The following is a 115,343-nucleotide window of genomic DNA, read 5'->3' as shown; positions in this document are numbered from 1 at the left end:
GCAGTAATCTACCTTGATTTTCAGCCCGCCCTGATTCACCTCTGCAATCGCTTCAGGGCTGGCGGATTTTGTCCAGCTACGTAACGAAAAAAGGCCAATCAGCACAACAGCGGCAATAATGCCAAGAATAATCAGTATACGTTTCATGAGTAGTTTTAGGTTTTAGCTTCCAGATTGCTAAGGTAAAAAGATTTTGTAACTTTCGGGGGGCTATTCGTTGCTATCGCTTCATGTCTGACACCCGTAACTACCGACTTGTTTATCCTGATCCACGTACGAATGAAATTGAGCCTTCGGGCGGGTATGTGGAAGTACACGTTACGCATGCTTCACACGAAGCAGAAAATAATGTTGAAACCGCAATTTTGTTGGCAAAGTTAGGTTATCAGGTACGTTTGTTAGCTGTCGACGACAGACAAGGCAACAAAAATCCAGATGCCTATCTGCTTAAAGAACAAATTTTGGTTGAATTTAAGCATAATCAGCGTCCTACTGCATCAGCTATCGACAATGAAATTAGAGATGCCCGTCGCCAAGCTGATTATGTGTTAATTCATGTAAAAAGCTCTATTGAAAAAAATAAATTGATAGGGGCTATCAAAGGCCGACTTAAACGATCCAGTTCGCAATTAATAAAAGAGCTGTGGATTATCTGGAAAAGTGAGCTGATTCGGCTAAAACGAAAAGAGATTTTCGATGGCACCATTAGCCGTAAAATACAATGAGGTAATGCTATCCGGCCGGTCGCATTACCTCAAGGAAGGGTCGAGGCTCTCACCCCAACCGTTGCAAAGATAATTAAATACTTTCCATTTTACAATTAGCTGCTGCAAAATGGAAAGTAGTCGGTTTGCAAATTAAGCCGTCTGCTGCTTCAATTTATCGCGCAATTGAAACAATTCGTCGCGCAGGCGGGCAGCTTCGAGGAAGTCGAGGTCTTTGGCGGCCCGCTCCATTTTTGACTGCGTTTCGACAATGACCTTTTCCAGATCGCTCTTTCCCATATACTGCACGATGGGGTCGGCCGCAATTCGAATCTCTTCCGGCTCTACGTAGAAATGCTTTACCTTCGAGTCGGCCACTTTGGTTTGACCCATGATCGCTTCTCGGGACTTCAATACTGTAGTCGGCACAATGTTGTTATCAGCATTATACTCCATCTGAATAGCCCGCCGACGGTTGGTTTCATCAATGGCTTTTTGCATGGAGCCGGTAATGGTATCGGCATACATAATCACCTTGCCATTCGCATTTCGGGCGGCTCGACCAATGGTTTGAATCAGCGACCGGATGTCGCGCAGGAAGCCTTCTTTATCGGCGTCCATGATCGCCACCAGCGAAACTTCAGGCAAGTCGAGCCCTTCACGCAGGAGGTTCACCCCAACCAATACATCGAAGTTGCCCAGCCGTAGATCGCGCAGAATTTCGACCCGATCCAGCGTTTTTACTTCGGAGTGGATGTAGCGGGTTTTGATACCGACTCGGTCCAGATATTTCGTCAGTTCTTCGGCCATTCGCTTCGTTAAGGTCGTTACCAGAACACGCTCATTCCGCTTAACCCGGCTATCGATGGATTCGAGCAGGTCGTCGATCTGGTTCAAACTTGGCCGGACTTCGATTTCGGGATCGAGCAGACCCGTTGGCCGAATAAGCTGTTCGACCACAACACCCTCGCTCCGGCGAAGTTCGTAGTCGGATGGAGTGGCTGAAACAAAAATGGTTTGGCCCGATAAGTCTTCGAATTCCTGGAACGTGAGCGGACGGTTATCCAGCGCCGATGGTAGTCGGAAGCCGTAATCGACCAGGGCGGTTTTTCGGGAACGGTCGCCCCCCCACATGGCCCGAATCTGCGGAATGGTCACGTGACTTTCGTCGATCACCAGCAAATAATCGTCCGGGAAATAGTCGAGCAGGCAGAAGGGGCGCTGGCCGGGTTTACGTCGGTCGAAGTAGCGGGAGTAGTTTTCGATACCGGAGCAGTAACCAAGTTCACGCATCATTTCGAGATCGAATTCGGTACGTTCGCGAATACGGGTGGCTTCCTGCTCCCGGAAGTCCGATTCAAAATAGCGGATTTGCGCCACCAGGTCGTCCTGTATTTCGTGAATAGCCCCTTTCAGGGTATCGCCACTCGTTACGAACAGGTTGGCCGGAAAGATGGTCACCATACTCTCCGAAGAAAGTTTTTTACCCGTCGATGGGTCAATCCGTTGAATGGTTTCGATCTCGTCACCGAAGAAAATTACCCGATAGGCAAAATCGGCGTAGGCTACATAGAGATCGACGGTGTCGCCTTTGACCCGAAAATTCCCCCGCTGAAATTCGGCTTCGGTTCGGCTATACAGAATACTGACCAACTGATGCAGAAACTGATTGCGGCTCATTCGTTCGCCAACACCAATCCGAACCACGTTGTTTTTAAATTCCTCGGGGTTTCCCATGCCATAAATGCAGGATACCGAAGCCACCACAATCACATCGCGCCGACCGCTCATCAGGGCCGATGTAGCAGCCAGTCGAAGTTTATCAATTTCCTCATTGATGGCCAGGTCTTTCTCAATGTAGGTATTGGTGGTAGCTATATACGCTTCGGGCTGGTAGTAGTCGTAGTAGGAAATGAAATACTCGACCGCATTTTCAGGGAAAAACTGCTTGAACTCACCGTACAACTGGGCCGCCAGGGTTTTGTTGTGACTCAGGACGAGGGTCGGGCGATTGGTCTGGGCAATCACATTGGCTACAGAAAACGTCTTACCTGAGCCCGTTACCCCAAGCAACACTTGAGAAGGTTCGCCCTCGTTGATACCTTTGACAAGTTGACTTATGGCCTTTGGCTGATCGCCAGTAGGCTGGAATTCTGAAGTTAATTTAAAGCTCATCAGCGTCGTTTAGAATCTGGCTAATTTACGACTATTTTGCTCTTTTTCCAAGGAGGAGCCGGCAACAAAACTATGCTCCAGGGTTAGGGCCTGCCCGTATGAATGCAACCCCTGTTTTCGCAATTCGTTATTATTTTTTTAGTGTCCATTTAGTCATGGATGAGCTATATTGCTCCCCAACTTAATACAACCATCCGCATGACCGGAAATGACAACGATGTAGAGATTGTGCCTTATGTGAAAAGTCAGCCAGTCTGGGCTTTCTGTCTGTTGTCCTTTTTTTCGTTTGGCATATACACCATTTACTGGTTTTATAAAAACTGGGCTTTTTTCAGGAATGTGTACGAATGGGACATCTATCCATTCTGGCGGGCCATTTTTAATATATTTTTCGTGCATACGTTATTGGACCACATCAATGATCTCGCTGTCGAAAAAGGGCATCCAGGTATTAGTGGTAATGGGTACGCTACGGGCTTTGTTATACTGGCTGTAGCCCAGCGAGTTCTGGACAGGCTTTCGCCGGATAGTCTGGCGCTGATGGCTTTATTTATACCACCCTTCCTCTTTTTGATTCCAAGTGTAAAACAACTCAACTACATCTACAGACAGGTATATCCGAACAGGTATAACCCGCCGTTGGGTCCGGGGGAATTTATTATACTGATAGTAGGCGGAGTCGTTATGGTACTGGCGATTGCTGGCTTTTTGATGGGTGACAATATATCGTGACTATAAAGCTTATTATAATCTGCCATTTGTAGCTATGGAAGCGCTTGCCCCCGAAACCATTCACCTGTCGCCCGACGAGCCAATTGTTATTCGGCTTTTGGATTCAACGGATGCACCTAAACTGACGGGTTATTTTAAGGGCTTATCGGCCGAGACCCGAAGCTATTTTGCCCCTCATTCGTTTGTTGAGGAAACGGTACGGCATATCTGCAAGACGTTGAATCCGGCCGAAATCGTGCGTCTGGTTGCTACTTCTGCCGATAATCAGACCATTGTTGCCTATGTTTTGTTACTGTCGGGAGCTACGCCTTCAGATGCTGCCCGCTTTCAGACGTTGGGCATACCCATCCATGCAGAAACCGATTTTTCGATAGCGCCTTCCATCGCCGATGTGTATCAGAGCCGAGGTCTGGGGAGTCATTTAATGAAAAAAGCCCTGACAATCGCCAGGGCCATGAACAAGCAGCGGATAATTTTATGGGGTGGGGTGCAGACCCGAAACGTCCGCGCCCATCGGTATTACCAGAAATATGGGTTTGTCGAAGTAGGCCAGTTCGAGAATGAAGTGCTCAACTACGACATGTACCTAACACTCTGATTAGTTATTCAATCGGGTAAAACCACCGTCCAGAGGATAGTCGCAGCCAGTGATGAAGCCCGCTTCGTCGGAGCACAGGTAGAGCGCCAACGCGCCTACTTCTTCGGGTTCGGCCATACGGCCAATCGGCTGGGTTTTTGAGAGCTTTTCAAACATTTCAGCTTCACGTCCGGGGTAGGTCCGGGCGATGAAACCGTCCACAAATGGTGTATGCACGCGTGCGGGCGAAATGCAGTTGCAGCGGATATTGTCTTTCAGGTAATCCTTTGCTACCGACAAGGTCATGGTTAGCACCGCTCCTTTGCTCATCGAGTAAGCAAAGCGATCAGGAATCCCAAGCGTAGCCGCTATCGAGGCCATATTGAGCACTACGCCCCCTCCGTTTTTTTTCATGTGTGGAATCGTCGCAAACAGGCAGTTATAAACCCCTTTGGTATTGATCCGAAAAATCCGGTCGAAATCGGCTTCGGTTGTGGTTTCGACGGTCCCAATGTGCGATACGCCCGCATTGTTCACCAGAATATGGATTGGGCCCTGCTCGGCAATCTGATTGATGACCTCTACCGTCTGGCTTTGATTCGATACGTCGACAGCATGGCTGGTTACCAATCCGCCCGTTTGCCGAATTTCGCTGGCGGCCTGTTCGGCCTGATCGGCATTGAGGTCGAGGATATGTACCGATGCGCCTGCCTGGGCAAACGTTTTTGAAATGGCCAGTCCAATGCCACTGGCTCCCCCCGTGATGAGGGCGGTTTTATTTTGGAGAGAGAACATAGGTTAAAGAGTGAATGAGTGAAAGAGCGAAAGAGAGGCTGAAGCGAATACTATCTGGTAGGTTCGCTCTTTCACTCATTCACTCTTTCGCTTTTTAATTAAAGTGAAACGCCCCGTTTCCAGGGAATGAAATCGTCTTGGCCCAGGCGCTCGGCCTGTGTTGTTTCGTTGCCCGATGCCAGCCGGACAATGTATTCCAGCATGGCGTCGGCATTCTGCGAAATGGTTTGTTCGCCATCGATGATCGGACCACTGTCGAAGTCGATCACGTCGGGCATCCGGTTTTTAAGAGTTGTATTGGTCGATACTTTTACCACCGGGCAGATTGGATTACCCGTTGGTGTTCCGAGGCCCGTCGTGAAAACAATCACGTTGGTGCCCGAACCAGCCATTCCAGTTGTCGCTTCCACATCGTTGCCAGGAGTACAGAGCAGGTTCAGCCCCGGCGTAGTGGCCGGTTCGGCATAGTCGAGTACGTCGGCAACGGGCGAAGTGCCTCCTTTCTTGGCCGCTCCTGCCGATTTAATGGCATCGGTAATGAGTCCGTCTTTGATATTTCCGGGCGACGGATTCATGTCGAAACCAGAACCGACGGCTTCGGCCTGAGCCGAGTACGTACTCATGAGGTCGATGAACTTCTGGGCTTTCGTGGTGTCGTCGGTACGGTTAATAAGCTCCTGTTCAACACCGTTCAGTTCGGGAAATTCGGCCAGTACAGTTTTACCGCCCAGCGTTACGACAATATCGGACAGTTGGCCCAGGGCCGGGTTGGCCGATATGCCTGAAAAGCCATCGGAGCCCCCACATTTGAGGCCAATGGTCAATTTGCTCAATGGTGCGGGTTGCCGTTCAATCTTGTTGACTTCGATCAGTCCCAGGAAGGTTTCTTTAATGGCTTGTGACATCAGCGTGTATTCGGTGCCAGCCTGTTGTTCGAACAAGAGCAGAGGTTTGTCGAACTTCGGATTCTGTCGTTTGATTTCTGCCGAAATCATGTCGACCTGTAAGTGCTGGCAACCCAGGCTCAAAACGGTTGCACCAGCCACGTTCGGATTGTTGATAAAGCCTGCCAGTAAGGAACCCAGGTAAGCGGAGTCCTGACGCGTACCACCACAGCCCATTTCATGCGTCAGAAATTTGATGCCGTCAATGTTTTTGAACGGGCGTTTGGCAACTTGCTGATGGGCAAAGGCCGGTTCAACAAATGGCTGCATTTTTTTGACAACGTCCAGTTCGCCTGCTTTGTACAGGCTGATCAGTTCATGGACCTGTTCCCGGTAGATGTCGGGTTGAGCATAGCCTAATTCGCGCTCAAAAGCATCTTTTAGAATGAGCACGTTGCGGTTTTCACAAAATACAAGCGGTACTACGAGCCAGTAATTTCGTGTACCCACGCTCCCGTCGGCCCGGTGATATCCCATGAACGTGCGGCCCTGCCACTGCGACACATCGGGTGGTTGCCACAGGTAGGGTTGTTTTTTGTCGAGGCCATATCGATCCGCGTCATGCTTCAAATTGAAAGTTGTAATCGGTTCTCCGCGTCGGATGGGTTGGGTTGCTTTGCCAACCAGTACGCCATACATCGTAATCGGGTCGCCGGGTTGCCGGTCCTCAGTCACAAATTTGTGTTTAGCGCCAACGGCGTAGGGTAGCTCATACCTATCGTTTTCAAATTCGATGTGTTCGCCAGCGGATAGGTTGCGGAGCGCAACAATGACATTATCGGCAGGGTGAACTTTTAATACTCGGGCAGCCATTTAGCAATGTGGTTTTAAATTAACTGTCAGGTAGAAGTAGACAAGTGTGGTCAAGTATAGTCAGGGATTGTCAAGAATTGTTCCTGACTATACTTGACCACACTTGTCTATACTTGGCAATCCCTGACTATACTTGACTACGCCTGATCGTTTAATAAAGAGACGTATTGGCCCGAAATATACCACCTCTCAAAAAACTTTATTCTATGCTGTTGCGAATATGAATGTCAATGCGGAGTTTGGCCGAAGAATTCCTTTCCCTTTACTATGCCCCAACTTACGCCCGACAAACAGGCTGGCTTTCTGGCTGGCCGATTGATGTCTATGGACGCCTATCGAGGTTTTGTGATGACACTCATGGCGGCCGAGATTTTAAGGTTCCATCATCTTCATGAGGCTTTCCCTGATAGTTCATTCTGGTCCTTTCTGACCTTCCATCAGAGCCATGTAGCCTGGGCTGGCTGTTCATTGCACGACATGATCCAGCCGTCGTTTTCGTTTCTGGTAGGGGTTGCGCTGCCGTACTCGATTGCCAGTCGGGTCAAGCAGGGCGAATCATTTGGGGTTCAGTTTGGTCATGCGGTCCGGCGGTCGCTGATTTTGATTTTGCTGGGTATTTTTCTGCGGTCTACGCATGCCGACCAGACGTACTTTACTTTTGAAGATACGCTTACGCAAATCGGCCTTGGTTATTCTTTTCTGTTCTTGCTGGGCAATACGTCACCCCGAATCGGCTGGCTGGCTTTTGGCGCTATTTTGATCGGCTACTGGCTGGCGTTTGTCCTGTATCCGTCGCCCGTAGGTATAGACTATACGGCCGTTGGCGTTCCGGCCGACTGGCCGAATCATTACACAGGATTGATGGCCCATTTTAACAAGAATAGTAATCTGGCCTGGGCGTTTGACACCTGGTTTCTGAATTTATTTCCCCGGGAAAAGCCATTTTTGTTCAACGGTGGAGGGTATGCCACCCTGAGTTTTATTCCAACGCTGGGGACTATGCTATTGGGCTTACAGGCCGGGCGCTGGCTACGGTCCGATCTGACAAGCCAGGAAATTCTGAAACGGTTGGCAGTAGCTGGGGCTATCGGTCTTGTGAGTGGATTAGTGCTGCAATGGGCCGGTATCTGTCCTATTGTGAAACGGATCTGGACACCCGCATGGGTGCTGTTCAGCGGAGGCTTGTGCTATTGGTTCCTGGCTGCTTTCTATGGAATTATAGACGTGAAAGGCTGGCGCAAATGGGCTTTTCCTCTGGTCGTTGTCGGGATGAATTCCATTGCAATCTACTGCCTGGTTGAGTTGATCAGTCATTTTATTGTCAAGTCGTTATATACCCACCTGGGACATCGGCTATTTCAGGTTTTTGGAGAGCCGTATGAACAATTGCTTGTCGGACTGGCTACCCTGGGCATTTTTTACCTGCTGCTCCGATGGATGTATCGTCGAAAATTATTCATTCGTATTTGACGGGTAGTGTGAGCATTCTAGGCTGACGTTCGTTAAGCACAATGCCGTAGTCGCTCAATTTATTTTGTCCGAACGTTAACATACAGGCTTTAAACTGTTGAAAGTTCCTTTATGCTTACTGCCAATATCCTGAATCTGTTCGATCAAACGATTTTCTACGGGACCATCACGTTTGAGAATAATCGTATTAGTGAAATTCATAAACTGGGCCCCGAACGTTTGGGCGAACCCTATGCGCTGCCTGGGTTTGTCGATGCGCATGTTCATGTGGAGAGTTCACTGCTGACTCCGCCACAGTTTGCCCGGCTGGCGGTGGTGCATGGTACGGTGGCTACGGTTTCGGACCCCCACGAGATTGGTAATGTGCTTGGCGTGGCAGGGGTTCATTATATGATTGAGGAAGCCCGTCGAGTACCGTTCAAGTTTATGTTTGGGGCTCCATCCTGCGTACCGGCCACTACTTTCGAAACCGCAGGGGCCACGATTGGTGTGAAGGATGTTCGCAAGTTGCTGGCGATGAAGGAAATCGGTTACCTGGCCGAGATGATGAATTTTCCGGGTGTGCTCTATCAGGACCCGGACGTAATGGCAAAAATCGCGCTGGCTCAGGCGTTCAACAAGCCCGTAGATGGGCATGCACCGGGTCTGATGGGCGATAAGGCTCAGCAGTATATAGATGCGGGCATTACCACCGACCATGAATGCTTCACTTATGAAGAGGGCCTTGACAAAGCCAGGCGGGGTATGCATATCCTGATTCGTGAAGGGAGTGCAGCCCGAAACTTCGATGCCCTGATCCCCCTGCTAGCTCAATATCCAGAACAGATTATGTTCTGCTCCGATGATAAGCATCCTGATACGCTGGCCGAAGGGCACATCAATCAGCTTGTAGTGAGGGCATTGGCGCAAGGCCATTCGATCTGGGACGTACTACGTGCAGCTTGTCTGAACCCTGTCCTGCATTATCGGTTGCCCGTTGGCTTATTACGCGAAGGCGATCCCGCTGATTATATTATAGTTGATAACCTGCAGACATTTAAGATAAAACAGACGGTCATCCATGGCGAAGTCGTGGCAGAAAATGGTCAGTCGAAGATTCAGGACGTACGAAGTGAACACGTTAATCAATTTAACTGCCAGCCCAAAAAAGCAGCCGATTTTGTGGTGAAACTAGCGGAGGCAAACGGATCGCCGAGGTCAGTGCGCGTTATTGAAGCACTCGATGGTCAATTGATTACGAACGAACTGCACCTGTCCCTGAGGCCAGATGGAGACCAGATGGTACCCGATGTAGAGCGCGATGTTCTGAAGTTAGTCGTCGTAAATCGCTATCAGGATGCGCCACCCGCTGTTGCCTTCATCAAAAATTTCGGCTTGAAACACGGCGCCATTGCTTCATCTGTTGGGCATGATTCGCACAACATTACAGCGGTCGGCTGCGACGATGCGAGTATTTGTAAGGCGGTTAATCTGGTAATTGAGGCAAAAGGCGGCCTGTCGGCAGTCAGTAATTGGCAGGCTACTAATCAAAAAAATGACAAGGCTTTATTGCTGGCGTTACCTGTGGCCGGGTTGATGACCGACGCTGATGGGTACGCAATCGCCGAACAATACGCATCCCTGGACCAATATGCCAAGCAAGAATTGGGAAGTACGCTCGCGGCACCGTTTATGACTTTGTCGTTTATGGCACTTTTAGTTATTCCTAATTTGAAACTGAGTAATAAAGGGTTATTCGATGGGAAAAATTTCTCCTTTGTGTCACTAGAAACTGAAAATCAGAGATTATAAAAATTTTTTCGAAGTATTTTTTTAATTCTATTTTTTATGGGTAAGTTTACACACCTCAAGGCTATTCCTAACCTTTACACCCCTTATCATGGCCCGCTCTCGTACCCAAAATGGCCCCGACGACGAAACCTTATGGAATCTGTTTCGCGGTGGTGATGAAAACGCGTTTGCCCGATTGTATCAGAATTATGTTCAAACCCTTTACCATTACTGCGTCCATTTTGCCACCGACCGGGCGTTAATTAAAGATTGCATCCACGATTTGTTTGTTGAACTTTGGAAACACCGTAGCACCATCGGGCCAACAACCTCCGTTCGATTTTATCTGATGGCCTCGATCAAGCGTAAACTGGTTCGTCACCTCACTGCCGAACAAAAATTAGTAAGTCAGGACGATATGATTAACGGTCGGCGTGTGGGCGATACGTTACCCGGCTCCGACCCCTCCTACGAGAACATGCTGATTAACCACGAAGAAGATATGTTTATCAATGATTGTCTGCATCAGGCACTTGAGAAACTTCCTCGTCGTCAGCGCGAAGCCGTTCATCTTCGGTATTTCCAGAATATGAGCAATGAAGAAATTTCGGCGCTCATGCAAATCAATATACAGTCTGTTTATAATTTGATTTTTGGTGCCATGAGCAATCTCAAGCGGTACGTTACGCTTGAAAATGTGTCGCTCTGACGCTGACTATTCCCAAACTCTTTTCTGGCCCCGATAACCGAAACCTGGTTGTCGGGGTTTATTTTTTTAAAGTCAGGGGTTGTCAAGTGTGGTCAAGTATCGTCGTTGCTACCAGTTCCCGACTACCCTTGACCCAACGTAACAATCCCTGGCCCTATCTAACCATACTTGACCTGCATAAGCTATTGGTGGTACCTTCGTCAAATGAATACAGACTCAACTCCATTGCCCGAACGAGTGCGCCCGCGTACACTCGACGATGTAATTGGTCAGCGAAAATTGATTGGGCCTACAGGCGCTTTGCGTCGGGCTATTCAGGCCGGGCGCTTGCCTTCCATGATCTTGTGGGGGCCGCCGGGGGTAGGGAAAACAACCCTGGCTCTGTTGCTGGCCGAAGCGGTTAAACGACCATTTGTCGCTTTAAGTGCTATTAATTCGGGAGTTAAAGAAATTCGCGATGTGTTGAGCCGGCCTAGTGGAATGTTTCCACCCGTTGTGTTTATCGACGAAATTCATCGGTTCAACAAAAGCCAGCAGGATGCGTTGTTGGGAGCCGTTGAGAAAGGCCAGATCACGCTCATTGGAGCTACGACCGAAAATCCTTCCTTTGAAGTCAACAGTGCTTTACTGTCGCGTTGTCAGGTGTATATTCTGGAAGCGCTCAGCCGCGATGAGTTGATTCAGGTTGTAGATCGGGCCATTGCGCAGGACGCTTTTCTGCAGTCGAAGAAGATTCGGGTTGAGTCGTACGATGCTCTGTTGCGCTTATCGGGTGGCGATGGACGTAAGCTCCTGAACTTGCTCGAATTAGTGGCCTCGGCACATGTATCGTCGGAGTCGCTGGTGATTACCGATGAAGGGGTAACGACCGTAGCCCAGCAGAATATTGCCCGGTACGACAAATCGGGCGAGCAGCATTACGACATTATTTCGGCCTTTATCAAGTCATTGCGCGGCTCCGATCCGAATGCCGCCTTATATTGGATGGCCCGTATGATTGTGGCTGGCGAAGACCCTGTTTTTATTGCCCGCCGGATGCTGATTCTGGCATCTGAAGATATTGGAAATGCCAACCCAACGGCTATGATTATGGCGTCGGAAGCGGTACAGGCCATTCGGGCTATTGGGATGCCTGAGGGACGAATCATCCTGTCGCAGGTGGCCGTGTACTTGGCTACATCACCGAAGAGTAATGCCAGTTATGTGGCCATTGACGACGCCATTGCGTTGGCCGAACAAACGGCTCACCTGCCTGTGCCTTTACACCTGCGCAATGCGCCTACGAAGATCATGAAGCAGATTGGCTACGGTAAAGAGTACGAATATGCGCATGCCTACGAAGGTAATTTTGTGCCGTTGAATTTTCTGCCCGACGAACTGAAAGGCCACAAGTTGTACGAACCTGGTCAGAATGCCCGCGAGGCTGAGATCCGTCGGAGTTTGCAGAAATGGTGGGGAGACTGGTACGGGTACTAGACCTTAAGCAAGCAAACCGCCCATGAAATTTACATTCATGGGCGGTTTGCTATTCGGATCGAGACGATTTAAGGCCTACTTCTTTTTAGGAGGTGCTGCGGCTTTAGGCGTTGCTGGGGCCGGAGCATTGGCCGGTTTATCAGCGTTCTGACCCGGAGTGATTCCCATTTTCTTAAGGACCAGATCCGTAATATTCAGTTCTTCTGCCGCATAGAGCACATCTGAGTTCGACGTTACATTGATGATGTAATGATAGCCGTTCTGTGAAGCTACCGTGTCGATGGCTTGCTGAATTTTGGTCAGAATAGGCTTCATCATTTGCCCATATTTGCCTTGCAGAGATTCCTGGGCTGTTTGACTAAACTGCTGAATCCGGGTCTGGAGGGTTTGCAGTTCGGTCTCCCGATCTTTGCGAATAACGTCGGTCATCTGCGCAACACCCGACTGGTATGCCGAATACTTGGTCTGAAATTCGGTTTGCATCCGCTTTAACTCATTCTCGGCCTGCGCTTGCTGAATGTTGAGTTGATTGGTGACTTCCTTTGCTTCAGGCGATTGCGATACAATGTAATCGATACGGGTAAAGCCGACTTTTAACGCCTGAGCCTGCACCCGTAAACTCGTTAGTATCAGCAAGCCAGCAAGGATTTGGAATAGAGTTGATTTTGATTTAATCATAGGAGGAATTTGGTACAAGTATAAGGTTTATTGCGGTCATGAGCAGCCATTGGCTTACCAACGGACCTGGCCATCGCCCACAACTATCCATTTTTCGGTGACTAATTTTTCCAGCGCAAAGGGGCCACGAGCGTGAAGCTTTTGGGTTGAAATGCCTATTTCGGCTCCTAAACCAAATACGCCACCATCCGTAAACCGGGTAGAAGCATTGGCATATACGGCTGCTGCATCGACTTCACTCAGGAACTGGTCAATCAGCGCCTGATTTTGCGACAGAATTGCCTCCGAGTGCCGCGACGAGTAAGCTTGTATATGCGAGAGAGCTTCATCCAGGCCGTTTACGACCTTGACCGCACACTTATAATCCAGAAATTCACGGCCAAAATCTGCTGGCTGGGCGTGCTGGAGATTCGTATAACCAGCTTTCTCGAAAATAGTGTAGGCGGTCTCATCTGCAAATACCTCAACGTTCCATTTGTTGAAATCGTCTGTCAGCATGGGCAGAAAATGCCCGGCAATTTGTTCATCAACCAGTACACAGTCGAGGGAGTTACAGACCGACGGGCGCGAAACACGGGCATTGACAACAATCGCCACCGCTTTATCAAGATCGGCGGTCGATTCGACATAGGCATGACAGACCCCAGCACCCGTTTCGATGGTGGGAACCAGTGAGTTTTTCCGGACAAACTGAATCAGTGAATCTGATCCACGCGGAATGATGATGTCGACATATCGGGTAGCGGTAAGTAGTTCGTTGACGACTGCCCGGTCGGGTGGGAGTAGGGTCACAGCCGCTTTGGGTACATCAAATTCCGCCAGTACGCCCTGAATCAGACTAATCAGATATCGGTTCGAGAAGTCGGCTTCTTTGCCTCCTTTCAGTACGCAGGCATTGCCCGAACGCAGGCATAACGACGCCACATCGACCGTTACATTCGGACGAGCTTCGTAAATAACCCCTACTACCCCAAGTGGTACAGCAATCTTTTTCAGTTGGAGGCCCTGCTCAATGGTCCGCTCAAAAATGACTTCGCCAGCCGGGTCGGGTAGAATGGCCACTTCGCGCAGACTTTTAGAGAGATCAGCAATCCGCGCTTCGGTTAGTTTCAGGCGGTCGTACTTCGGGTCTGTAGCTGCCATCCGGTCGAGATCTTTCTGGTTCTCAGTCACGATCTGAGCCGTATGGGCGGCCAGTACATCGGCCAGCCGATCAAGTAAAGCTGTTTTCTGCCCGGGGCTCAACCGCCGAACAGCGGCTGCAGCTTGCTGGGCCGATTGCAGTAAAGGTGTAATTGGTGTCATTTTTGAAAAAGGAATAAAAGGAGGAACGGGCAAAAGGGAGAATGGCTTTTTATGAGAAAATAATATTCCCCTTTCTTACCTTTCTGCTTTTCCACTCTTTTTACAAAAGTACAATATCATTGGCATTCGCTACCTCAACATTTTGCTGATTAAGCTGTTGCGCTAACGTTTCTGACGAAATCCGGGTTCGGGCTACGGCTATTGTCTCCTGGTTTTCGTCTAAAATTTCAACCATTTCGCCTGTCGCAAATTCGCTCGGAACAGCCCGGACACCGACAGCCAGCAAACTCCGACGCTGTTTGAGCGCCCGTACCGCTCCAGCATCGACCAGAATCTGCCCGACGGCCAGACTGCCACTACCCAGCCAGCGATTTCGTGCCGAAAGCGTATTGGCTTGTGGGACAAACTCCGTTCCGGTTTCGCCCCGTAGAGCCCGGCCCAGGCTATCCGGCTCGTTCATACCGAAAATAACGACCCGTATACCCATGCGTGTGGCTAGTTTGGCGAAGGTCAATTTAGAAGCCATACCTCCTAATCCCAGCGATGACTTATCAGTTCGAACGACGCTGAATACCTGCTCATCGAAGGCCGTAACTTGCCGGATAATTTGGCCATTATGGTCGAGCAAACCGCCTACTGAGGTGCAAAGCATAAGAACTTTTGCCCCAAACCCTACCGCAATCAGCGTGGCCAGTTCGTCGTTGTCCGAAAACTTTAGTTCCCGATTGCTCACTACATCGTTTTCGTTGGCAATCGGAATTAGGTCGTTTGCCCACAGTTCTTCGTAAGTCTGCTTTAATTGAAGAAACTGATCCCGATTGCCAAAATGGTGACGTTCGCAAAGGCTTTGGGCGATAGAAATACCATAGATGGCGAAAAATCGGGAGTACTGATTAAGTAGCAGTAAATTACCGACAGCGGCAGCCGCTTTTCGCTGGGTTATATCGCCTTTATAATCACGAATCAGTGCCTTTCCGGCACCTACGGCACCAGAGGATACCAGCACAATCCGATATTGCTGATGCAAAGCAGCTACCTGCCGGGCAATGTCGACCATGACCGGCTCATTCGGTTCGCCGGTTGGTTTGGTAATGGATGCAGTACCGAATTTAAGGACAAGAACGGGTTTCGACATGCGGCAAAGATAGGTGGTTTTCGGAATACCGAAGTCTTACACCTGCTGAGACACCTGGTCGATAAACCTGACTTTGTTACGAAGGGCTAGTTTCAATTGCCGGAGGTAATCGGCTTTGGGTATTTCAATGGCTCCATACCGCCGTACATTGTCGTTTATAAATTGAGTATCCAGAAGCGTAAATTTCTGCTGCTGTAGAATCTGAATTAAGTAGTGAAAGGCCACTTTGGAGGCATTGCTAACGACCGTAAACATCGATTCGCCAAAGAAAGCAGAGCCTAAGGCTACGCCATACAAGCCACCCACTAACCGATTGTCGATATACGTTTCGACGCTGTGAGCCAGCCCCATATGGTGCAATTCGGTATAAGCATCAATGATTTCGTCGGAGATCCAGACGCTGTCATCTTCCGAACGGGGCTTTGAGCACCCACGCATTACGTCGCTAAAAGCTGTATTCAGGCGAATATCAAATTGATGCCGGTTCAGGACCGGACGGAGTGATTTAGCTGGTTTATAGGTATAAATGGGAATAATGGCACGCGGGTCGGGGGCGTACCAGTAAAGCGTACCGTCGGAGTCGGCCATTGGGAAAATGCCATTAATGTACCCATAAATGAGGTCATCGGCGGTGAGCTTATCCATGAAATTGGTGGATGTGTATTCTGACAAAGATAAAAAAAGCAGCCAAAAATTGATAGATCTTTTAGGGCTTTCCTACGCGAGTGAGGCCTAAATCGCATCGGCTAAGTAAGGTACTGATCAGTAACGCTTTGTTCATAAAGTAGTACCTGTCTCTTTTTCTGAACCTGGATAAAACGAACACAATCGAGCCTGATGAAAATCCTAAAAATCACCTTTTTAACCTGCGTTGCCAGCTTGCTGCTGACGCTCTACGGCCCATCCATGGCGCAAGATGCCAGACTGGGTTTATTTGAAGGACAGACCGATGTTGGTGCCGTAATGAAACCCGGTTCGGGTAGTTACAATGCTAAATCGCATCAATACCAACTATCGGGTTCGGGGTCTAATGTGTGGGGCGACCACGACGAGTTTCATTATGCATGGAAACGGATGAAAGGTGATTTCCTGCTTTACACCAGAGCGTATTTATTGGGTAAGGAAGGGGACCCACACCGGAAGGTAGGCTGGATGGTTCGTAGCCGTCTGGATGGTAAATCGGCTCATGTAAATGTCTGTACGCATGGGGATGGCAGTACATCCTTGCAGTTCAGGCGAACCACTGGGGCAACTACGGAGGAAGTCCGTACGAAGCTGGCCGGAGCGGATGTGATTCAACTCGAACGGAAAGGCAATACCTACACCATGCGGGCAGCCAAATTCGGAGAGCCTTTTGTGACAGAGCAGGTTACCGATCTGGAATTAGGTGAAGAGGTATATGTTGGCCTGTTTGTTTGCGCACATACTAAAGATGCGCTGGAGCGGGGGGTATTCCGGGATGTACGCATTAGTGTACCTGCGGCTGATAAACTCGTTCCGTATCGGGAGTATCTGGCCAGCAATCTGGAAATTCTGGAGGTTTCAACTGGGGATCGGCAGGTTCTTTTCAATGTGCCCGGCTCCATTCAGGCACCCAACTGGATGCCCAATGGCAAAACACTTCTGTACAATGGCGATGGGTTAATTTACACCTTTGATTTGGCAAAAGGTCAGCCCACAGTGCTGAACACAGGTCAGGTTAAAAACAATAACAACGACCATGTACTCTCTATGGATGGGAAAATGCTGGGGTTGAGCAGTGGAGTAAAAGAACTGGGTGGGTCAATTGTCTATACCGTTCCGTTAACGGGCGGAGAACCGAAGCAGATCACCCCCAAAGGCCCATCGTACCTGCATGGCTGGTCGCCCGATAAGAAAACGCTGGTATTTACCGGCTCGCGCAACAATGAGTTTGATATTTACAGCGTACCGTCGGAGGGAGGGGCAGAAACCCGCCTGACCGATGCAAAAGGATTGGACGATGGCCCGGAGTTTACTCCCGATGGCAAATGGATTTATTTCAACTCCGACCGTACTGGCACCATGCAAATCTGGCGAATGAAGCCGGATGGCAGCGGCCAGGAAGCGGTTACGCACGGGGATTACCACGACTGGTTTCCGCATATTTCGCCCGATGGCAAGTGGATTATTTTTCTATCATTCCTGAAAGAAGAGGTGAAGTCCAATGAACATCCGTTTTACAAGCATGTTTACCTGCGCCTGTTGCCCATTTCGGGTGTTGGAGAACCTAAAGTAATTGCGTACATCTATGGCGGCCAGGGAACCATCAATACCCCTTCGTGGTCGCCCGATAGTAAGAAAGTCGCCTTTATCAGTAATACGGCTGCCAGTAGTGTGAGTCCCATTGAAAAATAGAAGAATACGACCCTTTTTCTGTGGTTCTGCGGGATTTGTGTCGATAAGACATGAAATATTTCGCAGAATTCGCAACTTTGGTTCTTCAACTTGATCCCCTCTGATTCATGAATGTTTCTGTACGCTGGGAAGGTGTTTATCCCGCTCTCCTGACTCCTTTTACGGCTGATGATCAGCTTGACCTGCCGCTTTTTGAGAAAAATCTGCGGGCGCAGCTCGATGCGGGTGTACATGGGTTTATTATCGGCGGTTCGCTGGGCGAAGCCAGTACGCTGCTCAACGACGAAAAAATTGAGTTGCTGACATCGGCTCTGGCCGTAAGCGATGGAAATGTGCCGGTACTGGTCAACATTGCCGAGCAGGCCACCAAACAGGCCATTGCCCGCGCTCAGGAAGCCGAAAAGGCCGGAGCTGATGGGCTGATGCTGTTGCCCCCAATGCGTTATCCCGCCGATTCCCGCGAGACCGTCACATTCTTCAAATCGATTGCGCAGTCAACATCGCTGCCCATCATGATTTACAATAATCCGTACGATTATAAGATCATGACTACGGTGGCTATGTTTGAGGAACTGGCTGTATTACCCAATATTCAGGCGGTTAAAGAATCGACCCGCGATCTGACCAACGTGACCCGGATGCGTAATGCATTTGGCGAGCGATACAAATTGCTGGGTGGAGTCGATACCCTGGCGCTGGAAGCTCTTTTGCTTGGTTGCGACGGCTGGGTAGGTGGCCTGGTCGATGCATTCCCTGTCGAAACGGTGGCCATTTATGAACTGGCCAAAGCGGGGCAAATTGCCGAAGCGCTCGACATTTACCGCTGGTTCATGCCTCTACTCGAATTGGATATTCACCCAAAACTGGTTCAGTATATCAAGTTGGCAGCTACTGCCACAGGCATAGGGTCGGAATATGTACGTGCCCCCCGATTACCGCTCATAGGTGCCGAACGCGAACAGGTTCAGGAGGTTATTCAAAAAGCATTAGCAAACCGACCAGTACTAATGAGCGAAAGAGTGAAAGAGTGAAAGAGCGATTTCACCCTTTCGCTTTTTCACTCTTTCACTCTTTAAACCATGTCCGAATTTCATTTTTTCTGCATCGACGCACACACCTGTGGCAATCCGGTACGGGTCGTTACGGGGGGAAGTATTCCCTTTCTGCAAGGGGAAAATATGAGCGAGAAACGGCAGCACTTTCTGCGTGAATACGACTGGATTCGACAGGGGCTTATGTTCGAGCCACGCGGCCACGATATGATGTCGGGCAGTATTCTTTATCCGCCAACCGATCCGGCCAATGATGCCGGAGTGCTGTTTATAGAAACGTCGGGCTGTTTGCCGATGTGTGGTCACGGAACGATTGGTACGGTCACCGTAGCCATCGAGCAAAACCTCATACGTCCCAAAACTCCCGGGGTTCTGAATCTGGAAGTACCGGCTGGCCTGGTTCGGGCCGAATACCGACAGGAGGGTAAGAAAGTAACGTCGGTAAAAATTACCAACATTAAATCGTATCTGGCTGCCGAACAGCTTACCGTCGAATGCCCGGACCTGGGTACGCTCACCGTCGATGTGGCCTATGGTGGTAATTTTTACGCCATTGTTGATCCGCAGCCGAATTTTCCTGGTCTGGAACACTACAAAGCTGAACAACTCATTGGCTGGGCGCGGGTAATGCGTCAGCGAATGAATGAGCAGTACACGTTCGTTCACCCCGAAAACTCAACCATAAAAGGATTGAGCCATATTCTCTGGACTGGCAAGACCTTAGCCGAAACATCGACGGCCCGCAACGCGGTTTTTTACGGCGATAAGGCCATTGACCGCTCACCTTGTGGAACGGGGACTTCGGCCCGTATGGCGCAATGGTATGCAAAAGGAAAGCTCAAGCCTGGCGATACGTTCATTCATGAGAGTATTATTGGGTCCATTTTCAACGGACGTATCGAGGCCGAAACCGAACTGGCAGGCAAGCCCGCTATTGTTCCCAGTATTGAGGGCTGGGCCAGAATTTACGGATATAACCACCTGATCCTGGACGAAGACGACCCGTATGTACACGGATTTCAGGTCATTTAAATAAAGAGCGAAAGAATGAAAGAGTGAATGAGCGAAATTGATACGCCAGCCGGAATGCCGGACCACACTCTTTCACTCTTTCACTCTTTCACTCTTTAAAAAATGTCGCACGTTGGTATAATCGGTGGAGGAATTATTGGCCTTTGTTCAGCTTACTATCTGCATAAAGCGGGGCATAAGGTAACGTTGTTTGAACAGGCGTCTATTGCTAATGGCTGCTCTTTTGGCAATGCCGGCATGATTGTACCGAGTCATATAGTGCCTCTGGCTCAGCCCGGTATGATAGCCAAAGGGTTGCAATGGATGCTGAAATCGACCAGCCCGTTTTATGTCAAACCCCGGCTCGATGCTGATCTGATGCGCTGGGGATGGCTGTTCTATAAACATTCGACGCCCGCGCATGTGGAGCGGTCGATTCCGGTGCTGCGAGATCTTAGTTTCCTGAGCAAACGGCTTTATCAGGACCTGGCTACCCACGATGGCCTCTCCTTCGGATGGCAGGAACGGGGCTTGTTTATGCTGTACAAAACGGCGGCTGCTGAGAAAGAGATGGCCGAGGAGGCCGAAATCGCCAATCATGCTGGGGTTGAAGCCCAAATCCTGAATGGCAAGCAGGTGCAGGAGATGGAGCCGCATGTACGGGTCACGGTGCAGGGAGCGGTGTATTATCCCGGCGATGCGCATCTGAACCCCAACGAACTGATGGGAGCTCTGGTTACTTATCTACGTCAGGAAGGGGTGGCGATTTTGGAAAACCATCCGGTTACGGGATTTGGTACGTCGGGTTCCCGGGTGACGACTATTCATGCGCGGGGTTCATTCGATGTGGATGAAGTTGTTATTGCCGGAGGGGCCTGGTCGCCAGGTATTGCGCAGCAACTCGGCCTACAGTTGCCGTTACAAGGCGGGAAAGGATATAGTTTTATGCTGCCTGGTACGACAAATGCCATCCAGATACCTGCTATCATGCTGGAAGCACGCGCTACTGCAACTCCCATAGGAACTGACCTGCGCTTTGCTGGTACGCTTGAGGTAGCGGGTACGGATTTGCGGGTGAATATGAACCGGGTTCGGGGAATTGCTGATGCCATTAATCAGTATTATCCTGATATCCCGGTGGCTATGCCCGTTGCTGATTCGGTTTGGCGTGGCTTGCGCCCCTGCTCACCCGATGGGTTGCCCTATCTGGGCCGGGCCGCTCGGTACGACAATGTGGTGCTGGCGACCGGACACGGCATGATGGGCGTTAGTCTGGGGCCTGTCACCGGGAAGCTGGTCAGTGAGTTGATTGACAATTCGCGCCAAAGTATGGATACAACCGCTTTCCAACCAGATCGTTTTGCTTAATGAGTTGACGGTTTTTACAATCCTCATACACATCATGCCATCCCTGAAACCTCTACGTCTGATCGTTGTTGCCGTTTGTATGACCATTGCTTTGCCGGAAGCGAATGGCCAACCTGCTTATCTCAAAGCAATCAATCCGCAAACCAGCGATGTGCATCATCTGCTGACCCAGTACGATGCGGATTATGGCAGTCTGAGTCGATTCTATACCATAACTGGTTCGCCCGAACGACGGGAGCGATTTCAAAAGCTACACAACGAGTATCTGGAGAAACTTCAGAAGCTGGATTTCGACCGAATGACCACCGATAGCCGGGTCGATTACCTGTTGTTCCGGCGAAACCTACAGCAGGAAATGTATAAGCTGCATCAGGAAGCTGAAGAGCGAGCTTCCATAAAATCATGGTTTCCTTTTGCCGACTCGATCTATGCCGTTGAAAAGCTGCGCAGGAGGGGGCATGTTCTCAATGCACAGGCGTTGGCTGCGAACCTGAATGCATTGGGGCCGCAGATCGTGGCGGCTCAGAAAGAAGTCGAGAAAAGTGGTAAGCTGGACCCGGCTTTGGTACGACGCGCAGAATCAACGGCTCAGGGCGTACAACAGGCTTTAAAGAGTGTTTATACGTTTTATAATGCCTATGACCCGACCTTTAGCTGGTGGATGGAGAAGCCCTATCCCAGAGCCGATAGCCTGCTGAACGCGTATGTTCGGTTTTTTCAGAAAAAGGCGAAAGAAGCCGCACCTACTAAAGACGATGGCAGTGGCATAGCTGGGGTGGCCGTTGGCCGCACCGAGTTGATCCGCCAGTTGCAGGTCGAAATGATCCCGTATTCGCCGGAAGAACTGATCGAAATTGCCAACAAAGAATTCGCCTGGTGCGACCGCGAACTGCTGAAAGCATCGCGCGAAATGGGGTTTGGCGATAACTGGAAAGCGGCACAGGAGAAGATCAAAAACACCTACGTTCCCATTGGCGAACAGCCCGAAATGATTCTGGGGTTGTACAACGAATCCATTGCCTTTCTGAAAGCGAAAGACCTGATTACGATTCCCCCACTGGCCGAAGAAACCTGGCGCATGAACATGATGTCGCCCGAGCGCCAGCGGGTAGCTCCATTTTTTCTGGGTGGCGAACAGTTGCTTATTTCCTACCCAACCAGCGATATGTCGCACGCAGATAAACTGATGAGTATGCGTGGAAATAACCCCCATTTTTCCCGCGCTACGGTTCATCATGAACTTATTGCCGGGCATCATTTACAGGGTTTTATGAACAATCGGTATAAAGTATACCGCCAGTTCGATACCCCATTCTGGATTGAAGGCTGGGCTTTGTATTGGGAAATGGTCCTGTGGGACCAGGGCTTTCCCCGATCGCCGGAAGACCGGATCGGTATGCTATTCTGGCGGATGCATCGGTGCGCCCGCATTATCTTCTCGCTCAATTATCATCTCGGTCAATGGTCGCCCCAGCAATGCATCGACTTTCTGGTTGATCGGGTCGGACACGAGCGGGCCAATGCCGAAGGCGAGGTGCGTCGGTCGTTTGTTGGCGGTTACCCACCGTTGTATCAACTGGCGTATATGACAGGTGCATTTCAATTCTGGGCATTGAAAAAAGAACTGGTCGACAGTGGAAAAATGTCTTACAAGCAGTACCACGACGCGGTGATGCAGCTCAATTCGATGCCAGTAGAAATGGTTCGGGCCATTCTTACTAATCAGAAATTAGAGAAAGATTTTAAAACTAATTGGCGATTCTACGCTGTTGAATCAGCAGCACGTTGATAGGCTTACAGGAATCGTAAGCCCCAAAGTACCCACGTATTTTATTTTATTTTTTATGCTTGACTTGACAACGGTTATGCCTTCCACCCCCGATTTGTTTCAGGGTATCAATCCCGCCACTGGACAACCTTTGCCGGGAGATTTTCAGGAAGCAACAGCTACTGAAGTAGCCCAGGCCTGTGAACGGGCGGCCGAAGCATTTACCGAATATCGCAGAAAATCAGGTGCCGAGAAAGCGAAGTTTCTGGAGCAGATTGCTACCGAAATTGAAGCATTAGGTGATGAGTTGCTCAATCGGGCACAGGCTGAATCGGGCTTGCCACTTGCCCGACTGACGGGCGAGCGTGGCCGCACCACGGGTCAGTTACGGCTGTTTGCCGAATACCTGCGCGAAGGCTCCTGGGTAAATGCCCGTATCGATACAGCCTTGCCAGACCGCCAGCCATTGCCTCGCCCTGACCTCCGGAATATGTTGCGCCCACTGGGTCCGGTTGGCGTTTTTGGTGCCAGCAACTTTCCGCTGGCGTTTTCAGTGGCTGGTGGCGATACCGCTTCGGCTCTGGCGGCTGGTTGTCCGGTTGTGGTAAAAGGCCATCCGGCGCATCCGGGTACCTCTCAACTCGTTGGTGATGCTATTAGTCGGGCCGTTGAGGTGTGCGGATTACCTGCCGGTACGTTCTCGCTGGTTCAGGGTCGTACAGTGGCTGTCGGGATGGCTATCGTAGAGCATCCGGCCATTAAAGCCATTGGTTTTACGGGTTCCTGGCGAGGTGGCAAAGCACTCTTCGATGCCGCTGCCCGACGACACGAACCGATTCCGGTCTATGCCGAAATGGGGAGTACAAACCCGGTTTTCTTTTTGCCCAAACTGTTGAAAGAGAAAGGAAGTGCTATTGCGCAGGGATATGTGTCTTCCGTTACGTTAGGGGTAGGGCAATTCTGCACCAATCCTGGCCTAGCCATCGTTCAGCAATCGCCCGAATCACAGGCGTTTTTAAAGGAAGCCAGTCAGGTTGTAGCGGGTAGCCAACCCGCTACGATGTTAACCCAGGGTATTCAGCAGGCGTTTGTGAACGGACTCGGCAAACTGGGTAGTACAGAAGGGGTTCAGGTTGTGGCGCAGGCAACGAGTGCAGAAAGCTTCGCTAACGGTACGCCAACCTTACTGACGACCACGGCCGAAGCTTTATTGGCCAATCCAGCCATTGCCGAAGAAGTATTTGGCCCAAGCAGTGTTGTGGTCGAAGCCGGAAGCCGTGATGAGTTGCTGGCTGTAGCAAAAGGACTGGAGGGTCACCTGACGGCTACCGTTTACGGCACCGACGACGAATTACTGGAGTATGCCGACTTACTGGAAATTCTGGAGCAGAAAGTTGGGCGGTTGCTGATCAACGGGTTTCCAACGGGTGTAGAGGTGAGCCATGCGATGCAGCACGGTGGTCCTTATCCGGCCACAACCGATTCGCGTTCTACATCGGTGGGTACAAATGCTATACTTCGCTTTGCTCGGCCTGTTTGTTACCAGAACTTCCCGGACGCCCTGCTTCCCGATGAGCTAAAAGCCGCCAATCCATTGCACATCTGGCGGTTGGTGAATGGAAAGTTTACGAATGAGTAAGTCATTGGGACCCTTCTTTCTGAAGGGGTTCAGCCGATTTTTTTGTCATCCCGGCGAAGGAGGGATCTCAGCATGGCGCATGTTAGAGGGGCTTCTTTGCCGGGATGTATCATTTTAGATCAACTATCTAGTGAGATGCATTAGAACCTGTAGTAAGCGTATTTTTTGTCATTGCGACGCAGGAGCAATCTTCGGAGCAATCCTTTTTAGGAGTACCCGAAGATTGCTCCTGCGTCGCAATGACAAAAATGTCTTAATTTAAACAGGCTCTTAACGTTGAAAATTGCCTCTATGAACCGTCTGCTAGGCCTATCCATCGCTATTCTGATCAGTCTGGCTGGTTTTAGCCAATCTATACGTTCACCTGACAAGCCTGCTACAGACTGGAAATTAGTATGGAGTGATGAGTTTGAAACGAATGGCCCTCCAAATCCTAAAAACTGGTCGTTTGAAAAAGGCTTTGTTCGGAATCATGAAATCCAGTGGTATCAGCCCGAAAACGCCCGCTGCGAAAATGGACTACTGATTATTGAAGGACGACGGGAGCAAAAGCCGAATCCGATGTATCGGCCAACTAGCACCGATTGGCAGACCAACCGCCCGAGTATCGACTACACTGCGGCAAGTTTACATACGCGGGGTCTGCATAGCTGGCAATATGGACGATTTGAGATGCGGGGGCGTATTGATGTCCGTTCGGGTTTATGGCCTGCTTTCTGGACGCTGGGTGTAGCCGGAGAATGGCCATCTAACGGCGAAATCGATATTATGGAATATTACCGGAGTATGTTACTGGCCAATGTAGCCTGGGGTACTGCCAAACGATATACAGCGGAGTGGCGATCCGTAAAAAAGCCGATTGATACCTTCAACGATCCCGATTGGGCCAGGAAATTTCATGTCTGGCGGATGGACTGGGGCGAAACGGCCATTCGATTGTATGTTGATGACGAATTACTGAATGAGGTTTTATTAGCCGAAACGATCAATGGAGATGGCACGAAGAGTAATCCTTTTCGCCAGCCGCATTACATTTTGCTAAATCTGGCGATCGGTGGCGATAATGGGGGCGATCCAGCGAATACGGCCTTCCCGACCCGATTTGAGGTCGACTACGTTCGGGTGTATCAGAAGTGAAAAACGGGAACGTATACACACGTAAGGGTAAACTTCGGCTGTCGATTTCCTTTAGGCTACAAAATCTTCCCTTCGCACAATGAACGTACAGAAAGGCATTGCCTGCTTAACCGCTATCTGCCTGTATAGCTGGGTGGTTACTACAACCTGTTCTGCCCAGGGGGCTCAGCCCCAGCCAATCAGAATCAACGTCGATTTGCAAGCCGATAAGGGACCTCTGAAGCCTATCTGGGCCTGGTTTGGTTATGATGAGCCCAATTACACCTACATGAAAGATGGGAAAAAACTGCTGACCGAAATTTCGCAGTTGAGCAAAGTACCCGTCAATGTACGCGCGCATAGTCTGCTGGTTACGGGCGACGGGACAGCCGCGCTGAAATGGGGTTCGACCAATGCCTATACCGAAGACAAAAAAGGCAACCCGATTTATGACTGGACTATTGTCGATAAGATTTTCGATACGTATATCGAGCGGGGTATGAAACCCATTGCCCAAATTGGATTCATGCCTGAAGCACTTTCGAGCAAACCACAGCCCTACCGCCATTACTGGAAACCCGGCGATAATTACAACGACATCTACACGGGTTGGGCTTATCCACCAACGGATTACAAAAAATGGAGTGAGCTGGTTTTTCAATGGGTGAAGCATTCCATAGCCCGTTACGGCCAGAAAGAGGTCGAAAGCTGGTATTGGGAATTATGGAATGAGCCGAACATCAGCTACTGGAAAGGTACAACGGAAGAGTACATTAAGCTCTATGACTACACAGCCGATGCGGTCAAAAGGGCGTTGCCGACAGCAAAAATAGGCGGCCCCGAAGTGACAGGCCCTGGCAGCGAAGGCTCGCAGAAGTTCTTCAAAGCATTTATGGACCATGTAGTGAACGGAACCAATTATGTAACGGGCAAAACAGGTTCACCCATTGATTTCATTACATTCCATGCTAAAGGAGCGCCCAAACTGGTCAACGGGGTGGTGCAGATGAATATGGGAACTCAACTTCGCGACATTAGCAAGGGGTGTGAAATTGTAGCGTCGTATCCAACCCTGAAACATCTGCCGATTATAATTGGCGAGTCGGACCCGGAAGGTTGCGCAGCCTGTTCGGAAGACCTACACCCGCAAAACGCCTATCGGAATGGTACCATGTACTCCAGTTATACAGCCGCTTCATTTGCCCGGAAATACGATCTGGCGCAATCGCATGGCGTGAATCTGGAAGGGGCCGTTACCTGGGCGTTTGAGTTTGAAGACCAGCCCTGGTTTCGCGGTTTTCGCGATCTGGTCACAAACGGTGTCGATAAACCTGTGCTGAATGTGTTTCGAATGTTTGGTATGATGGCAGGTAATCGGGTGGCTGTGTCGGGCGGTTCTGGCTACGATTATGCCCGAATCCGGGAGCAGAGCGTACGGGCCGAGCCCGACATTAATGCCTTCGCTACAAAAGATGCAAAAACAGCTTCGGTGATGGTTTGGCATTATCACGACGACAACGTATCGACTCCCGATGCCCCCGTGTCGGTGCAGCTAAAAGGCTTGCCCGCTCAGCGCGTTCTCATTCAGCATTACCGCATCGACAAGGAATATAGTAATTCATACGAAGCCTGGAAAAAGATGGGGTCGCCCAAAACACCTACCACCGAACAGATTGCAGAACTGGAAAAAGCTGGTCAGTTACAGCTACTTACTTCACCAGCGTGGGTTACTGTAAAAAATGGCGAAGTTAGCCTGCCCTTTTCATTGCCACGTCAGGGCGTATCGCTGCTGAAGCTGTCGTGGGAATAAGCCCAAAAACAGGGTTTGTTATTTCGCATGCGGTCATTGTCGGATTGTGGCTAAACGCTTATATTAGCCGCAAATAGTTACTTATCGTATCCACCATTTATGTTCCCTTCTTCGTTTGCCTATCGCTTGCTGGCAACAGTAGTTCTATCGGTATGTTGTAGTCTTCCCGTTTCCTTTGCTCAGAAATCAAAAAACAAAGCCCCCGATCCGGCACCAGTTATCAAATTTGGCGTTATCTCACGCGAAGAGTTTGCGAAAGCCTCGGCCGACTCTACGGCCGAAGCTCTTGTGCTTTACGATTTTGGCGAGGTAACGTTTGAGGAAAATCAGGGCGAAGTCTGGTTGGTATTTACCTGCCATAGCCGAACCAGAATCAATAAAAAGTCGGCCTATAATCGGGCTACCGTTCAGATTTCTACACGACGGGGGCGGTCTGGGCAGCACGAGTATGTTTCGGAATTTGACGGCTACAGTTACAACCTAGCCAACGGTGACGTAACGATTGATCATTTCCCCAAAACGGCACACTTTTCCGAGAAAGTTTCCGATGATTATTTTCGGGAAAAATACACCCTGCCCAATGTACACGAAGGAACGATCATCGAATATAAATACACGGTTCGAACACCGTTCAGCATCCGTTACACGCCCCGAACCTGGATGTTTCAGCAGAATGTTCCTGTGAACTGGAGTGAATACCGAATTACGATACCTGATTATTTCTATTACAAAATTTTACAGACCGGGTATATCCCGATGGCAGTGAATGAACGTACCGTCAAATCGGTCGATTTGTATCCTGGCCAAAACGGAGCATCGGCATCGGCCTATCGATTTGCCATGAAAGATATTCCGGCCTTCCGCGACGAAGCCTATATTACCACCGAAGATGACTATATGGCTAAGATCGAGTTTGAACTGGCCAGTTATCAATGGGTCGATTTACGGAAACACGACCTGTCGGTAAGTTGGGCCGACCTCGACCGAACGTTGCTCAACGATGCCGACTTCGGCGGTCAGATCAAGCGCGCGCCTTTCCTTCGCGAAACGGCTAAAACTCTACTAAGTCAGCATGCCGATACACTCGGGCGGGTAACGGCGGCTTACGAATTTATTCGGAAGACCATTAAATGGAATGAAGTCGGTGGGTTTGTATCGCAGGAGGATATTAAAAAGGTATTCGAAAATAAAAAAGGGAACTCGGCCGGTATCAACCTGATGTTGGTGGCGCTGTTGCGTGAAATGGATCTCGAAGCCAATCCGGTTATTCTCAGCACCCGGTCCAATGGCCGGATCAATGAATCGTATGCACTGATCCGGAAATTTAACTACGTCGTGGCCCAGGTTACGGTTGGTGGTAAAGATATGCTGCTGGACGCTACGGACCCACTCCTGAAGCCGGGTATGCTGCCTGTTCATTGTCTGAATGGTACCGGACGGCTGGTACATTCCTCTGCCTCGCGCTTTGTTTCACTACTACCGACCGAGCGGGAGGGCAATACCTATACAGGGTCGTTTACTATTAGCGATGATGGCGAAATAACAGGTACATTCCAGCAATCGCAGGTAGGGTATAGTGCGTTGAAAGCGCGTAAGTCATTTGCCTCGGAGGGAAAAACAAAATACCTGGAAGGGCTACAGAAACGAAGGCCAATCTGGCAAATTGAGAAAGTTGATTTTTCGGGAGCAGACTGGAACAGTAGTTCATTCAATACCGATTATACGTTTTCGATTCCCGATGCCTGTGGCCGGGCGGGTGACCGACTGTATCTTCGCCCGATGCTAACCGAAGGGCATGGTATCAATCCCTTTAAAGAGCCAGAACGGCTTTATCCGGTTGATTTTGGCTATGCCAAAGAGGAAACGTTTGTGGCTACGTATACATTACCACAAGGCTATCAGGTCGAAGAAATGCCTAAACCTGTATCGATGGCCTTACCTGAGAATGCCGGTCGATTTACCTATCAGATAGGTATCAATACCGAAAATAAACTTCAGGTTGTGAGCCGAATCATGCTGCGAAAGCCAATGTATTTTGCCGAAGAGTATCCCAACCTTCGGGAACTGTTTAGCCGAATTGTGGCCAAACATGCCGAGCCGGTGATTCTGAAACGTGGTCCTGTAGCTGAAAAGAAATAAGTATGAAGCTTTTTTTACTGATGGCTCTGTTCAGCTACTCGATCGGGTGGGCTCAGAGTGAATATAAAGCCGACGCTATTCCGGCATCCCTGAAAGAGAATGCCCATAGCGTTGTTCGGCGGCACGAAACCACCTTTACCGTAAAAGCACCTGGCGAAGCGGTAAAGCGCGTACGTACTGTAGTCACTGTGCTCGACAAGGAAGCCGATGATGAGGCTACAATGGTGGTTGGCTACGATAAGCTGTCTAAAGTAACCGAACTGGAAGGTGCTCTTTATGATGCAGACGGCAAACTGATAAAACGGCTGAAAAAATCTGATATTGAGGATTACAGCACGTTCGCTGATTATAACTTCTTTGACGACCAACGAATTAAAGCGGCTAAGTTTCCCCGGCAACCAACCTATCCTTATACCGTCGAGTTTGTGGTGGAGACCACGGAACGCAATCTGATGTTTTACCCGACCTGGGCTCCGTTGAAAGAAGAACACGTGGCTCTGGAACAGGCTACCTATACCGTTTCCATGCCTGCTGGCCTGGCATTGCGTTATAAAGAAATGAATATCCCCACAGCCGGGACGTCTGCGCCAGCGGCCGATGGAGGCAAAACGTACGTCTGGAATCTGAGCAATCGACCTGCCCTGGAACTGGAACCGTTGTCGCCACCAAGTTGGGAGCAATTGCCGATCGTATATACTGCTCCAACTGATTTTGAGGTGCAGGGTTACAAAGGGAGGGTAACGTCCTGGAGCGATGTAGGAAGATTCTACTACACGCTGAACACGGGTCGTGATGCGATTCCTGCCGATCTTCGTCAGCGTATGCAGGACTTAACCCAAATGGAAACCACCTCGTTGGGTAAAGTTCGGAAGGTATACAAATTCCTACAGGACCAGACTCGATACGTAAGCATTCAGTTAGGAATTGGCGGTTGGCAAACGATAGAAGCCGATAAAGTAGCCGCCAGTAAATATGGAGATTGTAAAGCCCTGACCAATTTTACCCAGGCACTACTGAAAAGCGTTGGGGTTACGGCCTATCCGGCTTTGGTAAGGGCGGGTGATAATGAGCCAGATACTCAGGTCGATTTCCCAAGTTTTCAATTCAATCATATCATTTTGTGCGTACCTAATGGCCGTGATACGCTGTTTCTGGAATGTACCAGCCAGCATGGGCAACCCGGATACGTGGGTGATTTTACGGGTAATCGTCATGTCCTGCTTATCACACCTGATGGTGGGCGACTTGTAAAAACCCCGAGCTATCGGCCGGCCGACAACCTTCAGCAACGACGCATTTCAATCGTACTGACCGAGCAGGGAGATGCAACGGCAACTGTTAAAACACGTTATACGGGACTCCAGCAAGATGATTACGAACAGGTTATTCATGGTATGAACCGGGATGAGCAGCGAAGCTGGCTGCTCAAACGAATTCATGTGCCTGCTTTTGACCTGGCCGCTTTTACCTTTTCAGAGCAGGAAAGTTCGGTTCCTACCGTTACGGAAACCCTTTCGCTCGCCGTCAGAAAATGGGCTACGCCGAGTGGGAATCGGCTGTTTTTGCCGCTTAACCTCATGTCGGCACTGTCGCTGGCTTCGCCTATGTTACAAACCCGGCAGGCGGTTGTTGATTTAGGTATCAATCATGACTTTGAAGACAGTGATACCATTACCTACCAGATGCCCAAAGGCTACACACCCGAATTTGCCATTAAACCTGTAGCTGTGGAGTCTAAATTTGGTCAGTATACGGCGCAGGTAGAGATTGAAGGTGACCGGATCACGTATGTGCGTCATATAACTATGCATGGGGGGCGTTTTCCGGCTTCTGCTTATACGGAATGGGTCGACTTTCGGAAAAAAGTAGCCAAAGCCGATCGAATGCAGATGGTGTTTGTTAAGAATAATTAAACCAAACACTTTCCCCCCTGTCGAACGTTTACATCAAAAGGACGACAACCATCAAATCATGAAAAAAGTACTTATTCTGGCCTTACTGGCTTTACCCATCTTATTCAATCGCTGTAGTGTCAATCAGCAGATTGCCCAGGCAAAGGCGCTGGGTGATTGTCGATATACCATAGCATCGGCCGATAGTGTTTATCTGGCCGGGACCGATGTTCGCGAGTTTCGTAATATCGAAAATATGGATGTAACTCGCTTCCCACGATTGGCTGCGGGGCTGTTGACCCGAAACATCCCTCTCGACGCTCGTATCAATCTTGATATTACGAACCCAACAGGCAAACTGGCAGGTATCAACCAGTTAGAATACAAAGTGCTGTTGACCGGGCAGGAGTTGTTTAATGGGTTTCTGAACCAGCGAATTGAAGTGCAGCCTGGTGGCAGAACCCGCGTTCCCGTTCGATTAAGTGCCAATGCGTACCAGCTTATTTCGGATGCGAAAACGCGGGATGCCTTTACCCAATTGGTCAGAAACCTGTCGGGCGCTGCCAATACGCAACCGTCGAAACTGACGATCAAAATTAAGCCAACTTTAGCGCTCGGTAACAAAGCCATCAATTACCCAGGCTATATCACCATAGACCAGGAAGTGACGAATAAAATCTTGTCGGGTAATTAAGCGTTTCATTTCCGATTTAGATGCCCAGTTTCCACTTTGAATAGTACATCTGAACCTGTGTGTAGTACTATGTAAGCGGCCAACTTAGTGCCCCGACTTTTTAGCCGGGGCATTTGTTTATTGCCCGTTTTGAGGTAAACTTTGTGAACCTGATTAATACATTTTCTGATGCGCTATCCTATAATAACCCTTCTGATTTTTACCTCGATGTTGTCGAGTTTTGCTCAGTCTATCCAGCTTACGCATAACGAAGCGCAGAAACGCGTCGATGTTACGGTGGATGGAAAACCCTTTACGGCGTACATCTATCCCGGTCCAACGGTCCTGAAAAAACCTGTACTCTATCCAATTCGGTCAGCAGGCGGCAATTTCATTACACGCGGCTGGCCCCTCGACCCTCGTCCGGGCGAACGGACCGACCACCCACACCATGTGGGTATGTGGTTCAATTATGGTGACGTAAATGGCCATGATTTCTGGAATAATTCGATACAGGTTAGCCCCGATAGTAAAGAGACTTTTGGTACAATTGTTCATACGGGTATTAAGTCGATGAAAAGTGGCAAAGGCCGCGCTGAACTGGTTGTTACGGCCGACTGGCTCGATAAAGACGGTAAATTGATGCTTCAGGAAACGACCACGTATGCGTTTATGGCGACAGCCACTAGCCGTGTTATTGAGCGAATAGCTACGCTGAAAGCCGCTGGTAAGGATGTATTATTCAAGGATAATAAAGAAGGGATGATTGGTTTGCGAGTAGCTCGCCAACTTGAGCAACCCGCCACTAAACCTGAAGTATTCACGGATGCACAGGGCGTAGCCACTAAGGTTCCGATTATGAACAATGAAGGTGTAACGGGGCTTTACCATAGTGCAGAGGGGCTGGAAGGTGATGCTGTATGGGGTACCCGAGCCCCCTGGGTAAAATTAACGGGTAAAATAAATGAGGAAGACCTCTCGGTGGTATTAATAGATAATCCCAAAAATGTAGGTTACCCAACCTATTGGCACGCAAGGGGTTATGGCTTATTTGCCGCCAATCCATTAGGGGCTTCGGTGATGAGTAGCGGTAAAGCTCCGTCCATGAATTATACACTTCCAGCCGGTCAGTCGGTTACGTTTAGGTATAAGTTGTTAATTCAATCGGGCGCTCTTTCCGATAGTGCGTTAAGTCAATTGGTGAAGTAGTTAATGAAAATGGGAAATTGTTAACTATATAGTGCCTACTGTTGGCATGTTATTTGTGGGTCATCGAAACTGGTACACTTAATCGTACTGGTTTTATGACCCACATCTCTTTTTTTTCCATTCAACGTTTTTGTTGCCTGATTGGGGCAGCCCTATTGCTGGTTCCGGGCGTTCTTTTCGCACAGCTTCGAACCAGTACCACAACGAGCAACCCGGCTAGTGGTACATCGCCTTCGCTTCGGTCAGGAACCGACGGTTTGCTGACCATTGAAAACTCGCAAATTCGAGTGGGTATTAACACCAATGCGGGAGGAGCGATTACACATCTGACTTTTCTGGACGATCACGGGGGTAAGGTTAATACCCGCAATATGGTCAGTAACCCTGATCTAGGCCGTCAAATTCAGATCGGCATGTATGGTGGGCCACTGAATTATTCTGAAAACGGTAACGTAGCCTGGACCGGATTGGGCTGGAACCCAATTCAGGCTGGCGATGTGTATGGCAACCCTTCTCAGGTAGTGGCCGTTGCCAGACAAGAGAATTTGTTATACGCCAAAACGATTCCTAAGCAGTTCGCCTTCAATAACCAGCCCGGTGAGGCTGCTATTGAGCACTGGGTTCGGTTGGATGGTAACGTGGTAAAGGTGCACGTAAAAGTGACTATGGCCCGGTCTGACAAAACGCAGTATGAGTCGCGGCAGCAGGAATTTCCCTGCGTATACCTCACGGGCGATTACCACAACATGTGGTATTATTCGGGCAAAACCCCCTTTGCAAATGGAGATCTGACCCTGTCGCGTATCCAGCCTCCGGCAACCTCTATGTTTGGCGACGTATTCCCGACGGAGCCTTGGATGGCCTCTACTAACGACAATGGATACGGGGTAGGCTTATATGTGGTAGGCAATAATTACGAGTGGAAGAGAGGGTATTTTGGGGCAGATCTTGGTGGAGACGAATTTAGTACCGTCGCATCGTACATTGCTGCCACGCCCCGGGTCGTCCTGGATTACAATCTGGTTCACGAATGGGACTATGAGCTGATTTTAGGCCACCTGAGCGAAATACGGTCTCGCGTATATAGCCGACCGAAATCGGCACCTGGCCCTAACTATGTATTTGATAATTCGCGCAAGGGCTGGACATTAGGGCAAGCGCAGGATACTGGCTGGCCTATTTCTGGGAAACTACACGTATTTTGGGATGATGCCGTACATGCCAAAATCGTATCTCCCTTTGTTTTTTGGAAAGGAAGTGACAGTCCTAAAATATACCTGCGAGCGGCTTTCCAAACTCCCAGTACGAAGCTTCGACTGAAATGGCGTCGCAGTGACGATCAGGTCATCTATGGTACAGGTGATCGGTACATGGAGTTTCCGATCAAAAATGATGGGCAATTTCATACCTATGAGCTTGATTTAAGCCAAAACCATAACTGGCTGGATTACACAATTGGTCAGATTGAATTTGAATTGGTGGCCGATGGGCCCACGCCCGGTGCCTGGTCTGAGTTTGCCTGGATTGCAACCAGCCCCAATGGACCAACTCCGGAGATACCGGGCGAGCAGTTTCTGGTCGATGCGCCCGGTGCTGCCCCCTGCGAACCTGGTTGTATAACCGTTGATGTACAGAAATTACAATTCGTTCGTTCGAACCGTAAACGGTAAGTTGGTTTTTAGATAACAACGCCACAGCCTATAAGCTAGGCTGTGGCGTTGTTATGTTATAGCGCATATAAATCTAGTTTAGATGTACCAGGGCTGATCGGTAAACCCGCCCATCCAGCGCTTTTAAACAGGAACGCAGGTTATGGTTCTCATTGGAAGCACGACCCAGTTCGCTGTCTATCTGGCGAAGTAGGAAGAATAGTTGATGAACATGCTCCCATTGAGCGGCCAGGCGGCTGTGCGATTGCAAACCTGTTTGGCGGGCCGCTTGCGTAAGCTGGCGTAAGCTCATTTTAAGATGATACCGAAGAATAATCAGTCGGCTGGCCATAGGAAGCTCCTTGGGATCGCGCTCCATGTGCGAGATGCTTTTTGCTAATACATTATTTCGTTGTTGAAGCTGATCGCAGACGAGCATCCAGGCATGTTCGGCCTGTAGGGATTCATAAGAGAGAGTTTGCATAAAAGCCAGCACAGTACGGTTTACAAACAAATATACTAATACGCAATCTATTCTGATAGTAAAATCATATGTTGGGCAAATTTTAATTTACAGAATGATGAACCTGCCGATTATTATCATTTCATAGGGTAGGTAAAGCGCTTCGCATTTAGTGGGTGACCGAATTTTATGAAAGCCAGAGGGTTGCAGAAGTTCCTGGAAACCATTTAACTTCGCTCTGAAGAGGTGGCTCTCCTTCCTGAACGGACTACTACTTTTACTTATGGACCCTACCTACCGCACACTACTGGTTTGTACGAATCATACAGACCTTCCCCATAAACCTTATAAGACCGGATTATGGCTAAGTGAGGCTACGCACTTTTATGATGAACTGGCAGATCGAAACTTGCCTTACGACTTTGCCAGTCCGAAGGGAGGGGCTATACCGCTCGATGAGAAAAGTATAGATCGACGTGATACCATCAACGAAAAGTGGTATCACAACCCGATTTTTCGATCAAAGCTGGAAAATTCCTTACGGCTGGATGAGATCGATCCAGCGAAGTATCAGATTGTCTATTTCGCAGGTGGGCATGGCACCCTGTGGGATTTTCCGACCGATGAGTCGATCCAGCGTATAACCCGGCATATTTACGAACATGGAGGTATGGTAGCTGCTGTTTGTCATGGGGTAAGTGCCCTCCTTCATGTTAAACTATCGGATGGGAGTTTTCTGCTCGACAATCGGCAGGTAACCGGCTTTTCCAATATGGAAGAAAAGTTGGTTCGGCTGGATGAAGATGTTCCTTTTTTGCTGGAAGATGCCTTACGGCAGAAAAACGCGCTATACAGTAAAAGCTTACTTCCATTCGTACCTTACATTGAGGTCGATGAGCGGCTGGTTACTGGGCAAAATCCACTGTCGGCCCGCAAAGTTGGGCGAAAAGTGATGGAAGAGATGTATGAAAAGTAGCCTGAAAATCACCAACTGTTCAGGTGCTGGGAGCGGACCATTTCGAAGGCCAGAAGTCGCTTATTCCGTTGACTTGGGGCTGTAACCGTCTATCTTTTTGCCGATATAGAGCTTTTGAATGCCATAGGGAAGCCAGGTATTCACAGGTAATTCCTGAAAAAGTGTAAAGCCTGGCAATACACTCGCTCCAAGTACATAGGTGTCATTGTGCACCCACCAGAAGCTTTTATTGGAACTGGGTTTGTAAGATGAATTATATAGATGCCAGCCGTTAAATTCGAAGCCACCATCAATATCCGTCAGCTTCACCCCTTGCTTTAGCAACTTATTGAGCGATTGCCACCGGACACGATTCCAGGCAAGATAGTCATGAGTAATGCAAATATTGTAGACAAAGCTGATCACGAAGAGGCTCATCGACAAATAGAGCGGTATTGACAACGTGGAGACGGGTTTGGTTTGGCTATATTCTTCCCGAACCATATAAATCAAAATAAGCAATAACGCGGGAATAGGCAGCAAGTACCGATCAAAAAGCCCCTGTAAGCTCATCGGCAGGTAATAGATACAGGTTACAGAAAGAAATAGAATACCAACAGACCGTTGTTGCTTTGAGGTAGCACGCTTCGTTAAATAACGAAGAATCTTAATGAAGTAGTAAATAATCCCAACGCTGCCAAGAATGCTGCCTATCGTTACGAAGCCCATAAGGATGCGCAGAAAATTAGGTGTCGGTAGGGTATACAGTCGATAAAACGTATCTCGCATAAGCATAGGTCCCAGGCCGAACGCATTGAGCACATTCCACCAGATTGGCATGAGCGTACCCTGGAAAAAATAGAACCAGAGGCCAATAACTGTGCTTGTAATGCAGATGAGCAATACTAAATTTTTATGTAGAAAAGCCCAGCTCCCTTTCGTAAGTAGCAGTAAAAAATAAGGAATCATAAAGACCCCAGTATACATCAAAACGACAAACGTATTGTTGAAAAAATCATGAATCAGCGGTCGCTCATAAAAACTTTTACTAAAGAAATTGTTAGCCTGTACGTTGTAGGCGATCAATTCAGGCATCATATAGTCAAGCCAGCGCTGGTAAAGCAACTGAATGGATAAGCCTGCAGCTATACTAATAGTACCAATGGATATTGTTTTCCAGTTCATCCCCTTTCGAACCACATAGGCAAGGCTGAAACCTACAAATAAGCTGATACCTAATTGGCGAATCAGCAACGCGAGGGCCGCAAGAAATAAGCCTATTAGCAGGGGTGAAAATCTATCTTCCCGCAATCCAACAGCCATATAAGCCAGCGACCATACCATTAGTGTATAAAACGGAATGTCGGTCATGAAGGAGGCTGATAAGCCCAGGTACATAGGGTTGGCCAGCATCAATAAAGTGCCTACAAAAGCAAAACGGCTATCATCCGTTACTTTGTAGATAAGTCGATGCGTACCCCACAGACCGAGTAATCCGGCTGCTAATGTAGAAATACGGAGAGCCGTAAACGAAAAACCAAATGGAAGGCAAAATAAGGTTCCCCAACCGACTTGAACCAGTAGGTTTGTACTGGTCCAGGACGACATATAAAACGTATGCCTTTCAACTAATGCCTGAACTGATTGCGCATAGGCCCAATCATCATTGAAGGGAAATTCTCCGTAGGGATTGATGGCTATGGCTGAAATAATCCAGACCAGTGAAACAAAAAGAAGTTGATTTTTTATGGTGGAAATGTAAGCGTAAATGTGTTCCATAAGCAACTAGAACCGACGATCGCAAAGGGGATTTTTATGGTAAAAGTGTATACATGTAATTCTACTTGCAAATATATAATTCCTACAAAAGCTTGAATGCCATTTGGGTAGGTGAACATAAGAAATAGTTACGAAAAAATGTAACTGACAGTAATTAAACGCACTAACCCCCGATGAACTGTGCTCATCGGGGGTTAGTGTTGATAAAGGCTAACAATAGTAGCGTATTTGACCACGGCATAGCCTTCGTACTTCGTACATAGGCTAACCCATAGTATCAGAATAAGCGATTAGGTATTACACTACGGCCTGGGGGAATATGTCACGCAGTAACTTTAATTCTTGATCTTTTTCGGATACTATTGGATTCTTAATGCCCCAGTCAATATTCAGGTCGGGGTCGTTCCAGATAATTCCTGATTCAGAAGCTTTATTGTACACATTTGTACATTTATAGCTAAATATACTATCTTCCAACGCCACAAATCCATGCGCAAATCCTTCGGGGATGTAGGCCATATTGGACAGTTTAGCATCCAGCAGAAAGGATTCGTATTGGCCGAAGGTGGGAGAGTCGGGTCGAAGGTCAACCGCAATGTCCAGTACCTGTCCGGTTATAACCCGTACGAGCTTTCCCTGGGCGAACGGTTCATTTTGCATATGTAATCCTCGCAAAACACCCTTAACGGAATACGATTGGTTGTCCTGTACGAACTCCATTGGTAGCCCCAGTGATGCAAATAGAGGTTTATTATAGGATTCGAAAAAATGACCCCGTTCGTCTTCAAAGATGCGTGGGATCAGTTCGATAAGACCCTCAATGGCCGTTTGGCGGACTTGCATGGTAGCAACTTGTTTCGTAGGCAATAAGTTATCTTACTGGCAAATTTATGAAACCGGCTTGGTAAGTTGTACTTTTGGACAGAATCATTTTTAAATGGTGGTTCTTCGATTCAGCATGACGTACTCCGAATTAAGTAGCCAGATCGTTCAGAAACAGTCTTATCTCTGCGTTGGTTTAGATACCGACCCCCGAAAAATTCCTACACACGTACTCACGGAAAAAGACCCGGTTTTTGCATTTAATAAAGCGATCATTGATGCAACTGCCGACTTCGCTGTGGCTTATAAGCCGAATATAGCCTTTTATGAAGCACAGGGACCACGTGGATGGGAAAGTCTTCAGAAAACACTGGAGTATATACCTTCCGAGTGTTTTACAATTGCAGATGCCAAGCGGGGCGATATCGGTAATACGTCAGATTTATACGCTCGTACGTTTTTCGATCCTTCTGCGGCTGGGCTGTCTTTCGATTCAGTAACGGTTGCGCCGTATATGGGGCATGATTCGGTAACGCCTTTTCTGGCTTATGAAGGGAAGTGGGTGATCTTACTGGCATTGACCTCAAATCCTGGTAGTGCAGATTTTCAGCGGCAGACTGTGGATAATCAGGAGCTATTTGAGACGGTTATTGAAACAGCGCAGACATGGGCAGGACCCGATAAACTTATGTTTGTAGTTGGCGCAACGCAGGCCCGAGAACTGGGAAGAATTAGAACACTAGCGCCAAAAAACTTTTTATTAGTGCCTGGAGTAGGAGCCCAGGGGGGCTCTTTAGCCGATGTTTCCAGATATGGCCTTACGGCTGATGGCGGCTTGCTGGTGAATGCATCACGGAGTATACTGTATGCTTCTACAGGAACTGACTTTGCTGGGCAGGCTCGTGCAGAGGCTAAACGGTTGCAGCAGGAGATGAAAAGCTATCTGGCAGAAAGTGTCAAATAAATACCTGTTAATGTAGCGTTATCGAAGGGTTTGCATTTGTTTTTCTGCTTATACCTGTAGATAATTGTACATTATATGTCATTTATTATACATTGTTGCTGTGCCGGAATCATTTCTCTATTTTATCTGGCAATACCAGTACTTTTCGCGGATAAACCTGACCACAACCGATGGTGAGCGTATCCAGGTCATTCATCCTGGTTTTCGTAACCATAATGCTGGCCCCGATTTTACGAATGCTCGTTTGCTCATCAGCGATGTTGAGTGGGTAGGAACGGTAGAGATGCATACCCGGACGTCAGATTGGCTGGTCCACAGGCACCAATATGACCAGGCATACGATAATGTGATTCTTCATATCGTTTGGCAGGATGATACGCCGATAACAGGGCGTCGGGTTGAGCGAATGAATGGCACACCTTTGCCAACGCTCGAATTAAGCGGTCGTACGGAACCTGTCTTGCTGGAACGGTATCAACTTCTGGCTACTTCTGCCGATAGTATCCCCTGTGCCGGGCATTTTCGCTCTGTATCACCGCTTCGTATAACGTCAATGCTGGACAAAGCGATGCTGCAACGCCTTGAACGAAAGGCGGTTATTGTACGTGATTTGTTCGATAGTACGGGCGGAGACTGGGAAGAAACAGCGTATCGGTTACTAGCTGTTACGATGGGCTTCAAGATCAATGCTGATCCTATGGGTCAGCTCAGTCGATCGGTACCACTAAAGGTACTGCTAAAACATCGGGATAACCTTGTTCAGGTTGAATCACTATTGTTTGGCGCAGCCGGGTTAATGGATGAAGTAGAAAAACAGTCGGATAAATACACCGGGATTCTGGAGCGAGAGTATCGGTTCCTGGCTGCTAAATATTCGCTTACTGATAAACAGATGCCAGCGCATATCTGGAAATGGGGTAGGCTTCGCCCCGCCAATTTCCCAACTCTTCGTATGGCCCAGTTGGCCTGTTTGATTACGCGTAATGCCAGCTTATTTTCACTATTTGCCGGTACAACCGATGCCGAAATGCTTTTGGAGGCTTTGCAGGTGACGCCATCCGCCTATTGGCAGTCGCATTATCGGTTTGGAAAGAAATCGGAGAAAACGGTACCGACGTTAGGCAAGTCATCGGCTGTCAGTATAATTGTCAACACCGTGGTGCCCTTGCTAGCGGCTTATGCACACCACCGGGGGCAACCCGCCTATATTGACCGGGCTGTCAGTTTACTGGAACAACTGCCCCCCGAAAAAAATAATCTGACCGAAAACTGGAACACGCTTGGATTGGGTATCCGTACCGCTTTCGATTCGCAGGCGGCTATCGAACTGTATAATGAGTTTTGTACAGTAAAAAAATGCCTGAACTGTCAGATAGGAGCAGGGTTGTTGAAAGGGTAGAAAAGGGAGAAGGGGGAAGAAAGGGATAAAAGGGAGGCTGTACGCTCCTCTTCGTCCCTTTCTTCCCCCTCCTCCCTTTTCTCCTTTAACTCACTACCACATCGTGCTTGGTTGCGTCCCAGGTCACACGCTTGCCTGTATGCAGCGCCATTGTAGCCATGATGTTTGCCACCGAGTGATTAAAACCAACACGGGCGGGAGCATTAGGCTCTTTGCGGCTTCGTACGCATTCCATCCAGTTCAGCATGTGTAGAGACGTCATTGGGTCGCCCCCTGTATTGGCCGATGTTTCAACTTTGGCGGCCTCGCCAAGCGACATGCTGGGGAGAAGGTTTGCCTTCATGCCCATGTCTTTCGCATACTTCTCTTCTAATCCCCCATCAGGAGAAATCTTGTTGGTGTCGAGATTGATCATTCCCCCGTTGGAGTAGTAATATTCTTTCACCCCACCCGCTTCGTTGTTCATTCGGGACGAGTACAACACCTGGAAGCCTTTGCTTTTGTCATTATCCGGGCCGTAATCGAATACAGCCGTAAAGGTATCAGCATTGGTGCGACCATCTTTCCAGCTATAAATCCCCCCGTTGGCCACTACCGAACGAGGATGATCCAGACCGCTGAACCAGTGTACGGTATCAATCTGGTGCGACATCCATTGCCCTGGAATACCCGACGAGTACGGATAGAACAGCCGGAACTCAAGGTATTTACGTGGGTCCCAGGCGGTTTTTGGACGATTGAGCTGGTAGCGATCCCAGTCGGTATCCTCTTTCCGAATTTCGGAAACGAGTTTAGCTCGACGCCAGCGGCCGGGCTGGTTTACGTTCCAGGTCATTTCAACCATGGTAATATCACCGAATTTACCGGACCGTATAAATTCGTTGGCAGAGTGGTAATTGGGGGCCGAACGACGCTGTGAGCCTATCTGAACAATCTTTTTGGAACTTTCAACCGCTTTCAGGGCTTTACGAGCATCGTCGAGCGATTCGGCAAACGGTTTCTCGCAATACACATCATGGCCAGATTCAACGGCAGCCGCACAGTGCAGCGCATGCTGGAAGTCGGCAGTACTGATGATAACCGCGTCTACATCTTTCCGCTCGAACAGTTCGTCGTTGTTACGCGCTTTGAAAAAGTTGCTATCGTTTAGCCCTTTGCCTTTCAGGTAAGCGTCGGCTTCTTCACGACGACGGTTCCAGATGTCGGATACAGCTACGAATGCAAAGTTCTGAGCTTTGGCATGTTCTGCAAAAGCAGGGGCCAGCGACTGCCGGAAGCGATCCGAAAAGCCGACTATACCCACCCGAACCCGGTCGTTCGACCCTAAAATACGAGCGTAGCTACCTGCCGAGAAACTCATACCGAGCCCGGCCAACGCTGATTTTTTTATAAACTCACGACGATTTTCCATACAATTTGAAAGGGAAACGTTTGACTGTAAAAAGAAAGGTAGAGAGCTAAAATGCCTACTACCAATTTAGCGTGTTTTTATCTTCATATTCCGGTAATAGACCCGGTTTCCGTGATCCTGAAGCAGAATATGCCCTTTTGGGGCTTCACCAAACCGACCGTTGGCATTGTAATCAGGCGCTTTATATTTGCTCATAGCCACCAGTTCGCGGAACTGTTCACTGCCCCGTTCGTATTCGACTACTTTGGTGCCATTGAGCCAGTGTTCGACATGCTTTCCTTTCGATACGATTCGGCCTGTATTCCACTCGCCGATAGGGTTTGCTTTTTTGCTCGATGCCGGGATCAGATCATATAACGAACCAACAGTACGATTCCCGTTTCGGCCCAGTTTGGCGTCAGGGTGTTTGTCGTCGTCCAGCACCTGAAACTCCAGCCCAAACGCTGACCCTTTGGGTTTCGGTGAGTGCTCAACCACGAAATACTTGACGCCACTGTTAGCTCCTTCGGTCAACTTAAAGTCGAATACAAGATCGAAATCACTATACTCCCCGTCGGTAACAATGTCGCCAAAACTTTGTGATTCGGACCCGTCCGACTGTTGAATGGTTAGCATGCCGTCTGTAACAGTCCAGCCTTTTTCGGGGAATTTATCTTTGTAAGCTCCCCGCCATCCGTTGGTTGTTTTGCCATCGAAGAGCAATTTCCAGCCTTCTTTTTTCTCTTTGTCAGTCAGTGTATTAGGCGCTTGTGGCTTCTCGAATGCCAGCAGGCCAAGTAAGGCCGTACCGATGATGAGTTGTTTCATATTTAAAGAGCGAAAAAGTGAAAGAGCGAAAGAGTGGCTGGCGTGTTTTCGCTCTTTCACTTTTTCATAATGGATGATGTAAGGTTTTTGTGATATAGTCTTTGTTAATCTGGGCACACTGGAGAGCTGTTTTGTCTTTTTCGGGTACGCCATCCAACTCTATTATGCCCCAGCCTTTGAATTTTATATCTTCCAGTGCTTTAAATACGGCTGGCACATCGACGTTTCCACGGCCTAGCTCAACGAATTTATACGCTTTGGGATCATTGGGCTTATCGGATAGGGGCGACATGGTATCTTTCAGGTGCAGCGCATAAATAATGTCTTTGTATTGCTTTACTGCTTTTTCGGGCTGCCCTCCGCCCTGTTTGTAGTGAGCAATATCCAGCTCGAGCTTTACATATTTTGGGTTCATAGCCTGCACAATCACATCTACCTCTTCGGGTGTTTCGCCAAGTTGGTGCATATGGTTATGGTACGACGCCTGTACACCCAGATCGGCGGTTTGTTTGCCAATTTCGTTCATTACCGCAGCCAGACGTTTCAGTTCCTCAGTTGTTGGAAGTCGGTCTTTGGGCCGGGCCGAATTGGTCAGTTGAATGGCAGAACCGCCAAGGGCTTTTACAAAACTGGCATGAGCGACGTGCATGTCAATCGTGCTTTGTTCTTTGGCGGGGTCAATTTCTACATTACCACTCGAAAACATAGCCAGCGCCAGATGGTGTTGGTCGAGTAGGGCCTTTAATTCGGATGGTTTGGCTTTATAAGGGCCGAACGTATTGGCCCGGAGTTGAATGCCTTTGAAGCCAAGTGCCGATAGATCGTTGATGGCCTGAGCATCGTTGCCCCCCCAGGTAATGGCCGAATAAGCTATTTTGAGTCCGGATGGATTTGTAGCGAAAGCAGCTAATCGGGAAGCCCCTACGGTAAGGGCTAGCGTGGAAAGACCAGCCGTTGTAAGAAACTGCCGTCGGTTTACAGGCTCCTGCATGATTGGAAACGGGGATAGTCAGATAGCTAAAAACGTGGCTACTGATGGTGAAACAATTCAGGTTCGGTTAAAAGAAGAGGAAGGAAATTTGATTCTACTGGTTTTAAAGAGTGAAAGAGCGAATGAGTGAAAGAGCGAAAAATGACCTACGTCAGTAATTCACTCTTTCACTCATTCGCTCTTTCACTCTTTAGAAGCCCGGATTTTGTGGGAAGTTGGCGCTACCCCCTTCCGTACGGTCAATCTGTGTTTGTGGAATTGGCCGGTAGTTATGCGTCTCTTTTACGTTGGCGGCCCCATCAGGGTTATATAATTTAACCCGTTCTACCAGGTTACCCCAACGCTTCAGATCGAACCAGCGTGTTTGTTCACCAGCCAACTCACGGGCGCGTTCCTGCATGATCATCTCCATGTCCAGCTGCGCTGCGGTTATTTCCATGGCGGTTTCTTTTCCTGGCCAGGCAGCCCGACGACGTACAGTGTTGATAGCAGCTAATGCCTCCGTTGTCTTACCTTGCTTAAATTGGGCCTCGGCCAGAATCAGATAGGTTTCAGCCAGACGGAAGGCCAGATAATCGCGGCTACCCTGCTCATAGGTCAGGTCGGGACGGTTGGGGTCCAGGAATTTTTGCAGGGTTGGGAACAAAGCCTGAGAGTAAGCACTTGGCACCAGTACCTGATACGGTTTAGCAGCCCGTTGGGCTAATGTCCATTCAACACCCGGAATAAAGATGGCAGTATCACCCGCTTTATACGTAACCTTAGCCTTACTGTTGTCGAACGAGGTATTTAGATTCGTGCCAGGGTTATTCGATAGCCAGGTATCCTTAAACGTCTTCTTGTAGCGGGAATCATTAACCCGATCTTTAAAGACCGTTTCCAACAGATACGTCGTTGGTTTCAGCCGTTTGAATGGGCGGTCGTTGGCAATATCCCGTTTCATCCCAGGCTGAACATCGTACTGCATCCCAAAGTAGAGGTGAAGTTTGTTTCCATCACCATTGTTGGTATTGGCCGTGTTGATGTTGGTGAGCGGATCAGAGGTATACTGTACTGAAAAAATCACCTCATCGTTGATCTCACCGCTTCCCTGTGCAAATACACTGGCAAAATCGGGCAAAAGCTTATAGCCATAATTCGAAATCACGCTCTGCGCTAACGTAGCAGCTTTGGCATAGTCGTCCGTAGCTTTCGCTGATGAAGTAGCTTTCGTTAGATAAACACGAGCCAGCAGGTGTTCGGCAGCCGATTTCGTAGCTCGACCGTAATCACTGGCGGCCTGCGCCGAGGCTTTTGTCGTTGGCAAATCAGCGATGGCCGCTTCAAGATCAGCCGTGATCTGCTTGTACATTTCAGCTTCCGTTGCCCGTTTCGTTACTTTCGTGGGCCCTAGTGTTTCGGTTAACCGCAGATCTACTCCCCCGAATTGCTGGGTCAGAATAAAGTAGTAGTGAGCCCGCAGAAACTTCATTTCGGCTACCCGCAGCTTTTTGGTAGCGTCCGAAACCGTAGCTGCTGGAGCCCGTTCGATTACGGCGTTACAGGTGTTGATACCCTTATAGAGTTCTTCCCAAACTTGTTGGATGATATCGACAAAGCTATTCATCTGGGTATCGTAGAAGTGAAACCCTTTGTAGCTGCCATCGGCTCCAGCCTGATAAATATCGGTGCCGTATTCGGTCATGGTTAGTCCGCGTTCTGAACCGTAGAAGTTCCGCATGGACGAGTAAGCGGCTCTGCTGGCATCTTCAAAACCTTTTGGCGTATTGATGTAATCGTTGCCGATAGCGGAGACTACAGTTTCTTTCAGTACATCCTTACATGCCTGCCCACTAAGCATGAGCGTAGCAAGGGCAAGAATGCGAATTGATTTATGTGAAAATTTTGATTTCATGTTTTTGAATCGTAAGGTGTTTATGAACACGTCAATTAGTGGCTGTGGCTTAGAATTTAACATTCAAACCGAAGGTCGTAACCCGGGTAGCGGGTACAACACCATTGCTGACCGTACCGTCGCTTGTTTCAGGGTCAACGCCGTTATACTTCGACCGATAGCTCGAGAAGATGAATGGCTGCTGAATACTGGTGAAAAGCCGCAGTGATTGCAGATGCAGTTTCGACGTAATGCTGGAAGGGAACGTATACCCAAAATTGATATTCCTTACCTTCACAAAGGTGCCATCGAAGTAGATAATGGCCGTGTTGTAAACTGGGAATTCCTGGCTTGAGTTTGGCCGTGGGAATTCGTTGGTTGGGTTATTAGGTGTCCAGTAATCGACCTTGATCTGCTCGTAGCGGCCTGCCAACTGGTTGTTATCCCGGTGGAATCCACTCAGAATGGTCTGGCCAACCCGCGCATAGATAAAGAAGTTCAGGTCAAAGCCTTTGTAACTGAATCGGTTTGTGATACCACCACTCCAGGTTGGAATGTCAGAGCCCAGATACACACGGTCATCAGCCGTAATTTTACCATCGCCGTTCGTATCCTGCACTTTAATCTGGCCTACTGCACTTTGGTACGATTTAGCAGCATCAGCTTCATTGGTTTGCCAGATACCCGCTTTTTTGTAATCATACATGGCCGTCAGCGGCTTACCGATGAAGCGTTTGTTACCTATATCATCAACAGCCCCATTGAATAGGGAGATAATGGCTTCGGTATTCTTAGTGAATACAATGTCAGAAGTCCATTTGAATCCGCCCTTCGTATTTACGTTCACCGTCGAAATGCTGGCTTCTATCCCTTTGTTCTGCGTTTCGCCGATATTTTTGGTTACCGCGTTAAAGCCAATTGAGGTAGGTAGCAGGTCAGACAGCAGCAGGTCAGTCGTGCGTGTGTTATACAATTCGATAGCACCCGCTACCCGACCCCGCCAGAGGCTGAAATCAACCCCAACGTTTGTGGTGGTCGATGTTTCCCAGCGCAAATCAGCGTTACCAATCGTTTCGGGACGGTAGCCATAGGCAGGTGTATTCCCGAAGGCATATACCGTACGGCCTAACAGCCCCTGCGTTTGATATGGCGCCACCCCCTGGTTACCTACCGATCCCCGGCTAACCCGCAATTTTAACAGATCAATCCAGGAAGAACCTTTCAGGAAATCTTCGTTGCTGATATTCCAGCCCAACGCGATACCAGGGAAGTTACCATACTTGGTATTTTCACCAAACCGGCTCGAACCATCCCGACGGATGGTAGCCGTCACCAAATACTTGTCTTTGTAATCATAGTTGATCCGGCCCATGTATGAGTTGATGGTCCACTGAACCAGACCACTGCTAACACCCAGTACCGAGCTGGCATTACCTACATTATAAAACTGTTGTGACTCGGCCGGAACACCCTGAACGTTAATGTTACTTCCTTCCGAATTATCACGCTGGATGGATTGCAGAGCCGTTATGCCGAAGTTATGATCACCAAACTTCTTGTTATACGTTACTACGTTTTCAAGCGTATAGTCGAAATTGAATGTGCTGGCGAAAGAAGCCTGAGGGTCTCCTCCTTTACGAGCATTCGTTTGGGCTCCGATAAAACGACCGTATCGGTTGATCGTAAAATCAGGACCGAAATTAACGCGGTATTTTAGTCCTTCCAGGATGTTTACCTCGGCATAAACGCTATTGAAAATCCGGTATTTTTTACGCTCATCGATTTGAGCGCCCGGTACAACCTCAGCGAGCGGATTGGTAAGTAAAGCGTCATTTGTAGGTGAGAAAATCAGGTTACCGTTGTCGTCGTAAGGCCGTCCAAGCGGATTTTGTTGCAGGGTAAAGTTATATGGGTTCAGCGACTCACCATTGCGCAGGCTGTACATCATATACGATGCAATACCTACTTTAAGAACCTTGTTAATCTGGTGATCAATATTGGCACGCAGTGAATAACGGGTAAAATCAAGGCCCGGCATGATTCCTTTATCCTGGAAATAGCCTGCCGAAATGTAGAACTGGGTTTTTTCGTTACCGCCCTGAACGCCTATCGTGTGGTTCTGCTGGAATCCCTGTTTCAGAATCAGCGACTGCCAGTCAGTATTACGACCGGCTGCAATACCAGCCGCTACGGCAGGGTCGCCACCCAACACAGCTACTTTCGAGTCAGCATACGCATCGGCTACACCCGTCGGAACCGGATTGCCGTTTGCATCTTTGTAGTTGTTGGTGGTCCGATAGGCTTCCCGTACAAATTCGGCGAATTCGGAACCGCTAAACAGGTGCACTTTGTCCAGTACGTTGGTGACTCCCACATAGTTGTCATAAGAGATCGTCGTTTTGCCGGTTGGATTCCCCCGTTTGGTAGTAACCAGTACAACGCCATTAGCACCTCTGGCACCATAGATGGCAGTTGCTGTAGCATCCTTCAGAATTTCCATCGAGGCAACATCGTTCGGGTTGATGTCTTCGTATTCCCGGGCGAGTGGAATTCCATCGACTACGTATAAGGGGTCGTTGCCCGCATTGAACGAACGACGTCCACGGATCCGGATCGTTGGTACGGCGCCGGGGCGGCTACCCGATTGGGCTACGTCGACACCGGCTACCCGGCCCTGCATGGCCTGGCCAATGTTTGTGATGGGTTGTTCGGTGATTTGCTTAGGCGTAATCGATGAAATAGCCCCTGTCGTTTGGCTCTTCTTTTGGGTACCATACCCCACAACGACAACTTCGTTGAGCGCACGCGTATCGGTGCTTAAGGTTAAGTTGACGGTCGACTTATTGCCTACATTGACTTCCTGGCTAACAAAGCCGACTGCCGAGAATACCAGCACGGCCGGGCCATTGGGTACGTTTATGCGGTAAGTGCCGGATGCATCGGTGGTTGTGCCGCGTGTGGTTCCTTTAACCGCTACGCTAACACCGGGCAGGCCGGAGTTGTCATCACCCGACAGAACTTTCCCCGTTACGACTCGTTCCTGAGTTGGGTTATCTATCGTTAATCGGGTAGTGGGTGGGGCACTATAGGCCGGCTGACCCAGTAGTGCGAGTGCCGTAAGGCCAAGCAGAGGTAGCCACGATCTCCGTGGAGGTTGGGTAATTGTGTTTTGCATTGTAGGTTCGAGTAAGAGTTAATTATAAAAGGTAGCTAGGGTAATGATTTGTCCAAACTGGTTGGAACCTCAATCCACTCGCCCGAACGGAGCCGGATGGGATTATGGTGTTTGACGAGCAGGTTGACTGCTCCCGAGGTCAAGGCGACCGATGTGCAGGCGGCTTGCTGGCTAACCTGAAATGCTGTGCCAAGAGCTTCGATCGTGAGGTCGCTGGTATGTACCCGAAACAGTCGGGCCGATGTGGTATCGTTCCGATGCATCACCGAAAAATCCGCTTCGCCCTTCAGCCATACCGCCCGGGGAGTCTCATCCGTCCATCGACGAACATACCGTACTGAACTGTTTGGATACAGAGTAACGGTTGAATTGTCGGGCAGACGAATCTGTTGAGTTTGATGCGCGGAGGTGCTGACGGTCGAAATGCGCTGGTTTGGACCATACTGCATCCATAAGGCCCAGCCAATCAGGAGCAAGACTCCCATAGCAGCAGCAATGGTTCGGAAAAAGTACCACCAGCCAACTACAGTCCGGACATCCGGCTGAAGCGGGCGGAGGTCTTCCATGGTCTGGAGCGACTCCCGAATGCGTCCCCATACCGATGACATTTCATCGCTCGATAGTGCTGGCAAAGTAGGTTGGCTGCTTGTCGTAATAAGCTGACGGGCCGTTTCTACTGTTTCTGCACAATCTGGATTTTGTGAAAGCCAACTTTGCCAATAAGCCGCTACCTCATCGTCGTCGGGATGTTGTACCCAACGTACGAAAAGATCATCGAGGGCAAGCTCCTCAACGGTGTAAGCAGAGTATGGCTTATGGGACACGGTATTTAGCTGTTGCGTGTAGGCCAAAGCGTCAGATATAAGGGTTTCTACTTATGAAGTACATCGCTTACGTTCAGAAAATTTGTCTGGTCAATTAATAAGGTTAATGGATTATTCTTTGATAGAGCTTTATTATGTACTATTTTACACTGTGATAGTGCCATTATAATATTCTGAAAAAAAATGGATAAAGAGAATAAAATTTCTCACTTTTTTTATGCAAGCGTTTCCGGGAACGTTGCCAAACCAGAAAACTATGAAAATATGCGGATTAAATATTGGAAATTACAAGATTAAAATAAGTTAATCTAAATAGAGTTATAAAAAATTAATGACTGGTCTAATTGTACTAATCTAATAATTTGTCTTTCTATGTAGGGCCTTTACTGACTACTCTAACGTGATTCAGTATTTGACGGCTTACATGGATCGGAAGTCCTTTATTTTATACAAATCAGTAGCTGTAGATGATTAATGGATAATTGATGATGGTTACATGACAATCAGAAGGGGACGCATGAGGGCAGATGATGACTAAACTATTGCCTGCTGTTGCCGTTATTAAATGCATTAACGTTATGAAAACTATGCGTTTACTATGGAGTAGTAGATATATAGGCTGCTTATTGGGGTTATTGGTTAGTAGTCTTACGTTTGGACAGACAAAAGTGTCGATCAATGAAGAGACGCGACTAAAGGAAAGTGCGATTCATCAAAAGACCGATACCCTACAGAGTGAGATGCCCAAATCCCTGACATTTACAGCATCGACAGACCAACGGTTTACTTTTTTTAACGATACGCGTACCGAAGATAACCGCCGAACTCCCGTTAGTGTATATGGTGTCCGGGCAGGGTTTTTGTTTCCGCCCAGCCATCGACGGGCTAATCTGAAAGGTGGAAGAATGGCCAGTTTTAAAGCAGGTGCTGGTTTTTATTTCGTAAATCAGTCTCTCAACCAGCCTGGTTTGCTACCCAACTCATCCGAATCGGTCACCCGTCGTTTGCGAATGGCTACCCTCTACTACGAGCGCTATTTATTCCGACAAAAAGCGTTTGAAATCAGTATGCCGCTTGAGCTGGGCTATGGGCATTCACGCTATGAACGGAATGACGATGTTTCGGAGAAGCACGAGTTGGCCCGCGGTGTTTTTATTCCTTTAGGGGTTGGAGTGTCAGGGGCTTACCATTTTCCCAGAGTACGTTGGTTGCCTCCGCTGCATTGGTTTGGCATCAACATGCTGGTAGGCTATCGCTTTGTTCTGAAAAAGGATATTCCCGAAAGTCAGATTAATTATACAGGCTTATATCTGTCGGTCGGCCCTTCATTTTTCTTAGAAAATCTTACTGCCGATATTAAGCGATGGGGTCAGAAGCGAAAGCGAAATAAATAATGCCATACAGGTAAGGCTGGCTGGGACTTCAAAATCCCAGCCAGCCTTACGTATCAGCTGTGGGTGGAGACGGCTTCTTCCCATTGAATACGAACTGCCTGCTCAACATCGGCATGTAAACAGAGCGCAACCGGACAGGTGTGCGCGATCCGCTCCAGTCGGGTGCGAGTTTCGTCGTCGGGGAGGAAAGAAGCGCCTTCCCGATTAGCCCGTAGGGTAAGATTGATTTCTATACGGGCTATTTTGCGAGGAAGCTGGGTTGTCATTATTTTGGTAACATCCAGTTCGCTGCCTGTCAGATCGATCCCATCGCGCCGGGCATGGATCGCCATAGTGGTAATGATGCAGGTGCCCAGCGCATTAGCGACCAGATCGGTAGGAGAGAAGGCTTCACCTTTCCCTTGGTTGTCGGTAGGGGCATCTGTATTAATGTGCGTCCCTGATTGTAGGTGTTCGCAATCGGTGCGCAGGTCACCCATGTAATTAATATGAATCGTTGCCATGCTACTAAACGTATATCAAGTGGTTCGCTCAATGAGCCGTTAAAGAAAATGCGTTAGACCGAATCGTTTTTGTGGATCAGATGATTCTCGAATGCTGGTACTGCCACTTGTATGAGCCGTGTAGAGTCCAGAAAATCAATCGAATCCATGGTGTTAGCTTTAGGATACCATTCCCTAAAAATCCTTTAAGAAAAGCGTCTGGCTGCTATTTTAGCTTTAAACATATAAATAATGCTGTAGTTACGCTAATTGTGCTGACCGATTTTGCGAATACGTATAAAAATGTTTAGTTTTAATTTTAGGATATTACGGAAATGCGAACTCTATACAGATTATTTGGTCTTGCGTTGGGAGGGTTACTCGTTGCTGGGCAAGCTGTAAACGCTCAGAGTACAGATAGCGACGACGAAAGCTACCATACCATTACTACGTTTGGCATCACTACCAATACCAACTCGGGAATCATTGGCGGATTCTCCTATCGACGCTCAAAACTGTTGGCGGGTAAATTGATGGGTATGCCGCAGTATCGGTACCTTAGTATAGAGATCGTCAATGTAAAGCATCCTAAAGAAATTCAGTCGTCGCTCAATTCGGTTGGTTCACGATACATCGACGGTAAAGAAAACTACCTGTTTGTATTACGCCCACAGTATGGTCGGGAGGTAAAACTATTCCAGCGTAGTAGCGATGAAGGTATAGCCGTAAGCGGTATAATAGCCGCAGGCCCTTCGTTAGGAATTATCAAGCCGTATTATCTTGAAGTGTCCTATGGCAATTCATCCCGAACGGTTCCTGCTTCTCAGGTAAACGGATTTGCTACAGCTACCGGCGAAACGGTTACGGGGGCCGGTGGTTTCTTTCAGGGACTCGATCAATCAAAACTGACGGTAGGCTTAAACGTAAAAGCAGCCTTAAATTTTGAGTTGAGCGCTTTCCGGGCCAATACAACAGGTGTAGAAATCGGGTTCCTGGCCGAGATGTTTCCGAACAAAATTGTGATCATTCCCAACCGTAGCCCTAATGGCAATCGGGAAGATGGGAATCGCAGCTTCTTTACATCCGCCTATCTGACGTTATTCTTTGGGAGTAAGAAATAAGGTAGAGAAAACGGAAAAGGGCGAAAGGAAAAAGGGAGTTGGCCTGCTTTTTTCCTTTCGCCCTTTTCCGTTTTCCCTTTCTTCTGCTTGAACTTTCTGGCAGAAAAACGAATTTTGCTGGAAAGGAATGAGGAGCTATGATTGAACTACCTGTAATACCCTCCGAACAACAAAGGAAAAAACGTCCCGATTGGTTACGGGTCAAACTACCCATCGGCCCTGAATACGCCAAAGTTCGAAAACTGGTCGATGAGCACAAGCTCCATACCATCTGCGAAAGTGGCAATTGCCCGAATATGGGTGAGTGCTGGGGCGCAGGAACGGCTACATTCATGATTTTAGGGAATGTCTGCACACGGAGCTGTACGTTTTGTGCCGTAGCCACCGGACGACCCAATGAATATGATACCGACGAACCCCGGCGGGTGGCCGAAGCCATTGTGCTGATGAAGGTAAAACATGCCGTGATCACATCAGTAAACCGCGATGAACTCAAAGACCGGGGTGCTGAAATATGGTACCAAACGGTTCGGCTGATTAAGGAAGCGTCGCCGACGACAACCATCGAAACGCTGATTCCCGATACGAAAGGCAACTGGGAAGCCCTGGAACGGATGATTTCGGCGGGGCAGGAAGTTGTGTCGCACAATATGGAAACTGTAGAACGACTCTATCGGCGCGTGCGCCCGCAGGCTCGTTATGAACGTAGCCTGGAGCAGATTCGGCGGACCAAAGCCTATGGGCAACGTACCAAATCGGGTATTATGCTGGGGCTTGGCGAAACGCATGATGAAGTGTTCAAAGCGATGGACGACCTGGCTCAAAATGGACTGGATGTGCTTACGCTTGGCCAATACTTACAGCCAACCAAGATGCACCATGAAGTGATTGAGTGGATTCATCCCGAAACGTTTGCGATGTACCGTGAAGAAGGCTTAAAGCGGGGCTTGAAATACGTGGAGTCGGGCCCATTGGTTCGGTCGAGCTACCACGCCGAGAAACATGTGAATGTATAAGCCTAAAACAATTTAGGCAGGTTCATTCGTTTAAAAGACGAGAGTCCGGACCCACACGGCCCGGACTTTTTCGTTACTGCATGAAAAAATACGATTTCATTATCGCGGGAGGAGGAATGGCGGGCCTGAGCCTGGCTTATTATTTACTTCAGTCGCCCTTACGAGACCGGAGTATTCTGATCCTGGACCGCGAGCAGAAAACCCGTAACGATCGTACGTGGTGTTTCTGGGAACGCGAGCCCAGAGAGTCACCGGCTGCACGCATAACCCAACGGGGCGCTCCTTCTCGCCCATTTGAATCGATACTATTCCGTACCTGGAAGTCGATCTCGTTTCATGGCACTACGTATTCCGGGCTGCTCGACATGGGCAGGTATCGGTATAAAATGCTGCGGGGTATTGATTTTTACAGCTTTATGGAATCGGAGCTAGCCAGATGGCCCAATGTGGAACAGAAGCAGGCAACCATTCAGCGAATAAAAGATACGCCACAGGGGGGATTTATTATTGCCGATGACGAACCCTACATCGCTGACTATATTTTCGACAGCACGTTCGCGTTAAAACTTGACCAGCCCGAAAACCATAACCTGCTTCAGCATTTCAAAGGATGGGTAATTAAAACGCAAAACCCCTGCTTCAACCCCGAACAACCCGAGATCATGGACTTTCGCGTTGAACAGCATGGCGATTGCCGGTTCCTATATGTACTGCCTTTTGATGAACACACCGCACTCGTTGAGTTTACCTTGTTTAATGATAAACTGCTCACGGATGCAGAATATGAGGCCGATTTACGCCAGTATATAGATCGGTATCTGCCAACGGGCGGTTATGTCATCTGTGAGACAGAAGATGGGGTTATTCCAATGTCGGACGAACCTACGCAGGAAAATCCTTCCGAGCATATAATTCGCATTGGTACGGCTGGCGGATTCACAAAACCGTCGACAGGCTATACGTTTCAGCGGACGCAGCGATACCTGCAAACGATTGTCAAAAACCTGACCGATACCGGAAAACCCAACCGAAAAGAGCCTTGGTTTAAACGTCGTTTCAAACTGTACGATAGTATTTTCCTGAACGTTCTGGAAAAACATCGGTATCCGGCCGACGATATTTTTACCCGGATCTACACCGAAAATCCTCGTCGGGTATTCAAATTTCTGGATGAAGATACCCACTTCCTGGAAGAAGTACGGCTATTTGCCACGATGCCGTTCTGGCCCTTCGTATCTGCTTTTTTTGATGTGCTGCGGAGAAGGATTATCGGTTAAATGTTGACGAGCAATGCTCAAAATTTGCCCCGTGCCCAGAAACTCATAAATTTGTCGTTTTAAACCAAGTCATACGGATAGCGCAATGCCTTATCTCTTCACTTCCGAGTCTGTTTCTGAGGGACATCCTGATAAAGTCGCCGACCAGATCTCCGACGCACTGATTGACAACTTTCTCGCTTTTGATCCATCCAGCAAAGTAGCGTGTGAAACCCTCGTAACTACGGGCCAGGTTGTACTGGCAGGTGAGATTAAGACGGATACCTACCTGGATGTTCAGAAAATTACGCGTGAGGTGATCCGTAAAATAGGCTACACCAAGAGCGAATACATGTTCGAAGCGAACTCCTGCGGTATTTTCTCGGCCTTGCACGACCAGTCGGCCGATATTAATCAGGGCGTTGATCGGGAAGTAGCCAATGACGACTTCGAAACGAGAGCAAACGCACAAGGGGCTGGCGATCAGGGGATGATGTTCGGGTATGCTACCAACGAAACGGATAATTATATGCCCTTACCGCTCGATCTGGCTCATGCCATCCTGCGGGAGATGTCTACGATCCGAAACAACGAACTTTCGTTAATGCCCTATCTGCGACCCGATGCCAAGTCGCAGGTGACGATTGAATATTCCGACGATCACCAGCCAATTCGAATCGATACGATTGTGGTGTCGACTCAGCACGATGATTTTGCTGACGACGAAACAATGCTGGCAAAAATCAAGGAAGATATTATCAACATTGTGATTCCACGGGTAAAAGCGGCTCAGAAGTCAGAACTTCATAGCCTGTTTACCGACGACATCACCTATTACATCAATCCTACCGGCAAATTCGTTATCGGAGGACCTCATGGCGATACCGGACTGACTGGCCGCAAAATTATTGTGGATACCTACGGCGGCAAAGGTGCTCACGGTGGGGGCGCTTTCTCCGGTAAAGATCCTTCGAAAGTAGACCGTTCGGCTGCCTATGCCACTCGTCATATTGCGAAGAATCTGGTAGCGGCTGGCCTTTGCGATCAGGTGTTGGTCCAGGTTTCGTATGCCATTGGGGTAGCCAAGCCATGTGGTCTGTATGTCAACACATACGGAACCGCTAAAGTCGATTTGCACGATGGTGAAATTGCGGAGAAAGTGGGCAAAATTTTCGATATGCGCCCCTACGCCATCGAACAGCGCCTGAAATTGCGCAATCCCATCTATTCAGAAACAGCCGCTTACGGACACATGGGTCGTAAGAATGAGGTAGTAAAGAAAACGTTTGGCTCAAACGGCCACTCAAAAGAAATAGAGGTAGAACTATTCACCTGGGAGAAGCTCGACTTTGTCGATCAGATCAAAGTTGAGTTTGGATTATAATTTTTTTGTCTTTCCGACATACATGCGAAAGCCACTCCCTCTGGAGTGGCTTTCGCATATTGGGATCAATAAAACGGTTTATAACTCATCGGGTTCAAAGACTTCATCTTCCGTTTCCACCATGGATTTGGCTTGCGCAATAGCTGGACTGGAAATGTCGTTGCGTTTTTGTTTGCAGCGAACGAGTTTGTCTTTGAGAACGTCCATTACCCGATCGGTAGCGCTTTCGAAACTTTTATCGTGTTCTTTCACGAAAATCTCCTTTCCCGGAAGCATAAGTCGAACTTCGACGATTTTCTCTTTAATCTTGTTGGAATCGGCTCCTTCTAATCGAAGGAACACTTCACCACTAATAATTCGATCATGAAATGTATCGAGCTTATCAAGCTTAGCCTGGATAAAATCTAACAGGCTCTGGTCTGCCGTAAATTTAACGGCGTGCATTTGTAGTCTCATTGTGTCGCTTTTAAGGTGAATTGAATTAAGAACATCAATGGACTATCTAAGTTTGAGTATACAAACTACAAAGTCAAGGCTTCCTACGAAAGATGCAACTAGGTTTCACGCAGGTGAAGCGGTCAATCTGTTAACAATTTGATAATAGACGCATTTGAGTTTCAACGTGGAACGGTTGCCGATGAAAGTTCTTTAAAAAATATAAATTTAAAATTGCTCAAAACGGATCTGAATCGGCTTATTCGGGCGTAGCGTGATGAGTGGCTTAGGCAGAATCTGTTGATTTGGAATAGGGTTGAACGCAAAATCTCGTGCCAGCATACCCAGCAAAATCTGCATTTCCATCAGGGCAAACTGGTTGCCAATGCACAGGCGTGGACCTCCACCAAAGGGCAAATAGGCGTATGAATGAAGCTGATCTTTGGGCCCGCCTGCTCTAAAACGATCGGGATCAAACCGATCTGGATCAGGCCAATTGTCGGGGTCGCGGTGGAGTAAGTAGGGAGAAACCAGTGCGGTGTCGCCAGATGGTATGGTATATGGCCCGATGTGATCGTCCTGGAACGCCAGCCGACTCATGATCCAGGCGGGTGGGTAAAGTCGTAACGATTCCTGAATCACCTGCATGGTGTAGGTCAGCGAACGAAATGCTTCAGGAGCGGGCGAAGCTCCATCGCCCAACACCTGGCGGCATTCGGTTTGTACGCGTTCCTGTATATCGGGATGTTGGCTAAGTAAGTAGAGCGTCCAGGCCATCGAAATAGCGGTGGTTTCATGACCTGCTGAGAAGAGCGTTACGCACTCATCACGAAGTTGCTGATCCGACATACGCTCGCCTGTTTCCTCGTCTTCGGCCGTTAAAAACATCGACAACAGATCATCCTGCTCAAGCTGTTGTTTTCGACGTTGTTCAATCACCCCATAAATGAACGTATCGACCAATATCGCAGCCTTCCGAAAGCGTTTGTTATTCGGAGTGGGCCAATGCATTGGGAATCGGATGGGCGATAACATACGGTTATTGGCCAGATAATTAAGCGTATCCAGTGCCGACGACAGACCCGACAGTTTACCGACCGCATCCGAACCGAACAACGTTTTGCAGACAATTCGCATCGTAACATCCATAAACGCCTGTGAGACGTTGACTGGCTGTTTCCGATCCTGTTGTTTTAATTCTGCTAACCAATCAGCCGTTTCGGTAATCATGGTGTGGGTTAGGGCCGCCAGTTTCTGGCGATGAAAAGCCGGTTGCGCCAGTCGCCGTTGACGTCGCCAGAAATCGCCATCACTGGTGAGTAACCCATTGCCGAGAAAGATTTTCAGGACCTGGAAAGCGGGTGAACGGCCATAATTTCGATGATTTTCCTGCAAGACATGTTTGGCATCGTCGGGTCGGAAAACCAGATACTGATTTCGGCCACCAATGCGGAGATGCACTAGTCTGTCCTGGCGCTGCTGTAATGTATGCAGCGTACCTAGCGGATTGTATAGAAAAGCGAGGGTATTTCCCAGAAGCGGTACGCCCGGATGCAATGGAGCAGCAAGTTGAGCGGCAGTTGTTTCCATAAAAAAGCCGTTCTGACTAGAGTCGGAACGGCTATAAAGATAAGTCAGGGGAGGCAGAATCGCTATGAGTTGATAACCTCCCCACCGTTTACATGAATAACCTGACCTGCATAATACGAAGCATCTTCAGAAGCCAGGAACACATAAGCGGGCGCCAGTTCTGCGGGTTGACCTGGTCGTTGCATGGGTGTTTCTTTACCGAATTCACCTACTTCTTTCAACGTTTTAGTCGCCACGATCAACGGTGTCCAGATCGGGCCAGGGGCAACGGCGTTGACGCGGATCCCCCGTTCCAGCAGATTTTGCGACAGCGACCGGGTAAATGCCGTAACCGCTCCTTTGGTCGACGCGTAATCGATCAGGGCTTCGCTGCCCCGGTACGAGACCACCGATGTGGTATTGATAATACTGTCGCCAGAAGTCATATAGGGCAGCAGAATTTTAGTCAGTCGGAACATGGCCAGGATATTCAGTTCAAAGGTCTCGCGCATCTGCTGATCCGAAATGCCTGTAAACTCCGTCTGTTCAACATGATTGGCCGCATTGTTGACCAGAATATTCACATGATCGTAGGTGTCGATGACCAGGTCGACCGCATCCTGAATAAACTGTAGGTCTTTCAGATCACCTGAGATTAGTAAACAGCGACGATCTTCGGCCTCAATCAGGTTTTTAGTTTTCTGAGCATCTTCTTCTTCGCGAGGATGATAAATAATGGCCAGATCAGCCCCTTCACGGGCAAAATGGATGGCCACGGCCCGGCCAATTCCCGAATCGCCACCCGTTATGAGGGCAATTTTGCCTTTCAGCTTATCGGCACCTTCGTAGTTATCCCGAATATAGATTGGTTCGGGGTCCATTTTATATTCCAGGCCTGGCTGCTCGTTCTGATGCTGGGGCTTGGTTTTGATTTCCATTTGATCCATGTTTCATTAGGAGTTAGTGGTTAGGAGCGAGAAGTGAGAATGCTGGCGCAGGCTTATGGCTCCCGGATGGATTCTCTCTCCTCGCTCCTAACTCCTCGGTTCTTTTTTATGCATTAACAATAGTGCCACCATTGGGATGTAAAACCTGCCCGGTGATGTAGGAGGCATTTTCGGAGGCCAGAAACACGTAGGTTGGTCCTACTTCGCTGGGTTGTCCGGGTCGTTTCATCGGAACGTCTTTCCCAAACTCCGCCACTTCTTCGGCACTGACGGATGCCGGATTGAGTGGTGTCCAGATAGGACCGGGGGCTACCGCATTGACCCGGATACCTTTGGTAATCAGGTTGCTCGATAAGGCCCGCGTAAATGTCATAATAGCTCCTTTGGTGGACGAGTATTCCAGCAGGTCGGCTCTTCCTTGATACGCTGTTACTGAGGTTGTGTTGATGATACAATCTCCTTTTTGCAGGTGGGGCACAGCCGCTTTGGTGACCCGAAAGCACGAATAGATATTGGTTTCGTAGGTGGCTAGCAGGTCTTCGTCGGTTTCTTCTTCCAGCGTTTTGTGCTGCAGTTGTAGGGCGGCATTATTGACCAATATATTTAGCCTTCCAAATTGTCGGACGGTGTCTTCCACGATCTGCTCGCAATAGGTTTCGTCCCGGATATCACCGGGTAGAAGGAGACAGGTGCGCCCTTCTGCTTCTATAAGTTCTTTGGTTTTTTGGGCGTCGATCTCTTCACGAGGAGTAAAGGAAATGGCGACGTTGGCCCCTTCGCGAGCGAAATGTACGGCCACGGCCCGGCCAATACCTGAGTCGCCACCTGTGATAAGCGCCACTTTGTCTTTCAGTTTATTGGCTCCTTTGTACGATGGCCGGATCACTTCTGGTTGCGGGTCTAGTTCGGCTTCAATACCCGGCTGGATATCCTGATGTTGTGGAGGAGTGTCAAGTGTCATAACGTTGCAGTTGCTTTCCTGAATAAATCAACTGTAACGCTGGTTGTTTGAGAAACCTAGTAAAATAGTGGATTTTGTTAGGGATGCAAGAATAGGTAATATCGTAACCAAGTAGGAAACTAAGCTATGTATATCAACGGTGATGCAAAAGCGGCCCGGACGTACGATGCCATCGTAATTGGTTCGGGTATCAGTGGAGGGTGGGCGGCTAAAGAATTGTGCGAGAAAGGGTTAAAAACGTTGGTTCTGGAGCGCGGGCGTGATGTTCGGCATATTACAGATTATCCAACAGCTACGCGTAATCCCTGGGAGTTTGCGCATCGAAACCGCATGCCGGAGACGTTCGAACAGGCAAATCCGATTGCTACCAAGTGTTATGCGCTGGATGAGGCAACGGAGCAGTTTTTTGTGAAAGATGCCGATCATCCCTATGTACAGGAAAAGCCTTTCGACTGGATTCGGGGTTATCAGGTTGGCGGGAAGTCGCTGATCTGGGCTCGGCAAACCCAGCGCTGGAGTAAATTTGATTTTGAAGCCAATGCCCGCGATGGGGCTGCTGCAGACTGGCCTATTCGGTATGAAGACCTGGCCCCGTGGTACAGTCATGTCGAACGGTTTGTGGGTATTAGCGGGAACAAAGATGGCCTGGAGACACTTCCTGATGGGGAGTTTCTGAAACCTTGGGAGTTGAACTGTGTTGAGAAACACATTCAAAAACGAGTTGCCGAAACGTATAAAGACCGTCATGTGATCATCGGGCGTTGTGCGCACCTGACCGAACCGAAGCAGATTCATTACGATCAGGGGCGTGCCCAATGCCAGGCAAGGCATTTGTGTTATCGGGGGTGTCCGTATGGAGGCTACTTCAGTTCCAATTCATCGACCATTCCCTGGGCAGCTAAAACAGGAAAGCTAACCCTCCGGCCCGATTCGGTGGTTCATTCCATCATGTATGATGATCAGAAAGGGAAAGCAACGGGTGTTCGGGTCATTGATACACACACCAAACAGATGACCGAGTACTATGCCCGAATTATCTTCGTCAATGCGGCTTGTCTGAACACCAATCTGATTCTGCTCAATTCAACCTCCCGGCGTTTTCCAAATGGATTGGGGAATGAGAATGGATTGCTGGGCCGGTATGTGGCGTTTCATAACTACAGAGGAAATATTGTGGCCGATTACGAAGGGTTTGAGAATGGCTATTTTTATGGCCGTCGGCCCACAACGGCGTTTATGCCCAACTTCCGAAATATCCGAAAGCAGGAAACCGATTTTCTGCGGGGGTACATGGTTGCGTTCAGTGCTTCCCGATCGGGTTGGCAGCGCGGTTTGGGACAGTCGGGTTTTGGCGCTGACTTTAAAGACCAATTGAGTGACCCCGGTGGCTGGCATGTATTCATGATGATGCAGGCCGAAACCGTACCTCGTCATGAAAACCACGTCAGGCTCAGCAAGACCCAAAACGATGCCTGGGGTATACCGCAACTTATAACCGCCATCGATTATACCGATAACGATCTGAAGGTAATGGCCGATTTTCTGGAGCAGGGAGCCGAGATGCTCGAAAAATCGGGTTGTAAAAACATAAAACCGTACGACGATCACCGAAACCCTGGTCTCGACATTCACGAAATGGGTGGTGTACGCATGGGTCGAGACCCAAAAATATCTTTACTAAATGCACACAATCAACTGCATAGTGTCAAAAATGTGTTTGTAACGGACGGAGCTGCCATGACCTCAACGGGTTCTCAAAATCCATCCATCACCTTCATGGCTTTAACTGCCAGAGCCGCCAATTTTGCGGTTCGAGAAATGAAACTAGGAAATTTATAACGTGTTGAATCAACAACAGTACATCAAAGAAACGCTATACGCTCTCTGTAAGGCTTATGTCGTACAGCGGATTGAAACCGCACAACAAGCCATGGATGCAGCTCAGGAAGCCGCGAACTCGGAGTCGAAAAGTAGCGCGGGCGATAAATACGAAACGGGCCGAGCGATGGCGCAACTCGAACGCGACCGAAACGCTCAATTGTTGGCCGAAGCACTGAAAGTAGAGCGTGATTTGAAACAGATTCAGATCGACAAAAACTACGAGGCTGCACAGCCAGGAAGCGTAGTTGTGACAAACCGGGGGGCGTTTTTCATCAGTATCGGGGCCGGGAAGCTTAGTCTGAATGGGAAAGAGTATTTCGCGGTTTCACCCGCTTCCCCGATCAGTACTGCTTTGGCTGGACGAAAAGCAGGCGAATCCATCACGTTCAACAAATTGCCTTATCAGATTTTAGAGGTTTATTGAACATAGAATACGGATTTTTAGGATCGTTATGATCCGCGTAAATCATAACGATCCTAAAAATCTGTATTCTATTATTAAAATACCCGTTCTCCGTTGATCCAGGTCTGGCGTACTTTGGTTTGCCGGATTTTTGGATTGGGTACCAGCATAATATCCTGGTCCAGAATGACAAAATCAGCTTGTTTGCCGGGGGCAATACAGCCGCGCAGGTGATCTTCAAAACAGGCATAGGCTGCCCAACGGGTCATGGCCAGTAGCGCTGATTTTCGATCAACTGCATTTTCCATCTGGTAGCCACCTGCGGGATAATTCTTTGCATCCTGCCGGGCTACGGCCGCGTGAAAGCCAAATAGTGGATTGACGGCCTCTACCGGAAAATCGCTGCCGAATGCAATCAGGCTGTTCTGTTTCATCAGGTCGTTGAACGCATAGGCCCCTTTTACCCGAATGGCTCCTAACCGATCACCTGCCCAGTACATATCGGAGGTAGCATGAGTTGGCTGAACGGATGGAATAATGGAATAGCGGCCAAATTTCCACACATCCTCGGGCGAAACCACCTGGGCATGCTCAATCCGCCAACGACGGTCGTTTTTACCTTCCAGCAAGCGGCCATACAGGTCGAGCATGAGATGGTTGGCGGAGTCGCCAATGCAATGCGTATTGGCCTGAAATTTTGATTTGTACAGCAGTTTTGTGACGCGCTCCAGTTCAGAAGGGCTAAGTAGCAGAAAGCCAGTGGTTTCGGGACGATCGCTATAGGGTTGACGAAGGCAGGCTCCTCGTGATCCCAAAGCGCCATCGGCATACAACTTAAAGGAGCGAACAGTTAATCGATCTGTCTGGAACGGGCCGCGTTTTAGAAAGTAATTCAGGTTAGGTTCGCCCAGGCTAACCATCGCATAGTCCCGAATTTTTAGCTTGCCAGCCTGTTGCAGACTGTCGATCAAATTGATTTCGTCGGGGCTGATCCCCGCATCGGATACGGTCGTGAGGCCCAGCGCTACACAGGCTTTTTCGGCATTCAGCAGCATTCGGGCTTTGTCGCCTGCATCCGGGCGTGGAATGACTCGTTTGACAAACTGCATGGCATTATCAACCAGTACACCCGTTGGTTGCCCGCCGTCTAGCACTACCTCTCCTCCAGCCACCTGTGATCCGCCGGTTACGCTGGCTAAACGGAGTGCTTTTGAATTGACGAGTAAGGCGTGGCCGTCAATGCGGGTTAGGGCAACTGGAACGTTTGGAAAGGCTTCATCCAGTTTTTCTTTGGTAGGAAACGCTTTTTCGGGCCAGTCGTTCTGATCCCAGCCCCGGCCAGTAAGCCAGATTATGTTTGGATGTGCCTGATAAAAAGTCTTGAGTCGATTGATGACCTCATCATACGATTCGGCACCAACCAGATCGGCCTGATCGAGTACCTGGCCAAGACCCAGAAAATGGGCATGTGGATCATAAAAGCCAGGATAGACAGGTTGTCCGGCCAGATCGACCTGTGTAGCCGCTTCATACTCGTTTGCCAGGGTTTGACCATCGCCCACGGCTAAAAATTTTCCATCTTTTATGACGAAGGCATTCGCCATCGAAAAGCTCGAATCAGCCGTATAAACGCGCGCATTCGTGACGAGTAAATCGGCCTTTTTTTTGAAGGAACACCCAGACAATAGGAGCGATAGAGTAGAAAATAGTAGAAAAAGGTGTTTCATACTGGTTGGGAAAAAAAAGATAGTGTGCAAGTTAAACGAAAGGTTGATAAGCTGACCGGGCAATTGCAGATTCTCTTACTTTTGTCCTACTTGTAGTTATAACCGTTAATCAATGAAACTCAGCAGTTGCCTTCTTTTTGCCTGCCTGCCTTTTTGGGCTTTCTCTCAACAAACTCCTAATGCAATCCAACGCGCTCAGCAACGCACTTTCACGATGGCTACACTGCCCCAGCCGGGGGAGCTTTTAACCCTTCAGCAGGCCGTTGATCAGGCAGTTAGTAAAAACTATCAAATCCATATCAATCGTTCGCAGGAGGAAATTGCCCGGAATAACTACAGTAAGGGAAATGCAGGGTACTTACCTTCGTTAACTTTCAATGGGAACTCAAACGGAAGTCTGCAAAGCTTCCGGCAAACAACGATTGGCAACCTTCAGCCACCACGCGAGGGAAGTGGTATATTCAACCGAACGTCGAACCTGGGGGTCAACCTGAACTACACGGTTTTCAACGGCTATTATCGGCGGTCATTTTATTCGCAACTCGAACAACTGCTCAAAATAAGCACTGTTAGTACCCGTGCCAATGTAGAGGCCACCATCGCCAGTGTAACAACAAGTTACTACGATGTGGTACGCCAGTTGCGTCGGCTGATCACCTTTAGTCAGGCACTCGACATTTCACGGGAACGGCTCGAACTGGCACGAGCTAACTACGAAGTCGGAACGCGTTCGAAAGTCGATTTTCTGAGCGCACAGGTTGATTACAATACCGATAGTGCGGCTTTACTGTCGCAGGAGCAGGCGTTACGGAATGCCAAAATCATTCTGAATAATTTATTGATTCGTGACCCACAGACCGAGTTTTCTGTCCGGGATACGATTGTCGCACATCCTAATCTACAACTAGCTCCCCTGCAGGAATCCTTAAATGCCAACAATCCCCTGCTGGCAGCAGCAGTACTTAACCGGGCTGTTGCCGATTTGAACGTTCAGTTGGCCAATTCAGCGCAGCTTCCCCTGGTAACGGCTCAAACAGGCTATAATTACCAATTTATCGATAACCAGGGCGGTTTTGGGGTAGCTACAGGCCGTACAAGCGCTATCACCTACAACGTGGTGGCCTCGATACCCATTTTTAATGGATACAACCTGAAACGACAGATTCAGAATGCCAAGGTCAATACGATCATCGCTCAGGACCAGGAGTCGAGTCAGCGACTTCAACTTGTTACGGCGCTCAATCAGACCTATCAGGCCTACCAAAACAGCCTGCGTATCCTGAATCTGGAAGTATTGAACAACCAACTGGCTAACCAGAACGTCGAGATTGCCTACGATCGCTATCGAATTGGAAATTCAACCTTCGTTGAGTTCCGGGATGTTCAGCGGACTTCGGTCGATGCGCAGACTCGGCTTATTGAGGCTGAGTACACAGCTAAAGCGACAGAGATCGAACTGCTTCGATTAAGTAGTACCATCACCCAGCAATTGGGGCTATAATAAGCGAGGGTGATGCGAGTGGCCCTCTCGTTGCTTCTCGCATCACTTTACACTCTTGATCTGGTCTTTTAAAAATTTGAGCAGGAGCTTTTCCACGCCATCGAGACCATACGGACTCGTTTGCCGGAATCGGGCTTTCTGCTTAAAATAAGGCATCAAATCCTGGCATTCATAAGCCTCCAGTATCTGGGGGTGAACATAATGTTTTCGGCAAACGGTTCGTGTGTTACCTAATTGATGGGCCACTTGATCGAGCACCGTATTGACGTTTTTCTTCGCTTCTTTTTCATTTTCACAGGGCCCCAGTTCTACCAGGAGTCGTAGCGCGTTTACAGTACCAGCCCAGGTTCGAAAATCTTTGGCTGAAAAATCACCATTCATCGTTTCGCGCAGATAATCGTTGACCATACCTGAGTCGATCGAGTGGCGATCTCCCTGCTGATCCAGATACTGAAACAGTTCTTTGCCCGGAATATCCCGACAGGCTTTTACCAGACGGGCCAACCGACGGTCGTGGAGTGTAATGTCGTGGTAAATGCCTTTCTTCCCTTTGAAACTGAATCGGACCTCACCACCATCGAGTTTAACATGTCGGTCTTTGAGCGTGGTTAGCCCATACGAACCGTATTCTTTCTCATAAGCCGCATTGCCTATTCGAATCAGCGTTTGCTCCATAACGCCCAATGCAATGGCAATTACTTTTTCCCGCGCTAGAGTTGGTTTTTTTAAGTCCTTCGCAATGCGTGCCCGCAACGCAGGCAGAGCCTCGCCAAAAGCGACCATCCGAAAGAATTTCGTTTCGCTCCGAATGGCGTTCCATTTGGTATGGTATCGATATTGTTTTCGCTGTTTGGTATCGATACCCGTAGCCTGTAAATGCCCATTGGGTTTAGGACTGATCCAGACATGTTCCCAGGCGGGTGGGAGAGCCATACTCCGAATACGGCTCAAAGTGGTTGCATCGTCGAGCGGGTTTCCTTTGGGGTCCACATAAACAAATTGTTGACCCTGCCGTTGCCGATGGATACCCGGCATAGTATCGTTCATGTAGATAAGCCGGGCGGCCTGTGCCGCCTGGACCGGATCGTGGGCTAATTCCAGTAGATTCACGTTCGTTGAAAAAAGTAGTGAAATCGAATAATGAGCCTGAGTGGGATACACTCAGTTGTGCTGATTCCTGTAACTGCCAGACGAACGAATTGGTTAAATTAATTTCAGCAGAATCCTTTACCGAGTTGTAGATGGCTGCTCAGAGGCTTTCCCGAAGAACCATAGGGCCAGTGCCGTAACGTAGTGATAAAAATCTGTGGGATGGATAAGACTACTAAAGGCGTCGGCTTTCGTGGCCAGACCCAGCGCCATAGCGGCCAGCACAACCCACATACCCCGTTTGTTGCGTTGCAGTAATGAAAACACGGCCAGTAGCATCAGTATCAGAATACCAAGTGATGGAATAATAGGAGTAAAGACCTGGGCATTGGGTGAGAGAAGATTAATAAACAGAAATAATCCGAAAACAACAGCGGCTACAAACGTTGGCCAGGATAAAACTCGCCGGTTCAACAAGGCATAAACGGCTGTTACTACACATACAACACCCAGAGAATCAGATAAAACGATCAGAGAATGGTGGAATGGTTCAAGCGACTCATTTCCGGAAAAATGAATAACGCCAACGAGAGCAGCCAATGACGTAGTAAGCAAAAAAAATCCCCACAAGAGTCGGTTGTAAAGGGAAATGCGCCCGAAAAAGTGCCAGAACACCCCCACGCCCGCACCGACTAAAATGGATCCGGAAAGGATGTGCGAAAAAATCATCACGTAATTTACGAAGTTTCGGCTACTTTTGCCCAACTTTTTACGAGATGCGAGATAAGTAGCCATAGAACGAAAGCGTAGTAAATGTGCGTCTGACTTTCTTCGTATGGTTTTGCTTCTTTCCTCTAGTTAACCGTATCGCCAACGATTTCTAAAACCTATCATGTCTGTTTTAGTCAACAAAGAATCTAAAGTAATCGTCCAGGGCTTTACTGGCTCGGAAGGCAGTTTTCATGCCCAGCAGATGATCGAATATGGTACCAATGTGGTGGGTGGCGTTACCCCTGGTAAAGGTGGGCAAACACACCTCGACCGGCCCGTGTTCAATACCGTTCAGGAGGCTGTTGATAAAGCTGGGGCTAATGTTTCGATCATTTTTGTGCCCCCTGCTTTTGCCGCCGATGCTATCATGGAGGCTGCTGAGGCTGGTATCAAAGTAATTATCTGTATTACGGAGGGCATTCCGACAGAAGACATGGTGGCCGTTAAAAACTACCTGGCAGATAAGGACGTTCGGCTTATTGGGCCAAACTGTCCGGGTGTTATGACAGCCGAGGAATGTAAGGTCGGTATTATGCCTGGGTTTATTTTCAAAAAAGGTACGATCGGAATCGTTTCTAAATCAGGAACATTGACCTATGAAGCTGTTGATCAGTTGACCAAAGCGGGTTTAGGACAGTCGACAGCAATTGGTATCGGTGGTGATCCAATTATCGGAACAACGACCAAACAGGCAGTTGAGCTATTGATGAACGATCCTGAAACCGAAGCCATCGTGATGATCGGTGAAATTGGTGGAGGTATGGAAGCCGAAGCAGCTCGCTGGATCAAAGCAGATGGTAATCGCAAGCCTGTAGTAGGCTTCATTGCCGGGCAAACCGCGCCCAAAGGTCGCCGGATGGGCCACGCTGGAGCGATTGTTGGTGGTGCAGACGATACGGCTGCCGCTAAAATGGCGATCATGCGTGAATGTGGCATCCACGTAGTTGAATCTCCCGCCCTTATTGGCGATACGATGCTTAAGGCTTTAGGTAAATAAAAAAGTGAAAGAGCGAAAGGGCGAAAGAGTGAAAGAGTGTATAGCAAGTAGCAGGACTATGGTGATAGTTACGCTCTTGCACTCTTTCGCTCTTTCGCTCTTTATTTTTCCCTTCGCAATCGGCCAGTCCCGAAATGCAGGAATTGGTCCCAAAGGAAAGTACTACCCCGTTCATGATTTTCATGATGATTTTCAGGTATATGATGAGCGGGCAAAGGCCTATGTGCCTTATATTGTTGAACTCCATGCTAGTCAGACTGCCCTCAGTGTATATGTCGATCTGGAAAGCAATCGGCAGTACAGTCTGCTGGTATCGACACAGGAAGAAGGCTATCTATTTATCAATGCAGCGCTCAAACGCAAACTCCGCCCGGGGCAGTGGCAGGTTTTGAGTATCGATAGCTTGTATCGGGTATACCGCCAGCCAGAACTATTTCTGACCATTTATGGGGCTCCCGGTCTTCAGGATAAGCAGTTGTTCATTGGGTATCCTAAATCAGCGACCCAGAAACCCGTGGTCCTGCGCGATGATAATCTGAGCGTTCGGCCCCGCATTCGTACGATCTACGATAATTTTCTGGGTGTGGGGCTGCTCTTTCTGCTGGCTACCCATGCCTTCCTGTTTAGTTTTTATCACCGGGCTTTTTTGCGATTCTATAGCTTGAGTGATCTGATCTCACTCCGGGCTCAGGAGGAGTCATTTCTGATTAACCGACCACTCAGCAGTACCAATATGTTGTTTGTACTAAACCTGAGTTTTGTCATTGCCTATCTGATTGTTTTTGCCCAAAGCCGTAATATCGACGTATTTGCTTCCCGGGAGCTACTGTTGAGTGAGCAACATTTTGGCTGGCTGATCGGTGAGTTTTTCCTGCTCAGCGGAGTTGCTTTTATGAGCCTGGTAGGGAAGTATATAGCCCTGGAAATTATGGGGGGGCTTTATAAGCTTGAAGAAGTCGTGAATGTTCATTACTTCAAAATTTTACAATCATCTCTACTATTTTTTACATTTCTAGGGGTATTACTGACGATCATTGCCTATAACATTTCGACAGTCAACTGGTCACAAAACGCGTTGCTGCTTCCACTGATCGTATTCTATGCTGCCCGGCTTGCCTTACTCTACTTTGTGATCCGTAGTCTGGACCCTATCAAGAATCTTTATTTATTTTCGTACCTTTGTATCGTTGAATTGATCCCGCTCATCATTGGTTTGCGTTTTGCAATCTGATGAGTGAATGTTCAGCCTGCAGTGTATCTGATAGTCAGCAAATAGGATTGTGCTATTCAGGAAAGCTGTCGACTGCCAACCGACTATTACCCGCGTAGAGATTCGATGAACGAGACGAGCATGCAATCTGCCGAAGCCCGGCTTACGAAAGTAAACCGGATGTTAGTGACCCAATCCCGACCCGCCGACGAGAAATCACCTTATTTCGATTTAGCCAGCAAGTACAATATTCAAATTGACTTCCGCCCCTTTATCCAGATTCAGGGAGTGTCGCATAAGGATTTTCGTCGTCAGAAAATTAACATTCTGGCACATACGGCCATCATTTTCACCAGCCGTAACGCCATCGACCACTTTTTTCGGATTTGTCAGGAAGGGCGGGTCGAGGTCCCGGCCGACATGAAATACTTCTGTATTTCAGAGCAAACGGCCAATTACCTTCAGAAGTACATTGTTATCCGAAAGCGTAAGATATTTAATGGGACGAAAACCGCTACTGAGCTATTCGATCTGATTAAAAAGCATAAGAACGAGAAGTTTCTGTTTCCATGCTCAAACATCCGACGAAATGATATTCCAGAATTCATGGATACCAGTGGGCTGCACTTCACCGAAGCGGTGATGTATGAAACAGTACCTACCGATTTGTCGGACCTGGATATCAAGAGTTACGATATTATTGCGTTTTTCAGTCCGTCGGGTGTAAGCTCTCTGTTTAGCAACTTCCCCGATTTCAACCAGAATGGCATTCGTATGGCTGCTTTTGGGCCCACTACAGCTAAAGCGATTACCGATGCCGGGTTGACCCTTGATATTGAAGCACCGTTGCCGAATGCGCCATCAATGACAGGGGCACTGGATCTCTACCTAAAAAAGGCTAACAATTGAGTTCCGTTAGCGGTTATACGAAACGAAATGCCGGAGTCAGGTTAGTCCCCTAATTTCCGGCATTTAGGCTTTTTTATAGGCCAATAATTTGCGCTTACGGACGTTTACATGTAAACTGTGATTTATTTCCCAGAGCGCTCTGTGGCAGTTCTGAATTTTGCTTAGGCCGTATGATTCGCACATTTTACGTTTTTGCCTTTTTATCGCTGACGATGGCTGTATCAACCGTTCTGGCACAGCAGGATCCTCAGTTCAGTATGTACATGTACAATCCCCTTTACTACAATCCGGCAGCCGCCGGATCGGAGGGGGTAACCAGAGTCCAGCTTACCCATCGAACCCAGTATTTGGGTTACCAAACGATAGGAAATGGCGATGGTAGTGCGGCCCAAAGCTCCCAGTTGTTGTCCTTTACGATGCCTTTGGATAAAATAAAAAGCGGTATTGGGGTTTATGCGTTGAATGACAAATACGGTCCATCCATCAATCAGGCCATCCAATTGTCGTATGCCTATCGGCTGGCCTTGAAAAACGGGACGCTGGCACTGGGTGTTCAGGCAGGTATGTTTAACCGGGGCTATGATTTCAACCAGTTCAGGCCGACAGATCCTGGCGACCCGTTGTTGCCGGGAGGACGAATTAATTTATTCAAGCCTGATGTCGGCGCAGGTGTTTATTATAACACGACCGATTATTGGGTAGGGGTAAGCATGACTCATCTGAATCGAGCTACCTACAGCTATACATCCGGCTACGAAACCGATCCGTCGGATAGTAAAGCCTATCTGTCAGCAGGGTATCGCCTTGGTTTTGGGTACAACATTGACATACAGCCATCGGTTTTGCTTCAGTATAGTACCAAAGAAGGGTTACCCGGATCGGTGGCGACGGTCAACGTGGTAGGTACCTACGACAACCGTATCTGGGCAGGTGTAGGCTATCGGGTTAAGGATGCCGTTATGCTAACGGCAGGCATTAACTTAATGCGAAACAATGCCTTGCGGTTCGGTGTAGCGTACGATATTGTAACCAGTGGAACACAGATAAAAAGCGGAAGCTCTGTTGAACTTATTCTGGGCTATGCCTTACCTACCATCGATACGCGTAAAAAGCCAATTATCCGAACTCCTCGTTTCCGGTATTAAGGAGATAGAAAATGGCTAAAATTTAGATTTGCAGACTATTTTGGCAGTATTCTTGTTAGGCAGTTTGCAAATAGCCACTTATTTTTGAGGGAATGGACTGATTCATACAGTACTAATTCGTCTAAGTCATAAAACCCATTGAGTCGGGATAGAGTTAGAAAATTATTCAGGTCCTGGTTTTACATACAATAACCAAACAGATTTTCGTTTTTAGTCTGGTCTCGCACAAGAAGAAGCAAAGTTCTACGATGATGAAGTATAATACAGTCAACGCAACCCGGATGGTGATGGTCGCAGCAGTCGTACTGCTAATGCAAGGTTGTGGCTTCCTGAAATCAAAATTTAGCAAAGGTGGCAAAGGAGGAGAAGTTGGCGTAACCAACGGGGAAATTACGGCTACAGGTCGTAAAGGCTGGAAGCAGCCAACTCCGTATGGCATGGTGCTGATTCCTTCAGGTTCGTTTATCATGGGACAGGCCGACGAAGATGTGGCGGCTACCCAGATCAACATGAACCGTCAGGTAACGATCAGTTCGTTCTACATGGATGATGCCGAAATCTCGAACCACGAATACCGCCAGTACATCAATGCGCTGCTGGCCGATTCGGTTTCGACGCTGGGCGAAGAAGAAATTATGTCGAAGTTTTATCCAGATACAACTGTCTGGAAAAATGACTTCACCTACCATAACGGTGATCCCATGCTGGAGCACTACTACGCTCACCCTGCCTTCGATACCTATCCGGTAGTAGGTGTAAGCTGGATTGCAGCTAACCACTTCTGTAAATGGCGTACGAACATGCTGGATGATTACCGTACAAAAGAGGGGGGCTATAAATCGTTTGGTTTCCGCCTTCCATCAGAAGCGGAGTGGGAGTGGGCCGCTCGGGGAGGTAAAAACGGAGCTAAGTATCCTTGGGGTAATCCCTACGTAGCCAACGGTAAAGGCTGCTATCTGGCAAACTTCAAACCACAGCGTGGTAATTTTGATGCGGATGGTTACCCCTACACCGCTCCGGCAACTGCCTATAGCCCGAATGATTATGGCCTGTATAACATGGCCGGAAACGTTGCCGAATGGTGCCGCGATGCCTATGCCGAAAATACCAATGCCATCGTCTGGGATATGAACCCCGACAACCAGAATGCAGATGAACCTCGTAAAGTTGTTCGGGGTGGCTCCTGGAAAGACATTGCCTACTACCTCGAAACAGGCACACGGTATTACGAATACGAAGATCAAAAGCGTTCTTATATTGGCTTCCGTTGCATCATGGACAACCTGGAAGGACGGACAGCATCGGCTCGTGGTAGTAGGCTTGGAGGGAGTGGTAAGAGCAAGAGCAGCAAAAAATCGGCCGCAAAAAAAGTATAACTCATAACAAAGTCAATTACCTAGTCCAACCAACAATCGCTTATCATGGCAGCAGCAAAGTCAGTAAATTTCTTTTGGGATCGTTTAGTACCAACCATTTATAGTGCCGGTGCCGCCGTCGTTATTGCCGGGGCATGGGCTAAAATTACCCACAACGAACAATTTGGCTGGTTATTAACAGCCGGTCTTCTTACCGAGGTTGTCATCTTTGTACTTTACGCGGTTCAGAGTTTCACCAACCCTACCACATCGTCGAGCGAATATGCCTGGGAGCGTGTGTACCCGGAACTGGCCGATGATTTTAAAGGAGAGGCTCGTAAGCCAACGCCACAAGCGAATGGGCTAACGGCTAATATGGATCAAATGCTGGCTCAGGCTAAAGTAACGCCCGATGTATTCGAGAAGCTGGGCTCTGGTTTCCGTAATCTGAACGATACCGTTTCAAAACTGTCTGACCTGACCGACGCTACAGTAGCAACTAACGACTACGCTCGCAATGTAAAGTCGGCATCTAGCTCGATCAGCGAAATGAACAAATCGTACGGTACGGCGATCACGGCTATGAATTCGATGGCCGATGCAACCACCGATGCGAAAGATTACCGCGATCAATTCCAGAAGGTTACCAAGAACATGGGTGCACTCAATGCGGTTTACGAACTGGAATTACAGGATACCAACAAACATCTGAAAGCCATGAACGCTTTCTACGGTAGCCTGACGGCCGCTATGGAAAACATGAGCGATGCCAGCCGCGATACGCAGCAATTCAAGAATGAACTCGCCAAACTTACGGGCAATCTGGCCTCGCTTAATAACGTGTATGGCAGCATGCTGACCGCTATGCGCGGCAACTAAAATAAGTTAGTTGTAGAGTTGTAAGATTAGGGAATCATACGGGGTTTCGCCTACGAAAGCTCTGATTCTTAAGATGCTTTACAACTCTATAACTGTATCCTATACAACTTCCTTTATTCATACTACCATAGTATATGGCAGGCACAAAAGAGACACCCCGTCAGAAGATGATCGGGATGATGTATCTGGTTTTGACCGCAATGCTGGCTTTACAGGTCACATCGGCAATTCTGGAAAAATTTGTACTTATAAATAACAGCCTGGAGCAGTCTACTATAGCTGTCAATAAGGTTAACCAGGCCACTGTCGATAATATTCGGGGAACCGTCGAAAAATCCGGCAACCGGGCCACCGATCTCGCCATTGTAAAGCAAGCCGAAGATGTTCGGAAGCTTACCTCTGACATGATCAGCGAACTCGATAAACTGAAAGATCAGATCGTAGATGCTGGTGGTGGTCGTGATGAGTCAGGAAATATCAAAAACCTGAGCGAAGAAGAGAAAGTAGCTCAACTGATGATCGGGACTACCCGCAATGGTGCCGCCTTCAAGCTGAAAAATGACCTGAACACATATATCGAGAATGTGTCGAAATATGCAGGTACTAAATATGCACCACTAGCTCTGGATGGCAAAGACGACCCTATTGCCAACCGTTCTCCTGATCAGCGCCGGAAAGATTTTGCTGAATTGAATTTTGCGCAAACGCCTGTACCAGCTGCTCTGGCCGTACTAAGCCAGAAGCAGGCCGATATTCGTCGGATTGAAGGCGAAGTCCTTGATGTCTTGGCGAGTAAGGTTGGTGCTCAGGATGTTAAGTTCGACAAAATTATTGCCATGTTGAGCATGGACTCTAAAGTGGTGGTAGCGGGGACGAAGTTTAAAGGTCAAATGTTTTTGGCCGCTTCTTCGTCAGGTATCCAGCCACGTATGAGTCTGAATGGTGGACCCGTTCGGATGCAGGATGGACAAGGTATCGTAGAGTTTACGGCTCAGGGAGGTACTTACGACAAAAATGGCCTTTCGCGTCGCGTATTGACAGGGTCGATTGCTTATCAGACGCCTGCCGGTTTAAAAACCGTACCCTTATCGGCTGAATACTTTGTTGCTAAACCATCTTATCAGATCGAGACCGGAACCATGCCGCCTTTGTACCTGGGTTGTGCCAACAAGTTGAGTATTCAGAGCCCACAATTAGGGGCTTTATGGAGTCCCAATTTTTCGGCCGACGGTGCTTCCGTCATTCCATCTGGTGAGAAGGGTAAGATTACAGTGGTTCCCAACTCAGCTAGTGTATCATTGAACATCAGCAATTCGGGTAGTCTACTAGGTACTGAACGCTTCAAGGTGAATAAGGTGCCCCGACCAACACTGGAAATTTTCGTTGGCGGAACGCGGGCCAACGATCCTCGGGGTGTTCCGGTTTCGTCGGCACGTAGTGTACGGATCCAGGCGATTGCTGACCCAAGTTTCGCAGCTTATTCGCCGGATGATGCCAAGTTCCGGACAACGGGAGCAACCGTATCACTAGTGCGTGGTACTCGACGGGTGAAATTTACCCAGGTCGGTGCCGGTGGTGGGTCAATCGCTGATCTGGCTGCCGAAGCGCAACCTGGTGACCGACTCGTCATTCAAGTTGATGGCGTACAGCGTCAGAATTTCCGTGGTGAAATTAGCGATGTCCCAATGGGTAGCCCATTACAGCAAGTTTCGCTTTATTAATGTACTAAACAGGTCATTAAGCCGTTAACATCTTGGATTGACAACAAATAGAGAGCCATGACAGAAGCAAGAACGATACGATACGCCGGTGTGCTGGCTATAGCTGCGCTGGCCCTGGCAGGAGGAGAAGCCCTGGCTCAGGAAAAAGCAAATAATGGTACGAATCCTAACTCGATTCGGCCTATCAATGAGAATGACATCATGATGAAGAAAACCCTTTGGCGTCGAATCGACCTGAAGGAGAAGCAGAATCAGTCGATGTTCTCGAAAAATAATGAGATTTCGAAGTATTTGATGGAAGCGGTAAAGGCAGGGTTGATCGATGCTTATACCAACGATTCATGTACCACAAAGATCACTCCTGAGAAGTTTCATGAGAACTTATTGATTCCTAATACAGGCGGTGGCTTATCGAAAGAAGAAATAGCGGCCGGGTTTACGGAGGATGGTAAAAACGGGGCTAAAGATGATGGCTGGGGTAACCCGGTGAAAAAAGATGCCAAGAAACCAGCTGATGATGGCTGGGGAGCGCCTAAAAAAGCGGCTGCGGCTGCCGAGCCCGCCGATGATGGTTGGGGAGCACCTAAGAAGAAGGCGGTGGCTAAAAATGCTAAAGGCAAAAAAGGAAAGAAAGTAGTTGCTCCGCCCGTGGAAGAACCTAAGGTGGATACCGTAGCCGTTGCAAAAGCGCCTGCTCTTTCGGGAGATGAGTACTTTCCTAAAGAATTGAATATTCTTGAAGTTAAGGAAGACTGGATTTTTGATCGGAAGCGTTCGCGTTTATACTACGATATCCAGACGGTTACGCTCCTGTTGCCTGCCGATAAAAATGAAGCTGGTTTTGAAAAGCCAATCGCTTCATTCAAATACAAGGATCTGGATAAGCTCTTCCGCAGTGATCCAAAGAAGTTTATCTGGTATAACCCGCAAAACCAGGCTCAGCACAAAAACCTGGCTGATGCGTTCGACCTTCGATTATTCTATGGTCGTATTACAAAAGTGGCTAATCCAGGCGATCAGGACTTAATTGGTATGTATGGGGATCGGGAAGGTCTGATCAAATCGTATCAAACTGAATATGAACTGATGGAAACGGAGCATAGTCTCTGGGAATACTAAAATGAAAAAGCGGCTCATGGGCCGCTTTTTTTATACGATTCATCCAAGCGGCCCATAAGCCGCTTGATTTTTTAAGACTGCTCTATTGCTTCGAAATACTCTTTGAGCTTTTGAGCGCGGTCTTTTCCAACTATTTCAGCTACTTCGTCGAACGTAGCTTCCCGAATCTTTTTAACACCTTTGAAGTGTTTTAGAAGCTTAGCAGCCGTTTTTTTGCCAATGCCTTCTACATTTTCCAACTCACTGATTAGACTATTTCGACTGCGTTTGTCGCGGTGGTAAGTAATCGCAAATCGGTGAGCCTCGTCGCGAATGCGCTGAATCAGTTTGAGCGATTCCGACTTTTTATCAATATAGAGGGGTAGGTTATCTTCAGGAAAGTAGATTTCTTCCAAACGTTTAGCGATACCAATAATTGGTACTTTACCGTACAAATCCATCGCTTTCAGCGCATCGCAGGCCGCACTCAGTTGCCCTTTCCCACCGTCAATTACGATTAAGTCAGGCATGTCGGTGCCTTCGGTCAGAACACGGGTATATCGACGCGTTACAACCTCATACATACTGGCAAAGTCGTTTGGCCCAATCACTGTTTTGATTGAAAAGTGCCGATACTCTTTATTCGCTGGTTTGCCGCCAATAAAACACACCATTGCCGAAACGGGGTTGGTACCCTGAATATTCGAGTTATCGAAACATTCAATGCGGTTGGGAATGGTTTTTAATTGTAAGTCCTGCTTAAGTCGGATTAAGACCCGATCTTTTTTGCTGGCGTTGGCGGTAGCTTCGGCGGCCATCCGTTCCTGACGCTCACGTCGGAAATACAGCACGTTTTTCAACGACATATCCAGCAATTTTTTCTTATCACCAATTTGAGGAACCGTTATCTCGGTTTTCAAATCAATATCCAGCGGGATATTCGTAATGATTTCTTTGGCCTGACTGCCATACTGCTCCCGAAACTCCACGATCATCATGGCCAGCAGGTCAGGGTCGGACTCGTCCAGTTTCTTCTTAACCTCTACGGTATGCGTCTGTACAATCGTACCGTTAACGACCTTCATGAAATTGATGTAAGCCGATACCTCATCGGACGCAATCGAGAATACATCAGCATCGGCAATTTTTGGATTGACAACGGTCGATTTGCTCTGAAAGCGCTGGAGCACATCAATTTTTTCTTTGTATTTCTGGGCTTGCTCAAAGGCCAGTTCATTGGCTGCTTCCAGCATTCGACCTTTAAAATACTCCTGAGCCGGTTTCAGATTTCCTTTCAGAATGTGGTGAATCTGTTCAATATCTTTATCATAGTCGGTCTCATTCTGACGGCCTTCACAGGGGCCTTTGCAGTTACCGATATGGTATTCCAGACAGACCTTGTATTTACCAGACGCTATATTCTCGGGAGCCAGATTATAATTGCAGGTACGAATTGTAAAGAGTTGGCTGAACATATCCAGCACCGTATACATCGGCTTCAGATTGGCGAAAGGGCCGTAGTAAGTACCTAGCTTCCGATCAATCTGGCGGGTTGTCAATACGCGCGGGAAGTGCTCATTGGTGACACAAACGAAAGGATACGTTTTATCATCCCGCAGCAAAATATTGTACTTGGGCTGGTACCGTTTGATAAGCTGGTTTTCGAGTAATAACGCATCAAATTCGGTGTGAACGATGGTAAACTCGATCTTGCGAATCTGACTGACCAGACGCAGGGTTTTGCGGTCGTGCCCTTTTGAGTTTGTGAAATAACTACTGACGCGATTTTTTAAGTCTTTAGCCTTTCCAACATAAATAACTTCGCCTGTAGCATCGAAATAGCGATACACGCCAGGTTCGTGCGGTACTTTGGTTAGTTCCTGTCTATAATCAAATTCAGCCATAAAAGCCCATTTAATGGATTGAGGCTTACTAATAACAACCTTTTGTGGATAAAGGTTGCTGACAACCAGAAGGCGGATGCTTAAGGTAATTATGATTTTCTTTGGTCTCTGTAAATCATAATTACCTTAAACATCCGCCTTCTGGTTGTCATTTATCATTGCAAAATCTCGTCTTCATCCTCTGGCACAACCTTCGGTGGAATGTACCGCTGAGAGGAATCAATATGATAACCTCCGCAGTCAATTTTAAAGTTGTTCGGTTTACGGAATGGCTCCGGGCGGTATTGGGTCAGGGTCGCGTCCTTATAAATTTTTTGCATATACATTCCCCAGGCAGGCATTGCCAATCGCCCGCCCTGGCCCAGCGAAATATCCCGGAAGTGGATGGAACGGTCGTCGCCACCAACCCACAAGCCCGATACCAGATGTTGAGTCATACCCATAAACCAACCGTCTGAATAATTGGAAGTTGTTCCGGTTTTGGCGGCTATCTCATTGCCGCCTTCCAGCAGCTTATACTGAGTTCGCAACCGTTGGGCAGTGCCATTGGGCTCTTCAACGGCTCCCCGCATCAGGTACAGCATTTCATAAGCACGGTTGGCACTAATCACCTGCTTGGCATCGACCGAGAAATTTTTTAATACGTTCCCATTCTTATCCGTAATCATGGTAAGGATCATGGGCCGTACGCGCATGCCGCCATTGGCAAAAGCACAGTAAGCCGAGACCATCTCGTAAACAGACACATCACCCGTACCCAGACAAAGGGTGGGGTTCTCGGGCAAATCTTTGCTTTCGATCCCCATTTCATGAGCATACTTGATAACTTCTTCAGCCCGGGTTTTTTTGATCAACTGGGCACTAACCGTGTTGATCGATTGACCCAAAGCTTCCCGCAATGATAGACTTTGGTAACTATAACGCCCGGTTGAGTTTTTGGGCGTCCACGCGGGACCGCCGTTATTGTCTTCGCCATGCGCAAACGTGGTGGGCTGGTCAGTCAGGTGGCTACATGGCGTCACGAACCCCTGGTCCATAGCGGTCAGGTAGACAAAAGGTTTGAAGGTAGACCCCGGTTGCCGACGCCCCTGACGAACGTGGTCGAACTTCATGTATTTGAAATTAATACCACCCACCCATGCTTTGACATGACCATTGCGCGGGTCCATCGACATAAAGCCTGTATTCAGCAAACGTTTGTAATACCGAATCGAATCGAGCGGACTCATCGTGGTGTCTTTTTCGTTTCGGCCACCCCCATATACAAATACTTTCATCTTGATGGGTTTACGCATTTCCTGCCAAATCGCTTTTTCGTCGTCGCCGTAAGCGGCTTTAAGCTGTTTGAAACGAATGGTTCTGCGCGCCACACCCTCAATGAATTTGGGCATTTCAACGTATTTTTTTGATCTGGGATCTTTTTGTACCCAGGGATTTCGCCCACGCCAGTGTTCGTAAAATTTCTTTTGCTGATCGCGCATGTTGGTCATGACTGCTTCTTCAGCATACGTCTGCATCCGGGAGTCGATGGTGGTGTAGATTTTTAAGCCACTTGTATATAAGTCCAGTTCAGCGCCCGGATTCTCTTCATTATACTCTCGTATCCATTTCTTCAAATCGTCTTTTATAACCGAACGGAAGTAAGCGGCCATGCCTGTGTTCTGATTCTCGACGCTGAAATCAAGCTTGAGGGGTTTCCGTTTATAGGTAAATAGTTGCTCATCATTAAGGAATCCGTACTTCTTCATCTGGCCCAGCACGACGTTACGGCGTTCGCGGGTGCGTTCTTCAAACATCCGCGGGTTGTAAAGAGTCGGGTTTTTGAGCATCCCCACCAGCATGGCCGCTTCTTCGACATTCAGATTCCAGGGTTCTTTGCTAAAGTAGGTTTTGGCCGCTGTTTTGATACCATACGTGTTATTGCCAAACGATACGGTGTTGAGGTACATCATCATGACCTCCTGTTTGGTATAATTTCGCTCCAGCCGCACAGCCAGTATCCATTCCTTTGTTTTGGCGATGATTAAACCAATAATGGGAATATTGCCCAGAATACCCCGTAACTCTTCCTGACGGGTATCGAATAGGTTTTTAGCCGTTTGTTGCGTAAGCGTACTGCCCCCTCCTGAGCTTGACGCATCCCGGAAGGTAAGAAAACCACCGACCGCCCGGAATAGTGAGCGTGGGTCAATGCCCGAGTGTTTTATGAAACGGGCATCTTCAGTGGCCAGCAGAGCTGACGTAACGTTGGGGGATACCTGCGAAATCTCGATAGGGGTCCGATTTTCGACGTAGTATTTACCTAATAGCTTGCGGTCGTAGGTATATACTTCCGAGGCTTCCTCACTTTTCGGGTTTTCGAGTGCTTTCAGGCTTGGCATTCCTCCGAAAAGCCACAGGAAGTTGTAGCTGACTGCAATTACATAAAAGATCAGCAGGGCTACGCCAATCAGAGTAAATCGCCAGAGATTTCGGATAATTTTCCGGTACGGTCCGGAGGTGAATTCGATCATTAGTGATATGGGTTTACGGCTTACCGGGGCCCAACGTAAACGATAATTGAAACGTCAGCCTCTGATAAACCGACTACTGTAAGTCAATTTTATTTCCGTTTTGCCGTTATTTTTTCGGCAGCCGCCTGCATTTCTTTGACACGCGGGAGCAATTGACTAGCCGGATAATCGCGTACAAACTCGGCCAGTGCTCGTTGATAAGCTTCTACACTTTGCTGCTTTCCAATCAACATGACCCGTAGCAACGCCAGCTTATCTTCCAGTTGAGTTCCGGCCAAGCTACTCATCGACGCGTCGGCCCGTGCCAGCGCTTCGGTCATATTGTTAGCTTGATAGAGTTCATAGATGGCGGTGTATGTTTTCAAGGCTTGTGCTTCCGAATCGCTGGTCTGTGCAGCAGCGCGTCCGGTCAGTCGGGCGTAGGACGTATTCGGAAACTCTGCCAACAGTTTATCTTTCCAGTTCGACGCTTTGCCAAGTTGTTCATTGCTAAGGTACAATAAATAATAGACCTCCGGTTTCTGAAGCGTGTTTGGATAGCGAGTCAGCAACTGTTCGAAGGTAGAAATGGCATCGGCAGGCTGGTTGAATTGAAGCTTATATAACTTTCCGAGTTTATATAAGGCCGTTTCTATCCGTTGATTGGCGGCAATTTGGGCTTCTTTGCTGAAAGGGATCTTTGCGGTCATAGCCTCTTTTTGCGCTTTTCGGCTCGACGCTATCCCGGCTGTACCCACTGCTGTCTGGGCCGCTTCAGATTGAGCCAAAGGCGCATTCGGATTGACTGAGTTAGCGGGCGAGGCACCTACAACGGGGCTATTAGCACCTGGAAGCGCAATAGAAGCTTCTTTATTACTACGACGCCAGTTGTCTTCGAGTGGGCGATTACCCCAGCGAACCGAGAACTCCTGCCGCCCCTGGCTTAAAGCCACCGGATTGTATAAAGCCCAGCGTTCTGTAGGTTGTAAATTGGAGTTGGTAGCTCCCGGTACAGCGCTGATATTCCCGTTTGTAGCTTTATCAATAATTTGCTGAGCCAATGCTGCCTGAGCTTTATCTTCTCTTTCACGCTGGTCGATGGCTTTGTCCAGCAGTTTGTCTAAACTGGTTGGGTCCAACTGAGCCAGATGCAGTAGGCTATCGTCTGTTTTTATGGTTGTCTTGTACAGAACGAACTCATCCAGGGTCTTTTTGCGGTTCAGTAAAGCTGTATAATCGGCCGACTGCTTGGGCATTAAAGCCAGGGCGCTATCGTAATACGCTTTGGCGTGGACGTAATCCGCCTTTTTGTCAAAGTACAGCTTACCAATTTCCAGATAGGTATAAGGAACCTGTGTATTCGCGGAACCAGCCACCTGAATCGACTGGCTATATAACTTGATGGCTTTGTCTGTATTGCCCCGACGAGCTTCGAGCAAGCCCATTGTGAAATAGATTTTATCTTTCAGGTCGTCGTTTTTCCGGTCTTTCAAGAGCCGGTCAAATGTTTCGGCCGATTGGGCCACCCGCTTTTGATCACCCGTCAGGCCGTTGCTTTGGATGGCATATAAATTGGCATAGAACGACTGATCGTAAGAGGGGCGCGACCGGAGTACCTGCCGATATTGCTCAACGGCCTTAGTCGGTTGGCCACTTAAATCGTAAAGCTGACCAGCTATCAGATGGAGTCGTGCTGTTGATTCGCCTTTTTTCAATACCGGAAATGTGGCTTCCAGAATTCCGGCTGCAGTAGGATATTCACCCTGTCGTTCGTGCAGATACGCTTTGGTCAGGTAAAAATCTCGCGTGTTCGTTTTGTTGAGTGGTTGCTGTCGGAGGTATTCCGCTACATTTAGCGCATTAATGTAATCGCTGGCTTCGACATAGGCTCTCATTAAGCCTACCAGTGCCGTATGTTTATCGTCTTCGTTGGTTCCTTTTGTATTTACGTACTTGAACACTTCAATGGCATTGGGCAAGTCCTGTTTTAGCAAACGGGCCCGGCCAATAAGAATATAGGCATTATCGAGCCATTTACTGTTCTGGTGTCGTTCAGGAATCAGCGAGGCTTTCTTGATGGCATCATCCAACTGAGGTTTTACCGGCTGGATGAGCATCGAGTCGACAGGCAACAAGATGGGTAACAACTGGTTATAATTTTCCTGGCGTTTTTTGAACAGGAACTGCTCAGCCTGATCGATTTCGTCGCGGGCGATCACATAGGCATTATAATGGGCCGTAAGGTTGTGGTAGCCCTTAGGAATAGCTTTTGTACTGTATTGCGAACAGGAAACCAGCCCGCCGGTCAGTAAAGCCATGACCGCAAGAAATAGGAAGAGACGACTATAAAAACAGCGGGACATTCGGTAATAACACGTGGTTACTCGTATTAAAACGCTCCAGGCCAGTTTGGCGATATGGAACGTTAGGCCAAATTAACGAATTTTGTGTGGCAAATAGCATGCCTACCCCGATTCCTATGGAAAACACCCCTGAGCACCTCGACCCAAACACCCCCCAAAAGCCGATTCGGGAGAATGACCCGTTGAAAAAAGCTACGGAGAAAACGACATCATTTTTACAGTACAGTGGCCTGGGTCTGCAGATGCTCGTAACGATTGGGGCAGGTGTATGGCTGGGTTCATGGCTCGACGAACGGCAGGGCAATCATACCCCGGTCTGGACATTAGTGCTGGCGTTGGTTAGCATTGCCGGATCTATTTATCTACTTATTCGGGGCCTCCCCAAACAATCCTGATTTATGCGCCCCTATGTATTGTTAAGTTTAGTACTGGGAATTGGATTCTTCGTAGGTGAGCGTTATTGGCATCTGCCCTGGATCACCAAGGAGTGGCGTATATTGATCGCCTTCTTTTTGAGCGTGTCGGTAATTACAAGCCGGTTGCATGCATTTGGTTATCACCGCACTGACCGGATATTTGCCTTGATGCCGCTGGTAGCTACTGTACTGCGACTCGTGTTGAGCATGGTATTTTTCGGGCTAATGCTGTACCGTGGCGTACCTGATCGAAACCTGTTTGTCATTACCTTTCTGGTACTTTATTTATGTTACCTCGGCTTTGAAATCATCCTGTCTCGTCGTAACTTGCGACGCAATTCGTGAAAACGTGGTTTTTCCTCATATGTCTGTTTCATTTTTTAAGCGAATATTTTTACTTAGTGCTCTGATTTTAAGTTCGTTAGTTCCTGCGCTGGCGCAGGACGACGAACATCACGAAGGCGAAACGACGGTTGTCGAACATGGCAAAACCGAAGAAGGCTTCAATATGGGTGAGATGATTATGCACCATATTAAAGACGAACACGGCTGGGAATTTGCCCATGGTTTTAAACTGCATTTGCCTGTTATTCTCTACACGGCTGATCGGGGGCTGGAGGTTTTTTCTTCAAAGGATTTTGAAGAAGGGAAAACGCACAATGGCTACCATATCGATCATAAATCAGGTCAGGTTCACCGGGTCGATACGGCGGGCAAGGCCGATGAGTCGGTAAAAGTATGGGATTTCTCGATTACCAAGAACGCGGCTTCGTTGCTCCTGAGTGTTGTTCTGCTCATCCTGATTCTGGGGGCGGTGAAAAACAGTTTTGCTAAAAATCGGGGTGGTAAGCCTACGGGTATCCAACGGTTTGTTGAGCCTCTGATCCTGTTTATTCGTGATGAGGTAGCCAAGCCAAACCTTGGTCCGGGGTATGCTAAGTATCTACCGTACCTGTTGACGGTTTTCTTCTTTATTCTGACGAATAACTTGTTGGGTTTGTTACCGGGTTCGGCCAACGTAACGGGGAATATTGCCGTAACGATGGTACTGGCTGTAATCGCTTTTTTTGTGGTGAACCTCAGTGGTAACAAACATTACTGGATGCACCTTGTATTGCCGTCGGGTGTCCCCTGGTGGTTGCTGCCTCTAATCATTCCCATCGAAATTATTGGGCTATTTGTAAAGCCCGTTTCGCTGATGATCCGGTTGTTTGCCAATATCACGGCTGGTCACGTAATTATCCTGAGTTTGCTGGGGCTGATTTTTGTCGCCAATCAGCTAGGTGGAGCTGGTACAGCCTGGGGTCTCAGCCCGGTAGTGATTGTCTTTACACTGTTCCTGAACCTGATTGAGTTGCTGGTGGCATTTCTGCAAGCGTATATCTTCACACTGCTGACCTCTATGTATATCGGTTCGGCTATTGAAGATAACCACGACATGGATCATGGGATCGGTTATGATGAAGAACACATCATTGAGCCCGTCGCTTAATTTGCAATTTTTGTTTCACAGTTTATAAATAGTTTAAAGTTATGTTATCTGCTATCTTGTTGCAGGCGGCTGCCAGTGGCGCCGGTGTTGCTAAAATGGGTGCTGCTATTGGCGCTGGTCTGGCCGCTATCGGTGCTGGTATCGGTATTGGCCAAATCGGTGGAAAAGCTACCGAAGGTATTGCCCGTCAGCCTGAAGCATCTGGTAAAATTCAGGGTGCTATGATCGTAAGTGCGGCTCTGATCGAAGCCGTTGCTCTGTTCGGTGCCGTTATCAGCTTCCTTGTAGCCAACTCGTAAGGCTACAAACCGCTACGCCTGTACGTGTGGAAGCATTAGGCTTCTGCGTCCCGTTAGGTATAGCGTAGTGCATTATTCCGGCACACCTTTCGGATTAGCCGTTAAGTGTGCCGGTTTAACTTGAAACAAAAACAAACAATGGAACTTCTTACTCCTAATATTGGCCTGTTATTCTGGCAGATCGTTGCCTTTGGAGGCCTGTTTTTTATCCTGCGCTCGTTTGCATGGAAGCCTATTCTGGCAAGTTTAAAAGAACGTGAAGAAAACATCCAGTCCGCGCTTGACCTGGCCGAGAAAACTCGTCGGGAAATGGCTGCCATGAAAGCCGACAATGAGAAGTTGCTGGCACAGGCTCGTTCGGAACGGGAGGCCATTCTGCGCGGTGCTAAAGAAACGGCTGACAAAATGATTGCTGAATCGCGTGATAAGGCCGAATCTGAAGGTAAGCGGATTCTGGATCAGGCTCGCGAAACAATGCAGAACGAACGTCAGGCACTGATTGCACAAATGAAAAAAGAGGTGGTAACGCTGTCGCTCGACATTGCTGAAAAAGTACTTCGTAAAGAATTGAGCGATAAATCAGCTCAGGAGAAGCTGGTGAATGACCTGGTCGCAACGTCAAGCTTAAACTAATTCGATCATGGCCATTGCAACAGTCGCTGCTCGGTATGCTAAATCGCTATTGGATTTGGCGCAGGAAAAAGGCCTGACCGAGACTATGTATAAAGATATGCAGTTCTTCAAAAAAACATTGGATGGCAGCCGGCCACTTCTGTTAATGTTGAAGAACCCAATTGTCCGGGCTGAGAAGAAAAGTGCTATTCTAAACGCAGTTTTCGCCAGTCATGTAGATTCGGTAACGATGTCGTTTTTCCAGATTATTGCCAAGAAGAACCGGGAACCGATCATGGACGCCATCGCTGAAGAGTTTATCAATCAATATGACCGCCTTAAAGGGGTTGAGCGTGCCACTGTCATTACGACCGTACCTCTGACCGATGCGTTGCGGAAGCAGTTCAAGGCAATGGTTACGAAAACAACCGGAAGTCAATTGGTTGAATTGGACGAGAAAATCGATTCAAAACTGGTGGGAGGATATGTACTCCGTGTTGGTGATCAGCAAATCGATGAATCGATTCGTAGCCAGTTGAATGATCTTCGTCTGAAATTTTTGAATTAATCTAACTTACCCAAAGACAAAGCCGCTCCGTTTATCCAGACGGGCGGCTTTTTCGTTTTACACAACTAAGGAACGATCGATTTATAGGGAGTTAAACATGATGCCATCATAAATGGCATTTAGAGGTAAGCTTATTTGTAAAAGAGGTAGCTCCACGATTGTTTCAACTCCTTCAATGATCTGATATTTCCAGAAATCTATATTCCGTTCAAATACTTCTACCCGATAATCCGTTTGAGAAACTAAGATATAATACAGTAATGTCGGTAACTTAGTGTAGTGTGGACGTTTGTTATAAAAATCTTTGCTTTGCGTAGAATCTGAAAGAACCTCAATCAGCAAGCAGGGAGAATTTACCCAAACCCCCATATCATTTTCCAGATCGACAGGGTCACAGGTGTAAATAATGTCGGGATAAACATAACGTTGTCCGGTTTTTAGCTTCTGCCGGACATTTTCTGCGTATACTTGGCAACCTTGGTTTCGAGCAAACGAACGCAAAGAAAAAGCAATGTTTTGAACGATGGTATTATGGCGCTTTGTCGTGCCTGCCATGGCAACAATCTCTCCATCCCAGAATTCATAGCGAATTCCTTCAGTTTGCTCAAGAGCGACGTATTCTTCAAAAGTATACAACTTCGGCATGGGTTGTCTGGCAGTCATAACAAGTAACGGGTTTTGTAAGGAAATATTAAAGCATTTTACGTTACAAATGATTGCCTGTTTTTATAACCAATTTACCACCATTTTTCGTAACCTTCGGCAGGTTTCCAAGTTGATTTGGGTTCAAAGTGGTGCCAGATAAGGGCCCCCACAGTACGTAAGAGTTCATAGCCTTCATTCGTTCGCTCCCAGGTCTGGTCCTGCTGATTCTTGGTCATGATGCAATACACATAATCGCCGTGGGGTGCGTGAACCAGTACAACTTCTGATCGTGACTGGTTAACGGCACCGTTCTTGGTGGCTACTTTTACATCAGGTGGAATCTGTGACAGGCCATCGCCATCCCAAAACTGACGGCCTAGGTTTCGGTACATTTCATCGCTGGCATCGGGGCTAACAGCTTTACCCTGTCGAATATAGACCAGCAACTCTGCCATTTCGTGGGGAGTGGTTTGCCCCCAGCCATACTGCGTTCGGTTGGCTTCTCGCCCAGGTGTTCGGGAGTTGACGCGCGTCTGATGAAATCCGTTGGTTTCGAGCCAGGTATTGATAGCAGAGCCGCCACCAGCCAATGCCTGACACCAGAGGCTTCCTGTGTTATCGCTCACTGTTTCCATCAGCATAACCACCTTGCTAAGGGTAATCCTGGCCCCATCTTTTAATGATCCCACGATGCCGTCATCATAATGGAGCGAGTCCTTATAGACCAGTTCCTGATTATAGCTAAGTTCACCCTTATGAATTTTGTCGAATACCCCACATTGAATCGGGATTTTGATCATACTGGCTGTGGGGAATAAGGTGTCAGCATTGATCGAGACACGTTTGCCAGAGCGAATATGGTACACGTACACACCTACATTACCCCGGAAACCAGCGAGCGCCGACTGAAGTTTTCGCTCCAGACGAGTATCGTTTTTGAGCGTTGACTGAGCATACGTGGATAAAGTAGCGCAGATAAGAAGAAAAAAGAGCCGCATTAGGATTGAAAAGGATAAACGAACTTAATATGAGTACGATGGAAGGCTTCGCGTTCATAAAACCGAATGGTATCTGTGCGCTTTTGATTGGTGGTGACTTCCAGGTTTATGAATTGCTCTTGTAAGCCGATTGTTTTCAATGCGGTTATAAGTTGCTGGCCAATCCCCTGATTCCGAACCTCAGGCTGAACAAACAGTTCCTGAATTTCGCCTACCTTACCACCATGATGCAGTAGATACTGGACATGGCAACTAACAAATCCGACCACTTGCCCCTGTTTTTCGGCCACCAGATAGTGAATGGCTGGATTCACCAGATTTTGCTGATAGATGGTGTCAAAAACGCTGGTATCCAGTGTCGTTTCTTCCAACAAACAGATGAACGTATAAATGGCAGGTGCATCGGTCTGTAAGGCCGCACGAATTTGTATCTCATTCACAAAAGTAGATTGGGAGTACACTGGAATTTAAGGAGTACTGGTTTTCTAAAAATGCCTGCTCAAGTTCGTTATTTTTATCTGGTCCGCCGTTTTTTCGTATGAACAAATACATTCTTATGCTTTTTGGTGGTTTATTCGTTGCCTGTTCGGGAAGAAACGCCACCACAGGATCTGAAAATACTAGCTCAAATGACTCTATTTCTGCCGTGACGACAGCAAATCTATACATCAACGACCGGGAGTTTTTGCGGGAACATCATCCCGACCTTATCGAGTTGCGATCGGGAAATGCCAGCGCATTGATCTGCCCAGCTTACCAGGGACGGGTCATGACGAGTACGGCCGATGGCGAAACCAGTTATGGCTGGATTAATTATGACCTTATCAAATCGGGTAAGTTATTGCCCCACATGAACGCGTTTGGAGGGGAAGATCGCTTCTGGCTTGGACCGGAAGGGGGGCAGTTTGCCTTGTATTTTAAAAAAGGGGATCCGTTTGATGGCGATCATTGGCAAACTCCGGCAGCTATTGATTCAGAACCGTTTACCGTTGCTGACTCGTCAAAAACATCGGCTACCTTTACCCGAACGGTTTCATTAACCAACTACTCGGGCACCCGGCTGGATATTGGGATCGAGCGTACTGTTAAACTACTGGACAAAGCAGATATAGAACGCTACCTGTCTGTCCATAGCGATTCCATGAAAGTAGTTGGCGTTCAGTCCGATAACACCATTACCAACAAAGGGAAGCAGGCCTGGACGGCACAAACGGGTATGCCATCCATCTGGATATTAGGCATGATGAATGCCTCTCCTACGTCTACGATCATCGTGCCGTATCGGGAAGGAACGGGCCAGCCTGTCAATGATGCCTATTTTGGTAAAGTCCCGGCGGATCGGTTACGAATAAATAAAACCGTCGCTTTCTTTAAGGCCGATGCTAACTACCGGAGCAAAATAGGGGTTTCGCCTGCCCGTGCCACCAATTGGGTCGGTAGCTACGATGCAACTACGAAAACGCTGACGCTTGTGACGTACGATTTCAATCCGACCGACCGGGCGTATGTGAATTCGGCCTGGGAAATACAAAAAGAACCCTTTTCGGGCGATGTCCTGAACGCGTATAATGATGGCCCTATGAAACCCGGGCAGCCGCAAATGGGGCAATTCTACGAATTAGAATCCTCATCACCAGCGGCCAGCCTTGTTCCGGGAGCCAAACAGCGGCATCGGCATACAACCTTCCACATACAAGGGACAGCACCACTACTCAACCAACTGGCCGAACGGCTTCTGCATACAAACCTGGATGCGCTGAAGTAATCAGGCTAGAATTTCTGTAAAACATCGGATTCGAATAAGTGCCTGCCTTTCAGGCCCTGCTGAGTTGTTTCCAGCATGGCATTGGCCACTTTCGATGCATCGATGGCTTTGTATCTGGCAGGGATAAGCGGGGCAAACAAGCGCATAACACCTGCGCCGATGCGTTCGCCCAGCCGCGATTCGGATCGGTCCCCCAACAGGAGCGAAGGACGAAAAATGAGAAGCGTGGGGAAGTTCAACGCTGCCAGATCGCGTTCCACTTCGCCTTTTACCCGATTATAGAAAATCGAAGAGTCAGCCTTTGCACCCATCGCTGTAACGATGGCGAACTGGCTGGCTCCACTGGCTAAACTGAGCCGGGCAATGTCGAGTGGATACTGATAGTCTACTTTCCGAAACGCTTCTTGGGAGCCTGCTTTTTTGATGGTCGTTCCCAGGCAGCAAAAAATATCATCGGCCTGAGTGAGTAATCCGTTTGGATGATCGAAATCGAAAACCACTTCCTGCAGACGAGGATGCTGCCAGTTCAACGACTTGCGTACCAGTACCTTAACGTTTGAATAAAAAGCCGAGTCTACTAAACGATGAGTCAATAGGTTGCCTATAAGTCCGGTGGCACCGATCACTAAAGCTGTTTTGGGGCTGGGCGTAGTCATGGTAGAGAGGGTATTTTACTAAATTAGTGACTTTGACTCGTTAATAAGGTACAACTGCCTGAAATCTATTTTATGTATCCAGCCTTTTCACGTTCAGCCTGCCTGTTTGTTGGTCTAGTGACCATGTCGATCTTCGCCTTTCGATGGGCAGACGATGAATTTAGTAAACGATTAATTGAGCAGTTTCGCGCGTATAATCGGGCCCGACCTATTGAGAAAGTCTATATTCATACCGATCGGGATGCCTACTTGCTGGGAGAGACTATCTGGCTAAAAGGGTATGTGGTCAATGGTACCAACCACGAAGCCGATACAGTGAGCCGGGTTCTCTACATTGACCTTGTGGACCCACTCGCCAAACGGGTACGACTCCGAACGCAACTTCGTGCTACCAACGGCTACGCACCGGGACAACTGCTCCTGCCCGATTCAATACCCGCTGGGAGCTACCAGCTACGGGGCTATACAGGTTTTATGCGGAATGAGCCTGAAGCGTATTACTTCTACAAAACCCTGACGATTCTTCGAAGCGATGGGGCCATAGACCCTCAAACGAAACAGAATGCCGGGAAACCGGATGTGCAGTTTCTGCCCGAAGGGGGGCAACTGGTCGAAGGTATCGAAAGTCGGGTGGCCTTCAAGGCCGTAGATGCACAGGGGCGAAGCATGAGCCTTGATGGCTTTGTGCTGGATGCCAAAAAAGATACATTGATAGGCTTCACAAGTACGCACCTGGGTATGGGGTATTTTACGTTCAAACCCGAACCCGGCCAAGTATATACAGCCTTTGTCAAACTACCCGACGGACAGATAACGGCTTATCCGCTCCCGGCCTCACAGGCGCAGGGAGCGGTTATGCAGGTTGATAACCTGAGTAATAAAGACCAGATCAAAGTCTATATACGGCATACTAAAACCAGCACCGACCCGACAAAGGTCCTTACACTTTTTTCCCAAACACGGGGCCAGACCGTTCAGGTGGCCCGGATTCCATTGAGCAAGAAAGGGGCGCTGATCCAACTGCCGAAAGCCGATTTTCCTGAAGGCATTGCCCAGTTGACCCTGTTCGACGAAACGCAGAAGCCCATTTGTGAGCGTCTGGTGTTCGTTTCTAAAAATGATCAGATTACGGTAACGCTCGACCCAACGAAAAAAGCGTATAGAAATCGGGAAAAAGTGGAGCTGACGATCACAACGACCAACGCCCAGGGCCAACCTGTACCAGCCAATCTGTCGCTGGCGGCTGTGGATGCCCGGTTAGTGCCCGAAGCTGACTCCAACAGCGCTACTATGGTGTCGCATCTGCTGTTATCGTCCGATCTGACGGGAACCATTGAACAACCCGGCTACTATTTCGATCCCCGTCATACCGATCGCTGGCAACATCTGGATTTGCTGCTGATGACGCAGGGGTGGCGACGGTTTGCCTGGAACGATGTGCTGTCGGGTTCTATTCCTCCGCTCACGTATTCTGCCGAAGGCGGCCTCTCGCTGACGGGCCGAGTGCTTCGTCCAAATCAGAAAGATGTAGGTGGGCCCGCAAAACTGACCTTTATGCTCGTAAGGCGAGATAGTACCCGCGATTTCCTGATTGGTGAAACCGACGAAACCGGCCGTTACGGAGCCTATAACCTCGACTTTACAGACACGACAACCGTTCTGATTCAGGGAATAAAAGGAAAGGCCAACCGCTCGGTATCGATTACCCTCGATCAGTTGCTTACTCCCAAAGTAACCCTGACCAGAATACCCTACAATCCATTGGAGTTCAGGCAGGACGAACTGGCTGAGTTTATTCGCCGGACAAAGGAGTACCAACAAATTGAAGAGCAGATTCGACGAAATGGTGAAGTGCTGTTGCAGGCCGTAACGGTTAAAGCCCGTAAAGAAAAAGAACTTGATTCGCGGGTTATTTACGGAACGCCCGATGCCAGCGTTAAATTCGATCAGACAAATACGTCGGGACGGATGACGATTCTGGATGTGATTCAGGGGCGCGTGGCGGGTGTGAATGTGATTGGCTCCGGTTTTAATGCCCGCGTACAGATTCGGGGGGCAGCGAATTTCAACGGCCCCGTCGACCCGCTGTTTGTGCTGGATGGTATGCCGATGGATTTACAGGCTATTATGGGGATTTCGGTGCAGGACGTTGACCGGGTCGATATTCTGAAAGGTGCATCAGCGGCTATTTATGGCTCACGGGCTTCGGGTGGCGTCATATCCATTCTGACCAAACGAGGGGCTCCAAATTACGATTATACGAAAGATATAACGCCCGGTACATTGATCGCCAAATTGCCGGGGTACGCACCTGTTCGCGAATTTTATGCACCTCGTTATGATGTCAAAAAACCAGAACACGTTCGGCCCGATTACCGCACAACCTTGTTTTGGGCACCCATGATTCAGACCGATGGCCAGGGCAAAGCAACCGTTTCATTCTTTACCTCCGATTCTAAAACGTCTATTCGCTTACAGGCCGAAGGCGCAACCGTCGATGGCAAACCGGGGGTGGGCGTAGGGAATGTCGTGGTTGAGTAAGCGAAACGTTCACCGTTTGGCGGCTGGTTTTCTGTTCCCGGATAGTTTTTCAGATACTATCCGGGAACAGAAAAAGGATTCATCTATTTTCCTGCATTTTTCTTCTCCAGCTCGGCCCGTTGGTCGTCGCGGAGGGTTGGGTATTTGATGCCGAGTTGCTCCAGGTAGGTTTTATACTTCGAAGGGTCGTAATAGAACTGCGCCAGCTTCGGCTTGAATTCGGCCATAATTTTCTTGTTCAGATAAATGGCCGGAATCTCTTTCGTTGAAATCAGAGGTTGGTATTTCGTCTCTTTGGTTTGTTCGTCGGTGTAGTAGGTTTTCGCCTGTTGAATGAGTTCGGGCTTCAGCAGCATATCCAGCAGGGTCATGGCTTCTACTTTGGCACCCGCTACAACGCCTTTATGCGCAATCGGTGTCGCCATCGAAATGGCGTTCGACCAGTGATGACCGGGTAATCCCGGAATATTGGATGGATAGATCAGAACAACCGTCGGGACCGACCACGAAATGTCCGAAATGTCGTCGGAGCCGCCAGTCAGCGGCACCATATTTTGTCCGCCCATCATCACCGTTGGGGCACTGGCGATGGGTGTTCCCAGCGTATCCAGCTTCGTATCCAGACCAGCCAGATTGGGCGACTGCAGTTCTTTTTGGGTTGCTTTGGCCAGTAGCTGATCTTCGGGCGACCAGGTTGGTAAGCCAATCCGCTTGATATTCTGGTACATATCGACGGCTATGGGTTTATTGAAATGGCCTGGCCAGGCCGAACCCAGAATCTCGTAAGTAAATTTGGTGTCAGTCATTAACGCGGCTCCTTCGGCCATTTTGATTCCCTTATCGAACAGGGCCTTGATCTTGGGGTAGGAGCGTTCGCGGAAGTAGTACCAGACCGATGCTTTAGAAGGAACCACGTTGGGTTGGTCGCCACCATCCGAAACCACATAGTGTGAGCGTTGGGTCAATTCGAGGTGTTCACGACGAAAATTCCAGCCGATATTCATCAGTTCAACGGCATCGAGGGCACTTCGACCCCGCCAGGGAGCACCTGCTGCATGAGCCGCCTGGCCTTCAAACGAGAACTTGACCGAGACCATACCATTGTAGCCAATGTCGCCCCAGGCTACGCTGAGGTTGTCGCCCACATGCGTAAAAATACAGGCATCGACATCCTTGAAATAGCCATCCCGAACGTAGAACGCTTTGGCCCCCAATAATTCTTCAGCAACCCCCGGCCACAGCATGAGCGTACCCGACAGCTTGTTCTTTTCCATCAATTGTTTCACTGTCAGCGCGGCTACAATGTTCAGAGCCTGTCCCGAATTGTGCCCTTCGCCATGCCCGGGAGCACCTTCTACGATTGGGTCTTTGTAAGCAACACCGGGTTTCTGGCTGGCTTTCGGAATGCAGTCGACATCGGAGCCAATGGCAATTACGGGTTTGCCCGAACCCCAGGTCGCAATCCAGGCCGTGGGCATACCGGCAATACCTTTCTGAATGGTAAATCCTTCTTTTTCGAGAATGCCGGTCAGATAGGTAAACGATTCTTCTTCCTGAAAACCCAGTTCGGCGAAACTGAACAGCATGTCGTTGATTTGCTGAGCCTGATCTTTGCGTTGCTCAATGGACTTAATCGCTTCCTGTTTAAGCGACTCCAGTTTGCCATCAACGGCCTTCGGACTTTTCCCTTGTGCCCACAACAAGCCAGGAATCAGACAGGCTATGGCAAGTGTTTTTATAAAGCTATTCATGTAAGTTAAGAAAGTATATTTTGATAAAAGGTTGTATGTCCTATAAATATATGGCAAAATTGGCTTTTGATGTAGTTCTGGCCTGTGTATAAATAAGTATATCTGTCACTGATTTTGCATCGATTCATCGTATATGAACCGCTGTTAGAATTCGTGCTGTCGTATGTGATTTGTTTTTTGTAGATTTGATTATGACGGATTTTACGACAATCAATACGTTTTATGGCCGGATTCAGCAACCACTTCAGCCACTGAGCGGGGAGGCCGGTCATTTTAATGTCTTTCGGATCGAAGATGTCTTGTCTCCAGATCATAAGCAGTCGAATTATAGTCGACGTAATTTCTTTAAAATCAGCTTAATTACAGGTCGGAATCGCATTTTCTACGCCGATAAAACCTTTGACATTGACGGAACAAGCCTGGTTTTTACCAATCCGATGGTACCGTATTTATGGGAGCGAATCACAGAAGCACAAACTGGCTATATCTGCATTTTTACCGAAGCGTTTCTGAGTAAAATGGGAGAAGTGAACTCCTTCCCGATTTTTCAGTATACAGAATCTGGGGTGCTCATGCTGCCTGAAACGGATGCTGTATTCTTCCAGGATTTGTTCGTACGTATGGAAGCAGAACTGCTTGGTAGCTATACCTTCAAATACGACCTGATTCGTAATTTATTGATGGAAGTTATTCACGGTGCCCAGAAGCGGCATCCGGTTGAGGCATCAACCCCCGCTCAATCTAATGCCAGCGAGCGTATTACTGCCATTTTTCGGGAACTGCTGGAGCGTCAATTTCCCATCGACCTTTCCAATCAGGTGATTCAATTAAGTACCCCATCCGCTTTTGCCCAGCAGCTAAACATTCACGTCAACTACCTTAATAAGGCGTTGAAAGAGCAAACCGGCCAGACGACAATCCAGCTCATCAACGACCGAATTTTGCAGGAGGCCAGGGTTCTCCTCAAAACCACTGACTGGACCATCAACGAAATTGCCTGGAGCCTTGGATTTGAAGAGCCTAATCATTTCACCACTTTTTTCAAAAAGCGAGTGGGTGTTACGCCTAAGGCATTCAGGATAGATTGATTTTTGTAGTTTTTGGTTTTGTTTTTATAACCCTTGCCTTTGCCTTTCGTCGGACCTTTGCTACCATAAAATCAGATGATTATGTGGACAACAAGCAATATGCCTGATCAGACGGGCAAAACCGTGATTATAACGGGCGGTAATACGGGTATTGGCTATGAAACAGCCCTCGCTCTGGTGAAAGCCGGGGCTGCTGTAACGCTGGCCTGCCGTGATCTGGAAAAGGCTGACAAAGCCGCCGAAGCTATCCGGCAACAAACTGAAAGGGGCTCTGTTGAAACGGCTGTCCTGGACTTGGTCAGCTTGAAATCAGTTCAACAATTTGCCGAACAATTTAATAAAACGAACAGCAAACTCGATGTACTGATCAACAATGCTGGGGTAATGTACTGCCCCGAACTGAAAACCGAAGAAGGGTTTGAACTTCAATTCGGTGTCAATTTCATCGGGCATTTTGCCCTGACTGGCTATTTATATCCACTACTCAGGGCAACACTCGGTTCGCGCGTGGTCACGGTGAGTAGCATGGCCTATCTGCGCGGGCAGATCAATTTTGATAACCTACATTCCGAGCAGTCGTATGATGCCGCTCGCGAATATAGCCAAAGTAAGCTGGCAGATATTCTTCTGTCTCGTGAACTGGACCGCCGAAGTAAACAGGCAGGTGATTCGGTATTGTCAGTTGCTGCTCAGCCTGGAGCCAACAGCACCGAATTATCTAGACATATGAATCAGGAGGATTTTGCGGCTGCTGTACAACGTGTTGGCGCGTTGATGGAACCCTGGCAGGGTGCTCTGCCCAGTCTGTATGCAGCTACCATGCCCGATGTACAGGGAGATGATTTCTATAGTCCGCACGAAGACGGTGGCTATCGAGGGTATCCAGTTAAGTTTGCTTACGCCGACAATGCTCAGGACGAAGCTACAGCCGCCCGCTTATGGGATTTGGCGCAGCAGACAACGGGGATCTATTTTCCGGCTTAAAAGTGCCTAGCATTGCGGCCTTTTAAACAAACTATATTCCGCCTTTTCAACAAAGCTGGCAGCGATGTCAGCTTTTAGTTTTGCCATCAAAAAGAAAACAATGGAAAGGCAAAATCAAACAGTGTTGGTCACGGGAGGCTCCGGTTTTATTGCTTCGTATTGCATCATACAACTCTTGCAGTCTGGCTATACCGTCCGGGCTACATTACGTTCGTTAAGCAGGTCGGATGAGGTTCGGGATATGTTGAAAACCGGCGGAATTAATTCTTTTGACTCGCTATCATTTATAGAAGCTGACCTTGTCAGTGACAAAGGGTGGCACGAAGCAGCAGCCGGTTGTGCCTATGTGCTGCACGTTGCGTCACCAACGCCTAAGATCGATGCAAAGTCCGAAGATGATTTCATTCGACCCGCTCGTGAGGGCGTCTTGCGGGTGTTGCGAGCTGCCCGTGATGCTGGCGTAAAGCGAGTTGTTCTAACATCAGCGTTTGGCGCGATTGGTTTCGGTACGAACAAAGCCACACCCTATACCGAAACTGACTGGACAGATCTGGCAAACGACGTTCCCCCTTATCAGAAATCCAAAACATTGGCCGAACAGATCGCTTGGGATTTTATTGCCAAAGAAGGGGGGGGATGGAGTTGTCGACGGTGAATCCTACTGGTGTGCTGGGCCCTGTTTTATCGGCTGATTATACGCATTCGATTCAAATCATTCACCGGATGCTCAATGGTGAATTGGCGGGCTGTCCTAAAATAATCTCTGGATATGTAGACGTGCGTGACGTAGCATCGCTACACCTCAACGCGATGACGTCACCGAAAGCAAATGGTGAACGGTTTATTGCCGTCGCAGGGGAGTCGATTTCATTACTGGATATAGCAAATATCATACGGGCTCGCTTGGGTAAACAGGCCGATAAAGTGCCTACTCGCGAACTACCCAACTGGTTGATCCGGATCGTAAGCTGGTTTAATCCGGAGGTCCGATTGATTCTTCCGCATTTGGGATTAGTCAAACGGGCCAGTAACGAAAAAGCCCGCCATTTACTGAACTGGCAACCCCGTTCCAATAAAGAGGCTATTGTCGCCAGTGCCGAAAGCTTAATTCGGTTACAGCTTGTAAAATAATCACTTTGTAAGCCATAGGGCAGATGCTAACGTTTGGAGAAAACCTTTTAAAAATGTACTATACCCTCTGAACAAAATCAGCCACTTTGTTTCGAATTCAGGAAAGGCAACGGATACTTATTAAGCTGCTCAGAACGGTGTAAAAAATAGTTCAGTGCCTACTTTTATTGTATGGAATATTCGGGAGCCCAAACCAGAGCAAGCGTATTTTTGTCCTGTATCAGGGAAAGACACCACAGTCGGGAGGTGATTCTGTCGCAACATGCGCTGGTACATATCTTTTCAGGGACGATTAGCATTGCGTACAGCCAGCATACACATACTTTTCAGGTTGGCGATACGATTCTTATACCGCGTAATCAGTTAGGCAGAATGGCTAAGTTTCCGGCTGACAAGGGTCCATTCAAATCCATTTCGGTGTTGTTGCCCGAAGAATTGCTTCGAAAATTCTATGCAGTTCATCCAGTCGCTACATCCCAGCATAACTGGTCGAAACATCATGTAGTTACTAAGCATCCAGTACTCGATGGCCTATTTCAGTCGCTATTGCCTTATTTCGACATAACAGATGTACTGCCTGCCGATATGGCTGATATAAAAGTGCAGGAAACGTTAACTCTTTTGCAGGCGTTCGATCAGCAGGCGACTCAGATTCTCAGCTCGTTCGAAGAGCCTGGCAAAATTGACTTGGCTGATTTCATGGAGCAGAATTTTATGTTCAATCTTCCCCTGGAAAAATTTGGCTACCTGACAGGCCGAAGCCTGACGACGTTCAAAAAGGATTTCAAAAAGATCTTCAGCATAACGCCCGGCCGATGGCTAACCCAAAAACGGTTGGAACTCGCTTACTATCAGATTGCTGTAAAAAAGAGAAAACCGTCTGATGTGTATATTGACGCGGGCTTTGAAAACCTGTCGCATTTTTCTTACGCCTTCAAAAAGCAATTTGGCTATAGTCCAAACAGCCTACCGGAATCCTTAGCTGTGGGATAGCCCATCTATTGTTAACGTGTCGAAAGTATGGTTTTATAAAAGTCATTTCTAACATAACAAGGTAAAATAGAATCGGCCTTCGGCTTTCCAGAGGTCAGGAAGCCGAAGGCCGTTTTCTGATAATCCATTCGGTTTAGGACGCCCCCACGATCTTCATGTTGATTGGGTCCCAGCTAACGATTTTCTTCTGGTAATAGCTCATGTTGCCACACTGCGTTGGCCCACAGGCTCTTAACCCAAAGGTGGCATCTTCTACGTTCGGTGCCCCTGTTCGGATCGAGTTGAAGAAATTGACGAAGTGCTCGTAGCGGTCGCCTTTGTATTCTTTCGGGAATGCGTACTTGAACTCCTTCGGACCAACCAGTTCGGGCTTTTGCGGATACAGTTTGTTGTATTCAGCAATGTAGAGTTCCTTCTGGTCTTTCGGGAAATTATCAATCGACATACCCGGCTCTTTCGGGAATTTGTTCCGGTGAACGGTCAGACTGTCGAATCCAAGCGACAGGTCACCTTCCGTACCCACCAGCCGAACCAGGTAATTGCCACCGCCACCGTCTTCGAAGTTCGAGCGGGTAGTCAGGTTAAATTCGGGATGTTCGGCTGTTTTGGGGTAGTCGTAAATGCTCAGTTGAATATCGGGTACATCACGGCCATCTTTCCAGTAGCGGGTGCCGCCCGTAGAGTATACGCGTGTAGGGCCTTTAGAGCCCGTGATGCAGTGGAGCGATGTCAGCAGGTGAACGTACAAATCACCGGCAATACCCGTACCATAGTCGATGTAGTTCCGCCAGCGGAAAAAACGGAGTGGGTCCCAGGGGCGTTTGGGGGCGCTGCCCAGATAGGTATCCCAATCAACCGTTTGGGGAGAGGCATCGGGTGGAACCGAGTATTGCCAGGCTCCCTGTGCACTATGACGGTCATAAATGGCTTCGACAAACACCAGTTCGCCGATGTCGCCTGCTTTGAGCAGTTCACGCGCTTTGGCAATGAGCAACGAACTGGCAAACTGGCTACCAACCTGAAATACTTTACCCGTTTCTTTGGCGACTTTGATCAGCGTATGCCCATCTTCAAACTTCTGCACCATCGGCTTTTCGCAGTATACGTGCTTGCCTTTGCGCATGGCATCGGATGAGATTTTTTCATGCCAGTGGTCAGTCGTGCCGTTGATGATGGCATCGACATCGCTACGTTCCAGAATCTGGCGGTAATCTTTGGTAACAGCGAGGTTTTCGCCCCAAAGCTCTTTGGCCCGGCGTAAGCGGCCATCGTATAGGTCGCAGGCAGCCACCATTTCGACCCCATTGACCATGAGCGCCGTTTGGGTATCGCCCATACCCATACCGCCGGTACCAATGAGGGCAATACGTACTTTGTCATTGGCTGCGGTACTGCTATGGCTTCGCACCAGATTCAGGTACTGCGGAATAACGGCATTGGATGAGGTCGTTTCGGCTAAGGCGGCTGGGGCAGCAGCAGCGGCTGTACCCGCTAAGCCAAGGGTTTTCAGAAACGACCGCCGTGACGATTGAGAATCGTTGTTTGGTGAAGTCGCCTGTTTGTTGTTTTCCATGTACGATTAAGATAGGGGAAAATAAAATTTTTTAAAAATAAGCGAAATCAGGTGATTTTTAGCAAACAGGTTCGAAGCAGGGAAGGAGCGACTCCTGATTACGGCCTTTCTACTTCTACTGAGTTTCTCTGTTTTAGGACTAGTTACGACCCTCCAAATTGATTAACCAGTTGCCAGCCTGCAAATGGCTTTACGGTTCCGCAGGTTGGTGTGCCATCTCTACCCGTTCCTGGAACTTGTGTTTCCAGGATTTGATCGGGATTGAGAGCGGCCTGCTCAAGAAGATGCCATGTAATGGACAAGGGGACTTTCAGGCGTCGGCTCCATTCGGAATCGTGCTGACCGGCGGCTGTGCCAATATCCAGATACACAAAACGTCCGCCGGGAGGGCCTTGTACAAAGGGGCCCAACAGAGTGGGCAACGGGTCGGTAGAAGCCTCGCCTTTTACGCGTACCGTAAACGAGAATACCAGGTCGTGTGTAGTCGACCGTTGTGTCTGGATGGTCTGGTAGGTGTGGCCGCTTCCTTGTTGTAAGCCAAAATCGACACCCATCGGAGGCTTCACCAGCACAATTCGCAGCGGTAATTCCTGTAGCATGTTATCGCTTTTTAGCCTGCTCCTGCATCAATTTCAGCGTTCGATTCTTCCGGACACCATACTGGACGATCTCGGTAAGAAGGTCAGTTGGTATAGGTGCGTCGAGTGGAATATGAATGGCTGATTTCGTCATCGTATAGGCACTGAGCCGCTCTTTGAATTCTTTCAGGATGGCGGGCACGACATAGATGCCGTAATGATGTTTGGCAGCCGCAAACCAGATCAATTTACCATCCGATCGGTAACCCGGCATCTGGTAACTGATGATTTCTTCGGCATCAGGAGCGGCCTGCCGGATAATCTGCCGGATTTGCTGTAAGGTAGCGTGGGTCGATTCGGGTTGGGACGCAATGTACTCATCGACAGTAGCGAATTGAGTTTTAGTAGACTTATCCATTAGTATAGTTTGTCAGAACATTATAAGCAGTTCGTTATCCGCTTTTCCTCATCGAATACCTAAGCTTCTTTGTATCATTGACCTAATTCCTGACATTCCTTATGAAAAGAACCGTTTTACTTGTATTGATTGGTTGGGCCACCCAGAGCCTGACTGTTGCGCAGAATGCACCTTTGCCAACCATTGGACAGATCATCAAAACTGATCCGCGATTCGATAAATTGATTCCGGCCGAAGCTAAAATAGAGGTGCTGGCCAGCGGATTTGTCTGGACCGAAGGGCCAATCTGGGTAAAAAATGAGGCTTTTTTACTCTTTTCGGATGTTCCGCAAAACACCATTTATAAATGGACCGACAAAGAAGGAGTTACGCCCTTTATGAAGCCTTCCGGCTATACGGGGGTGGGGCCTTATGGAGATGAACCCGGTTCCAACGGGTTAACGATCGACAAACAGGGGCGTCTGATTGCGTGCGAGCATGGCGACCGACGCGTAACGGCTATGCCACTCAATAGTCCGGGGGGGAAACGCACGCTGGCGGATAACTACAACGGCAAACGGTTCAACAGCCCCAACGATGTGGTGGCTCACTCCAATGGGAGCTATTATTTCACGGATCCACCCTATGGAATGCCTAAAAAAGAGAAAGACCCCACGCGGGAAACGGATGGGTTTGGGGTGTATCGAATAGGCCCTGAGCGGGCAGGTGTACCCGGGCAGGTATCCATTGTGGTGAGCGATTTGAGCCGCCCGAATGGGATTGCGCTCTCGCCCGACGAGAAAATTCTGTATGTGGCGCAGTCAGATCCGATGCGTCCGGTAGTGATGGCCTATCCCATACAGGCCGATGGATCGGTTGGGAAAGGTCGGATGGTGTTCGGGCCGGAGCAAATGAAGAAACAAGGCCTGGAAGGTGGGTTCGACGGTATGAAAGTAGACCGCGATGGTAACCTGTGGGTAACGGGTGGAAAAGGCGTACTGGTGATGGCACCTACCCAGGGAACCGGCCCCTACGACCTACTGGGTCATATTAAAGTAGGAGCTGATACGGCCAACTGCGCCTGGGGCGATGATGGTACCACACTTTATATTACCGCCGATATGTACCTCTGCCGGATTCGTACGTTTGCTAAAGGATGGTGAAGATTTGATGATGAATTATGAATGAAGAATGATTTACACGATAGCGATCAATTCCTCATTCATAATTCATAATTCATCATTAAATTTGTGTAGAGTACATAGCTTGATTGAACGGAGTATATTCTCATGTTAGAGAATCGGAGATGGGTCATTATTGGCATCTTTTGCTTAGTGGGTTTAGTTTATCTGACCCGCTTGTTTTATTTACAGGTTCTGGACGATACCTATTCGCTGGGAGCGTCGAAGAACTCCATTAAACGGGTGGTCGAAATCCCATACAGGGGCCAGATTTACGACCGGAATAACCAGTTAATCGTTTACAATACACCTGTTTACGACTTATACGTCACGCCCAAGCAGGTTCGTATACCCGATACGGCGGCTTTCTGTCGGATGATGGACATCTCCCGGCCCGAATTCGATAGCATTATGGGATTGGCGGTGAATTACTCCCGCGTCAAACCGTCGCTGTTTTTACGGCAGCTTTCTAAAGAAGATTTTGCCCGTATTCAGGATGCTCTGGTCGATTATCGGGGCTTTGAGCCCGTGATCAGTTCCATGCGGACCTATCCCGCCCATACACTCGCCAATGCGTTGGGATATGTGAGCGAAATCAGCAAAAAACAACTCGACAATCAGGATATTGTCTACTACCGACAGGGCGATTACATTGGACACAATGGCCTGGAGGAGCAGTATGAAGAGCAGTTGCGCGGCAAGCGAGGGGTGAAATTCATGATGCAGAACGTGCATGGTGTAAACAAGGGCTCCTGGAAGAATGGCGCATTTGATACGTTAGCCGTAGCCGGTCAGAATTTGATTACCGGCATCGATGTAGAGGTTCAGAAATATGCCGATAGCCTGATGCAGAATAAAGTCGGGGCGGTGCTGGCTGTGGAACCGTCGACAGGCGAAATTCTGGTATCGGTATCGGCACCTACCTACGACCCGAACATGTTGTCGAGCCGGTTCTTTTCGAAAAACTACCGGGCTTTGCTCAAAAATCCATACAAGCCGCTGATCAATCGTCCGGCCACGGCCAGCTATCGGCCTGGCTCCACGTTCAAACTGATTCAGGCGCTGATTGCTCAGCAACAGGGCACCTTATTCCCCAATACCGTATATGGACATGGAGGGTCGCCCATGCGGTGTCACTGCCGAGGGGGCAACAACCTGCGGGGAGCCGTACAGAACTCCTGTAACCCGTATTTCTACAATGTGTTCCGCAAGTTTATCTATCATAATGGCGAGCACAACGTCTTCAAATCGTCGGCTATTGGTTTGCGGGAATGGCACGACATGGTCGAAAAATTCGGTATAGGTGATCGACTGGGGGTTGATTTGCCTTTCGAACGGAAAGGGAATTTGCCCACACCCGAATACTACGACAAAGCCTATCGGGGGGCACTACGCTGGAAATTTTCGAATGTGTACTCGCTCAGTATTGGCGAAGGTGAACTGCTGATTACCCCTATGAAACTGGTGAACCTGGCGGCTACCATTGCCAACCGGGGGTGGTATATTACACCACACTACATCAAAGGCTTTGGAAAAGTAGGGGTGGGCGTTCCGTCAGAATACAGCGTGAAGCACCAGACTGATATTGATTACAAATATTATCTGCCCGTCATCGATGGGATGCGCGGTGCTGTAGCGCATGGTACCGTAACCCCTTTGGCCAATATTGCTGGTATTGATTTATGTGGCAAAACCGGAACGGCTCAGAACGCTAAGTTTGGCCATAAATATGACCACTCGATCTTTATTGGTTTCGCTCCGATGAACGACCCTAAAATTGCCGTAGCGGTGTTTGTTGAAAATGCTGGCTGGGGCGGAAAAGCAGCAGCTTCGGTGGCAGCGCTGGTGGCCGAACGATACCTGAAACGCAAGACCGAAGCTACCGTTTTGGATGCCCAGGTGAAAGCGTCGAATTATATGCCACCCGCTCAATTCCTCTTTGATGCCAAGAAGCCAGTGACACCAAAGAAGGACAAAGACACTACACAGAAACCAGCAGCTCCGAAACCCCTGATGACGGCTACCAAACCGAAAGCTGTGACGATAACCGGAGCGTCAGGAAATTAATCAAGTTTGCGATTTTCAGGGTATGGAGGGCTCGCGCGTGTCCGTAGTTTCGTGCATCAGCCTTCCGCAATTTGAAAACCGTAAATCATACACTGAAAACCGAATTAAACATTGGCTCGCCAAAACGACCCCTTTTCGCAAAATATTGACTGGCTTACGCTGCTGCTCTATCTATGCCTCGTAACGCTGGGGTGGCTCAATGTGTATGCCGCTGTATATACTCCTGAGTTCCATACAAGTCCTTTCGATATGTCGACCAATGCCGGAAAGCAATTGATGTGGATCGGTACAACGGTGATTCTGATTATTTGTATTCTGGTAGTGAACCACACGTTTTTCGATACGTTCGCGTTCGTCTTTTACGGGTTTATGATTCTGATGCTGATTCTGGTACTTGTAGCCGGAAGCAATATCAACGGATCGCGGTCGTGGTTTAAGTTTGGCTCATTTCAGATTCAGCCTGCCGAGTTTACAAAAGTGGCAACGGCGCTGGCCCTGGCAAAATACCTCGATGTGCCGGGAATCAACCTGAGCAAACAGAAGGATTTGCTTTACGTAGCAGGGATCATTATTCTGCCTTGTTTGCTCATTATTGCTTCCAACGAAACGGGCTCAACGCTTGTATTTGCTTCCTTTGCTATTATGCTGTATCGGGAGGGCCTGCCCAGTTGGATGCCGGCAGTTGGTTTAAGCGCCGTAGCTTTGTTTATCCTGGCCCTCATATTTCCTAAGCTGTATATTTTTATTGGCATCGGTGTATTGGCAGTATTGGTGATTCTGATTATGCCACGCTACAACCGAACGTTGGCTAACTTACTGGCGATAGGCGTAGTCGGGATCGGGATGATGATCTTCGTAACGGGGGTTGACTTCTTCGTAAACAATGTGCTCCAGAAGCACCAGCGTAATCGTATCAAAGTACTGGTTGATCCTACCATCGACCCGCTCGGCGTAGGCTGGAACGTTACCCAGGCTAAAATTGCCATCGGTTCAGGCCGATTACAGGGAAAAGGGTTCCTGGAAGGTACTCAAACCAAATTCGACTTCGTACCCGAGCAAAGCACCGACTTTATTTTCTGTACAATCGGTGAAGAACACGGGTTTATTGGCGCATTGGTTGTCATCTCTCTGTTTGTGGCTTTGTTGATACGCATCGTCATTCTGGCCGAAAAACAGCGGACCAAATTTGCGCGGGTGTATGGCTACTGTGTGGCGGGTATTATCTTTTTCCACATAATGGTCAACATTGGCATGACCATTGGCCTCATGCCCGTTATCGGGATTCCATTGCCTTTCTTTAGTTATGGTGGCTCGTCGCTCTGGTCGTTCTCGATTTTGCTGTTTATTTTCCTGAAACTCGACTCCCGTCGGGTAGCCTTTACCCGTCGGTAAACCGTTTACGAACTTCATTTCTTTGACAGAAGCAGAAAAGCTTTATCTTTAGCCAATTGATTTACAGCTATTTGTGAGTCAATTTTGGTCTAATGTGAATCAATCTGCTTCTATATGGAATCAACGGCTACACTTCCCGTCATTGCAGCATCTGATCAGCCTGCTATCCAGCCGGTAGCCCTTACCGAGCGCATCAAAACCATCGATATTGTACGGGGCATGGCTCTGCTGGGTATTCTGCTGATGAATATCCCATTTTTTGGCCGGGCGTTTCAGCTCGAAAGTGAGCCCTTGCTACGCCCGGGCAGTACCGACTATAACGTCTTTGCCGTAGTTACGGTCCTGTTCGAAGGAAAGATGCGCGCCTTATTTTCCATGCTCTTCGGAGCGGGTATCCTTATTTTTACAAGCCGTAAGGAGGAAAATAGTCTGGGTAGTTCGGCCGATTTCTTATACCGTCGGTTGTTGTGGATGGTATTGTTTGGGGTTATTCACGAGTATATCCTGATGTGGGTAGGCGACATTTTGTTCGATTACGCCATCTGTGCTTTGTTTCTGTTCCCGTTCCGTAAACTAAGTCCTCGTCAGTTGCTGCTTTGCTCACTGATATGCCTGTCGATCAACGGCATAAAGCGGGAACGTCAGCAGATCGAATTCCGGGGTAAATACGAGCGATATCAGCAGGTAATGGTGCTGGAAAAAGCGCACAAAAAACTGACCGACGAGCAGAAAAAAGACAAGGAGACCTGGGAAAAGATTGTCAAGGAGTCGAAGCCGGATAGGAAAGAAGTAGCTGAGTTCAATCAGAAGATGCGTTCTGATTATGCTACCGTCTATAAAACGCTGGAGCCGGATAATATTCGCTTCCACTCCACGTATCTGTACCTCTACCTGTGGGATAACCTGTGTATGATGTTTCTGGGAATGGCGTTGTTTAAGTTAGGTTTCTTCTCGAATAAACTGACTACCCGGACGTACTGGCTGACTTTATTGGGGGGGTATGGAATGGGGTTGCCTTTAAGCGCTCTGGGGATGTTTCTGGTACAGCAACGGCTACTCGATCCCGTACACTACACCCAGCAATGGGTGTCTCCTGCACTGGGCTATGATTTGCAGCGGGGACTTGTGGGAATCGGTCACGCCAGTTTACTCATGCTGATGTATCGCTCGCAACTTTTTCCCTGGCTGATGAAGGCGCTGGCCAATGTGGGGCAGATGGCTTTCAGTAATTACATCCTGCAAACCATCTGTTGTACGCTGTTTTTCAATGGCTATGGCCTGGGATATTTCGGCAAACTGGATTATCACCAGTTGTATTATGTAGTGGCCGGAGTGTGGGTGATTAATCTGGTTTGCAGTGCTGTCTGGCTGCAGTTTTATCGGTTCGGTCCGCTCGAATGGGGCTGGCGCAGTCTGACCTACTGGCAGAGGCAGCCCATCCGGAAATAACTATAAATTAGGGTAATCAGGGAAAGTCGGGCTGATGCGATTCGTTCGTTGGCATCAGCCCGACTCTCTTTTTATGCCTTGCCTGAATAGTTTTTGCTTACAATCAAGGCAATAGGTAATCCAACGCAGACCATCAGGATACCCATACCAATGGCCACTTTCGATAGCTCAAAAGGAGCCATTTTGATGTGGCTTGCCGGAATAACGATCAGGTTCATAATGACCCAAACCGGGATGCCATATAATAACCCCATCGCAGTTGGGTTGTCGATGAATCGGCGTAATAATGGATAAATTGCGTAAAACAGAGAAGCGAACGAAAAGGCAATAAAAAAATGGAAAGCTAACCCCCAGAAAATCATAGAGGGGCCATTGGTCAATGCGTCTGGACCGAAAGCCCCACTGGCTACATATTTCCAGACAACCAACGGATCGTTACCACCCCGAACCAGCACCATCATCATGGCGGCCAGGGCATCTAAAATACCGGCTACTATACCCGCCCGGAGAATGATACGGATAGGTTTGGTGCCGGTGTAGGAAGGGCTAGAACTGCGCATAACTAATTGATTAAATAAGAGGGTTTACGAATAGGATATAAGTAGGGTAAGATAGTGATAAGTTTAGGTATGAATAGTATTTTCTACGGAGTAACCCGGTGAAGGGTCAGGCGCGTTTGTTTGCCGAAACGCGGATCGGCACTGCTCCAAAAGCTGGAGCCATCTTTCCGCCGATAGCTAAAGTCAAGTTTACAGGTCAGCTCATTGTTGTACCAGCGTCCATCCTGCCCGAACAAAAGATAGAACGTCGGCTTTTCGAAATTGCGGCTGGTTTCGGTATCGAACGTAAGCTTGATTCGATGGTAATCGTCTTTGTCAACTGAACCGTTGACCGCATACATTTCGCGGCCCAATCGGCTAACAACTATAGCCTGTCCATCAAACGAACGTTTGGAGGCACCCGTTCGACGACGACCTTTCCGACGACCACGAAAGGATAAAGCCCTGCTCCATCGTTTGGCATCCGGTTCTGGATCGAATATCGTAAGCTCAATGGTTTTGGCGATGTTATCCGGATCGACATACTGCCCCTTCCAGTGGCCGACCAGTAGCGGAGCGGAGGTACTATAAGCCCAGGGACGTTGATAGCGGTCGAAAAACATGCTGCCATAGAACGACAGAACCCCTAATCCCAGCAGAACCAGCAAGAGTAAAGCCAAACTGAACAGACACCCCCTGGGCTTTTTCATTGGAATACCCATTAAATCCGCTGATAGACAATCGTCATACGCTGTGCTTTGGTGGGGTTAGGCATTTTAGGGTTGTCGGCATAGTTGAACGTCCAGGTCATTGTGCCTCCTTTTACGTCCACATCATAAGTAGCTGGTGGAATCTCTTTCATCGTGGTCGTCACCAGCACTTTATGGCCGTTCATGGTCCATTTACCACTGGCATTCATGGATTCGATGGTCTTTTTTAAGGTTCCACAAGCATCGGGGACATTGGTTTTCATCGTACCATCTGCCCCGAAGGTGTAGGTCATTTCTTTGGTGCAGGGCATGTTGGTCTCCATCATTTTGTGCATATCGGTCGATTTGCCGGAGCTTTCAACCAACGTCATGGCTGTCCGCTTCCAGGTGCCGGTTATTGTGTCGAAGGTTGGGCGAAATGCGGTGCCAAAGAGGGCAATCAGCGTCGTGAAGATGAGTGAACGGTACATTCGAAATCGGGTTTATTGGTTAAGTGGCTGCAAACTAAATTGCCGTTCAATACAGGAAACAAATCCTTGATTGAACGGCAATTCGGTCGAGTTGATGAGCTGGCTGTGGTCGAACCACTAGAGCAGCGACATCGGATAGGCAAATAGATCGTTAGAGCGCTACTTTAGTAGATAGCAGGACTGGCAACACCGGGAAGTTGTGTGGTAATTGGATAGAATCGGAAAACCGTATTGCTGAATTGGTAAACGATAGTAAAGATTGGGTTGCCATTGGCTCACAAGAGGATCTATTTGAGTGACGCAATAAATTATGAAGTAAAATTCAGCGATCTCCTGGTAAGAATCTATACCCCTTTTGGGGTATTTGGACTGTAGGAAGTGTACATTACCTTCGTATATATTGTCAATAACCCGACAAACAGTCAACATAAGTTGTATGGCTTTTAAACTGCTGACAAAATATCCCGTGAGTCGGGTATTGGGATTGGTATGGTTCGTTGTTCTTGGCAGGTCTTTGTGGGGTAATGCACAAAATACATCCCTTCGTTTCGAGCATTTGTCTGTAAATCAGGGTCTTTCTAATCCTATTGTACACGCCATGCTTCAGGATAGTCGTGGCTACCTTTGGTTTGCTACCGACAATGGTCTTAATAAATACAACGGCTACACGATTACAACCTATCAGAAGATACCGGGTGATACGACATCACTTGTGAGCAATGTCATATACCAATTGATGGAGGATAAAGAAGGCTCCATCTGGCTGGGTATGGCCGGGCAGGGGCTTTGTAAACTGGACCCTCATACTGAAAAATTTACGGCTTACGGCCCTAATCCGCATACCCTTAGCCAGGGCACTATTTTTACGATGGGCGAGGATCAGGACGGGGGCATCTGGGTGTCGAACTGGCGGGATGAGCTGCGACGATTCGACAAAAAAAGCGGTACGTTTTCTTCGATCAACTACGCCAGCCTTCTGGCCGAACGCAAAGAAGGCAAGCTCGTGACGCCAGTTGTTATTGCTGTGTATAGCGATCGGAGAAAAACAATCTGGGTTTGTAGCGAACGCGGGTTGCACCGGATGAATCTGAAGTCGGGTGGGCCTGGTAAGTCGCCAGAGGTTAGCTTTACAACGTACCGACATAATCCGGCCAATCCGCACAGTTTGAGCCACGATCAGGTATGGCGGGTTTATGAAGATCGTGCAGGACGCTTTTGGGTAAACGCCCATAATGGTCTGAATCGCTTCGACCCCAAAACGGGAATGTTTACCTATTATAAATACCCCTCCGATTCCTCTTCGGTGATTAAGGCGGCTATTACCGAGAAGCCAATCTACATGGTCGATGATCAGCAGGGTAATCTCTGGATGGGTACTCCCGATCATGGCCTCATTAAATTCGACCCGAAAAAAGAACACTATACCCAATTGTTGCCCGATCCGGCTGATCCGGCCAGTTTGAGTAGCGACCACATCCGATCCATGCTCATTGACCGATCGGGCCTATTATGGGTTGGCACCTGGGGCGAAGGAATCAATAAAGCCAATACGGGTAACCAGTCGTTTACGTTTTACCGTCCTTTGCCTTACCGGCCGCATTCGTTAAGCTATAAGTTTGTCAGTTTCATCGTTGAAGACCGATACGGAACGATCTGGGTCGGAACGGGGGATGGGCTAAACCGAATGAACAGGCAAACTGGTGAGTTTGTCCATTACCGACACCAGCCCGGAAACCCCGGAAGCTTGCCGAAGCGTAATGCCGAAGCCATGCTCGAAGATCGGGAAGGAAATATATGGGTGTCCAGCAATGGTGAGTTCACTCGTTTTGATCGGCAGACGGGTACATTCGACTGCCTTACCTGCAATCCAAGGCGCTATCCGGGATTGGGGGATAATATTCAGATTCTTACCATGTACCAGGACCGGCAGGGGGTATTGTGGCTGGGTACCACCAATGGCGTCAAGGTGTTTAATCCGAAGACGGGGCAGGTTGTTCATTATGCGTACAATCCAAAAGATACAACCGGTATCAGCGAAGCGTATGCTATGGCCCTTCTGGAAGACAACCGGGGAAATATCTGGATTGGTACAGACAGCCGGGCATTGAACCGACTGGATCGGAAAACCGGGCGCTTTACGCATTATCGCCCCAATCGGCTCAAACCGGGCACAATTTCGTCTGATGGTGTGTCGAGTATTTTTCAGGATTCAAAAGGCAACCTGTGGTTCGGAACCATTGGCGGAGGGCTATGTCGATTCGACTACGCAACAGAAACGTTTCAGGTATTCACCAAAGCCGATGGCCTGGCCGACAATTCTGTTTTTTCCATTGATGAAGATAATGAGGGACAATTATGGCTGGGGACTTATAAAGGGCTGTCGCGGTTTTCGTACAAAACCCGAACCTTTCGTAATTACGAAGTGAACGATGGGGTACAAAACAATGCCTTTCGGAGGCCGCACTGTAAAGGGAAGGATGGAATGCTTTATTTTGGGGGCGACGATGGGTTTACGGCTTTTGACCCTCGAAAATTAACCAGCAACAGGCACATTCCTCCGATTGTGATTACGCAGATAAAACTCTTCGACAAGCCGCTGCCTGGAGCCGAACTTAGCTCGACAATCGATCTGGATTACAACGAGAATTTTCTTTCGTTTGAATTTGCCGCACTGGATTATATCAATCCAGCCAAGAACCAATATGCGTATCAGTTGGCAGGATTGGACCGACAATGGATTTACAGTGAATCAAGGCGGTACATTAGTTATACCAATCTTGAGCCGGGAACCTACACATTTCAGGTTAAAGGGTCCAACAACGATGGCCTATGGAATCAGAAGGGAACGTTTATCAGGGTCACTATTCACCCACCCTGGTGGCAAACTACCTGGTTTCGGCTAGTAGCCGCTATTGGGTTGATCCTGTTGGTCATACTGGCTATACGGATTTATACCCAGACAAGGCTTCGTCGGCAACGTCAGGAGTTAAAGCGGGTGTTGCAGGCCCAGGAAGAAGAACGACAGCATCTGGCTGCGGACCTTCATGATGATTTAGGGGCTACCTTATCGGTTATCAAAGGGCAATTACAATCAATCCATGATCCCCTGGGGAGCCTGGCAACGCCTGTTCAATTGATGGATAAAGCCATTGTTGATCTACGCCACATCTCCCATCATCTGATGCCGCCCGAGTTTAGTAGACTGGGTCTGGCCGAGTCCATTCAGGAAATTATCCGACGGGTTGAAACCCGGTCCGACATTCGGTTTCTGTTTATCAAATACGGGCAGGAACGTTCGTTGGGCAACGAAGCTGAGCTGACCATTTATCGCATCGTGGTGGAGTTGATCAATAATGCCATCAAGCATGCCAAAGCGCGGAATATTACGGTTCAGTTGATTTTTTACCCGAAACACGTATTTTTATCGGTCGAAGACGATGGGCAGGGCTATCCGGCTGGCGAGTCGGGTAGGGGGTCTGGCATTGGATTGCGAAATATTCGCTCCCGCGTGGCTTACCTGAAGTCGAAAGTACAAATAGACTCTGGTGAGCGGGGAACCACTGTTACGCTGGATATTCTACTTTGATGCGTGTTTTGTATGCTTCCAGATGTTCGGTTTAGTACGATTCTGATTGCTGACGACCACCAGCTATTCAATGAAGGGCTACGAACTTTGCTGACGTTTGATGGATCATTGTTCAGGGTAGTGGGGCAGGTTTACCAGGGAAATGACGTGATTCCGGCCATCCACAAATTAAACCCGGCCATCGTTCTGATGGATATAAACCTGCCTAATCGCAATGGAATCGACCTTTCCCGGCAGATCGTTCGCGAGTTTCCGTCGGTTCGGATCGTGATCATCTCCATGTACAGCTACCAGAAGTTTGTCGATGAGCTACAGGAGATCGGTATATCCGGTTATTTACTGAAAAGTGCCTCGCAGGAAGAACTCGTGCGCTGTTTGAATCAGGTGAGTAACGGGATGACCTACTTCGATCCAAAATTAAAAGCGGCTAGTCCGCATCAGGAAGACGAATTCATCAGGCGTTTTAAACTGTCGCCCAGAGAACTGGAAATTATCGTTCTGATCAAACAGGGACTGGCAACGCCCGATATTGCCCGGCGGCTCTTTCTGGCCGAAGATACGGTAAAGACGCACCGGAAGAACATCTATTATAAGCTCGATATTACGAATGTAGCCGAGCTTATCCAGTTTGCGAACGAACAGGGTCTATAAATATAGCTTAGCCGATTTGCAGGGATTTAATGCACTGTAATAAAAGATTTGCTGCATTTTTCTGTCATTCTATGTTTGTAGCAGTCCTTTTGAGTGCCTCCGTCGGTAGACTATCTTTTGTCAAGGGTCACCAAGACCGCTCGGAATGCGAGTCGCCGACGGAGGTTTTCAACCGCCAGCTTGAACAGTTCGTGGGGCATAAAGCCCGAATAAAGAATCGATAAGCATCAGCGGTAAACGCCTTAATCAACTACGCCTATGAACACCATCTATGTCGGTATTGACATCGCCAAGACCAGTTTCACCCTGGCTATACCCCAACCCAATGGGCGATTCCTGGATTATACCCTGGC

The 115,343-nt window shown here is 48.4% G+C and carries 97 protein-coding genes (1 of these 97 running past the window's edge); 58 read left to right on the top strand and 39 right to left on the bottom strand.

From position 1 onward, the window contains the following. A protein-coding gene (locus B153_RS0111615; RefSeq protein ID WP_020596879.1) for a DUF2911 domain-containing protein crosses the window boundary here: on the bottom strand, positions 1-147 show its 5' end (the start). Its footprint begins 381 nt before the window's first position; only the first 147 of its 528 coding nucleotides appear in the window; it begins with the start codon at positions 145-147; its stop codon lies off the left edge, out of view. An 83-nt stretch (positions 148-230) separates the two neighbouring features. Between B153_RS0111615 and B153_RS0111610 the strand changes: the two genes are divergently transcribed. Further along, on the top strand, positions 231-725 hold the full coding sequence (locus B153_RS0111610; protein ID WP_020596878.1) for a hypothetical protein: 495 nt from the start codon (positions 231-233) through the stop codon (positions 723-725). A gap of 132 nt (positions 726-857) precedes the next feature. Here the strand turns inward: B153_RS0111610 and uvrB are convergent, their stop codons facing one another. Beyond that, entirely contained in the window at positions 858-2,879 is a 2,022-nt protein-coding gene (gene uvrB, locus B153_RS0111605; protein WP_020596877.1) for an excinuclease ABC subunit UvrB, read from the bottom strand. 159 nt (positions 2,880-3,038) lie between these two features. Between uvrB and B153_RS0111600 the strand changes: the two genes are divergently transcribed. Both B153_RS0111600 and B153_RS0111595 read left to right on the top strand, forming a co-directional pair. Next, positions 3,039-3,611, top strand: a complete 573-nt coding sequence (locus B153_RS0111600) for a hypothetical protein (RefSeq protein ID WP_157634647.1) — start codon at positions 3,039-3,041, stop codon at positions 3,609-3,611. Between the two features lie 34 nt (positions 3,612-3,645). Further along, complete coding sequence (locus B153_RS0111595; RefSeq protein ID WP_020596875.1) at positions 3,646-4,209, top strand: GNAT family N-acetyltransferase; 564 nt, start codon at positions 3,646-3,648, stop codon at positions 4,207-4,209. Here the strand turns inward: B153_RS0111595 and B153_RS0111590 are convergent, their stop codons facing one another. Next, a complete protein-coding gene (locus B153_RS0111590) occupies positions 4,210-4,983 on the bottom strand; it encodes an SDR family NAD(P)-dependent oxidoreductase (protein WP_020596874.1) in 774 nt (257 codons plus the stop codon). A gap of 98 nt (positions 4,984-5,081) precedes the next feature. Then, positions 5,082-6,740 carry a UxaA family hydrolase gene (locus tag B153_RS0111585; protein ID WP_020596873.1) on the bottom strand — a complete coding sequence of 553 codons (1,659 nt, stop codon included), beginning with the start codon at positions 6,738-6,740 and terminating at the stop codon, positions 5,082-5,084. A gap of 267 nt (positions 6,741-7,007) precedes the next feature. Here B153_RS0111585 and B153_RS0111580 point away from each other — a divergent pair, with 267 nt between their 5' ends. From B153_RS0111580 to B153_RS0111565, 4 genes are all read left to right on the top strand, one after another. Then, the gene (locus tag B153_RS0111580; RefSeq protein ID WP_020596872.1) at positions 7,008-8,210 is read left to right on the top strand and encodes an acyltransferase family protein; all 1,203 of its coding nucleotides are present in this window, start codon (positions 7,008-7,010) and stop codon (positions 8,208-8,210) included. Positions 8,211-8,321: 111 nt separating this feature from the next. Beyond that, positions 8,322-10,001: an adenine deaminase gene (gene ade / locus B153_RS0111575; protein ID WP_020596871.1), complete on the top strand. Its 1,680-nt coding sequence runs from the start codon at positions 8,322-8,324 to the stop codon at positions 9,999-10,001. 88 nt (positions 10,002-10,089) lie between these two features. After that, positions 10,090-10,689 (top strand): RNA polymerase sigma factor, encoded by a 600-nt coding sequence (locus B153_RS0111570; RefSeq protein WP_020596870.1) that lies wholly within the window; start codon positions 10,090-10,092, stop codon positions 10,687-10,689. Positions 10,690-10,893: 204 nt separating this feature from the next. After that, a complete protein-coding gene (locus B153_RS0111565) occupies positions 10,894-12,165 on the top strand; it encodes a replication-associated recombination protein A (RefSeq protein WP_026262085.1) in 1,272 nt (423 codons plus the stop codon). Positions 12,166-12,240: 75 nt separating this feature from the next. Here B153_RS0111565 and B153_RS0111560 read toward each other — a convergent pair whose 3' ends face one another. From B153_RS0111560 to aat, 4 genes are all read right to left on the bottom strand, one after another. Then, positions 12,241-12,843: an OmpH/Skp family outer membrane protein gene (locus B153_RS0111560; protein ID WP_020596868.1), complete on the bottom strand. Its 603-nt coding sequence runs from the start codon at positions 12,841-12,843 to the stop codon at positions 12,241-12,243. Between the two features lie 54 nt (positions 12,844-12,897). Next, positions 12,898-14,148, bottom strand: a complete 1,251-nt coding sequence (locus B153_RS0111555) for a glutamate-5-semialdehyde dehydrogenase (RefSeq protein WP_020596867.1) — start codon at positions 14,146-14,148, stop codon at positions 12,898-12,900. A gap of 100 nt (positions 14,149-14,248) precedes the next feature. Further along, positions 14,249-15,283 carry a glutamate 5-kinase gene (gene proB / locus B153_RS0111550; protein WP_020596866.1) on the bottom strand — a complete coding sequence of 345 codons (1,035 nt, stop codon included), beginning with the start codon at positions 15,281-15,283 and terminating at the stop codon, positions 14,249-14,251. A gap of 36 nt (positions 15,284-15,319) precedes the next feature. Continuing rightward, on the bottom strand, positions 15,320-15,928 hold the full coding sequence (aat, locus tag B153_RS0111545) for a leucyl/phenylalanyl-tRNA--protein transferase (RefSeq protein WP_020596865.1): 609 nt from the start codon (positions 15,926-15,928) through the stop codon (positions 15,320-15,322). 192 nt (positions 15,929-16,120) lie between these two features. On the opposite strand from aat, the gene B153_RS0111540 reads away from it, so the two are divergent. The 13 genes from B153_RS0111540 (at position 16,121) to B153_RS0111480 (ending at position 35,006) form a co-directional block, all read left to right on the top strand. Next, complete coding sequence (locus B153_RS0111540) at positions 16,121-17,659, top strand: PD40 domain-containing protein (protein WP_020596864.1); 1,539 nt, start codon at positions 16,121-16,123, stop codon at positions 17,657-17,659. A 107-nt stretch (positions 17,660-17,766) separates the two neighbouring features. Beyond that, the gene (locus tag B153_RS0111535) at positions 17,767-18,690 is read left to right on the top strand and encodes a dihydrodipicolinate synthase family protein (protein ID WP_020596863.1); all 924 of its coding nucleotides are present in this window, start codon (positions 17,767-17,769) and stop codon (positions 18,688-18,690) included. Positions 18,691-18,738: 48 nt separating this feature from the next. Then, positions 18,739-19,743 (top strand): 4-hydroxyproline epimerase, encoded by a 1,005-nt coding sequence (locus tag B153_RS0111530; RefSeq protein ID WP_020596862.1) that lies wholly within the window; start codon positions 18,739-18,741, stop codon positions 19,741-19,743. 102 nt (positions 19,744-19,845) lie between these two features. Then, positions 19,846-21,090, top strand: a complete 1,245-nt coding sequence (locus tag B153_RS0111525; protein ID WP_020596861.1) for an NAD(P)/FAD-dependent oxidoreductase — start codon at positions 19,846-19,848, stop codon at positions 21,088-21,090. A gap of 34 nt (positions 21,091-21,124) precedes the next feature. Beyond that, positions 21,125-22,879 carry a DUF885 family protein gene (locus B153_RS0111520; protein WP_020596860.1) on the top strand — a complete coding sequence of 585 codons (1,755 nt, stop codon included), beginning with the start codon at positions 21,125-21,127 and terminating at the stop codon, positions 22,877-22,879. Positions 22,880-22,934: 55 nt separating this feature from the next. Continuing rightward, on the top strand, positions 22,935-24,497 hold the full coding sequence (locus B153_RS0111515) for an aldehyde dehydrogenase (NADP(+)) (protein WP_051097264.1): 1,563 nt from the start codon (positions 22,935-22,937) through the stop codon (positions 24,495-24,497). A gap of 291 nt (positions 24,498-24,788) precedes the next feature. Further along, a complete protein-coding gene (locus B153_RS0111510) occupies positions 24,789-25,634 on the top strand; it encodes a glycoside hydrolase family 16 protein (RefSeq protein WP_020596858.1) in 846 nt (281 codons plus the stop codon). A 79-nt stretch (positions 25,635-25,713) separates the two neighbouring features. Next, on the top strand, positions 25,714-27,423 hold the full coding sequence (locus B153_RS0111505) for a GH39 family glycosyl hydrolase (protein WP_020596857.1): 1,710 nt from the start codon (positions 25,714-25,716) through the stop codon (positions 27,421-27,423). 99 nt (positions 27,424-27,522) lie between these two features. After that, a complete protein-coding gene (locus B153_RS0111500; protein ID WP_020596856.1) occupies positions 27,523-29,562 on the top strand; it encodes a transglutaminase domain-containing protein in 2,040 nt (679 codons plus the stop codon). A gap of 2 nt (positions 29,563-29,564) precedes the next feature. Further along, positions 29,565-31,475, top strand: a complete 1,911-nt coding sequence (locus B153_RS0111495; protein ID WP_020596855.1) for a DUF3857 domain-containing protein — start codon at positions 29,565-29,567, stop codon at positions 31,473-31,475. 58 nt (positions 31,476-31,533) lie between these two features. Further along, entirely contained in the window at positions 31,534-32,148 is a 615-nt protein-coding gene (locus B153_RS0111490; protein ID WP_020596854.1) for an LEA/WHy family protein, read from the top strand. A 168-nt stretch (positions 32,149-32,316) separates the two neighbouring features. Continuing rightward, on the top strand, positions 32,317-33,336 hold the full coding sequence (locus B153_RS0111485; RefSeq protein WP_020596853.1) for a DUF6807 domain-containing protein: 1,020 nt from the start codon (positions 32,317-32,319) through the stop codon (positions 33,334-33,336). Between the two features lie 95 nt (positions 33,337-33,431). Beyond that, the gene (locus B153_RS0111480) at positions 33,432-35,006 is read left to right on the top strand and encodes a hypothetical protein (RefSeq protein WP_020596852.1); all 1,575 of its coding nucleotides are present in this window, start codon (positions 33,432-33,434) and stop codon (positions 35,004-35,006) included. A 73-nt stretch (positions 35,007-35,079) separates the two neighbouring features. On the opposite strand, the gene B153_RS0111475 is transcribed toward B153_RS0111480, so the two are convergent. After that, on the bottom strand, positions 35,080-35,469 hold the full coding sequence (locus B153_RS0111475; protein WP_020596851.1) for a hypothetical protein: 390 nt from the start codon (positions 35,467-35,469) through the stop codon (positions 35,080-35,082). A 262-nt stretch (positions 35,470-35,731) separates the two neighbouring features. On the opposite strand from B153_RS0111475, the gene B153_RS0111470 reads away from it, so the two are divergent. After that, complete coding sequence (locus B153_RS0111470; protein ID WP_020596850.1) at positions 35,732-36,424, top strand: type 1 glutamine amidotransferase domain-containing protein; 693 nt, start codon at positions 35,732-35,734, stop codon at positions 36,422-36,424. 60 nt (positions 36,425-36,484) lie between these two features. On the opposite strand, the gene B153_RS0111465 is transcribed toward B153_RS0111470, so the two are convergent. After that, entirely contained in the window at positions 36,485-38,182 is a 1,698-nt protein-coding gene (locus B153_RS0111465; RefSeq protein WP_020596849.1) for a glycosyltransferase family 39 protein, read from the bottom strand. Between the two features lie 297 nt (positions 38,183-38,479). Then, positions 38,480-39,025, bottom strand: a complete 546-nt coding sequence (rfbC, locus tag B153_RS0111460) for a dTDP-4-dehydrorhamnose 3,5-epimerase (RefSeq protein ID WP_020596848.1) — start codon at positions 39,023-39,025, stop codon at positions 38,480-38,482. 115 nt (positions 39,026-39,140) lie between these two features. Here rfbC and pyrF point away from each other — a divergent pair, with 115 nt between their 5' ends. Further along, positions 39,141-39,968 carry an orotidine-5'-phosphate decarboxylase gene (gene pyrF, locus B153_RS0111455; protein WP_026262083.1) on the top strand — a complete coding sequence of 276 codons (828 nt, stop codon included), beginning with the start codon at positions 39,141-39,143 and terminating at the stop codon, positions 39,966-39,968. A gap of 100 nt (positions 39,969-40,068) precedes the next feature. Then, complete coding sequence (locus tag B153_RS0111450; protein ID WP_020596846.1) at positions 40,069-41,367, top strand: DUF2851 family protein; 1,299 nt, start codon at positions 40,069-40,071, stop codon at positions 41,365-41,367. An 85-nt stretch (positions 41,368-41,452) separates the two neighbouring features. Here B153_RS0111450 and B153_RS0111445 read toward each other — a convergent pair whose 3' ends face one another. From B153_RS0111445 to B153_RS0111415, 6 genes are all read right to left on the bottom strand, one after another. Next, positions 41,453-42,778: a Gfo/Idh/MocA family protein gene (locus B153_RS0111445; protein ID WP_020596845.1), complete on the bottom strand. Its 1,326-nt coding sequence runs from the start codon at positions 42,776-42,778 to the stop codon at positions 41,453-41,455. A 66-nt stretch (positions 42,779-42,844) separates the two neighbouring features. After that, positions 42,845-43,585, bottom strand: coding sequence for a 3-keto-disaccharide hydrolase (locus tag B153_RS0111440; protein ID WP_020596844.1), 741 nt, complete (start codon positions 43,583-43,585; stop codon positions 42,845-42,847). Between the two features lie 64 nt (positions 43,586-43,649). Further along, the gene (locus B153_RS0111435) at positions 43,650-44,576 is read right to left on the bottom strand and encodes a sugar phosphate isomerase/epimerase family protein (RefSeq protein ID WP_020596843.1); all 927 of its coding nucleotides are present in this window, start codon (positions 44,574-44,576) and stop codon (positions 43,650-43,652) included. 190 nt (positions 44,577-44,766) lie between these two features. Continuing rightward, positions 44,767-46,470 carry a RagB/SusD family nutrient uptake outer membrane protein gene (locus B153_RS0111425; RefSeq protein ID WP_020596841.1) on the bottom strand — a complete coding sequence of 568 codons (1,704 nt, stop codon included), beginning with the start codon at positions 46,468-46,470 and terminating at the stop codon, positions 44,767-44,769. Between the two features lie 49 nt (positions 46,471-46,519). After that, positions 46,520-49,624: a SusC/RagA family TonB-linked outer membrane protein gene (locus B153_RS0111420; RefSeq protein WP_020596840.1), complete on the bottom strand. Its 3,105-nt coding sequence runs from the start codon at positions 49,622-49,624 to the stop codon at positions 46,520-46,522. A gap of 35 nt (positions 49,625-49,659) precedes the next feature. Continuing rightward, positions 49,660-50,475 (bottom strand): FecR family protein, encoded by an 816-nt coding sequence (locus B153_RS0111415; protein ID WP_020596839.1) that lies wholly within the window; start codon positions 50,473-50,475, stop codon positions 49,660-49,662. A 551-nt stretch (positions 50,476-51,026) separates the two neighbouring features. Between B153_RS0111415 and B153_RS0111405 the strand changes: the two genes are divergently transcribed. Next, complete coding sequence (locus B153_RS0111405; protein ID WP_245564870.1) at positions 51,027-51,842, top strand: hypothetical protein; 816 nt, start codon at positions 51,027-51,029, stop codon at positions 51,840-51,842. Positions 51,843-51,895: 53 nt separating this feature from the next. Here B153_RS0111405 and B153_RS0111400 read toward each other — a convergent pair whose 3' ends face one another. Continuing rightward, positions 51,896-52,345: an OsmC family protein gene (locus tag B153_RS0111400; RefSeq protein ID WP_020596837.1), complete on the bottom strand. Its 450-nt coding sequence runs from the start codon at positions 52,343-52,345 to the stop codon at positions 51,896-51,898. 314 nt (positions 52,346-52,659) lie between these two features. On the opposite strand from B153_RS0111400, the gene B153_RS0111395 reads away from it, so the two are divergent. The 4 genes from B153_RS0111395 (at position 52,660) to metK (ending at position 57,101) form a co-directional block, all read left to right on the top strand. Continuing rightward, positions 52,660-53,445: a hypothetical protein gene (locus tag B153_RS0111395; RefSeq protein WP_020596836.1), complete on the top strand. Its 786-nt coding sequence runs from the start codon at positions 52,660-52,662 to the stop codon at positions 53,443-53,445. 137 nt (positions 53,446-53,582) lie between these two features. Beyond that, positions 53,583-54,461, top strand: coding sequence for a lipoyl synthase (lipA, locus tag B153_RS0111390; protein WP_020596835.1), 879 nt, complete (start codon positions 53,583-53,585; stop codon positions 54,459-54,461). A gap of 80 nt (positions 54,462-54,541) precedes the next feature. Further along, positions 54,542-55,738, top strand: coding sequence for a lycopene cyclase family protein (locus tag B153_RS0111385; RefSeq protein ID WP_020596834.1), 1,197 nt, complete (start codon positions 54,542-54,544; stop codon positions 55,736-55,738). 85 nt (positions 55,739-55,823) lie between these two features. Then, positions 55,824-57,101, top strand: a complete 1,278-nt coding sequence (gene metK / locus B153_RS0111380) for a methionine adenosyltransferase (protein ID WP_020596833.1) — start codon at positions 55,824-55,826, stop codon at positions 57,099-57,101. Between the two features lie 78 nt (positions 57,102-57,179). Here metK and B153_RS0111375 read toward each other — a convergent pair whose 3' ends face one another. The 4 genes from B153_RS0111375 to B153_RS0111360 all read right to left on the bottom strand — a co-directional run bounded on the left by B153_RS0111375 (position 57,180) and on the right by B153_RS0111360 (position 61,013). After that, positions 57,180-57,557: an HPF/RaiA family ribosome-associated protein gene (locus tag B153_RS0111375; protein WP_026262080.1), complete on the bottom strand. Its 378-nt coding sequence runs from the start codon at positions 57,555-57,557 to the stop codon at positions 57,180-57,182. Positions 57,558-57,764: 207 nt separating this feature from the next. Next, on the bottom strand, positions 57,765-59,126 hold the full coding sequence (locus B153_RS0111370; RefSeq protein WP_020596831.1) for a cytochrome P450: 1,362 nt from the start codon (positions 59,124-59,126) through the stop codon (positions 57,765-57,767). Positions 59,127-59,188: 62 nt separating this feature from the next. Then, positions 59,189-60,052: an SDR family oxidoreductase gene (locus B153_RS0111365; RefSeq protein ID WP_020596830.1), complete on the bottom strand. Its 864-nt coding sequence runs from the start codon at positions 60,050-60,052 to the stop codon at positions 59,189-59,191. A gap of 106 nt (positions 60,053-60,158) precedes the next feature. Beyond that, positions 60,159-61,013, bottom strand: a complete 855-nt coding sequence (locus tag B153_RS0111360; protein ID WP_020596829.1) for an SDR family oxidoreductase — start codon at positions 61,011-61,013, stop codon at positions 60,159-60,161. Positions 61,014-61,139: 126 nt separating this feature from the next. Between B153_RS0111360 and B153_RS0111355 the strand changes: the two genes are divergently transcribed. Beyond that, on the top strand, positions 61,140-62,852 hold the full coding sequence (locus B153_RS0111355) for a GMC oxidoreductase (RefSeq protein WP_020596828.1): 1,713 nt from the start codon (positions 61,140-61,142) through the stop codon (positions 62,850-62,852). A gap of 4 nt (positions 62,853-62,856) precedes the next feature. After that, positions 62,857-63,318, top strand: coding sequence for a hypothetical protein (locus tag B153_RS0111350; RefSeq protein WP_020596827.1), 462 nt, complete (start codon positions 62,857-62,859; stop codon positions 63,316-63,318). 74 nt (positions 63,319-63,392) lie between these two features. Here B153_RS0111350 and B153_RS0111345 read toward each other — a convergent pair whose 3' ends face one another. Beyond that, the gene (locus B153_RS0111345; RefSeq protein WP_020596826.1) at positions 63,393-65,024 is read right to left on the bottom strand and encodes an amidohydrolase; all 1,632 of its coding nucleotides are present in this window, start codon (positions 65,022-65,024) and stop codon (positions 63,393-63,395) included. 112 nt (positions 65,025-65,136) lie between these two features. Here B153_RS0111345 and B153_RS0111340 point away from each other — a divergent pair, with 112 nt between their 5' ends. Beyond that, complete coding sequence (locus B153_RS0111340) at positions 65,137-66,525, top strand: TolC family protein (RefSeq protein ID WP_026262079.1); 1,389 nt, start codon at positions 65,137-65,139, stop codon at positions 66,523-66,525. Positions 66,526-66,567: 42 nt separating this feature from the next. Here the strand turns inward: B153_RS0111340 and B153_RS0111335 are convergent, their stop codons facing one another. Together B153_RS0111335 and B153_RS0111330 are read right to left on the bottom strand one after the other, a co-directional pair. Then, entirely contained in the window at positions 66,568-67,635 is a 1,068-nt protein-coding gene (locus B153_RS0111335; RefSeq protein ID WP_040761268.1) for a DNA topoisomerase IB, read from the bottom strand. A gap of 117 nt (positions 67,636-67,752) precedes the next feature. Further along, on the bottom strand, positions 67,753-68,409 hold the full coding sequence (locus B153_RS0111330) for a hypothetical protein (protein ID WP_020596823.1): 657 nt from the start codon (positions 68,407-68,409) through the stop codon (positions 67,753-67,755). 97 nt (positions 68,410-68,506) lie between these two features. Here B153_RS0111330 and sucD point away from each other — a divergent pair, with 97 nt between their 5' ends. The 8 genes from sucD (at position 68,507) to porN (ending at position 77,720) form a co-directional block, all read left to right on the top strand. Further along, positions 68,507-69,382 (top strand): succinate--CoA ligase subunit alpha, encoded by an 876-nt coding sequence (sucD, locus tag B153_RS0111325; protein WP_020596822.1) that lies wholly within the window; start codon positions 68,507-68,509, stop codon positions 69,380-69,382. Positions 69,383-69,458: 76 nt separating this feature from the next. After that, entirely contained in the window at positions 69,459-70,613 is a 1,155-nt protein-coding gene (locus tag B153_RS0111320) for a DUF4271 domain-containing protein (RefSeq protein ID WP_245564869.1), read from the top strand. 105 nt (positions 70,614-70,718) lie between these two features. Then, complete coding sequence (locus B153_RS0111315) at positions 70,719-71,501, top strand: uroporphyrinogen-III synthase (RefSeq protein WP_020596820.1); 783 nt, start codon at positions 70,719-70,721, stop codon at positions 71,499-71,501. A 170-nt stretch (positions 71,502-71,671) separates the two neighbouring features. Continuing rightward, positions 71,672-72,646 carry a PorP/SprF family type IX secretion system membrane protein gene (locus B153_RS0111310; RefSeq protein WP_020596819.1) on the top strand — a complete coding sequence of 325 codons (975 nt, stop codon included), beginning with the start codon at positions 71,672-71,674 and terminating at the stop codon, positions 72,644-72,646. Positions 72,647-72,894: 248 nt separating this feature from the next. After that, positions 72,895-74,022, top strand: coding sequence for a T9SS ring complex lipoprotein PorK/GldK (gene porK / locus B153_RS0111305; protein ID WP_026262076.1), 1,128 nt, complete (start codon positions 72,895-72,897; stop codon positions 74,020-74,022). A 45-nt stretch (positions 74,023-74,067) separates the two neighbouring features. After that, positions 74,068-74,880 (top strand): type IX secretion system motor protein PorL/GldL, encoded by an 813-nt coding sequence (gene porL / locus B153_RS0111300; RefSeq protein ID WP_020596817.1) that lies wholly within the window; start codon positions 74,068-74,070, stop codon positions 74,878-74,880. Positions 74,881-75,014: 134 nt separating this feature from the next. Continuing rightward, complete coding sequence (gene porM / locus B153_RS0111295) at positions 75,015-76,601, top strand: type IX secretion system motor protein PorM/GldM (protein WP_051097262.1); 1,587 nt, start codon at positions 75,015-75,017, stop codon at positions 76,599-76,601. 57 nt (positions 76,602-76,658) lie between these two features. After that, positions 76,659-77,720, top strand: coding sequence for a type IX secretion system ring subunit PorN/GldN (porN, locus tag B153_RS0111290; protein WP_020596815.1), 1,062 nt, complete (start codon positions 76,659-76,661; stop codon positions 77,718-77,720). 71 nt (positions 77,721-77,791) lie between these two features. Here porN and uvrC read toward each other — a convergent pair whose 3' ends face one another. The 3 genes from uvrC to porW form a co-directional block, all read right to left on the bottom strand. Beyond that, positions 77,792-79,603, bottom strand: coding sequence for an excinuclease ABC subunit UvrC (gene uvrC / locus B153_RS0111285; protein WP_020596814.1), 1,812 nt, complete (start codon positions 79,601-79,603; stop codon positions 77,792-77,794). A gap of 155 nt (positions 79,604-79,758) precedes the next feature. Next, the gene (locus B153_RS0111280; RefSeq protein ID WP_020596813.1) at positions 79,759-82,116 is read right to left on the bottom strand and encodes a penicillin-binding protein 1A; all 2,358 of its coding nucleotides are present in this window, start codon (positions 82,114-82,116) and stop codon (positions 79,759-79,761) included. An 89-nt stretch (positions 82,117-82,205) separates the two neighbouring features. Continuing rightward, positions 82,206-84,458 (bottom strand): type IX secretion system periplasmic lipoprotein PorW/SprE, encoded by a 2,253-nt coding sequence (porW, locus tag B153_RS0111275; RefSeq protein WP_020596812.1) that lies wholly within the window; start codon positions 84,456-84,458, stop codon positions 82,206-82,208. A 116-nt stretch (positions 84,459-84,574) separates the two neighbouring features. Here porW and B153_RS0111270 point away from each other — a divergent pair, with 116 nt between their 5' ends. From B153_RS0111270 to atpH, 6 genes are all read left to right on the top strand, one after another. Next, positions 84,575-84,853, top strand: a complete 279-nt coding sequence (locus B153_RS0111270) for an AtpZ/AtpI family protein (protein ID WP_040761267.1) — start codon at positions 84,575-84,577, stop codon at positions 84,851-84,853. A gap of 3 nt (positions 84,854-84,856) precedes the next feature. Next, positions 84,857-85,219 carry a hypothetical protein gene (locus B153_RS0111265; RefSeq protein ID WP_020596810.1) on the top strand — a complete coding sequence of 121 codons (363 nt, stop codon included), beginning with the start codon at positions 84,857-84,859 and terminating at the stop codon, positions 85,217-85,219. Between the two features lie 19 nt (positions 85,220-85,238). Next, on the top strand, positions 85,239-86,366 hold the full coding sequence (gene atpB / locus B153_RS0111260) for a F0F1 ATP synthase subunit A (protein WP_020596809.1): 1,128 nt from the start codon (positions 85,239-85,241) through the stop codon (positions 86,364-86,366). 41 nt (positions 86,367-86,407) lie between these two features. Further along, on the top strand, positions 86,408-86,665 hold the full coding sequence (gene atpE / locus B153_RS0111255) for an ATP synthase F0 subunit C (protein WP_020596808.1): 258 nt from the start codon (positions 86,408-86,410) through the stop codon (positions 86,663-86,665). 138 nt (positions 86,666-86,803) lie between these two features. Beyond that, entirely contained in the window at positions 86,804-87,298 is a 495-nt protein-coding gene (atpF, locus tag B153_RS0111250; protein WP_020596807.1) for a F0F1 ATP synthase subunit B, read from the top strand. A 7-nt stretch (positions 87,299-87,305) separates the two neighbouring features. Beyond that, positions 87,306-87,845 carry an ATP synthase F1 subunit delta gene (gene atpH, locus B153_RS0111245; RefSeq protein WP_020596806.1) on the top strand — a complete coding sequence of 180 codons (540 nt, stop codon included), beginning with the start codon at positions 87,306-87,308 and terminating at the stop codon, positions 87,843-87,845. Between the two features lie 81 nt (positions 87,846-87,926). On the opposite strand, the gene B153_RS0111240 is transcribed toward atpH, so the two are convergent. The 3 genes from B153_RS0111240 to B153_RS0111230 all read right to left on the bottom strand — a co-directional run bounded on the left by B153_RS0111240 (position 87,927) and on the right by B153_RS0111230 (position 89,928). Next, positions 87,927-88,508, bottom strand: coding sequence for a Uma2 family endonuclease (locus B153_RS0111240; RefSeq protein ID WP_020596805.1), 582 nt, complete (start codon positions 88,506-88,508; stop codon positions 87,927-87,929). A gap of 74 nt (positions 88,509-88,582) precedes the next feature. Beyond that, positions 88,583-89,488, bottom strand: coding sequence for a serine hydrolase (locus B153_RS0111235; protein ID WP_020596804.1), 906 nt, complete (start codon positions 89,486-89,488; stop codon positions 88,583-88,585). Further along, positions 89,488-89,928, bottom strand: a complete 441-nt coding sequence (locus tag B153_RS0111230; protein ID WP_245564867.1) for a GNAT family N-acetyltransferase — start codon at positions 89,926-89,928, stop codon at positions 89,488-89,490. Before B153_RS0111230 ends, B153_RS0111235 begins: the two co-directional genes overlap by 1 nt. 206 nt (positions 89,929-90,134) lie before the next feature. Here B153_RS0111230 and B153_RS0111225 point away from each other — a divergent pair, with 206 nt between their 5' ends. Continuing rightward, positions 90,135-91,253, top strand: coding sequence for a DUF6786 family protein (locus tag B153_RS0111225; RefSeq protein ID WP_245564866.1), 1,119 nt, complete (start codon positions 90,135-90,137; stop codon positions 91,251-91,253). 5 nt (positions 91,254-91,258) lie between these two features. Here the strand turns inward: B153_RS0111225 and B153_RS0111220 are convergent, their stop codons facing one another. Continuing rightward, positions 91,259-91,909, bottom strand: a complete 651-nt coding sequence (locus B153_RS0111220) for an oxidoreductase (RefSeq protein ID WP_020596801.1) — start codon at positions 91,907-91,909, stop codon at positions 91,259-91,261. 72 nt (positions 91,910-91,981) lie between these two features. Between B153_RS0111220 and B153_RS0111215 the strand changes: the two genes are divergently transcribed. Then, positions 91,982-94,450, top strand: coding sequence for a TonB-dependent receptor plug domain-containing protein (locus B153_RS0111215; RefSeq protein ID WP_020596800.1), 2,469 nt, complete (start codon positions 91,982-91,984; stop codon positions 94,448-94,450). Positions 94,451-94,533: 83 nt separating this feature from the next. Here the strand turns inward: B153_RS0111215 and B153_RS0111210 are convergent, their stop codons facing one another. Continuing rightward, a complete protein-coding gene (locus B153_RS0111210; RefSeq protein ID WP_020596799.1) occupies positions 94,534-96,201 on the bottom strand; it encodes an amidohydrolase in 1,668 nt (555 codons plus the stop codon). Between the two features lie 191 nt (positions 96,202-96,392). Here B153_RS0111210 and B153_RS0111205 point away from each other — a divergent pair, with 191 nt between their 5' ends. The 5 genes from B153_RS0111205 (at position 96,393) to B153_RS0111190 (ending at position 100,397) form a co-directional block, all read left to right on the top strand. Continuing rightward, positions 96,393-97,289, top strand: coding sequence for a helix-turn-helix domain-containing protein (locus B153_RS0111205; RefSeq protein WP_026262075.1), 897 nt, complete (start codon positions 96,393-96,395; stop codon positions 97,287-97,289). 81 nt (positions 97,290-97,370) lie between these two features. Beyond that, on the top strand, positions 97,371-98,273 hold the full coding sequence (locus B153_RS0111200; protein ID WP_026262074.1) for an oxidoreductase: 903 nt from the start codon (positions 97,371-97,373) through the stop codon (positions 98,271-98,273). A 100-nt stretch (positions 98,274-98,373) separates the two neighbouring features. Then, positions 98,374-98,928 carry an NAD-dependent epimerase/dehydratase family protein gene (locus B153_RS38545; protein ID WP_245564865.1) on the top strand — a complete coding sequence of 185 codons (555 nt, stop codon included), beginning with the start codon at positions 98,374-98,376 and terminating at the stop codon, positions 98,926-98,928. Further along, positions 98,925-99,404 carry a Rossmann-fold NAD(P)-binding domain-containing protein gene (locus tag B153_RS38540; protein ID WP_245564864.1) on the top strand — a complete coding sequence of 160 codons (480 nt, stop codon included), beginning with the start codon at positions 98,925-98,927 and terminating at the stop codon, positions 99,402-99,404. The genes B153_RS38545 and B153_RS38540 overlap by 4 nt, the downstream gene beginning before the upstream one ends. 171 nt (positions 99,405-99,575) lie before the next feature. After that, a complete protein-coding gene (locus tag B153_RS0111190; protein WP_026262073.1) occupies positions 99,576-100,397 on the top strand; it encodes a helix-turn-helix domain-containing protein in 822 nt (273 codons plus the stop codon). Positions 100,398-100,530: 133 nt separating this feature from the next. Here the strand turns inward: B153_RS0111190 and B153_RS0111185 are convergent, their stop codons facing one another. From B153_RS0111185 to B153_RS0111175, 3 genes are all read right to left on the bottom strand, one after another. Then, complete coding sequence (locus B153_RS0111185; RefSeq protein ID WP_020596794.1) at positions 100,531-101,970, bottom strand: Gfo/Idh/MocA family protein; 1,440 nt, start codon at positions 101,968-101,970, stop codon at positions 100,531-100,533. Between the two features lie 143 nt (positions 101,971-102,113). Next, a complete protein-coding gene (locus tag B153_RS0111180) occupies positions 102,114-102,569 on the bottom strand; it encodes a DUF5990 family protein (RefSeq protein ID WP_020596793.1) in 456 nt (151 codons plus the stop codon). Position 102,570: 1 nt separating this feature from the next. After that, positions 102,571-102,966 (bottom strand): iron chaperone, encoded by a 396-nt coding sequence (locus tag B153_RS0111175; RefSeq protein ID WP_020596792.1) that lies wholly within the window; start codon positions 102,964-102,966, stop codon positions 102,571-102,573. Positions 102,967-103,067: 101 nt separating this feature from the next. On the opposite strand from B153_RS0111175, the gene B153_RS0111170 reads away from it, so the two are divergent. The 4 genes from B153_RS0111170 to B153_RS0111155 all read left to right on the top strand — a co-directional run bounded on the left by B153_RS0111170 (position 103,068) and on the right by B153_RS0111155 (position 109,034). Then, on the top strand, positions 103,068-104,108 hold the full coding sequence (locus tag B153_RS0111170; RefSeq protein WP_020596791.1) for an SMP-30/gluconolactonase/LRE family protein: 1,041 nt from the start codon (positions 103,068-103,070) through the stop codon (positions 104,106-104,108). A gap of 126 nt (positions 104,109-104,234) precedes the next feature. Further along, positions 104,235-106,193 carry a peptidoglycan D,D-transpeptidase FtsI family protein gene (locus tag B153_RS0111165; RefSeq protein WP_026262071.1) on the top strand — a complete coding sequence of 653 codons (1,959 nt, stop codon included), beginning with the start codon at positions 104,235-104,237 and terminating at the stop codon, positions 106,191-106,193. Between the two features lie 111 nt (positions 106,194-106,304). Continuing rightward, positions 106,305-107,585 carry a rod shape-determining protein RodA gene (gene rodA / locus B153_RS0111160; protein WP_020596789.1) on the top strand — a complete coding sequence of 427 codons (1,281 nt, stop codon included), beginning with the start codon at positions 106,305-106,307 and terminating at the stop codon, positions 107,583-107,585. 114 nt (positions 107,586-107,699) lie between these two features. Continuing rightward, on the top strand, positions 107,700-109,034 hold the full coding sequence (locus B153_RS0111155; protein ID WP_020596788.1) for a DUF418 domain-containing protein: 1,335 nt from the start codon (positions 107,700-107,702) through the stop codon (positions 109,032-109,034). Positions 109,035-109,105: 71 nt separating this feature from the next. On the opposite strand, the gene B153_RS0111150 is transcribed toward B153_RS0111155, so the two are convergent. From B153_RS0111150 to B153_RS0111140, 3 genes are all read right to left on the bottom strand, one after another. Then, the gene (locus B153_RS0111150) at positions 109,106-109,594 is read right to left on the bottom strand and encodes a hypothetical protein (RefSeq protein WP_020596787.1); all 489 of its coding nucleotides are present in this window, start codon (positions 109,592-109,594) and stop codon (positions 109,106-109,108) included. Positions 109,595-109,677: 83 nt separating this feature from the next. Beyond that, positions 109,678-110,283, bottom strand: coding sequence for a hypothetical protein (locus tag B153_RS0111145; protein WP_157634644.1), 606 nt, complete (start codon positions 110,281-110,283; stop codon positions 109,678-109,680). Positions 110,284-110,294: 11 nt separating this feature from the next. Next, a complete protein-coding gene (locus B153_RS0111140; protein WP_020596785.1) occupies positions 110,295-110,753 on the bottom strand; it encodes a lipocalin-like domain-containing protein in 459 nt (152 codons plus the stop codon). A 436-nt stretch (positions 110,754-111,189) separates the two neighbouring features. On the opposite strand from B153_RS0111140, the gene B153_RS0111135 reads away from it, so the two are divergent. Both B153_RS0111135 and B153_RS0111130 read left to right on the top strand, forming a co-directional pair. Beyond that, positions 111,190-114,339 carry a ligand-binding sensor domain-containing protein gene (locus B153_RS0111135; protein WP_020596784.1) on the top strand — a complete coding sequence of 1,050 codons (3,150 nt, stop codon included), beginning with the start codon at positions 111,190-111,192 and terminating at the stop codon, positions 114,337-114,339. Positions 114,340-114,351: 12 nt separating this feature from the next. Next, positions 114,352-114,990 carry a response regulator gene (locus B153_RS0111130; RefSeq protein ID WP_020596783.1) on the top strand — a complete coding sequence of 213 codons (639 nt, stop codon included), beginning with the start codon at positions 114,352-114,354 and terminating at the stop codon, positions 114,988-114,990. Positions 114,991-115,343 lie beyond the last annotated feature (353 nt).

The organism is Spirosoma panaciterrae DSM 21099 (assembly GCF_000374025.1).
GTDB classification, from domain to species: Bacteria; Bacteroidota; Bacteroidia; order Cytophagales; family Spirosomataceae; genus Spirosoma; species Spirosoma panaciterrae.
Note: the sequence above shows the minus strand (reverse complement) of the source record. Positions and strands in the feature narration are given on the sequence as shown.

Bases quoted from the DNA above. Each gene is read 5' to 3' on its own strand.
- B153_RS0111365 (WP_020596830.1), bottom strand. From the start codon at position 60,052: ATGGATCAAATGGAAATCAAAACCAAGCCCCAGCATCAGAACGAGCAG.
- B153_RS0111205 (WP_026262075.1), top strand. From the start codon at position 96,393: ATGACGGATTTTACGACAATCAATACGTTTTATGGCCGGATTCAGCAA.
- B153_RS0111590 (WP_020596874.1), bottom strand. From the start codon at position 4,983: ATGTTCTCTCTCCAAAATAAAACCGCCCTCATCACGGGGGGAGCCAGT.
- B153_RS0111520 (WP_020596860.1), top strand. From the start codon at position 21,125: ATGCCATCCCTGAAACCTCTACGTCTGATCGTTGTTGCCGTTTGTATG.
- B153_RS0111385 (WP_020596834.1), top strand. From the start codon at position 54,542: ATGAAAAAATACGATTTCATTATCGCGGGAGGAGGAATGGCGGGCCTG.
- porM (WP_051097262.1), top strand. From the start codon at position 75,015: ATGGCAGGCACAAAAGAGACACCCCGTCAGAAGATGATCGGGATGATG.
- B153_RS0111610 (WP_020596878.1), top strand. From the start codon at position 231: ATGTCTGACACCCGTAACTACCGACTTGTTTATCCTGATCCACGTACG.
- porL (WP_020596817.1), top strand. From the start codon at position 74,068: ATGGCAGCAGCAAAGTCAGTAAATTTCTTTTGGGATCGTTTAGTACCA.
- B153_RS0111560 (WP_020596868.1), bottom strand. From the start codon at position 12,843: ATGATTAAATCAAAATCAACTCTATTCCAAATCCTTGCTGGCTTGCTG.
- B153_RS0111140 (WP_020596785.1), bottom strand. From the start codon at position 110,753: ATGTACCGTTCACTCATCTTCACGACGCTGATTGCCCTCTTTGGCACC.
- B153_RS0111280 (WP_020596813.1), bottom strand. From the start codon at position 82,116: ATGATCGAATTCACCTCCGGACCGTACCGGAAAATTATCCGAAATCTC.
- B153_RS0111315 (WP_020596820.1), top strand. From the start codon at position 70,719: ATGAACGAGACGAGCATGCAATCTGCCGAAGCCCGGCTTACGAAAGTA.
- B153_RS0111445 (WP_020596845.1), bottom strand. From the start codon at position 42,778: ATGGAAAATCGTCGTGAGTTTATAAAAAAATCAGCGTTGGCCGGGCTC.
- B153_RS0111220 (WP_020596801.1), bottom strand. From the start codon at position 91,909: ATGACTACGCCCAGCCCCAAAACAGCTTTAGTGATCGGTGCCACCGGA.
- proB (WP_020596866.1), bottom strand. From the start codon at position 15,283: ATGTCGAAACCCGTTCTTGTCCTTAAATTCGGTACTGCATCCATTACC.
- B153_RS38545 (WP_245564865.1), top strand. From the start codon at position 98,374: ATGGAAAGGCAAAATCAAACAGTGTTGGTCACGGGAGGCTCCGGTTTT.
- B153_RS0111530 (WP_020596862.1), top strand. From the start codon at position 18,739: ATGTCCGAATTTCATTTTTTCTGCATCGACGCACACACCTGTGGCAAT.
- B153_RS0111555 (WP_020596867.1), bottom strand. From the start codon at position 14,148: ATGACACCAATTACACCTTTACTGCAATCGGCCCAGCAAGCTGCAGCC.
- B153_RS0111185 (WP_020596794.1), bottom strand. From the start codon at position 101,970: ATGGAAAACAACAAACAGGCGACTTCACCAAACAACGATTCTCAATCG.
- B153_RS0111375 (WP_026262080.1), bottom strand. From the start codon at position 57,557: ATGAGACTACAAATGCACGCCGTTAAATTTACGGCAGACCAGAGCCTG.
- B153_RS0111515 (WP_051097264.1), top strand. From the start codon at position 22,935: ATGCTTGACTTGACAACGGTTATGCCTTCCACCCCCGATTTGTTTCAG.
- B153_RS0111475 (WP_020596851.1), bottom strand. From the start codon at position 35,469: ATGCAAACTCTCTCTTATGAATCCCTACAGGCCGAACATGCCTGGATG.
- B153_RS0111310 (WP_020596819.1), top strand. From the start codon at position 71,672: ATGATTCGCACATTTTACGTTTTTGCCTTTTTATCGCTGACGATGGCT.
- sucD (WP_020596822.1), top strand. From the start codon at position 68,507: ATGTCTGTTTTAGTCAACAAAGAATCTAAAGTAATCGTCCAGGGCTTT.
- B153_RS0111595 (WP_020596875.1), top strand. From the start codon at position 3,646: ATGGAAGCGCTTGCCCCCGAAACCATTCACCTGTCGCCCGACGAGCCA.
- porK (WP_026262076.1), top strand. From the start codon at position 72,895: ATGATGAAGTATAATACAGTCAACGCAACCCGGATGGTGATGGTCGCA.
- B153_RS0111270 (WP_040761267.1), top strand. From the start codon at position 84,575: ATGGAAAACACCCCTGAGCACCTCGACCCAAACACCCCCCAAAAGCCG.
- B153_RS0111500 (WP_020596856.1), top strand. From the start codon at position 27,523: ATGTTCCCTTCTTCGTTTGCCTATCGCTTGCTGGCAACAGTAGTTCTA.
- atpB (WP_020596809.1), top strand. From the start codon at position 85,239: ATGTCTGTTTCATTTTTTAAGCGAATATTTTTACTTAGTGCTCTGATT.
- B153_RS0111265 (WP_020596810.1), top strand. From the start codon at position 84,857: ATGCGCCCCTATGTATTGTTAAGTTTAGTACTGGGAATTGGATTCTTC.
- B153_RS0111420 (WP_020596840.1), bottom strand. From the start codon at position 49,624: ATGCAAAACACAATTACCCAACCTCCACGGAGATCGTGGCTACCTCTG.
- B153_RS0111235 (WP_020596804.1), bottom strand. From the start codon at position 89,488: ATGCGGCTCTTTTTTCTTCTTATCTGCGCTACTTTATCCACGTATGCT.
- B153_RS0111570 (WP_020596870.1), top strand. From the start codon at position 10,090: ATGGCCCGCTCTCGTACCCAAAATGGCCCCGACGACGAAACCTTATGG.
- B153_RS0111165 (WP_026262071.1), top strand. From the start codon at position 104,235: ATGTTAGAGAATCGGAGATGGGTCATTATTGGCATCTTTTGCTTAGTG.
- B153_RS0111370 (WP_020596831.1), bottom strand. From the start codon at position 59,126: ATGGAAACAACTGCCGCTCAACTTGCTGCTCCATTGCATCCGGGCGTA.
- B153_RS0111535 (WP_020596863.1), top strand. From the start codon at position 17,767: ATGAATGTTTCTGTACGCTGGGAAGGTGTTTATCCCGCTCTCCTGACT.
- uvrC (WP_020596814.1), bottom strand. From the start codon at position 79,603: ATGGCTGAATTTGATTATAGACAGGAACTAACCAAAGTACCGCACGAA.
- B153_RS0111470 (WP_020596850.1), top strand. From the start codon at position 35,732: ATGGACCCTACCTACCGCACACTACTGGTTTGTACGAATCATACAGAC.
- B153_RS0111510 (WP_020596858.1), top strand. From the start codon at position 24,789: ATGAACCGTCTGCTAGGCCTATCCATCGCTATTCTGATCAGTCTGGCT.
- B153_RS0111145 (WP_157634644.1), bottom strand. From the start codon at position 110,283: ATGAAAAAGCCCAGGGGGTGTCTGTTCAGTTTGGCTTTACTCTTGCTG.
- B153_RS0111190 (WP_026262073.1), top strand. From the start codon at position 99,576: ATGGAATATTCGGGAGCCCAAACCAGAGCAAGCGTATTTTTGTCCTGT.
- B153_RS0111580 (WP_020596872.1), top strand. From the start codon at position 7,008: ATGCCCCAACTTACGCCCGACAAACAGGCTGGCTTTCTGGCTGGCCGA.
- ade (WP_020596871.1), top strand. From the start codon at position 8,322: ATGCTTACTGCCAATATCCTGAATCTGTTCGATCAAACGATTTTCTAC.
- porW (WP_020596812.1), bottom strand. From the start codon at position 84,458: ATGTCCCGCTGTTTTTATAGTCGTCTCTTCCTATTTCTTGCGGTCATG.
- B153_RS0111345 (WP_020596826.1), bottom strand. From the start codon at position 65,024: ATGAAACACCTTTTTCTACTATTTTCTACTCTATCGCTCCTATTGTCT.
- lipA (WP_020596835.1), top strand. From the start codon at position 53,583: ATGATTGAACTACCTGTAATACCCTCCGAACAACAAAGGAAAAAACGT.
- B153_RS0111355 (WP_020596828.1), top strand. From the start codon at position 61,140: ATGTATATCAACGGTGATGCAAAAGCGGCCCGGACGTACGATGCCATC.
- B153_RS0111540 (WP_020596864.1), top strand. From the start codon at position 16,121: ATGAAAATCCTAAAAATCACCTTTTTAACCTGCGTTGCCAGCTTGCTG.
- B153_RS0111340 (WP_026262079.1), top strand. From the start codon at position 65,137: ATGAAACTCAGCAGTTGCCTTCTTTTTGCCTGCCTGCCTTTTTGGGCT.
- B153_RS0111215 (WP_020596800.1), top strand. From the start codon at position 91,982: ATGTATCCAGCCTTTTCACGTTCAGCCTGCCTGTTTGTTGGTCTAGTG.
- B153_RS0111200 (WP_026262074.1), top strand. From the start codon at position 97,371: ATGTGGACAACAAGCAATATGCCTGATCAGACGGGCAAAACCGTGATT.
- B153_RS0111240 (WP_020596805.1), bottom strand. From the start codon at position 88,508: ATGACTGCCAGACAACCCATGCCGAAGTTGTATACTTTTGAAGAATAC.
- B153_RS0111175 (WP_020596792.1), bottom strand. From the start codon at position 102,966: ATGGATAAGTCTACTAAAACTCAATTCGCTACTGTCGATGAGTACATT.
- B153_RS0111135 (WP_020596784.1), top strand. From the start codon at position 111,190: ATGGCTTTTAAACTGCTGACAAAATATCCCGTGAGTCGGGTATTGGGA.
- B153_RS0111405 (WP_245564870.1), top strand. From the start codon at position 51,027: ATGAAAACTATGCGTTTACTATGGAGTAGTAGATATATAGGCTGCTTA.
- pyrF (WP_026262083.1), top strand. From the start codon at position 39,141: ATGACGTACTCCGAATTAAGTAGCCAGATCGTTCAGAAACAGTCTTAT.
- B153_RS0111425 (WP_020596841.1), bottom strand. From the start codon at position 46,470: ATGAAATCAAAATTTTCACATAAATCAATTCGCATTCTTGCCCTTGCT.
- porN (WP_020596815.1), top strand. From the start codon at position 76,659: ATGACAGAAGCAAGAACGATACGATACGCCGGTGTGCTGGCTATAGCT.
- metK (WP_020596833.1), top strand. From the start codon at position 55,824: ATGCCTTATCTCTTCACTTCCGAGTCTGTTTCTGAGGGACATCCTGAT.
- B153_RS0111330 (WP_020596823.1), bottom strand. From the start codon at position 68,409: ATGGCTACTTATCTCGCATCTCGTAAAAAGTTGGGCAAAAGTAGCCGA.
- atpE (WP_020596808.1), top strand. From the start codon at position 86,408: ATGTTATCTGCTATCTTGTTGCAGGCGGCTGCCAGTGGCGCCGGTGTT.
- B153_RS0111480 (WP_020596852.1), top strand. From the start codon at position 33,432: ATGACCCACATCTCTTTTTTTTCCATTCAACGTTTTTGTTGCCTGATT.
- B153_RS0111565 (WP_026262085.1), top strand. From the start codon at position 10,894: ATGAATACAGACTCAACTCCATTGCCCGAACGAGTGCGCCCGCGTACA.
- B153_RS0111600 (WP_157634647.1), top strand. From the start codon at position 3,039: ATGAGCTATATTGCTCCCCAACTTAATACAACCATCCGCATGACCGGA.
- B153_RS0111485 (WP_020596853.1), top strand. From the start codon at position 32,317: ATGCGCTATCCTATAATAACCCTTCTGATTTTTACCTCGATGTTGTCG.
- B153_RS0111465 (WP_020596849.1), bottom strand. From the start codon at position 38,182: ATGGAACACATTTACGCTTACATTTCCACCATAAAAAATCAACTTCTT.
- B153_RS0111400 (WP_020596837.1), bottom strand. From the start codon at position 52,345: ATGGCAACGATTCATATTAATTACATGGGTGACCTGCGCACCGATTGC.
- B153_RS0111435 (WP_020596843.1), bottom strand. From the start codon at position 44,576: ATGCAGGAGCCTGTAAACCGACGGCAGTTTCTTACAACGGCTGGTCTT.
- B153_RS0111490 (WP_020596854.1), top strand. From the start codon at position 31,534: ATGAAAAAAGTACTTATTCTGGCCTTACTGGCTTTACCCATCTTATTC.
- B153_RS0111440 (WP_020596844.1), bottom strand. From the start codon at position 43,585: ATGAAACAACTCATCATCGGTACGGCCTTACTTGGCCTGCTGGCATTC.
- B153_RS0111210 (WP_020596799.1), bottom strand. From the start codon at position 96,201: ATGAATAGCTTTATAAAAACACTTGCCATAGCCTGTCTGATTCCTGGC.
- uvrB (WP_020596877.1), bottom strand. From the start codon at position 2,879: ATGAGCTTTAAATTAACTTCAGAATTCCAGCCTACTGGCGATCAGCCA.
- B153_RS0111155 (WP_020596788.1), top strand. From the start codon at position 107,700: ATGGAATCAACGGCTACACTTCCCGTCATTGCAGCATCTGATCAGCCT.
- aat (WP_020596865.1), bottom strand. From the start codon at position 15,928: ATGGATAAGCTCACCGCCGATGACCTCATTTATGGGTACATTAATGGC.
- B153_RS0111525 (WP_020596861.1), top strand. From the start codon at position 19,846: ATGTCGCACGTTGGTATAATCGGTGGAGGAATTATTGGCCTTTGTTCA.
- B153_RS0111395 (WP_020596836.1), top strand. From the start codon at position 52,660: ATGCGAACTCTATACAGATTATTTGGTCTTGCGTTGGGAGGGTTACTC.
- B153_RS0111495 (WP_020596855.1), top strand. From the start codon at position 29,565: ATGAAGCTTTTTTTACTGATGGCTCTGTTCAGCTACTCGATCGGGTGG.
- B153_RS0111505 (WP_020596857.1), top strand. From the start codon at position 25,714: ATGAACGTACAGAAAGGCATTGCCTGCTTAACCGCTATCTGCCTGTAT.
- rfbC (WP_020596848.1), bottom strand. From the start codon at position 39,025: ATGCAAGTCCGCCAAACGGCCATTGAGGGTCTTATCGAACTGATCCCA.
- atpF (WP_020596807.1), top strand. From the start codon at position 86,804: ATGGAACTTCTTACTCCTAATATTGGCCTGTTATTCTGGCAGATCGTT.
- B153_RS0111180 (WP_020596793.1), bottom strand. From the start codon at position 102,569: ATGCTACAGGAATTACCGCTGCGAATTGTGCTGGTGAAGCCTCCGATG.
- B153_RS0111170 (WP_020596791.1), top strand. From the start codon at position 103,068: ATGAAAAGAACCGTTTTACTTGTATTGATTGGTTGGGCCACCCAGAGC.
- B153_RS0111360 (WP_020596829.1), bottom strand. From the start codon at position 61,013: ATGACACTTGACACTCCTCCACAACATCAGGATATCCAGCCGGGTATT.
- B153_RS0111150 (WP_020596787.1), bottom strand. From the start codon at position 109,594: ATGCGCAGTTCTAGCCCTTCCTACACCGGCACCAAACCTATCCGTATC.
- B153_RS0111585 (WP_020596873.1), bottom strand. From the start codon at position 6,740: ATGGCTGCCCGAGTATTAAAAGTTCACCCTGCCGATAATGTCATTGTT.
- atpH (WP_020596806.1), top strand. From the start codon at position 87,306: ATGGCCATTGCAACAGTCGCTGCTCGGTATGCTAAATCGCTATTGGAT.
- B153_RS0111130 (WP_020596783.1), top strand. From the start codon at position 114,352: ATGCTTCCAGATGTTCGGTTTAGTACGATTCTGATTGCTGACGACCAC.